Here is a 115,343-nt window from a genome sequence, read left to right as displayed (position 1 = left end):
CTCGCGACCGCGGGACCCTCATCGGTGACGCATGACCCTGACGGGCAGGAAGTACCGGTGGCAGTTCGACGAAGCGCCGGCGGCACTGACGGATGACATCCGGAGGGCCGCCGGTGTCTCGTCGCTCATGGCGCAGGTGCTGGCGTCGAGGCAGGTGGCGTCGGGCGACGACGCCGCGCGGTTCCTGAACCCTGCGGAGGCCCCGCTGCCCGACGCGCGGCTCCTGCCGGCGGCGGACCAGGTCGTCGAGCGCGTCGCGGCCGCCGCGTCGTCGGGAGAGCGCGTGGTCGTCCACGGGCACGACGACGCCGACGGCGTGACGGCCACGGTCATTCTCGTCGAGGCCCTCGAGCAGATCGGCATCCGGGCAGGCTCCTACATCCCCGACCGGCGGACGGAGGGGCACGGTCTCTCCGCTCGCGAGTTCGACTACCACGCGGGCGCCGGCGTGCGGCTCGTGGTCACGGTCGACAGCTGCGTGAGCGACCGCGAGGCGATCGCGCACGGCAACGGCCTCGGCATCGACACGATCGTCACCGACCATCACGAGATCCCCCCCGAGCTTCCCGCAGCGCATGCCATCGTCAACCCGAAGCTGGCGTCGTCATCCTACCCGTACCGCTATCTCGCGGGGACGGGGGTCTCGCTGCGGGTCGCAGACCTTCTGCTCGACGCCCTGCGGGGGAGGTTCGCGCCCGCTCCCGGCGGGCGGATCTGGTACGGGCCGCGCTGGAGGGAGGAGGCGCTCGCGCTCGCGGCGGTCGGCTCCATCGCGGACAAGGTGCCGATGACCGGCGACAACCGGTCCATCGTGGCGGCAGGGCTCAGGGCGATGCCCGCCACCGAGAGGCCGGGCCTCCGAGCGCTGCTCGAGGAGGCGAGGCTGTGGGGGCGCGAGCCGGACCCCGACGACGTGCGGGAGTCCCTCGGGCCGATCTTCGGACGCGTGTCCGACGGGCGCGGCGGCAACGAGGCGCTCGGCGTGCTGCTCTCGACCGACCCCGAGGCCGCCCGCGAAGGCGCCCGGGCGCTGGTCGGCGAGCGGGCGCGCTGGAAGGACTCGGCCGCCGCGGCGATGGCGAGCGTGCGGCCCCTGCTGGACGCGGCCCCGGACCCCGACGCACCGGTCATCGTCGTCGCGCTCCCCGTGGCGCTCGACGTCATGGGGTACGTGGCGTCGCGCATCGCCGACGAGAGCGACCGCCCCGCGGTCGTCATGGCGCCGCGCAACGGCCTCCTGGCCGCCGAGGCGCGCGGACCGCAGGGCTTCAACCTCGTCGCCGCGTTCCACGCGATGAACGAGCTCTTCACGGGGTACGGCGGCCATCCGAGGGCGGCCGGCTTCACGATCGAGGCGTCGAAGGCGGACGCGTTCCGCGAGCGGATGCTCGAGTATGCGCGCGCGAACCCGCCGATGCCGGAGCCCCGGAGGCTCGACGCGGTCCTGCCCCTCGGCGAGGCCGCGCCGGCCATCGCGTCCGAGGTCGATCGCCTGAGGCCCTTCGGGCTTGGGAACCCGCCGGCGACGTTCCTCTCGCCGAGCGTGGCGCGCGATGATCTGAGGGACGCCGCCGCCCGAGGCGTCCACCTCTCGACGCCCTTCCGCCCGTCGTCCGAACCCGCGGGCGTCGTCTACCGGCTGCGCGCGTCGGACGGCGTGGCGCTGGCGAGCATCGTGGACACGGTGCCCGGCGGCCGCCGGTGACGGGGCGCCGCCAGGAGGACCTCGTGACGGCGAACGCGCGGCGAGGCCGTCTCCACGTCGTCGCCACACCCATCGGCAACCTCGGCGACATGACGCTCCGCGGCATCGAGGTCCTCAAGGCCGTCGCCGCGGTCGCCACCGAGGACACCCGCCACACCAGGAAGCTGCTCTCCCACTACGGCATCAGGACGCCGGTTCTCTCGTACCACGAGCACAACGAGGAACGCGCGGCCGCGGCCGTGCTCGCGCGCCTGGAGCGCGGGGACGACGTGGCACTCGTCACCGACGCGGGGACCCCGCTTTTCGCCGATCCGGGCTACCGCGTCGTGAGCCTCTGCGCCCGCGAGGGGTTCGACGTCGTGCCCGTGCCCGGCGCGACCGCGCTGGCGGCCGCGCTCTCGGTGGCCGGGCTCCCGCCCATGCCCTTCTACTTCGGCGGGTTCCTCCCGAGGAAGCCCGGCGCGCGGGCGAGGAAGCTCGCGGAGGTCGCCGCGCTTCCGTGCACGCTCGTCTTCTACGAGGCGCCTCACAGGATCGCGGCGACGCTCGCCGCCATGCGCGATGTCCTCGGCGACCGCCCGGCCGCCGTCGCGCGCGAGCTCACGAAGGTCCACGAAGAGGTCGTCCGCGGCTCGCTGGGCGAGCTCGCCGGGGTCGCGGCCGACGCCGCCTGGCGGGGCGAGATCGTGGTCGTCGTCGGCGGCGGCGAGGGCGCGCGGGGCGGCGCCCAGGCCGACGCTCCAGACCTCGGAGGTTGACACCTCTCTTCCGCGATGCTAGACTGCGCGGTCCGACGGTCGGATACCGGGGAGAGGTGAGGGCGATCGCGTGCGGGGCGCGTGCGCATGGGCGCTGGCGGGCTGAAGAGCCGGATCCGGAAGGTCCTTGACCCCGTCGCGTCGCTCGCGGTCAGGCTCAAGATACCCCCGGACGCCATCACCGTTGCCGGGCTCGCGCTGTCGGCGGGGGCCGGGTGGGCCTTCTGGGCCGGCCGGTTCGGGACCGCGGGCGGGTTCCTCGTCCTCGCGGGCGTCTGCGACATGGTGGACGGGGCGACGGCGCGGGCAGGCGGACGGGCCTCGGCGTCGGGGGCGTTCCTGGACTCGACGCTCGACCGGTACTCGGAGGTCGTCGCGCTGGCCGGGGCCTTCCTCTACTACCTCCTGCGGCCCGCGGGTCCGGACGCGTCCGCCGCCGTGGCTCTCTTCCTCGCGGTCTCCGGCTCCATTCTGGTGAGCTACGCGAAGGCGAGGGCGGAGGCCGTGGGCGCGACGTGCGACGTCGGGATCGCCGAACGCCCCGAGCGCATGGTCTTGTTGATCGTCGGCGCGTTCCTCGGCCCCGCGCGCTTCCGCTGGGCCGCGTGGCTGCTCGCGGTGCTGTCGCACGCGACGGCCATCCATCGGCTCGGTCACGTCCTTCGTAAGCTCGGGTCCTAGCGCTCACCGGAGCGCCTCTGGGGGTGTTCGTCATGGGCAAGAAGGTCAGGGTGTGCATCATCGGGGTCGGCAACTGCGCCTCGTCGCTCGTCCAGGGTGTCGAGTACTACCGGAACGCTCAGCCCGACCAGTTCATCCCGGGGCTCATGCACACGGTCCTCGGCGGCTACCACGTGGGCGACATCGAGTTCTCGGCGGCGATCGACATCGACAGGAACAAGGTGGGCAAGGACCTGTCGCAGGCGGTCTTCACGAAGCCGAACAACACGCTCAAGTTCAGCGACGTGCCGCACCAGGGGGTCCGCGTGGCGAGGGGCATGACGCACGACGGCCTCGGGAAGTACCTCTCCGAGATCATCGAGAAGGCCCCCGGGCCGACCGAGGACATCGTCGGGCTCCTCAAGGACACGAAGACCGACGTCGTCGTCAACTTCCTCCCCGTGGGGAGCGAGGAGGCGACGAAGTGGTACGTCGAGCAGATCCTCGAGGCGGGCTGCGGGTTCGTCAACGGGATCCCGGTGTTCATCGCGCGCGAGCGCTACTGGCAGCAGCGCTTCGAGCGGAAGGGCCTGCCGGTCATGGGCGATGACGTCAAGTCGCAGGTCGGCGCGACCATCGTGCACCGCGTACTCACGCGGCTCTTCCGCGACCGCGGCGTCCGGCTCGAGCGCACGAGCCAGCTCAACGTCGGCGGCAACACCGACTTCCTGAACATGCTCGAGCGCTCGCGCCTCGAGTCCAAGAAGATCTCGAAGACGAACGCCGTCACGTCGCAGCTCGACTACGACATCGGCCACGACAACGTGCACATCGGGCCGTCGGACTACGTCGCCTGGCTCACCGACAGGAAGTGGGCGTACGTGAGGATGGAGGGGCGGACCTTCGGGGACGTTCCTCTGAACGTCGAGCTCAAGCTCGAGGTGTGGGACTCGCCGAACTCGGCCGGCGTCATGATCGACGCCGTCCGTTGCATGAAGCTCGCGCTGGACAACGGCCTCTCCGGCGCCGTCGAGGCGCCGTCGTCCTACTTCTTCAAGTCCCCGCCGGTCCAGTACACCGACGACGAGGCGCGCCGCGCCACCGAGGAGTTCATCGTGCGGCACGCGAAGGACGCCGCCCCGGCCGGGTCCGCGAAGGCGGGGCAGGGCACGAAGCCTGCCGGCGCCGCGGCGGCGAAGCCCTAGGGACACGGACGGGGGCAACGGTCCCGCGTCGGCGGGTGGCGTCCCGCTCCCTCACCGATGCGGCGAGCACCCCCCACGGAGTCCGCATGCCGAAGCTCGGTCGCGCCGGGCTCTTCGTGACGTTCGAGGGCGTCGAGGGTTCCGGCAAGTCAACCCAGGCGCGAGCGCTCGAGGCGCATCTCAGGCGTCGCGGGACGCCCGTCGTCGTGAGCCGCGAGCCGGGCGGCTCGCCGCTCGGAGAAGAGCTCCGCCGCATCCTCCTCGACCACGCCCAGGCCGGGATGCTCCCGCTCACCGAGCTCCTCCTCTATCTTGCGTCCAGGGCGGAGCACGTGAGCCAGGTCGTGCGGCCGGGCCTTGAGCGGGGCGCCGTCGTCATCTCGGACCGGTATGCGGACGCGAGCGTGGCCTACCAGGGAGGCGGCAGAGGCCTCGGCTGGGAGACCGTCGACCCGCTCAACAGAATGGCGACCGGGGGCGTCCAACCGGACGTCACGTTTCTGCTCGACCTCGACCCTGCGTCGGGACTGGCCAGGTTCTCGACGGGGGGCGGACGGCAGGGTCGGGACAGGATCGAGAGCGAGGCGCTGGACTTCCATCGGAGGGTGAGGGCGGCCTATCTCGAGGCCGCGAAGCGCGAACCCGCGCGCTTCGTGGTCATCGACGCGGGGCAAGACCCGGATGCGATCGCCCGTCTGGTGGCGCAGCGCATCGACGAGCTTCTGGAACGCCGCGGGCTTTGACGAGGGCAGCGACATGACAGCGCGTCTCAGGCGATGGGGCCCCATCATCACGGCGCTTGTGGTCGGGATGGTGTTGGGGGGATGGGCGGTCGAGCGTGTCGGGGCCGCCAACGACATCTACACGTACCTCGATCTCTTCAACGACGCCCTCGCGAAGGTCGAGGGCGCCTACGTTGAGGAGGTCGATGCCAAGGAGCTCATGTACGGCGCGATCCGCGGCATGCTCGCGTCGCTCGATCCGTACTCCATGTTCCTCGACGAGGAGGCCTTCGGGGACTTCCAGGTCACGACCGAAGGGGAGTTCGGAGGGCTCGGCATCCAGATCACCGTGAGGGACGGCGTCCTGACCGTCGTGAGCCCGATCGAGGGCACGCCCGCGTACGATCTCGGGATCCAGTCGGGGGACAGGATCGTCGCGATCGAGGGCCGCCCCACGCGGGGGATCACGGTGGACGACGCCATCAAGGAGCTGCGCGGAGCGCCCGGGACGAAGGTCGGCATCACGATCCAGCGCCAGGGCATCGACGATCTGCTCGAGTACACCGTGACGCGCGACATCATCAAGGTCGACAGCGTTCCCTACGCGTTCGTCCTCGACGGCGGCGTGGGCTACGTGAGGATCTCGCGGTTCGCGAGGACGACGACGGAAGAGCTCACGAAGCGGCTCGCCGAGCTGGAGTCCAGGGGCATGAAGGGACTCATCGTCGATGTCCGCAGCAACCCCGGGGGGCTCCTGACCCAGGCCGTCGATCTCTCGGACGTCTTCCTCGACACCGGGGAGCTCGTCGTGAGCACGAAGGGGAGGCTCGAGGACCAGAACCAGCGGTTCAAGGCCCGCACGCCGTCGCGCTATCCGGACGACTTCCCGATCGTCGTGCTGACGAACGGCGGCAGCGCGAGCGGGTCGGAGATCCTCGCGGGCGCGGTGCAGGACTGGGACCGCGGGATCGTCGTCGGCACCGAGACCTTCGGCAAGGGATCGGTCCAGACCCTCATGCGCCTGCGGCCGCTCACGAAGGACTGCGCGATGAAGATCACCACGGCCAAGTGGTACACCGCGAGCGGCCGGCTCATCGAGAAGCCCGAGCGCTGGAACGGCGACCCTGCGGGCGATCGGGCGGACGCCGGCGCGGGCGCGGACGAGCGTCCGAAGCCGATCTACAGGACGAACGCCGGTCGGACGGTCTACGGCGGCGGAGGCATCACGCCGGACGTGGTGGTCGAGGTGGACGACGTTCCCGAGATCGTCGTCGATCTTGAGCGCCGCGGCGAGTTCTTCGAGTTCGCGGTCGAGTACGCTCCGGCGCATCGCCGCGCGACCGGGGCCGTCGACGGCGCGGTGTGGGCCGACTTCGTCGCGTTCCTCGGGCGCGACGGCTTCGCCTTCGATGTCGGGGAGCTCGAGCGGCACCGCGGGCGCATCGAGTACGGGATCAGGCGGGAGCTCCTGCGGAGGCTCGAGGGACCGAACAGCGCGTACCTCGCCGCCGTTCAGGAGGACAACCAGATCGCGGCCGCGGCGGAGATGATCCGCGAGGCGGGCGACCTCCCCGGGCTCCTGCGTGTGGCCGAAGCGCGGGCGGCGGCGGCGACGCAGAGCCGGTAGAGGCTGCCCGTCGATCAGGCGTGGATGGGGGGGCGGCGCGGCGCGCCGCCCCCTCTGCGCGGAGGCGCCGCGCGCTGCGTGGGTTGGGCGGAGCGCCGGCCTTGGGGGACCGATGACGATCGCGGGACTTGCCGTCACTCCGCCGCTGGCGCTGGCGCCGCTGGCCGGCATCACCGACAGCCCCATGCGCAGGGTCTGCAGGCGCCTGGGGGCGTCGCTCGTCTGGACGGAGATGGTGAGCGCCGAGGGCCTCGTCCGCGGCGGCGCGAAGACGCTGCGGCTCCTCGCGTTTCACCCCGACGAGAGGCCGATCGTCTTCCAGCTGTTCGGGGCACGGCCCGAGGCCATGGGCGCCGCCGCCGCGGCCGCCTGCCGCCTGAAGCCGGACCTCCTCGACATCAACGTCGGCTGCCCCGCGCGGAAGGTCGTGCGCTCGGGCGCCGGGTCCGCGCTCATGCGAGACCTCGGGCGTCTGGCCGAGGTCGCGCGCGCCGTCGTCGAGGCGTCCGACCGGCCCGTCGTCGCGAAGATCCGGAGCGGCTGGGACGAGGGTCACGTGAACGCGCCGGAGGCCGCCGCGGCGCTCGTCGAGGCCGGCGTCGCCGCGCTCGTCGTGCATCCGCGGACCGGCAGGCAGGGGTTCACCGGGTCGGCGGACTGGCGCGTGATCCGCGCGGTGCGGGCCGCCGTGCCGGTTCCCGTCATCGGGAACGGCGACGTCCGGACGCCCGACGACGCCGCGCGGATGCGCGACGAGACCGGATGCGACGGCGTCATGATCGGGCGCGCGGCCGTCGGCAACCCCTGGGTCTTCGCCGGCGCGGCCGCGCGCTGGTCCGGGCTGCCGGCGCCGGAGCCTCCGACGCTCACCGACCGCATTCGCCTGGCGGCCGAGCATCTGGATCTCATGGTCGCCGCGAAGGGCGAGAGGACGGGCGTGCTCGAGATGAGGAAGCACATCACTGCATATCTGAGGGGCTTCCCCGGCGCCTCGGGACTGCGGGCCGAGCTTGTCCGCATCGACGGAAGCGACGCGGTGCGGGCCAGGCTGCTGCGCGCCGCGAGCGAGCTGGGTGACGGGAAACCGGCATGATCGTCCTTGACGGCGTCGACTGCGAGTATCCGGGGGCGACGCGCCCTGCGCTCCGCGGCGTGCGGCTCGAGATCGCGCCGGGCGAGTCGGTCGCGATCGCGGGGCCCAGCGGCTCCGGCAAGAGCACGCTCGTGAAGCTCATGAACGCGCTCCTGCTCCCGACGGCCGGGCGCGTCACCGTGGACGGCCTCGACACCGCCGACGAGTCCCTCGTGTGGGAGATCCGGCGCCGCGTCGGGCTCATCTTCCAGAACCCCGACAACCAGTTCGTGAGCACGACGGTCGAGCGCGAGATCGCCTTCGGCATGGAGAACCTGGGTCTGCCGCGGTCCGAGATCGCAGCGCGGATGGCCGACGTCGCTTCGCGGCTGCGCCTTGGTCCTCTCATGGACAGGCCTCCTCACAAGCTCTCGGGCGGCGAGAAGCAGCGGGTGGCGATCGCCGCCGTCCTCGCCATGCGGCCGGCGCACCTGGCGCTGGACGAGCCCACGTCTCTCCTGGACTCCGAGGGGCGACGGGAGGTGTGGGAGATCCTGGGGGAGATCGCCCGAGGCGGCTTCCACACGGTCGTGCACGTCACGCAGTTCCCGGACGAGATCGCGCTCGCGGCGAGAGCGGTGGTCCTGTCCGAGGGGAGCGTTGTGTTCGACGGGCCGCCGGCCGAGCTGTTCCGGCGCGGGGGCGACCTCGGGGCGTGGGGACTCGAGCGCCCCAGGGCGATCGAGCTCGCGGAGCGCGTGCGCCGGGCGGGGTTCGGCGTTCCCGAGGAGGCCGCGTCGATCGAGGCCATCGCCGAGGCCGTGATCGCCGGGGGGGGCGAGGCGTGAGGATCGTTCTCGAGGGCGTGGTCGTGGAGTACGACCGCGGCCTGCCCGGCGCGTCGGTCGCGCTGCGCGGCGTCGATCTCTCGGTGAGCGAGGGCGAGAGCGTCGCGCTCGTCGGCGCCACGGGCTCCGGGAAGACGACGCTCCTCGAGGTGATGGCCGGGCTCTCCGGTCCGTTCCGCGGCGCCGCGCGGCTGGAGCCCGCGCCGTCCGGCCTGACGCTCAGGAGGGCCGTCGGGCTCGTGTACCAGTTCCCGGAGTGTCAGTTCTTCGAGGAGACCGTCTTCGCGGACGTGGCGTTCGGGCCAAGGCGGCAGGGTCTTCCGGAGAGCGAGGTGTCGCAGCGCGTCCTGCTCGCGCTCGAGCGCGCCTCGCTTCCCCCCGCGGCGTTCGCCGACAGGCACCCTCTGACGTTGAGCGCAGGGGAGAAGCGCCGGGCGGCGGTGGCCTGCATCCTCGCACTCGAGCGGCCCTTCCTGCTGCTGGACGAGCCGACCGCGGGGCTCGACCCGGCCGGCCGAGCCCGCATGCTCGACGTCATTCTGAGCGAGCGCGGCCGCGGGCGCGGAGTCGTTCTCGTGACGCACGACCTCGATCTCGTGGATGCTGCGGCGGACCGCGTCGTCGTCATGGCCCGCGGGGCCGTCCTGGCCGACGGCGACGCGGCGTCGATCCTCGGCTGCGCCGCGACACTCGGCGAGGCCGGCCTCGAGATGCCTCCGGCGCACGCGCTCGTGTCGCGCGTCGCGGAGCGGAACGCTCGCCTCGCCGACGACGTGGCGGGCGCCCTGTGGGGCTCCGGCCGCTTGCGGGCGGGCGCGGTCGGTGGTACATTCGCAGCGTCCGAGAAGCGCTGCGGTCCGCCCCGGGAGGCACGATGAACATGCGAACGAAGGCGCGCGTGATGGACGCCGACGACCTGAGAAGGGCGATCACGAGGATCGCTCACGAGATCCTGGAACGGAACGGCGGGACGGACGATCTCGCGATCGTCGGGATCCAGACACGGGGCGTCCACATCGCCCGCCGGATCGCGGAGGTCATCCGCGGCATCGAGGGAGCGGCCGTTCCCGTCGGCGTTCTCGACATCACGCTCTACCGTGATGACCTCCAGACGATCGCCGAGCAGCCCGTCGTGAACGAGAGCGACATCCCCTTCGACGTCCAGGGCAAGACCATCGTGCTGGCGGACGACGTGCTGTACACGGGGCGCACCGTCCGGGCGGCGCTCGACGAGATCATCGACTTCGGCAGACCGAAGGCGGTGCACCTTGCCGTGATCATCGACCGTGGCCACAGGGAGCTCCCCATCCGGGCCGACTACGTAGGGAAGAACGTCCCGACGTCCGCGAACGAGATCGTCACCGTGCGCGTCACGGAGAAGGACGGCGCCGACGAGGTCACCATCCAGTCGGTCGACAACTAGCAACGGGTCGCCGGCAGGGAGCGGACCGCCGACGGGCGTCCGGAGGCGGGCCGACAGGAGCCGCACGGTGTTCACGCGAGCCTTCGTCTGTCTTGTCCTGCTCGTCCTGCCCGCGCTGTCCGGCTGCGTGTACTACAACACGTTCTACAACGCGAGGAGCGCCGCGTCGGAGGCGGCCCTCCTGAGGGAGTCGAGGCCGCCCGACGGCGCGCCGACGAGCAGAGAGAAGGAGCTTCTCGATCGGGTCATCGAGAAGTGCGCGAAGATCCTCAGGGATCACCCGGACTCGTCGTGGGCCGACGACGCCCTCGTGCTCATGGCCGAGGCCCTCCACCAGCAGGGGAAGCACGAGAGCGCCCTCTCGCGCCTGGCGGAGCTCCGGCAGAACCACCCCGAAAGCGGGCTCAGAGACAGGGCGGACTATCTCCGCGGAGCGGTGCTCCTCGGCAAGGGCGATCCGGTCGGGGCCGAGGAGGCGCTGCGTCCGCTGGCCGATGCCTCCCCGCCGAACGACCTGTCGGACGACGCGATGGTCCTCGTCGGCAAGGCGAGGAACGCGAGAAGGCACCACGACGAGGCAGCCGAGACGTACCTCGCGGCGCTCGAGCGCTTCCCGAGAAGCGACCGCCGCGCCGAAGTGAGGATCCTCGCGGCCGAGAACTACGCCGACGTCGGCATGCTGGCCGAGGCCGCGCACCAGTACGACCAGGTCCGTCGCGAGGCGGCGGCGCCGAAGGTCGCCTTCGAGGCGAGGGTGCGCCTTGCCGACACGCTCGTCAGGCTCGGGGACGCGGGCGGCGCGCTGGCCGTTCTCGAGGAGCTCGAGCGCAGGACCGCCGACCGGGACGCCCTCGATCGCGTGCTGCTTCTCAAGGGACAGGCGCACGAGCTCGCCGGCGATCTCGGTGCAGCCGTCTCCGCGTACGAGAGCGTCACCGCGGCGCGCGCCCGCACCGAAGGCTCGGCGCTCGCCCTCTACCGCATCGGGCTCATCCGCCGGGACCGAGAGGACGACGTCGATGCGGCGCTCGAGGTCTTCACGCGGGCGCGCGACGAGTCGCCCCGCGGCGAGGCGAGCAGGCTCGCGTCCCGCGCCCTGGAAGACCTCAACGCGCTCACGAAGCACCTCGAGGCCATCGGACGGTCCGAGGGACGCGAGGAGGCCGCGGCGGACACGACGACCGCGCCGCCGTCGCCTGAGGAGACGCACGCTGACGCGCTCCACACGAGCCTTCTGCCGTCCGCCGAGGAGCCCGACGCGGGTCCCGCCTCGCCGGACGACGAGCTGGCTGAGGCCCGCTTCCTCGCCGCCGAGCTCCTGCTCTTCAGCATGGACCGGCCGGAGAAGGCGCTCGGATACTACCGCGACGTGGCGGCGCTCCATCCCTCGAGCGCGTTCGCGCCGAAGGCCGGGCTCGCGGCGGCGTGGATCCTCGAGCGTCGCATGGGCGACCCCGTCGGCGCGGCGCAGGCGTACGCCGAGGTCGCGGCCGCGTACCCGGCGACGGACTACGCGAGCTTCGCGGAAGACGCGCTCGAACGGCTGGGCGCGGACGGCGACGGCGGCGCACAGGCGCCCGGGCCCTAGGCCGGCGGCGGGAAGCCCGGTGGCACGCGATGTGCATGGAGACGCCGGATGGGCCTCATCAGGGGCGTTTCGGGAGTCCGCGGCATCGTCGGACGGGACATCACGGAGGAGACGGCGGCGCTGTACGGCCGGGCCTTCGGGGCGACCGTCCGCGGGGCCGTGGCCGTGGGCCGCGACTCCAGACGGGGAGGCGACCGCCTCGCCGCCGCGGTCCGCCGCGGCGTTCGGGAGAGCGGGTCCGGAGCGATCGATCTCGGCGTCGTGCCGACGCCGACCGTGGGCGTCGCGACGCGGCTGCGCGGGTTCGCCGGCGGCATCGCCGTCACGGCGAGCCACAACCCCGAGGAGTGGAACGGGTTCAAGTTCTTCTCGCCGCGCGGCGTGTTCCTCACGCGCGAGGAGGTCGAGCGCGTCTTTGACCTCGCCGACGGCGGTGGCGGGGCCGTCCGCAGCGACGGGCCGGCCGAGTCGGCGTGGAGCGGGGCAGCCGACGAGCACGTCAGGCTCGTGGCGTCGTGCCCGTTCGTGGACCGCGACGCGATCGCGCGGATGCGTCCCCGCGTCGCGCTCGACTGCGTCAACGCCGCGGGGTCCGTCGTCCTGCCGGGGCTCCTCAGGGACCTGGGCTGCGACGTCGTGGAGCTCTCATGCGCGGCCGGGGAACCGTTCTCACGGGGTGCGGAGCCGGTCCCCGAGCACCTCGCGGCGCTCTCGGAGGCCGTCGTCCGCGAGCGCGCCGCCGCGGGGCTCGCGTGCGATCCCGACGCGGACCGCCTCGCCATCGTGGACGAGCGCGGGCGACCCGTGGGCGAGGAGTACACGCTCGCGCTCGCCGCGGACGTGGTGCTGACCGCCCGCCCGGGCCCCGTCGTCGCGAACGTCTCGACGAGCCTCATGATCGAGGACGTCGCGCGGGCGCACGGCGCGCCGTTGTGGCGGACCGCGGTCGGTGAGATCAACGTGGTCGCGCGCATGCTCGAGGTGAACGCCGTCGTGGGCGGGGAGGGCAACGGCGGCGTCATCGTGCCGTCGGTCCACCCGGGGCGCGACGCGGCGACGGCGGCGGCCCTCGTGATGACCGCGCTCGCTCGGCCAGGCGCCGGGCCGGCGTCGGCCGTCGTCGCGCGTTTCCCGACGTACTCGATGGTCAAACGGAAGGTCGCGGCGGCCGTGCCGTCGCAGCAGGCGCTCACGGAGTCCATGGCGGCGGCCTTCTCGGGCGCCACGCCGGACCTCACCGACGGCGTGAAGATGTGCTGGCCCGGCAGGTGGGTTCACGTCAGGATGTCCGGTACTGAGCCGGTCGTGCGGGTCATCGCCGAGGCGGGGAGTCCCGCGGACGCACGGTCCCTCGCCGACGCGGCCGAAGGCGTCGTCTCCCGGATGTCGGAAGGAACACGCCCATGTGCGGCATCATCGCGGTCGTGACGGACGCGAGGGACACGGTCCCCGTGCTCGTCGATGGCCTGAGAAGGATGGAGTACCGCGGCTACGACTCGGCGGGCGTCGCCGTCATCGCCGACGGGCGGCTGCTCGTCAGGAAGACGCGGGGGAAGATCGACGACCTTCAGCGCATCCTCGACGAGGACCCCGTGCAGGGCATGACGGGGATCGCGCACACGCGGTGGGCGACCCACGGCGAGCCGAGCGACAAGAACGCGCACCCGCAGGTGGACTGCACCGGCAGGGTCGCGGTCGTGCACAACGGCATCGTGGAGAACTGCGTCGCCCTGCGCAGGTCTCTCGAGGCGAAGGGCCACGCGTTCCGGTCGGACACCGACACGGAGGTCCTCGCGCACCTCATCGAGGAGCACTACGCCGGCAACCTCGAGGAGGCGGTGCGGGCCGCGCTCGCGTGGGTCCAGGGCGCCTACGGGATCGCCGTCGTCCACGCCGACGAGCCGCGGAAGATCGTGGGCGCACGCAACGGAAGCCCCCTCGTGATCGGCGTGGCGAAGGACGGCTACTACGTCGCGTCCGACGTCGCCGCGCTCGTGCGCTACACGCGGGACGTCGTGTATCTCGACGATCTCGAAATGGTGGTCGCGACGCCGGACGGATTCTCGACCACGACGCTCCAGAACGAGCTCATCACGAAGGACGTGGAGCGCATCACCTGGAACGTCGAGATGATCGAGCGGAACGGCTACCCGCACTTCATGCTCAAGGAGATCTTCGAGCAGGAACAGACCGTGATGGACGCCGTGCGCGGGCGCCTCATCGAGACCGCGGGCGACGCGCTCCTCGGAGGCCTCCGCGAGCACCGGCGGGCGCTCAACGACGCGAAGCGGATCATCATCATCGCCTGCGGCACCTCGTGGCACGCCGGCCTCATTGGCGAGTACATGATCGAGGACCTCGCGCGCGTGTCCGTGGAGGTCGAGTACGCGTCGGAGTTCCGTTACCGCAACCCGGTGATCAACCCCGGCGACATCGTGCTCGTCATCAGCCAGTCGGGCGAGACCGCGGACACGGCGGCAGCCATGGTCGAGGCGCAGCGGAGAGGGGCCGTCGTGCTCGGCATCGTGAACGTGGTCGGGTCGACGATCGCGCGCAGGAGCGACGGCGGCGTGTACATCCACGCCGGCCCCGAGATCGGCGTCGCGTCCACGAAGGCGTTCACCTCGCAGCTCATGGTGCTCGCGGCGCTCGCGCTGATGCTTGGTCGCGCGCGGAACGTCTCGGTGACCGAGGGGCGGAGGATCGTGCGGGCGATGCTGAACATCCCCGGCCAGATCGCCGAGGTCCTCGCGAAGAACGACGAGATCAGCGAGATCGCGAAGCGCTTCGCGAAGCACTCGAACTTTCTCTACCTCGGGCGGGGCTACAACTTCCCGGTGGCGCTCGAGGGCGCGCTCAAGCTCAAGGAGATCTCGTACATCCACGCCGAGGGCTATCCGGCCGCCGAGATGAAGCACGGGCCGATCGCCCTCATCGACGAGAACATGCCGGTCGTCGTCATCGCGCCGCACGACGTGTTCCTCAAGAAGGTCTTGTCGAACATGGAGGAGCTCAGGTCGCGCGGAGGACGGATCATCGCGGTCACGTCGCACGGCGACGACCAGGTCAAGAGGATGGCGGACGCTGTCATCGAGGTGCCGAGGACGCTTCCGCACCTGACGCCGATCCTGAGCGTCGTGCCGCTGCAGCTCCTCGCGTATCACATCGCGGTGGAGCGCGGCTGCCACGTGGACCAGCCGCGGAACCTGGCGAAGAGCGTGACCGTCGAGTAGGCGGCGGCCGGGTCCGGGGCGCGGGCGCCGGTTCCCGCGAGGGCGGGCGCCCGGAACGAGGGACGGATGGACTGGAAGCTCACACAGAAGGTGCGCTGCTCGGGCTGAGCGTCGAAGCTGGGTCCGGAGGACCTGCTTCCCGTGCTCGCCAAGCTGCCGCCCATCGCGGATCCACGCGTGCTCGTCTCCGAGGGCACCGTGGACGACGCCGGGGTCTACCTTCTGAACGACGAGGTCGCGCTCGTCTTCACAGTGGACTTCTTCACGCCGGTCGTGGACGACGCGCGCGATTTCGGGAGGATCTCAGCGGCCAACGCGTTCTCCGACGTGTACGCGATGGGCGGAAGGCCCGTGATGGCGCTCAACGTGCTGTGCTTCCCCGACGGGGAGCTTCCGCCGGACGCGATGGCGGAGATCCTCCTTGGAGGAGAGGACACGGCCGCCGAGGCCGGCGTGTCGATCGTCGGCGGCCACTCGGTGAGCGACCGCGAGCTCAAGTACGGGCTCGCCGTGGTGGGGACGGTCCACCCGAAGCGCGTCGTGACGAACGCCGGCGCGCGCCCCGGGCAGGCGCTCGCGCTCACGAAGCCGCTCGGAACGGGCATTCTCATGACGGCGCTCAAGGAGGGGAAGCTCTCCGCCGAGAGCCTCGCTGAGGCGACGGCCGTGATGAGGAGACTGAACCGCGCGGCCTCGGAGGCCATGGTCGAGGCGGGAGCGACGGCCGCGACCGACGTCACGGGCTTCGGCCTCGCGGGGCACGCGTCCGCCATGGCGCGGGCGAGCCGCGTGACCCTCGAGATCGATCTCGCGAGCGTGCCGCTCCTGCGCGGCGTCCGCGAGTTCCTCGACGCCGGCGTGTTCCCCGGCGGGCTGGCGACGAACCGCGAGTACTACGGAAGATCGGTGAGCGCGGCTGCGGGCGCGAGCGCGGACCCGATCTACGATCCGCAGACGTCGGGCGGGCTTCTCGTCGCGCTGCCGGAGGAGAGCCTCGCGCGGCTGAGCGGCGGGCTCACGGGCCGGGGCGAGCGCGAGCCCTGGGTGATAGGAAGGGTGCTGCCCGAGGGGCCGCATCCCATTGTGGCGCGGTAGCCGCCGAGCGGCGGCATGGAGCTGACCGGGGGCCTACGGGCTCCCTCGTTCGATCGGGAATGGATGGGTCCTGGTGGGCCTCGAGGGCTTCAAACCCTTTGTCGGGCGGCTAATCCCGTCCGAGGTGGGTTCGATTCCCACACATTCCCGCCACCCGTTGCGTGGCGGCGGAGGTCGGTGGCGTTGAAGGCGCTCGCGCTCCTTTCCGGCGGATTGGACAGCTCTCTTGCGGCGAAGCTCATCGCGGACCAGGGCATCGAGGTCATCGGCGTGAGCTTCGAGTCGCCGTTCTTCGACGCCACCGGGGCGCGGGAGGCCGCCGAGGAGCTCGGCATCGAGCTCGTCGTGATCGACCTCAGCGAGGACATCATGCGGCTCCTCGCGGCGCCGCGGTACGGCTTCGGCAAGCATATGAACCCGTGCATCGACTGCCACGCGCTCATGGTGCGCCGCGCGGCGGAGCGGATGAACGACCTGGGCGCGTCGTTCATCGTCACGGGCGAGGTCGTCGGACAGCGCCCGAAGTCCCAGATGCGGTTCGGGCTCGAGGCCGTTGTCAGGGAGTCGGGCGCGGCGGGGCTCCTCTTGAGGCCCCTGTCGGCGCAGCTCCTGCCGCCGACCGTTCCCGAGGAGTCGGGCTGGGTGGACCGCTCGAAGCTCCTCGGGTTGCACGGGCGGACGAGGAAGCCTCAGCTCGCCCTCGCGGCGGCGTACGGGTTCTCGCGCTTCAAGTCGCCGGCCGGAGGCTGTCTCCTCGCGGACGAGAACTACTCGCGCGCTCTGAGGGACCTGCGCGACCACGGCGACCTCACGCTTGCGTCCGTGCGGCTCATCTCCGTGGGGCGGCAGTTCCGCATCTCGGAGCGGGCGAAGCTCGTCGTCGGGCGCAATCAGTCCGAAAACGCCGTGCTCGCGGAGGCCTGCCCGCCGGGTGACCTTCTGCTGAGGGCGGCCGACCGCAAGGGGCCGACGGCGGTGCTCTCCGGATCGGCGACCGGCGAGGACCGGGCGCTCGCCGCGGGCATCGTGGCGAGCTACGCAGACGACGCGCCTCCCGGGACGCCCAGGATCCAGTTCCAGGGGCCTGACGGGAGCATCGAGATCGCGGCGGCGCCGCTTCCCAGGGAGCGGGGGCGGGCGCTGGCGATCTGATCGGCGGCGGGCCTGCGCGCCCGCCGCGCGGGCGAGGGAGTTGCAGATGGCTCGGACGGGGTTCGCGCTCGCGGGAGCCGTGGCCGCGCTCTGTGCGGTCGTCCAGGCCTCGGCGGCGCCCGGCGGCGCCGCGCGCGTCTCGCCGACGACCGCGATCGTCGCGGGCGTCGCGTATCCGGGCCTGGGCCAGCTGGTGGTCGGTTCGGAGCTGAAGGCGGCCGCGGTCGGCGCGGCGCAGGCCTTCCTGGTCGGGAGCGTCGTTCTCGAGGACAGGTGGGCCCGGGAGGCGCTCCGCGCGCACAACGAGACCGGCAGCGCCGCCGACTACGAGGACTACTCGAGGCACTACGACAGGCGGACGGCCTTCGCCTGGTGGGCGCTGGCCGTGGGGCTCCTCAGCGTGGCCGACGCGTACGTGGACGCGCATCTCCTGGGCTTCGACGAGCCCCTCATCCCCGGCCGGCGGGACGCGGATCAGGAGGCGCTCTCGGGCAGCGGCGCGCTCCGCGTCGGCCTCGCCGTGAGATTCTGATGCCGGGCTCGGCCGAGCCGGGCGGACAACAAGGAGACGGAGATGTCGAGAAGCGGACCGGTCCAGGGGAAGCCACCGGGCAGGAGGAAGGGCTACTTCCGCGACTTCGTCGAGACCGTGCTCACCGCGGTGGCCCTGGCGCTCGTCCTGAGGGCCTTCGTCGTTCAGACCTTCAGGATCCCCTCGGGATCCATGGAGGACACGCTCCTCGTGGGCGACTTCCTCATCGTCAACAAGTTCCTCTACGGGATCAAGGTCCCCTTCACGGACACGCGACTCCCCGGCATCCGCGACCCGCGCTACGGCGACGTCGTCGTTTTCGAGTACCCCAACCCGGACGCCCGCGCGCGCAAGGAGAACTACGTCAAGCGCGTCATCGGAACGCCCGGCGACGTCGTGGCGCTTCGGAACAACGCGCTCTTCCTGAACGGCGAGCGGAAGGAGGAGACGTTTGTCAAGCTCAAGCCCCCGACGCCGCGCTGGGCGGACTTCGGTCCGATCAAGGTCCCCGAGGGATCGCTCTTCATGATGGGCGACAACAGGAACTGGAGCGCCGACAGCCGCGACTGGGGGTTCCTCGACATCGGGCGCGTCAAGGGCAAGGCCGTCATGATCTACTGGTCGTGGGACGGCAGGAACGTGCGCCCCCGCCTCGACAGGGTCTTCGACGTCATCAGGTGACGCGCGGCCGCGCCGAGCGTCCTCGTGAGCAGGCACCGTGCGCCGCGCCCCGGCGCGCGGTCCTGTTTCGGCTTGACACCGCCGAGACGCGGCGCTATGTTCCACGGTTAGCAGTCTCCAGGATCGAGTGCTAAGACGCGGGTTGGAGGGAGGCCGGTTCGTGGGATGGAGCGGCTCAGCGACAGGAACGGCGCGATCCTGAGAGCGGTCGTCGAAGGCTATGTGACCACCGCGCGGCCGGTGAGCTCGGGCATCGTCGCCGGAGAGGGCATCGTCGGCCTGAGTTCGGCCACGGTGCGCAACGTCATGCGGGCGCTCGAGGAACGCGGTCTCATCCTCCAGCCGCACACGTCGGCCGGACGCGTGCCCACGGACAGGGGCTACCGCTACTACGTGGATCACCTCATGAGCCCGCAGCCGCTCTCGACGGACGAGCGCTGCCGCATCGCGGAGCGGATCGCCGGGCTCGCCGGTCACGAGCCCGGAGCGATGGCATCCAGGGTCTCGAAGATGGTGAGCGAGCTCACGAAGGAGCTGGCCGTCACGGTGGCTCCCTCGGCCGGCGGCACCATCGAGCATCTCACGCTGCTCCCGCTCGAGGACGGAGGCGTGCTCGGCGTCCTGACCGCCAGCGGCGGACTGAGCCGCAGCGCCGTGCTCGCCGCGGGTCTGCGGGTGAGCGCGGGCGACGTCGTCCGCGCCCAGGTCGCGCTGAGGGACTGGCTGAGGGGAACGGCCCTGGCGGACGCGGAGCGCATCGTCTCGGCCAGGCTGGCGGCTCGGGCGTCAGCTCTCGGCGTGGCGGCGGCGGCGCTGGCGGCCGAGGCGCGCAGGCTGTTCACCCTCGACGACGCGGTCCAGGTGAGGTACGAGGGCGCGAGGTACATGTTCCGCCATCCAGAGTTCCACGACCACGTGTCGGCTCTGGGAAGGGTCATCGACAGCGAGGGCGCGCTCGCCGAGGTCGTGCGCGTTCCGGCGGAGCCGGGGGACGTCGTCGTGACGATCGGGCACGAGAACCGAGGCAGGGGCCTGCAGCGCATGTCGGTCGTCGTGGGGTCGTACAGGCTGGGCGGCGCCGTGGGCCGCGTCGGGGTCATCGGGCCCACGCGGATGAGATACCCGAGGCTTGTCGGCCTGATCAGGCACTTCTCGGAGGCCCTCGACAGGGCGTTCGCGCCCCGGAGCTCCTGACCGGGGCGGAAAGGCGAGGATGGTCGAGGACGGCACCGTACCGCAGAACGGCGGCATCGCCCGGGACGACGGCAGCGAGGAGGTCGCGGCCCTTCGCGAGGAGCTGGCCGCCCTCAACGACAAGTGGCTTCGGGCGCTCGCGGACCTCGACAACTACAAGAGGAGGACGGAGCGGGAGCGGTGCCGGTGGGCGGACCAGGCGCGCGAGGACGTCCTCGCCTCGCTTCTGTCCGTCGTGGACGACCTCGACCGCGCGCTCGCCTGCGGCGCTCCCGAGGGCGCGGACGGCGGCGCCGCGCTCCGGGCCGGCGTCGAGCTCATCAGACGGCAGCTCCTCCAGCTCCTCGAGAAGCATGGCGTCGTGCCCATCGAGACGGGCGGCGCGGAGTTCGACCCGGCGTTCCACGAGGCCGTCTGTCAGCTGGAGTCGCCGGACCACGACAGCAATCAGATCGTCTCCGAGACGCAGAAGGGATACAGGCTGGGCGACCGGGTCCTCAGGTGCTCGAAGGTCGTCGTCGCGAAGTAGGGACGGCGGCGCGGGCCGGGGCCGGTCCCGGCGGGAAAGGACGTGAGTTCATGAGCAAGGTCATCGGCATCGATCTCGGGACGACGAACTCGTGCGTGGCCGTCATGGAAGGCGGCCAGCCGACCGTCATCCCGAACCCGGAGGGCATGAGGACGACGCCCTCCGTCGTCGGCTTCACGAAGTCGGGTGAGCGGCTGGTGGGACAGATCGCGAAGCGCCAGGCGATCACGAACCCGGAGAACACCGTGTTCTCGATCAAGCGGTTCATGGGGCGGCGCTTCGAGGAGGTCGGCGAGGAGATCAAGCTCGTCCCGTACAAGGTCGTGCGCGACGAGAAGGGCGAGGTGCGGGTGGAGGTGCGCGGTGAGCGGCTGGCGCCGCCCGAGATCTCGGCGATGATCCTCCAGTCCATGCGGAACACGGCCGAGCAGTACCTCGGCGAGAAGGTCGAGAAGGCCGTGATCACCGTGCCCGCGTATTTCAACGACGCGCAGCGGCAGGCGACGAAGGACGCGGGGCGCATCGCCGGGCTCGACGTGCTCCGGATCATCAACGAGCCGACGGCCGCGTCGCTCGCGTACGGGCTCGACAAGAAGACGCAGGAGAAGATCGCGGTCTACGACTTCGGAGGCGGCACGTTCGACATCTCCATCCTCGAGATCGACGAGGGGCTCGTGCGCGTCCTCTCGACGAACGGTGACACGCACCTCGGCGGCGACAACCTCGACCAGCGCGTCATCGACTGGATCGCCGACGAGTTCAAGCGCGAGAACGGCATCGACCTCAGGAAGGACCCGATGGCGCTCCAGCGGCTCAAGGAGGCCGCCGAGAAGGCCAAGTGCGAGCTCTCGACGACGGTCTCGGCCGAGATCAACCTCCCGTTCATCACGGCCGACCAGTCGGGTCCCAAGCACCTCGTTCTCACGCTGTCGCGCGCGAAGCTCGAGACGCTTGTCGCCGACCTCATCGAGCGCACCGCGGGGCCGTGCAGGCAGGCGCTGGCCGACGCGAAGCTCGAGGCCAAGGACATCGACGAGGTCGTGCTGGTCGGGGGGACCACGAGGATGCCCGCGGTCCAGGAGAAAGTGCGCACCCTCTTCGGGAAGGACCCGCACAAGGGCGTGAACCCCGACGAGGTCGTGGCGGTCGGCGCGGCGGTGCAGGGGGCGATCCTGGCCGGCGAGGCGGGCGTCAAGGACGTCCTCCTGCTCGACGTCACACCGCTCTCCCTGGGCATCGAGACCCTCGGCGGTGTCATGACGAAGCTCATCGAGCGGAACACGACCATCCCCACGAAGAGGAGCCAGATCTTCTCGACGGCGGCGGACAGCCAGCCCGCGGTGTCCATCCACGTCCTGCAGGGCGAGCGGCCCATGGCGGCGCAGAACAGAACGCTCGGTCGATTCGACCTCGTGGGCATTCCGCCGGCGCCGCGGGGCATGCCGCAGATCGACGTGACCTTCGACATCGACGCGAACGGCATCGTGCACGTCTCCGCGAAGGACCTCGGGACCGGGAAGGAGCAGAAGATCAGGATCGAGACGTCCTCCGGGCTCTCCGAGAACGAGATCAAGAGCATGGTCCGCGACGCCGAGGAGCACGCGTCGGAGGACGCCGCGAAGCGCGAGGAGATCGGGGCGCGCAACGAGGCGGACGCTCTGGTGTACACCACGGAGAAGGCGCTCAAGGAGCACGGGAGCGTCCTTGACGCCTCGGAGCGACGAGGCATCGACGACGCCATCGCGAAGCTCAGGGAGACGCTGAAGGACGGAAGCGCCGCGGACATCCGGCGCGACGCGGAAGCGCTCAAGACGGCCTCGTACAAGCTGGCCGAGAAGATGTACGCGTCGTCGCAGGCCGCGAGCGGCTCGGCCGCGGGCGCCGCGCCGGGCGGGGACGGCGGGGCCGGGGAAGCGGGCGGCGCGGGGGCCGACAAGGTCGTGGACGCCGATTACGAGGTCGTTGACGACGGGGACGGCAAGTAGGGCGGACCTTGGGCCCGGACCGGGACCTGGACCAGAGGAGCGCGATGGCCGCGCCGCATGACTACTACGAGGTGCTGGGGGTCGGGCGCGACGCGTCCCCGGACCAGATCAAGAAGGCCTACCGCGACCTCGCCTTCAGGCACCATCCGGACAAGAACCCCGGGAACAGGGATGCCGAAGAGCGGTTCAAGGAGGTCACCGCGGCCTACGAGGTGCTCTCCGACCCCGATAGACGGTCGAAGTACGACCAGTTCGGCGCCCAGGGGATGGAGCCCGGAGCAGGAGGCCCCTGGCAGGGCGGCGAGGCCTTCGACCTCAACGACGCCCTGCGCGCGTTCATGCACACCTTCGGCGGCGAGAGCCCCTTCGAGGACCTGTTCGGCCTCGGCGGGCGCGGGCGCGCGCGGTCGGGCGCGAGCCGCGGGAACGACATCCGCGTGCGGCTCCGGCTGACACTGGAGGAGGTCGCCGCGGGCGTCAGGAAGAAGATCAAGGTGCAGCGGCTCGTCCGCTGCGAAGCCTGCGGGGGCTCGGGGGCGAAGCCGGGGACGAAGCCGACCGAGTGCTCCGATTGCCGCGGGCGCGGGCAGGTGCGCACCCAGCGCAGCATGGGGATGCTCGGGACGTTCCAGAGCATCTCGACATGCCCGAAGTGCTCGGGCACCGGGCAGCTCATCAAGGAGCGATGCGGCGCGTGCGACGCCCTGGGCGTCACGCGCGGCGCCGAGGTCATCGAAGTGGATGTTCCCGCCGGCGTGGCCACCGGGAACTACATCCCCGTGCGCGCGGGGGGCAACGCCGGGCCGCGCGGAGGGCCGGCGGGCGACCTCGTGGTCCTCATCGAGGAGCTTCCGCACGGCGTGTTCGAACGGCACGGCGACGACATCATCACGGAACTGCCGGTGTCGGTGGAGATGGCCGCGCTGGGAGGCGCGGTCGAGATCCCGGCGCTGGGCGGCAAGGCCAGGCTCTCAATCCCCGCGGGGACGCAGTCCGGCACGGTGCTCCGTATGCGCGGGAAGGGCATCCCCCGTCTGCACGGCCGCGGGTCGGGCGACGAGCTCGTCCGCATCGTTGTCTGGGTGCCGTCTCGCCCCTCCTCCGAGGAGAAGAAGCTCCTCAAGAGACTGGGCGAGCTGGCGAAGGGCAAGCTGCCGCCGGCGCGGCGGCCGGACGGGCACAGCGGATGACGTCGGCGAGCGGCCGCGCCGAGGCCGCCCAGGAGCGCGGAACCGGATGCCGGAGCTTCTGACGGACCCCTCGATGTGGAGGCTCGACACGTTCCTCGTGCCGCCCGGCTCGCTGGCGACGGGCGAAGTCGTCCTTGAAGGCGACGAGGGGCATCACGCCGCCCGTGTGGTTCGCATCCGCCCGGGCGCGCTCGCGCGGGTGACCGACGGGGAAGGCGTCGAGGCGATCGGGCGCGTGACGCGCGTCGCGCAACGGGCGCCCTGCGAGGCGGTCCTCGAGGTCGTCGAGCTCCGCGCGCACAAGCGCGAGGACGGCACGTCGCTCACGATCGCGCAGGGGCTTCTCAAGGAACGCTCGTTCGACGAGGTCGTGCGCCGGTGCGGCGAGCTCGGCGTGTCAGAGGTCGTGCCGGTCGCGACCGCACGCGCGCAGGTCCGTGCTCCGTCGCGCGCGAGGCTCGCCCGTTGGCGGGCCGTCGCGGCCGCGGCGCTCAAGCAGTCGAGAGGCGTGTTCCTGACGCGGGTGAGCGACCCGCTCACCTTCGATGCGTTGCTCGACCGCGTCGGCTCGTCGCCGTGGGCCTGCGTGGCGTGGGAAGAGGAGCGGGCGGCGCACCTCCGGGAGGCCCTTCGGACCGCCGCAGCGCCGAATGGCCGCCGGACGGCCATGCTGGCCGTCGTCGGCCCCGAGGGGGGCCTGACGTCCGAGGAGGTGGCCGCGCTGGGCCGTGCCGGGGCGACCGCGGTGACCCTCGGCCCCCGCGTCCTCAAGGCCGACTGGGCGGCGGCGGCGCTGGCCGCCGCCGTGGCATGCGAGTCGGGGCGGCTTCTTCCATAGCGCCCACGAAGTGGTTGACAAGCGAATCCTCAGCAGATATCATAACCGCTTTGCGTCATTGCGGATACGCGCGGTCGGGTTCACCGGTCGCGCGGGACTCTGCTGCATCTGGCCGCGCCCACGGCCGTTCCAACTCGAAGGGGTGATCTGAATGCCGGGCGTTCGAGTGAAGGATGGCGAGTCGTTCGACCGTGCCCTCCGCCGATTCAAGAAGCGCTGCGAGAAGGCGGGGGTTCTTGCCGATCTCAGGAAGCACCAGCACTTCGAGAAGCCGAGCGAGCGCAAGAAGCGGAAGCTCAGCGCCGCCAAGCGCAAGGTGAGGAAGCTCAGGCTGAAGCAGCAGAAGGGCGACTAGCCCCGGTCTTGCTCGAGCGAGGTCGTGGGAACCCGGTCTCCTCCCATGCCGGGCATCTGCCGCACGACGCTGCGCCACGCGGGGGGGCTATGAAGCTGCAGAAGCTGTACGAGGCTGCCGTTCAGCACGGCATCTCCGTGGACCCGAGAGGGAAGAAGCGCGTCCTCCAGGAACTCGCCGCGGCGAAGAAGGCCTACGGTGAGCTCAGGAAGGAGGAGAAGGCGCGGTTCGACACGGAGCGCCTGACGAACCCGTACTCCGACAGCCGGATCCTCTGGGGCGACGGGGGCGCGGAGGTCAAGGCGGTCCTCGTCGGCATCGACATCGAGGTCGGGGAGGCCCTGCTCGCCGACAGGCTCATCGCGAAGGGGCGCCGGATCGACGCTCTGTGGGCGCACCACCCGGAGGGGGCGGCGCTCGCGAACCTGGGCGGCGTGATGGCGATGCAGGCCGACATCCTCTCCTCGTTCGGAGTGCCGATCACGGCCGCCGAGGGCCTGATGGAGCCGCGCATCAGAGAGGTCGAGCGGCTCGTCATGCCGACGAACCACATGCGGGCGGTGGACGCCGCGCGGCTGCTCGACATCCCGCTCTTCTGCACCCACACTCCTGCCGACAACTGCGTCGCGGACCACCTGCAGAAGCTCTTCGACCGCAGGAAGCCGGACACCGTGGGAGACGTGGTCGGTCTTCTCCGGGAGATCCCGGAGTATCGGGACGCCGAGCCCGCGGGCATGGGGCTCAAGGTGTTCTCGGGCAGCGCGAAGCGACGCGCGGGCCGCGTCTTCGTCGATATGACGGGAGGAACGAGCGGCTCCGAGAAGACCCTCGAGAGGATCGCCAACACGTCGGACATCGGGACGATCGTGGCGATGCACATTCCGGAGAAGCACCGCGAGGAGGCCGAGAAGCACCACATCAACGTGGTGATCGCCGGCCACGCGGCGAGCGACACCCTGGGGATGAACCTGCTCATCGACGGGGTCGAGAAGGCGACCGGATCGACCTTGACCGTCATCGAGTGCTCCGGTTTCAAGAGGTACCGTCACGGCAGGCGGTAGAGGATCCCACGACCGGCAGACGCTGCGGGAGCGACCATGAACGCTCATGCGCTCGCCGTCCTGGAGTTCGACAAGGTCGTGCGGATGCTCGTCGAGCGGACGTCCTTCGAGCCCGCCTCCGAAGCGGCCGCGCGCCTGGCTCCCATCCACGATCCGGAGACGATCCGCGAGCGCCTCGCGCTTGCCGCGGAGGCGCGTTCTCTTCTCGATCAGGGAGGCGCGATCCCGCTCGGCCGCGCCACGGACATCCGCGACGCCGTGGTCAGAAGCTCCCGCGAGGGCGCGATGCTCTCGCCCGGCGATCTCGCGGCCGTCGCCGGGACCCTCGGGGCCGTCGGCGACGTCCGGCGCGCGCTGGAGGCGCGCCGCGAGGCGTGTCCCCGCGTCTGGCGCATCGCGGACGCCCTCTGCCCCGACGACCGGCTCGTCGATGCCATCCATCGTGCCGTCGATCCCGAGACGCTCGAGGTCCGCGACTCCGCCAGCAGGGAGCTCGCGAGGATCCGTCGGGCGATCGGGTCCACGAGGAGCAAGCTGGACGAGAAGCTCGCGACGATCCTCGACAGCGCGTCGAGCGCGGACGCCGTGCAGGAGGCGGCGGTCCACATCCGGAACGGGCGGCGCGTGCTCCCCGTCAAGAGGACCGCTCGGGCGAAGATCAGGGGGATCGTGCACGACCAGTCCGCGAGCGGCTCGACCGTGTTCGTCGAGCCGCTCGCGACGGTGCCGCTCAACAATGAGCTCGCGCAGCTCGCGGCCGCCGAGCGTGACGAGATCGAGCGCGTCCTGAGGGCTCTCACGGCGGACGTGGGGGCGCGCGCGGCGGACCTCTCCCGGTCGGTCGTCGCTCTGGGGGAGCTGGACTACGCGAGGGCGAGCGCCGTCCTCTCGCGCGATCTCGACTGCGTGGCGGCGGCCGTGAGCGACACGCCCGTGATCAGGCTGAGGTCCGCGCGGCATCCGGTCCTGGCGGCGGTGGCCGCGCGGAGCGGCGGGAGGGTCGTGCCGCTCGATCTCGACCTGGGTCCGGGGGCCACGACCGTGGTCATCTCCGGCCCCAATGCCGGCGGCAAGACCGTGGCCCTCAAGACCGCGGGGCTCCTGGCGCTGATGACGCAGTGCGGGCTGCACGTGCCCGCGGCGCCAGGGACGGAGCTCGGCGTGTTCCGCGACGTGTTCGCGGACATCGGGGACGAGCAGTCCATCGAGAGGAGCCTCTCGAGCTTCTCGTCGCACCTCACGGTCGTCCGGGAGATCCTCGACGAGGCGGACGCCGGCGTGCTGGTGCTTCTGGACGAGCTGGGGGCGGGGACCGACCCGGACGAGGGTTCCGCTCTGGCGATCGCGATCCTCGAGGACCTCACGGCCCGCGCGGCGCCGACGGTGGCGACGACGCACCTGGGGTCCGTCAAGATCCACGTTCACGACCGCGAGGGCATGACGAACGCGTCGATGTCCTTCGACCCCAACACGCTCGAGCCGACGTTCCGGCTCGTGACCGGCGTGCCCGGCGCAAGCCACGGGCTTGCGATCGCCGAGGCCCGCGGGCTGCCCGGGCGCGTCACGGCCAGGGCCCGCGCGCTGAGGGACCAGGGGGCCGCCATGATCGACGGGCTGCTGGTCGACCTCGCGGAGCGGCAGCGAGCCCTGGCCGCGGCCCTGGAGCGCGCCCGCGTGGACGAGGAGCGCGCCCGGCTCCTCGCCGCGGACCACGAGGAGCGGCTCGCGGCCGTGAAGGAGGAGCGCAGGCGCATCCGCCAAGAGGCGCTCGACGAGGCGCGCGGCATTCTCGACGGCGCGACGTCGCTTGTGGAGGAGATCGTGCGCGAGCTCAGGGCGAAGGACGCCGCGCGCGAGGCCATCAAGGCGGCGCGTCAGAAGCTGGAGAGGCGGCGGGCGGAGGCGGCGCGCGCGGCCGACGAGAGCCGCAGGGTCGAGAAGCCCGACGCGGGGGCGAAGCCGGCATCGCTCGTCCCGGGCATGCGCGTGCGCGTCGCGAGCCTCGGGCGGGAGGGCGAGCTCCTCTCGCCGCCCGACGGGAAGGGGAAGGTCCGCGTCCGCATCAGGAGCGCGGAGGTCGCCGTCGACGCCTCGGATCTCCGCGAGCCGGATCGGGCGACGCAGGCGAGCGCGCCGCGCGCCGAGGTCGTGTACGTTCCGCCCGAGGACGAGGCTCCCGCGACGGAGCTCATGCTGCTCGGGATGAGGACCGACGAGATCGGCGACGCGATCGACAGGTTCGTGAGCTCGGCGCTCGTTCAGGGGCTCGAGGTCGTGCGCATCGTGCACGGCAAGGGCACCGGCGCGCTGCGGACGAAGACGCACGAGTTGCTGAGAGGGCACCCGTCGGTCAAGTCGTTCCGCCTCGGCCGCTGGGGCGAGGGCGACACCGGCGTGACGATCGTGGAACTCGCGTAGGCGGGGGCGATGGCGAGGATCTCCCAGGATCTCATCGACCAGGTCAGGGCCGCGAGCGACATCGTGGACGTGATCTCGGACAGGATCCAGCTCAGGAAGGCCGGCCGCAACTACCGCGGGCTGTGTCCCTTCCATCAGGAGAAGACGCCCTCGTTCAACGTGAGTCCGGAACGGCAGATCTACCACTGCTTCGGGTGCGGGGCGGGCGGCAACGTCATCTCGTTCCTCATGGAATTCGACAAGCTGAGCTTCCCCGAGGCCCTGAGGGAGCTCGCCGACCGCGCCGGCATCGTGCTCCCGAGCAGGAGCGGGAGAGACGCCGACGAGGACCCCATCTACGAGGCGAACCGCGTCGCGACGGCCTACTTCCGGAAGTGCTTCGCCGGGGGCGCCGGCGAGGCGGCGCGCGCGTACGCGGCGTCGAGGGGACTTCGCGACGAGTCGGTGAACGCGCTCGAGATCGGGTACGCGCCCCCCGGCTGGGACGGGCTCATCAAGGCGGCCGGGAGGGAAGGGGTCGAACCCGCGCTCCTCGAGGAGGCGGGTCTCGTCATCAGGCGCGACGGTGGCGGCTGGTACGACCGCTTCAGGGACCGGCTCGTGTTCCCGCTGGCCCTTCCGGGCGGCCGCGTCGTCGGCTTCGGTGGGCGCGCGCTCGGCGACCAGGAGCCCAAGTACCTGAACTCGCCGGAGACGCGCGTGTACCACAAGGGGCGCTACCTGTACGGCCTCGCGCAGGCGAAGACGGCCATCCGGGCCGCGCGCGAGGCCGTGCTCGTCGAAGGCTACATGGACGTCGCGTCGCTTCGCGAGGCGGGCTTCGTGACCGCGGTGGCGTCGGCCGGCACGGCGCTGACGCCGGATCAGGCGGGCGTCATCGGCAAGCTCGCCGAGAAGGTGTTCGTCGCCTACGACGGCGACGCCGCGGGGACGGCGGCGGCCGTGAAGGCGTCCGAGCTCCTCGTGGCGCTCGGGCTCAAGGTGCGTCTCGTCCGCCTCCCCGAGGGCGCCGACCCTGACTCGTACGTGCGCTCCGGCGGGGCCGCGGCGTTCCGCGCCGCGCTCGAGTCGGCGACGGACTTCATCGACTTCGTCGTGGCGCTGCGGGCCCCCCGCACGCCCGAGGCGCGGGAGGCCGCCGCGCGCACCCTGCTCGAGACGGTGTCCCGCATCGAGGACCCGCTCAAGGCGGACCTCATGCTCGAGAAGGTGGCGTCCGTGCTGTCCATCGGCCGGGCGGCTCTCTCGCGGGCGTGCGACGCGCGGCGGGCCGAGCTCACGGGCGGGCGTAGACCGCGGCCGGCCGGCGAGGTCCGCGACGCGGACCGAGCGCCTGCGTCGGTCGCGGCCCAGAAAGGGCTTCTGGGTCTCGTGGTCGCCGGGGGCGACGCGGCGAGGCGCGTGCGCGGCGAGGTGGACCTCTCGGAGTTCACGGACCCCCTCGTCAGAGCCGTGGCCGAGCGCGTGTACGCCGCGGGCGACACCGTGGACGTCGCCGGCCTCTCCCAGGGTCTGGGGCGCGAGGAGCTCTCGATCCTCACCGAGGTGTCTCTGCTTCCCGGCGGCGACGACGATGGCGCGCGGCTGTGCGAGGACTATATTCGAACGCTCAGGCGGCTTCAGGTGGAGGCCGAGATCCGGGCCGTGGAAGACGACATCCGGGCCGCCGAGCTGACGGACGACGAGTCGCGGCTCCTGGCGGGCGTGGCCAGGCGGCAGGAGCTTGCCCGGCGGCTGACGGAGCTCTCCGTCGGCGGTTGATGCATCGCGGAGGACCGCGGAGGCGAGGCGAACGGCATGGCGAAACGGTCGGCGGACAAGATCATCGCTGCTGTGCGCGAGCACGTCGGAGGCTCGGGCGCCCTGACGTACGAGGAGCTCGGGAGCTACTTCGGCAGCGACCTCGACATCGAGCTCGTGGACGACGTCTACTGCGGCCTCACCGCGGCCGGCATCGAGGTCGTTGATCAGAAGACCCGCGAGGCGAAGCGGAAGCACGAGGCGAAGAAGCGCGCGAAGGCGCAGCCGAAGCTCCGCTTCGACGATCCCGTCCGCATGTACCTCCGCGAGATGGGCCAGGTCAAGCTCCTCGACCGCGAGGGCGAGGTCGAGATCTGCAAGCGCATCGAGCAGGCCGAGCGCATGGCGTACGAGGCGGTCTTCGAGTCGCTGACGACGATGAAGCGGCTCTCGGCCGTCGCCGAGCGGCTCAAGGGCGACAAGCTGCGCGTCGATCGCGTCATCCGCGTGGACCGCAAGCGCAAGAGCCCCGGAGGGCGCGACGAGCGGCGACGGTTGGTCGCGAGACTCGAGCGCATCGCGCGCCTCGACGCCGAGCGCCGGCGGCTGGAGGAGAAGGTCAGGCGGATGCCGACGTCGCGCGCCGCCCAGACGCGCAAGGCGATCGACGCGAGACAGCGCGCGCTCCAGACCGAGATCCGGCGGCTCGCGCTGCACCCGCGACAGGTCACGCGGAACGCCGCCCGCATCAACGAGCTCGTCGAGAAGCTCGATCAGCACGAGCAGGAGGTCCGCGGCCTCACGGAGCAGCACGCCGCGGCGCAGAAGAAGCTCGAACGGCTCGCCGCCAAGCGCAAGCCGGGCAAGAAGGGCACGCAGGCCGCGAAGAAGACCCCCGGCCCGAGCCCGGCGGCGCTCAGGAAGGAGGTCGCCTCCTTCGCCAACGAGGTGAGGAACAAGCGACGGGCCGTGCGGAGGATCGAGCGCGAGTGCGGCCTCCCGGCAGCGCAGATGAAGGACATCGCGGACAGGATCCGCCGGGGCGACGCCGAGGCGCGGCGCGCGAAGACGGAGATGGTCGAGGCGAACGTCCGCCTCGTCATCTCGATCGCGAAGCGGTACACGCACCGGGGTCTCGACTTCCTCGACCTGATCCAGGAGGGCAACACCGGGCTCATGCGCGCGGTCGAGAAGTTCGACTACACCAGAGGCTACAAGTTCTCGACCTACGCGACGTGGTGGATCCGTCAGGCCATCACGAGGGCGATCGCCGACCAGGCGCGGACGATCCGCGTCCCGGTCCACATGATCGAGGCGATCAACAAGGTCGTGCGGACGACCAGGCAGATGGTGCAGGAGGAGGGGCGAGACCCGCTCGTGGACGAGATCGCGGACCGGCTCGACCTTTCCGAGGACAAGGTCAAGGGAATCCTCAAGGCCGCGCAGCAGCCGATCTCGCTCGACCGCCCCATCGGCGAGGACGAGGACTCGAGCCTCGGCGACTTCGTCGAGGACACGAAGGTCGTCTCGCCGTCGGAGTACGCGTCGTTCAGGCTCCTGCAGCAGGAGATCAACCAGGTCCTCGGGGAGCTCGACGCGCGGGAGGAGAGGATCATCCGGCTGCGGTTCGGGCTGGACAAGGACAAGGCGCCCATGACGCTCGAGGAGGTCGGCGCCATCTTCGGCGTCACGAGAGAGCGCGTGCGGCAGATCGAGAAGAAGGCCATCCAGAAGCTCCGTCACTACAAGAGGAGGAACCGCCTGAAGGGGTACATCGATCTGCCGTGACGTCGTCGGGTTGACACCGACGACGGGGCCGTGCTAGACTGCGTCGGGCCCGGGCCCATAGCTCAGCGGTAGAGCAGCGGACTCATAATCCGTAGGTCCTTGGTTCGAATCCGAGTGGGCCCACCAGCGGCTGCATTGCGGTCGGGCGATTAGCTCAGCTGGTTAGAGCGCCGGTCTCACATACCGGAGGTCACTGGTTCAAGTCCAGTATCGCCCACCACCAACGCTTCGATAGGCGCGGAGGCAGGCCCGTGCGCGAGGTGCTCGAAGCGCTCCTTGATCTTCAACGGATCGACGTGGAGCTCGCCGGACTCGAGGCGGCGAAGGCCCGGCTGCCGAGGAGGCTCTCCGAGCTTGCCCTGCAGAAGGAGCGCCTCCGCGCGGCGGTCGCCGACGTCGAGGAGAAGCTGGCGGCGGCGCGCAGCGACCTCGTGCGGCGGCAGCGCGACCTGGACGGTCTCGCGGCGAAGCGCAACGACCTCATCGGGCGTCAGCTCATCATCAAGACGAACGCGGAGTACGCCGCGCTCACGCACGAGATCGAGTTCGTGAAGCGGGACATCGCGGAGGGAGAGGACGCCGTCCTGCGGCTCATGGAGGACGCCGAGAGGCTTGCGGCGGACGTCGAGGCCGTCAGGGCGAACGCGGAGCGGGAGACCCAGGCGATCGACGGGCGCATCGAGGAGCTGACGAAGCAGCTCGAGGCCGCCGGCGATGACGTCGCCGTGAAGCGCGACGAGCGCCTCAGGACCTCGAAGCGCGTGGACCCCACGACGCTCGCGAGATACGAGAGGATCCTCGCAAGCAAGGGAGACACGGCCGTTGCCGCGATCGAGAACGGCACCTGTTCGGGGTGTCACATGCGGCTTCCGCAGCAGACCATCATCGAGGTGCGGCGCGGGCAGCAGTTCAGGCTCTGTGAGGGGTGCGGGCGGATCCTGTCGTGGAGGGGGGAGGGGGGCGGTGGGTAGGTCGGAGGAGCGGGTGATCCTGTCCATCCTCGACGGGACTGGCTGGAAGGCGGCGGCAGCCGGCGCCGGCATCGACGAGCGCCGTGCGGAGAGCTTCCTGGCGGGCGTGGCGAAGATCGCGGCGAGGCTCGGCGAACGCCCCGAGCGCGAGGCGCCGCCGGTCGCCGAGGCCACCGGCGGGCGACGCGCGCGGCGGGCGGGGACGCACGAGGAGCTGGTCCTGCACACGGACGGCGCCTCGTCGGGCAACCCGGGTCCGTCAGGCGCCGGGGTCGTCATCGCCGACGCCTCGGGCGGCATCGTTGAGGAGATCCACCGGCACATCGGGCACGCGACCAGCAACGCCGCCGAGTACGAGGCGGTCCGGCTCGGGCTGTCGAGGGCCGTCGCGCTGGGAGCCAGACGCGTGCGCGTCCGACTCGACAGCGAGCTCATCGCCCGCCAGCTCAGCGGCCGATACAAGGTGCGGCACCCCGGCCTCCTCGACGCCTTCCTCAAGGTCGAGGCGCTCATCTCGCGGCTCGACGACGTCAGGTTCGAGGCGATCCCACGAGAGAAGAACGCCCGCGCGGACCGGCTCGCCCGATTGGGGGCGCGCCGCCGCGGGTGAAACGCAGGCGTGCCGGCGCGCCGGCCGCCACAGTCAAGGCCAGGGGGCGGGGAGGAGACCAGGCGGTCGCGGGTTCGGCTTCGGCCGTCCCGAGGAAAGTCCGAGCTCCGCAGGGCAGGGTGCTGGGCAACTCCCAGTGGGAGCGATCCCAAGGAAAGTGCCACAGAAAGGGAAACCGCCTAAGGGGCCCCTCCGGGGCTCCCGGCAAGGGTGAAAAGGTGAGGTAAGAGCTCACCAGTGCTCCCGGCGACGGGGGCAGCTTGGAAAACCCCACCCGGAGCGAGACCAAGTAGGAGAGGAGAAGCGGCCCGCTTCGCTATGACTCTCGGGTAGGTCGCTCGAGGCGCCGGGCAACCGGCGTCCCAGATGAATGACCGCCACGGAAGGTCATCCCTTCCGACAGAACTCGGCTTACGGCCTGCTCTCTGCCCCAGGACACACCAGGACGACGGTCATGACACGGTCACCGGAGCGTGCGGCGGCTTCGCCGCCCCGGCTCAGCGAGGTCGCGCAATCGAGGACGAAGTGGAGGCTCCCGGACGGCGGCGTCTCGGAGTCGGCGCGCGCCCTCGCGGCGGAGATGGGCGTGCCGACGGCGTTCGCCTCGGTGCTCGTCACCCACGGCATCGCGACGGAGGCGGAGGCCCGCGCCTTCCTCTCCCCGGACCGCGCGACGCTGTGCGACCCGGAGGATCTGCCCGACCTCGAGCCCGCCCTCGCGCGCCTTCGCGAGGCCATCGACCGGCGGGGGCGCGTGTTCGTCTGCGGCGACTACGACGTCGACGGCATCACGTCGGTCGTGCTCGTCAAGCGCTGCCTCGAGTCGGCCGGCGCTTCCGTCGGCTACTACATCCCCAACCGTCTGATCGAGGGGTACGGGCTCTCGGAGGGCGGCGTCCTCGCGGCGAGGGACTTCGGGGCGGACCTCATCGTGACCGTGGACAGCGGCGTCACCGGGCACGACGAGATCGGCATGGCCCGGTCGCTCGGGATCGACTCGATCGTCATCGACCACCACGAGCCGCAGGACGACCTGCCCCCCGCGCTGGCCGTCGTGGATCCCAAGCGGAAGGACTCGCGCTATCCGTTCAAGGACCTTGCCGGCGTCGGAGTCGCGTTCAAGGTCATGGAGGCGCTCGCGCGGGACTACCGGGACGTCGCCTACACCGTCGAGGAGAGCCTCGACCTCGTCGCCATCGGCACCGTCGCCGACATCGTGCCGCTCGTGTCCGAGAACCGCGTGCTCACGACGCTCGGCCTCGAGCGGCTGCGCGTGACCTCCAACGCCGGGCTGCGCGCGCTCATGGACGTGGCGGGCGTCGAGTCGCTCGGGGCCCGGGCCTCCCACATCGGCTTCGCCCTCGGCCCGCGGCTCAACGCCGCCGGTCGCCTCGGTGACGCCCGGATCGGCGTGGAGCTGCTCACGACCGACGACAGCGCGAAGGCCGCGGCGATGGCGAAGCAGCTGGACCTCGAGAACCGGAGGCGCAGGGAGCTCGAGTGCCGCGTGCTCGATCAGGCGACGCGCATGATCGACGAGTCCTCGCTCCTGGACAGCCGGCTCTCCATCGTTCTCTGGTCCTCCGAGTGGCACCCCGGCGTCATCGGGATCGTGGCCTCGCGCATCGCGAAGCTCCACAACCGGCCGACGATCCTGCTGTCCGTGGCCGACGGCGCCTGCAAGGGATCGGGCCGGAGCATCCCGGGCTTCGACCTCCACGCCGCGCTCGCCGAGTGCCGGCACTGCCTCGACAGCTTCGGGGGACACCGCCACGCCGCCGGCGTCTCGCTGGCCGAGGGCCGCCTCGACGAGTTCTCCTCCTGCATCGAAGCCGCCGTGTCGCGCTCGCTCACGCCGGCCGACCTCGTTCCCGTCGTGGACGTGGATGCCATCGTCTCGCTCGACGAGTGCGACTTCGAGCTCGTGAGGCTCATGGCCGGCATGCGCCCCTTCGGCGTCGGCAACCCCGAGCCCGTGCTGGGTGCGACGGGCGTGAAGCTCGTCTCGGCGCGCTCGGTCGGGAACGGGCACCTCAAGATGACGGTGGCGCAGGGAGACCGAGTCATGGACGCCATCGGCTTCGGCATGGCGGACGCCCTCGCCGACCTCCGCGCCGGAGGCGGCACCGTGTCCCTCGCCTTCGTGCTCGAGGAGAACACCTGGCGCGGCGTGACGGGCCTGCAGCTTCGCCTCAGGGACGTGCAGACCGGGCCGGGCTAGGGCCTCCACCCAACGCGCGACCGCGCGGGCGGTGCTTTCCGATGACGGGAACCGAGTTCGCAGCCAGAGCTCTCGAGCTCGACCCGAGGCTCTCGACCGACCTCGTGGCGCGCGCGCACGACCTCGCCGCCGCCGCGCACGCGGGGCAGGCGCGGAGGTCCGGGGACGACTACATCGTTCACTGCGAGGAGGTCGGTCTCATCCTCGCCGAGCTCAGGCTCGACTCCGCGACCGTGGCGGCCGGGCTCCTCCACGACGCCGTCGAGCAGGGCAACGTCGCGCTCGACGATCTGCGACGCGGGTTCGGGGACGAACTCGCCGAGCTCGTCGACGGCGTCACGAAGATCACCGGCCTTCGGTTCGAGAGCCGGGAGCGGGAGCAGGCGGAGAACTTCCGCAAGATGCTCCTCTCCGTGGTCAGGGACATCCGCATCATCCTCGTCAAGCTCGCCGACCGCCTCCACAACATGCGGACGATCTCCCACCTGGAGCCCGAGCAGATCGCGCGCATCTCCCGCGAGACGCAGGAGATCTACGCGCCGCTGGCGGGGCGCTTCGGCATGGGGCGCATCCAGCGCGAGCTCGAGGACCTTGCCTTCATGCGGCTCGAGCCCGCGGCGTACCGCGAGCTCAGCGAGGCCGTCGACGCGACGCGCGCCGACCACGAAGCGATCGTCACGGAGGTCACCGGTCCCATCCGCGACCTCCTCGCGAGCGAGGGCGTGGAAGCGCAGATCTCGGGGCGGGTGAAGCACCTGTCGAGCCTCCGCCGGAAGATGCTCGCGCGGAGCAAGCGACTCGACGAGATCCACGACTTCTTCGCGGTCAGGATCATCACGGGCGGCATCGGCGACTGCTACCGAATCCTCGGTCTCGTGCACACGCTCTTCGCTCCCGTCCACGAGCTCATCAAGGACTACGTCGCCTCGCCGAAGGCCAACGGGTACCGGTCACTCCACACGACCGTGCTGGGGCCGCGGCGCCGGCTGGTGGAGATCCAGATCCGCACGCCCGAGATGCACGAGCAGGCGGAGGTCGGCATCGCAGCGCACTGGGCGTACAAGGAGGGGCGGGCGGGGGACGAGCTCCTGAGAAGGCGTCTCGCGTGGGTGAGGCAGCTCCTCGAGGGCAACGTGGACGTCACCGAAGCGTCCGAGTTCCTCGAAGCGCTCAAGGTGGACCTGTACCGCGACGAGATCTTCGTGTTCACGCCCAAGGGCGACGTGAAGGAGCTGCCGAAGGGGGCCACGCCGCTCGACCTCGCCTACGCCGTGCACACCGACGTCGGCAACTCGTGCGCGGGCGCGCGGGTGAACGGGCGGCTCGTGCCGATCAGGCACGCGCTCGAGAGCGGTGACACCGTGGAGATCATCAGGTCCGACTCGGCCCGGCCCAGCCGCGACTGGCTGAACCAGGTCGCGACGTCGCGGGCGAAGAGCAGGATCAGGCACTTCCTGAGGATCCAGGCCGACGGCGAGAGCGTCGTGCTCGGCCGGCGGATCATCGACCGGGAGATCCGGAAGGCCGGGCCGGCCGCCAGGGACGTCGCGCTCGACGACGTGGCGCAGAGCTTCGGACTCGACGGCGCGCAGGAGCTCGCGGCCGCCGTGGGACGCGGCGAGGTCGGCGTGACCGACCTGGCGCGACGCCTCCGACCCGAGGCGGAGCGCCCGGCCGGCATCGTGGGCCGCATCGCGCGGCGCGTCGTCCGTCGCGACGCGGGCATCAGACTCGACGGGATCAGCGACGTCATGATCCACTTCGCCAGGTGCTGCCAGCCGCTGCCCGGGGACCAGATCGTGGGGATCATCACGCGCGGCCGGGGCGTCTCGGTCCATCGCGTGGACTGCCCCAACACCTTCGCCCCCAGCGTGGACGAGGACCACAGGATCAAGGTCGAGTGGGACGTCAGGCAGGGGCAGACGTTCCCAGCCGGCTTCGTCGTCACGGGTTCTCCCCGCCGCGACTTCCTCGCCGACGTCTCCAAGGCCATCTCGGACCAGGGCGTCGAGGTCTCGTCGGCCACGCTCGCGTCGGAGGACGGGCTGGCGGTGGCGCGCTTCGACGTCGAGGTGGGCAACCTCCACAGGCTGAGGAAGCTCCTTCGAGCGGTGTCGGCGGTCCGGGGCGTGCGGGGCGTCGAGCGGAGGCGCGGTACCGGGGAGTCGGCGACCTCGCGCCCGAGGGAGGAGCCGTGAGGGCGGTGGTCCAGCGGGTGCGCTCTGGCGCCGTAACGGTCGGGGGCGAGGCGGTCGCCGCCATAGGCCACGGACTCGTCGTCCTGCTCGGCGTCGCGCTCGGCGACACCGCCGACGACGCGGCGCGGCTCGCGTCCAGGGTCGCGGGCCTGAGGATCTTCGACGACGGCGCGGGGAAGATGAACCTCTCGGCGCTCGAGACGGGAGGGGCCGCGCTTGTCGTCTCGCAGTTCACGCTCCTTGCCGACTGCCGCCGTGGGAGGCGCCCGAGCTTCGCCGCCGCGGCGGGCGCCGAGGAGGGGCGGGCGCTGTACGAGCGCTTCGTCGAGCTCCTCAGGGGCGAGGGGCTTCCGGTGGAGACCGGCAGGTTCGGCGCCCACATGCTGCTCGCGCTCGAGAACGACGGGCCGGTCACGCTCGTCGTGGACAGCAGAGAGGGGCGCGACCCCTCATGACGGAGGCCGCGTGTCCTGCGGGTTCGTGAGCGATCTCGTGGATGAGCCGCCGCTCGTGCTCGCCTCGGCGTCACCCAGGCGACGGAGGATCCTCGAAGGCCTCGAGCTCGACTTCGTCGTGGACCCGACCGGCATTCCCGAGGACGCGGCCGCGGGGGAGACGCCGGCCGAGCACGTCGTCAGACTCGCCCGCGCCAAGGCCGACGCCTCCGCGCGCGGGCGCGACCGCGGCACCGTGCTCGGCGCCGACACGATCGTCGTGCTCGACGGAGCCCTGCTCGGCAAGCCGGAAGGCCCGGCGGACGCGGCCCGGATGCTGCGGACCATCAGCGGCCGGTGGCACGAGGTGTACACCGGGATCGCGCTCGTGCGGTGCTCGGACGGCGCCGTCGTGTCCGGGTTCGAGCGCACGCGGGTGCTCGTTCGCGACCTGACCGGTCGCGAGATCGACGCCTACGTCGCCGGCGGCGAGCCGCTGGACAAGGCGGGCGCGTACGCGATCCAGGAGTGCGGGGCGGCTCTCGTGGAGCGCGTGGACGGCTGCTTCTACAACGTCGTGGGGCTTCCCGTGGTGCGGCTCCTGTCGCTTCTTCGGGAGCTCGGAGCGGCGCCGGGCTGACGGAGGATCGATGCCGGGACCACTTCCCGTGAGGACCATCGAGTGGCTTGGGGACCGCGTGAGGTTCGTGGACCAGACGCGGCTTCCGGACGAACTCGCGTTCGTCGAGACGCGCGACCACCGCGTCGTGGCGGACGCGATCTCGCGGCTCGCGATCCGGGGAGCGCCGGCCATCGGCGTCGCGGCCGCGCTCGGCGTGGCGCTGGCGGCCCTGGAGAGCCGCGCGCCGGACGCCGTGGGCCTTGCGCGGGACGTCGAGGAGGCCGCGCGCGCTCTCGAGTCCACGCGGCCGACCGCGGTGAACCTGCGCTGGGCCGTGGAGAGGATGCGCGCGGCGCTCAGGCGCTCCGCCGCGGGCGGCCCGGACGCGGCGCGCGCGGCGCTCGTCGAGGAGGCCGTCGCCGTGATGGAGGAGGACCGCGAGCTCTGCGGGAGGATCGGCGCGCACGGCGCGTGTCTCATCGCTGACGGGGACACGGTCCTCACGCACTGCAACGCCGGCGCGCTCGCAACGGCCGGCGACGGCACCGCGCTCGCCGTCGTCTACGCCGCGGCGGCCGAGGGGAAGCGCGTTCGCGTGCTCGCCGACGAGACCCGGCCGCTCCTGCAGGGGGCGCGGCTCACCGCGTGGGAGCTTCAGGCGAGGGGCATCGACGTCACGGTGCAGTGCGACGGCGCGGCGGCCTCGGCGATCGCCGGCGGCGCGGTGTCGCTCGTGATCGTCGGCGCCGACCGGATCGCCCACAACGGCGACGTCGCGAACAAGGTCGGCACGCTGCCGCTGGCCATCGCCGCGATGCGGTACGGCGTGCCCTTCTACGTGGCGGCCCCGTACTCGACGATCGATCCGACGGCGGCCACGGGCGCCGACATCCCGATCGAGGAGCGCTGCGCCGATGAGGTCGTCCTCTGCGGAGGGCGTCGCGTGGCGCCCGAGGGCGTCCGGGTGCGGAACCCGGCGTTCGACGTCACCCCGGCCGACCTCGTGACGGCGATCGTGACCGACCGCGGCGTGCTGAGGCCGCCGTACGGGGCGTCCCTCGTCGGCGCCCTGGGCAGGACGGAGCCTTGACAGCCCAGGAGTCGCCTGCTACACTCGCTCGTTCTGAAGAAGCGGCAGGAGGGGATCTGCCGCACTGAGCCGAGCGCGTTCGGGCCCCGGGGTCGCCCCGCGTCGTCGGGGAGCTCCGGGCGCCGGCGGTTCGGCGTGCCCTTGTGATGCCGGAGGTGTGGTTCGATGCCAACGCATGTCACGAAGCCGGGAGAGGTGGTCCGGCAGCACTTCGTGGTCGACGCCGAGGGGCAGGTCCTCGGACGGCTGGCCTCGAAGGTCGCTTCGGTCCTGAGAGGGAAGCACAAGGTCGTGTTCTCGCCCTCCGTGGACGCCGGGGACTTCGTCATCGTCGTCAACGCCGCCAAGATCGAGATCACCGGCAAGAAGCTGGATCAGCACAGCTACTTCAGCCACAGCGGCTACCCGGGGGCGGCGCGGTACCTCAAGATGCGCAAGCTCATGGAGGCGGCCCCCGACAGGGTCGTCCGTCATGCCGTGAAGGGGATGCTCCCGAAGAACAAGCTCGGGCGGAGGATGCTCAAGAAGCTCCGCGTGTACGCGGGGCCCGAGCATCCCCACGAGGCGCAGAGGCCTGAGCCGCTCAGCATCTGAACGAGGGTGGCCGGCGCGGACCGGCCGAAAGGAGACGCTGGATGACAGGCGCGTTGCGGGCAGTGGGACGGCGCAAGGAGGCGATCGCACGCGTGCGGCTCGTTCCGGGCACGGGACAGCGCACGGTGAACGGGCGCGCGCTCGACGCGTACTTCCCCCGCTCCACCGTCGTGAAGACGGTCCTCGAGCCCCTCGAGTTGACCTCGACGCTCGACCGCTACGATCTTCACGCGAACGTGACGGGCGGCGGCATCACGGGGCAGGCGGGAGCGGTGAGGCTGGGGATCGCGCGGGCGCTGATCCGGCTGGACGAGAACCACCGCAAGCCGCTCAAGCAGGCCGGGATGCTGACGCGCGACCCGAGGGTGAAGGAGCGCAAGAAGTACGGCCAGAAGGGCGCTCGCAAGAGGTTCCAGTTCTCGAAGAGGTAGTGGTGGGAGGACCCCGCTTCGGCCGCCGCGCGCGGAGGGAGACGGGGATCACGCACGCGGCCCGACCGACACGGGGGTCCGCTTCCGGCGACGCCGGGCGCGGCCCGAGCGGGGAGACGGTCGCGGAGGCACGAACCTGAGGGAAGGAGTCCGGACGATGACCGCACCCGACATGCGCGCCCTGCTCGAAGCGGGCGTCCATTTCGGCCACCAGACCCATCGGTGGAACCCCAAGATGAAGCCGTTCATCTTCATGAAGAGGAACGGGATCCACATCATCGACCTCGCGAAGACCGTCGCCTGCATGCAGACGGCCCAGGCCGCCGTGAACGACGTCGTCACGCGCGGCGAGCGCATCCTCTTCGTGTGCACGAAGAAGCAGGGCCAGCAGATCGTGCGCGAAGAGGCCCTGCGGTGCGGGATGCCCGCCGTGACGGAGCGGTGGCTCGGGGGGACGCTCACGAACCTGCGCACGATCCGGAAGAGCGTTCGGCGTCTCGAGGACATCGAGAAGATGTCCCAGGACGGGACCTACGAGTTCATCCCGAAGAAGGAAGCGCTTCACTACGAGCGCGAGAAGGCGAAGCTCGACAAGGTCCTCGCCGGCTTCCGCGAGATGGACAGGCTCCCCGGGCTGCTGTTCGTGGTGGACACCCGGAAGGAGCGCATCGCGGTGAACGAGGCGAACAAGCTCGGCATCCCGATCATCGGCATCCTCGACACCAACGCCGATCCGGAGAAGATAGCCTACCCGATCCCCGGCAACGACGACGCCATCCGGTCCATCAAGCTCATCACCGCGTTCATCGCCGACGCCGTCCTCGACGCGCGGGCGTCCCAGCTCGAGGGACGGGATGTCGCCCCCGTCGAGGTCGCGCAGGAGTCGGCCAGCGCGGAGAGCGTCGTCCAGTAGACGGGGCGCGCCGCCGCGGCGGCGCGTATCGGTGCTCCAGTTCGTGACCCACCCATCCGGAAGGAGCGTCATGGAGATCACAGCTGCCCTGGTCATGCAACTCCGGGAGAAGACCGGCGCCGGCGTGATGGACTGCAAGGTGGCCCTGGCCGCGACGGGCTGCGACGTCGAGAAGGCCGTCGAGCACCTCCGCAAGAGCGGCGTGCTCAAGGCCGCGAAGAGGGCCGACCGGGCCACGGGGGACGGCCTCATCGTCTCGTACGTGCACCCGGGGTCGAAGCTCGCCGTGCTCGTCGAGATCAACTGCGAGACCGACTTCGTCGCGCGCACGGAGCAGTTCCAGACCTTCGCGAAGGACATCGCGATGCACGTCGCGGCGCAGAATCCCGTCTGCGTCGGCCGCGAGGACGTCCCCGAGGCGCTCCTCGCCAAGGAGCGAGAGATCTACCTGGAGCAGGCGAGGGCGACCGGCAAGCCGGAGAACGTCCTGGCGCGCATCGTGGACGGCCGCGTTGAGAAGTTCTTCTCCGAGGCCTGCCTCATGGAGCAGCCGTTCGTGAAGAACCCGGACGTCACCGTGAGCGACCTCGTCAAGCAGATGATCGCGAGCTTCGGCGAGAACATCCGCATCCGGCGGTTCGTGAGGATGAAGCTCGGGGAGGACCTCCCGGGCGCAGAGAAGCCGGCGTCCGATGGCTGCGGCGTATAGGCGCGTCATCCTCAAGGTGAGCGGCGAGGCGCTGTCCGGCGACGGGAGACCGATCTCGCCGGAAGCCGTCTTGCGCCTTGCCTCCGAGGTCAAGGCCGCGGTCGACCTCGGCGTTGAGGTCGGGCTCGTGGTCGGCGGGGGCAACATCGTCCGCGGCGTCACGGTCGCGGGCGGGGCCGACGCCCGCGTCGCGGCCGACCACATGGGGATGGTCGCGACGATCCTGAACGCCCTCGCGCTCAGGGCGGCCTTCGCGTCGCTCGGCGTGAGGGCCTCGGTCATGTCTGCCGTCCCGTGCGGCCCCCTGGCCGACCCCTACGACCACCGCAGGGCCGGCGCTCTCCTCTCCGAGGGCGCGGTCGTCGTCTTCGCGGCCGGCACCGGCAACCCGTTCTTCTCGACCGACTCGGCTGCCGCTCTCCGCGCCGCGGAGCTGGGCGCCGACGCGCTCCTCAAGGCCACCAAGGTCGACGGCGTGTACGACTCCGACCCCGTGAAGAATCCCTCGGCGAGGCGCTTCGAGACGCTCACCCACCTCGACGTGATCAAGGGCGGTCTGGCGGTCATGGACCTGACCGCCGTCTCGCTGTGCAGGCAGCAGAAGCTGCCGATCGTTGTCTTCGCCCTCTCCACGCCGGGCAACGTGGCCCGCGCCGTGAGGGGCGAGACGATCGGCACGCGCGTCATGGAGGAGTAGCCGATGGAGCGGTTCGTGGCCGACACCAGACAGAGGATGGAGAAGACCATCGAGACCGTGAAGAAGGAGTTCACCAAGATCCGCACGGGGAAGGCGACCGTCTCGCTGCTCGACGGCGTCCGCGTCGACGCCTACGGCAACACGATGCCGCTTCGGCAACTCGCCAACATCAGCGTCCCCGAGGCGCGCCTGCTCGTCGTCCAGCCGTGGGACAAGAAGATGCTCGGCCCCATCGAGAAGGCGATCCAGGCCGCCGACCTGGGGCTGAACCCGTCCAACGACGGGCACCTGATCCGGGTCCCGATCCCGCCCCTGACGGAGGAGCGGCGCAAGGAGCTCGTGCGCCTCGTCCACAAGCTGGCGGAGGAGGGCAGGGTGGCCGTGCGGAACGTGCGCAGGGATGTCAACGAGGTGCTGAAGCAGCGTCTCAAGGAGGGCACGATCTCCGAGGACGACTTCCACCGCGCGCACGACAAGACCATTCAGGAGATCACGGCGGAGTTCGTCCGCGAAGTGGACCAGGTCCTCGCGGCCAAAGAGAAGGAACTCATGGAGGTCTGACGGCCGCGCGACGTCGCGGCGGGAGGAGCGAACGTGGCATACACGATCACCGACGCCTGCACGGCCTGCGGGGCCTGCGCGAGCGTGTGTCCTGTGGAGGCCATCAGCGAGGGAGACGAGAGGTACGTGATCGACGCCGACGCCTGCACGGACTGCGGGCTGTGCGCCGACGAGTGCCCGTTCGATGCGATCACGCAGGGCTAGGCGGCCCTCTGACGCAGGCGGGGCGCTGAACCCGGCCGGGCTCCCCGGCCACGTCGCCGTCATCATGGACGGCAACGGACGCTGGGCGAGGAGGCGCGGGCTTCCCCGCGTCGCGGGACACGCCGCCGCGCGCGAGGCCGTGAGGAGCGTCGTGACGGCCGGCGCCGAGCTGGGTCTTCGGTACCTCACGCTCTACACGTTCTCGATGGAGAACTGGGAGCGCCCCCGGGCCGAGGTCGCCGCCCTCATGCGCCTGCTCGACCAGACGCTGGCCGAGCAGGCCGACGAGATGGACCGGAACAACATCCGCCTCGCGGCCATCGGACGCCTCGACGCGCTTCCCAAGTACGTCCAGTCCAGGCTTCAGCGCACGATCGAGCGGCTCGCGAGGAACGACGGCCTCACGCTCACGCTCGCCCTCAGCTACGGCGGCCGCACCGAGATCCTCGACGCGGTCAGGGCGATCGCCGAGGCCGCCCGGCGCGGAGAGCTGGAGCCGGCGTCCCTCGACGAGCGCGCCTTCCGCGACTTCCTCTGCGCTCCGGGACTGCCCGATCCCGACCTGCTCATCCGCACGAGCGGCGAGCTCCGCGTCAGCAACTTCCTGCTGTGGCAGATCGCCTACACCGAGATCTACGTCACCGACACGCTCTGGCCCGACTTCCGCAAGGCCGATCTCCTCGCGGCGATCGCGGACTACCAGAGGCGGGAGCGGCGTTTCGGACGCGTGGCCGGTCGCTCCGGGGGGCGCTGACGCATGGCTCTCGATCGAGAGAAGCTCGCGCAGCGACTGCTCACGGCGGCCATCGGCGTGCCGATCGCCATTGTCAGCGCGCTCGTCGGGGGCATCCCGTTCCTGCTCGCCATCAACCTCGTCATCCTCCTCTGCCTCATCGAGTTCTACCGGATGATGGAGGCGAAGGGCATCCGGCCGTACAAGACCGTCGGCGTGGCGGCCGGCCTCGGCGTCTCGTGGTACGTGTACTTCCAGGGCGGCGTGTTCTCGAGCCTCTTCATCACGCTCGTGCTTCTCGTCATCATGGTCCTCGAGCTCTTCCGCCGCGACGGTGAGCTCGCGGTCTTCCACATCTCGTCGACGATCCTCGGCGTGTTCTACGTGGCGTGGCTCGGGAGCCACATCATTCTCCTGAGACAGCTCGGGGAGGGCGCGCCCGCGGGCGATCTCGGCGGGTCCTTCGTGATCCTCACGCTCGCGCTGGCGTGGGGGACGGACACGGGAGCGTTCTTTGCCGGGAACCTCCTCGGGCGGCGGAAGCTCCTGCCGAGGGTGAGTCCGGACAAGTCCGTGGAGGGCGTGTGGGGCGGCGTCGTGACCGCCCTCGCCGTCGCGTTCCTCGCGAAGGCGACGTTCGCGACGTACCTCACTGCGCTCGACGCTCTCACGCTCGGACTCGTGGCGCCCGCGGCCGCCGTGCTCGGCGACCTCGTGGAGTCACTCATGAAGCGCGACGTGAGGATCAAGGACACGTCGCGGGCGCTGCCGGGCCACGGGGGCATGCTCGACCGGTTCGACAGCGTGCTCTTCGTGGCGCCGCTCGTGTACTACTACTTGCGCTTCGTCGTGGTGTAGGCGGGCGTCCCGCGCGGCCCGCGCGGCGTCGCCCGGCGTCCGGGAACGGAGGCGTGCCGATGGCGCGCAGACGGATCGCGGTGCTCGGTTCGACCGGCTCCATCGGACGGGGCGTGCTCGACGTGGTCGCGCGGCTCCCGGAGGCGTTCGAGGTCGTGAGCCTGGCGGCGTCCACGAGCGCCGCCCTTCTCGCCGAGCAGGCCGCGCGGTTCGGCGCCCGGCGCGTGGCCGTGGGCGCGGACACCCGGGGGGACTTCGGCCCCGGCGTGCGCGTGCTCCGCGGGCCTGCGGGGCTCGAGGAGCTCGCGGGCGACCCCGACGCCGACCTCGTGGTCAACGCCGTCGTCGGCGCGTCGGGGCTCCGCCCGACCATGGCCGCGCTGCGCGCCGGGAAGCTCCTCGCGCTGGCCAACAAGGAGTCGCTCGTCATGGCCGGGGAGATCGTGACGCGGACGGCGCGCGAGGCCGGCGGCGAGATCGTCCCGATCGACAGCGAGCACAGCGCGATCTTCCGGAGCCTCGCCGCGGCCAGACGGGGCGAGGTGACGAGCCTCGTGCTCACGGCCTCGGGAGGCGCGCTCCGGGACGTCCCGGTCGAGCGCGTCGGCGACGTCACGGTCGCCGAGGTGCTCAGGCACCCGACGTGGAGCATGGGCGCGAAGGTGACGGTGGACTCGGCGACGCTCGTGAACAAGGCCCTCGAGGTGATCGAGGCGCGCTGGCTCTTCGACGTGCCGCTCGACAGGATCGGGATCGTCATGCACAGGGAGTCGGTCGTGCACTCGCTCGTGCGGCTGTCGGACGGCTCGTTCCTCGCTCACCTCGGCGAGCCGGACATGCGGATCCCCATTCAGTACGCGCTGTGCTACCCGGAACCCGGCGCGCTCGACCTCGGTTCCTGGAGCCCCGGGGAGTCTCGGCAGCTCTCCTTCGAGGACGTGGACCCGCGCCGCTACCCGGCCCTGGGCATCGTCCTCCGCGCGGCCGAGGCGGGGGGGACGGCGCCCGCGGCGGCCGCCGCGGCCGACGAGGTCGCCGTCGAGGCGTTCATCGCCGGGCGGGTCCGGTTCGCGGACATCGCGCGGATCATCGAGGAGACGGTGTCGAGGACGCCCGACGGGCCGTGCGGCTCGGTCGAGGACGTACTCGAGGCGGACGCGAGGGCGCGCGAGATCGCGCGGACCTGCGCCGGGGGAGCCCACGCGTCCCGCGCGGGCGGAGGCGGGAGCGCGGCAACTCCGACGGGGGCGAGATGACGATCTTCTATCTCTACGCGGCGGTGCTCGTCGGCATCCTCATTGTCGTGCACGAGCTTGGGCACTTCGCGGCGGCGCGCGCGGCGGGTGTGACCGTCGAGCGCTTCTCCGTGGGGTTCGGGCCGCGCATCCTGAGGTTCCGACGCGGCGAGACCGAGTACGCGGTGTCGCTCATTCCCCTGGGCGGCTACGTGAAGATGGCCGGCCACGAGCTTGCGGACGGGTCCGACGCGGGGGCGGCGCCTGGGTCGTTCCTGTCGAAGCCCGTCGGCGCCCGCGCGCTCATCGTGGCGGCCGGCCCGACGATGAACTTCGTGTGGGCCGTGCTCGTGTCGTTCGCCGTGATCTGGGGGTTCGGGCTCCCGACGCTGGGAGGCCCGGTCGTGGGCTCCGTGACGCCCGGCTCGCCGGCCGACGCCGCCGGCCTGTCGTGGGGCGACCGCATCATCTCGGTCGACGGCGCTCCCGTCTCGCACGTCGCCGAGGTCTACGCGCGCGCCGCGGAGGCCGGCGGGCGGGCGATGGTCCTCGTGATCGAGCGGGGCGACGAGGCGCGCGAGCGCCTGTCGCTTGAGCTCGCGGCGCCGGCCGACAGCGCGGGCGTCGTGGATCTCGGAATGACGTCCTACGTCGCGCCGGTCATCGGCGACGTCATGAAGAAGAGCCCCGCCGACGCGGCGGGCCTCAGGCGAGGCGACCGCGTCCTCTCCGTCGCGGGCGCGGCGGTGCGCGACTGGGGCGGCCTCGGCGAGGCCGTGAGGGCGAGGGCCGGCGAGGAGACCGAGGTCGTCTGGGAGCGCGACGGGCGCGTCATGCGCTCGACGGTGGTTCCGAAGGCCGGCGTCGAGGACCGGGCCGGCGAGATCGGCGTGATGTCGGCGCTGACGCTGAACCGGCTTGGGCCGTGGGAGTCGTTCACGACCGCGGTGAGGTACTGCGCCCTGAACGTGCGGCTCCTCGCGCAGTTCTTCTGGGACCTCGTCAGGCTGCGGGCCTCGACCGAGACGCTCGGCGGGCCCATCCGCGTCGTTCAGATGGCGAGCGAAAGCGCGCGTTGGGGGCCGATGTACTTCCTGGGGTTCATGTCGTACCTGAGTCTCTCGCTCTTCTTCATCAACCTGTTGCCGCTCCCGGTGCTCGACGGCGGGCATCTCCTCCTGCTCGGGCTCGAGAAGGCGCGGAGGCGGAGGCTCACGGAGCGTCAGGTGCTCGTGTGGCAGCAGGTCGGCCTCGTCTTCTTCGGCTGTCTCATGGTGCTCCTGGTGGTGAAGGACGTGATGCAGCTTCGGTAGCGGGCGCCGCGCGCCCCGAGCGGAGCTCGCCCGTCCGCGCGTCGATGAGAAGCGCGAGCCGGACCCAGCGCTCGGGGTCCTCGCGCAGCCACGCCGCGAACGCCTCGACCTCCTCGCGCGCGTAGTCGGGCGACCCGAGTTCCTCCGCCCGGCGCCGCGCGTCCTCACCGCGACGCCCTTCCTCGACGGCGACCGTGAGGGCGGCCACGAACGACACGAACCCGTCCTCGGTGACGCGCGCCGCGCTCGCCGGCGGTCCCGCGCCGCGGCGGGAGGACTCGTCGCGCGCCCCCCGTCCGTCCTCCGCGGCGCGGGGACCGCAGCCGCCGCAGGCGGCCGCCGCGACCGCGGCGGCGAGCGCGGCGCAGGCGAGGACGCGCGCGGCGCTTCCGCGCGTCCGTGGTCCCGCGTGTCGTCTGCTGCGGATCGTCATGGTCGTTCCCCGCGCGTTCCGGCGCCCCTGGGTCGAGCCATCATCGCGGAAGCGGCGGCGCGCGTCAACCGGTGGAGTTGACAGGCTCGCGGCCGACGCCTAAGATGGCGGAAGAGGAGCACCGGGCCGCGGCGTCGGAACAGGGTGGAAGAGCACATGGGGTGGACACGAATGGCGCGGGCGGCCTTTGCGATGGCGCTTGCGCTCCTCGCGGCGGCGCTCGGCGCCCTGCCCTCCGCGGCCGCGCAGTTCGGGCGCAACAAGGTCCAGTACCGCACGTTCTCCTGGCAGATCCTCCGCACCGAGCACTTCGACGTGTACTTCTACGAGGGCTCCGAGGGCATCGCCGAGGCGGTGGCCGAGATCGCCGAGGAGGCGAACGCGCAGTACGGCCGCGTGCTCGACCACAGGCTCTCCACGGTCATCCCCATCATCACGTACGCGTCCCACAACGAGTTCCAGCAGACGAACGTCATCGGCTCGAGCATCGGCGAGGGCGTCGGGGGATTCACCGAGCTCTTCAAGAACCGCGTCGTCATCCCCTTCACCGGCTCGTACCACGATCTCAGGCACGTGCTCTACCATGAGCTCGCGCACGTGTTCATGTTCGACATCGTGTACGGCGGGCTCGTGGAGTCGGTCGTGCGGCAGGCCTACATGAACCCGGTCCCCCTGTGGTTCACGGAGGGGCTGGCGGAGCACGTGTCGCAGGGCTGGGACCCCGAGGCGGAGATGATCCTGCGGGACCTCGCCGTTTCCAACATCGTCGTGCCGCTCGACCAGCTCTACGGCGGCTATCTCGTCTATAAGGAAGGCCAGTCGGCGCTGCAGTTCGTGGCGGAGCGGTACGGCGTCGAGAAGGTCGCCGAGATCGTCCGGCACCTCGCGCGCACCCGGAGCATGGACCGCGCCCTCAAGGAGTCCGTCGGCCTCGACACTCGGGGGCTCTCGGAGGCGTGGGAGCGCTGGCTCAGGGAGCGCTACTGGCCCGAGGTCGGGACGCGCCGGCGCGGCGTGGACGTCGCGAAGCCCCTGACCGACCACGCGAGGGACGGGTCGTATCTCAACCTCGGCGCGGCGGTGTCCCCCGACGGGATGCAGGTCGCGTACGTCTCGGACCGGAGCGGGTACTCCGACATCTACGTGGCGTCGACCCTCGACGGCAAGGTCCAAAGGAGGCTCGTGCGGGGGCAGACCACCGACCAGTTCGAGGCGCTCCACGTGCTCAGAACCGGCTTCTCGTGGTCGCCCGACGGGCGGTTCCTGTGTCTGGCCGCGAAGGCCGGGCCGACCGACGCCATCCAGATCATCAACGCCGAGACCGGCAGGCTCGTCCGGAGCCTGCGCTTCCCGCTGGACGGCCTCTACACGCCCGCGTGGTCGCCGGACGGCTCGCGCATCGCGTTCATCGGCATCCGGCGCGGCGCCTCGGACCTCTACGTGACCGACGCGGAGGGCGCCGAGCTCGCCCAGCTCACCGACGACTTCCACGACGAGCGGGACCCGGTGTGGTCGCACGACGGCCTGCGGATCGCGTTCGTGTCGGACCGCGACTCGCCCGGCAGGCACGGGTCGCGCCGCGACTACGACCTGTATGCGATCGATCCCGAGACGCGGAAGGTGACGCTCCTCGTCTCGACGCCGGGCAACGAGGCGGCGCCCGCCTGGTCGCCGGACGGCGCCCGCCTGATCTTCGAGTCGGACCGCGACGGCTCGCCCGACCTCTTCGTCGCCGACCTCGCGGAGTCGCTGTGCGCCCGCCTGACGAACCTCATCGGTGGCGCCTCGGCGCCGAGCTGGGGGCTTCGGGCCGACTGGCTCGCCTTCTCCCTCTACGGCGAGGGCGGCTGGGACATCGCGGTCGTCAAGGACCCGATCGAGCGCCTCGCCGACGACATCGCGCGGCACGGCTGGGGGCCGGCCGTCGGGAGGCCCGACACCGCCGCGGCGCGGCTTGCGGAAGGACCGCCCGCGCCGCCTTCGGAGGCCGCGGAGGAGGAGCCCGCCGCGCCGGACTCGCTCGCGGACGCGACCGGGGCGGAGCCGCCCGAGGACACGCCCGCAGCCGAGAGCGAGACGTTGCGGCGCGTGCGCGAGGAGTTCGGCGCCGCCACGGCGCCGCGCGACGGCGGCAAGCCTGAGACGACGCGCACGCCCGGCGCGGTCGAGCCGTACAGGACGCGCTTCTCCCCGGACTGGGTGAGCGGCGCCTTCGCGTACACCTCCGGATACGGCTTCGCCGGCGCGGCCGAGATCGTCGTGAGCGACGTCCTGGGCAACCACAGGTTCTACGTCGCGACGGACTTCTTCTCGAGCATCGAGTCGAGCAACTTCTACGTGCTCTACGAGGCCCTCGGCCGGCGCGCGACCTACTCCGTCGGCGTCTACAACTATAAGGAGTACTACTACTCCGACCGGACGCGGCTCGGCGAGGACCTTGGCGAGAAGCGCTTCTTCAGCGAGCGGAGCTACGGCGTGTCGCTCGGCCTGTCGTATCCGTTCACGAAGTTCACGCGCGTCGAGCTCGGCGTGTCCGCGCTCACGCTCGACCGGGAGTTCGCGGAGGAGAACGAGAGCGGCGACGTGGAGTTCACGGACGAGGAGATCACCCGATCGCTCTTCCTGCCGGGCGTGAGGCTCGTGAACGACACGACGCTCTGGGGGAGCGTGGGGCCGCTGGCGGGAGGCCGCTCGTCGCTGTCGCTGTCGAAGGCGTGGGAGACGGGCGGGGACTTCACGTATCTCACCGTGATCGCCGACGTGCGCAGATACGTCCGCCTCGGCACCCGTCACGCGCTCGCCCTTCGGGTCCTCGGCGCGCGGAGCTCGCAGCGCGACGCGCAGAACTTCTACGTCGGCGGCGTGAACTCGATCCGCGGCTACGACGACTTCGAGTTCCACGGCCATCACATCGCGCTCGCGAGCGTCGAGTGGCGGGCGCCGTTCATCGACCGTCTCGAGGTCGCCTCGCCGATCCCGTTCGCGCTCTGGGGCCTGCGCGGCGTCGCGTTCTTCGACGCGGGCGCGGCGTGGAACGGCGACGACTTCCGAGGCGCCGTCCGGAACGGCGGCGCGCGGCTCCACGACATCAAGGCGTCCTACGGCGTGGGCGCCCGCATGCGGCTGTCCTTCCTCGTGCTCCGACTGGACCGCGCGTGGCGGACCGACCTCCGCACGACCGGCGGGGCGCGCACGCACTTCGCGCTCGGCGCGGAGTTCTAGGGCCCCGCGGACGGGAGGTCGGCGTCTGACGAGTCTCCGGGAGAGTTGTCTCAACCCCGCACAGGAGCGCGCGGTCCGCCATCCGGGCGGGCCGCTTCTCCTGCTGGCGGGCGCCGGCAGCGGGAAGACGCGCGTGCTCACGCACCGCATCGCGTGGCTCATCGCCGAACGGGGCGTAAGCCCGCTTCGCATCCTCGCGGTCACGTTCACCAACAAGGCAGCGGGGGAGATGAAGCGGCGCGTCGTGGAGCTCGTCGGCCGCGACGCGGGCGCGACGTGGATCGGCACGTTTCACTCCATCTGCGCTCGGATGCTCCGGCGCGAGGCCCGGTGGGGATGGTGGACGCCCTCGTTCACCATCTACGACGAGCGCGACCAGACGGACCTCGTGAAGGAGTGCATGGAGCGCGCGGGGGTCCCGGCGTCGAGCTTCGCCCCCAGGGCGATCCTGAGCGGGATCTCGCGGGCCAAGGACAGGCTGGTCACGGCGGCGGGCTACCTCGACGGGGCCGAGGGCTACTTCGGCGAGTGCGTCGCGAAGGTGTACGCCGAGTACGAGCGGCGCCTGAGGCAGAACAACGCGCTCGACTTCGATGACCTCATCATGCGCGCCGTCGAGCTTCTGCGCGGGAGCCCGCCCGTGCTCGATGCCTACGCGGACCGGTTCGAACACGTGCTCGTGGACGAGTACCAGGACACGAGCCACGCGCAGTACGCGTTCGTGAACCTCGTCTCCTCGCGCCACCGCAACATCTGCGTCGTGGGAGACGACGACCAGTCCATCTACGGCTGGCGAGGGGCCGACATCACGAACATCCTCGACTTCGAGAAGGACCACCCTGACGCGGTCGTGCTCAGGCTCGAGCAGAACTACCGGTCCACGAAGAGCATCATCGAGGCCGCTCATGACGTCGTGAGCCGGAACGAGCGGCGGAAGGACAAGAAGCTCTGGACGGAGCGCCCGGAGGGGCGGCCCGTAGCCCTCCACCGCGTCGCGAGCGAGTACGAGGAGGCCGACGCCGTCAGGGACGCCGTCCTCGACGCCGTCGGCTCGCGCGGGCTCTCGTATCACGACGTTGCCGTGCTCTACCGGACGCACGCTCAGTCGCGCGTCATCGAGGACAGCCTCCGGCGCGCGGGGATCGTCTACGACATCGTCGGCGGCGTGAGGTTCTACGAGCGGGCGGAGGTGAAGGACCTGCTCGCGTACCTCAAGGTGATCGTGAACCCCGCGGACTCGGTGAGCCTAAGGCGCATCGTGAACACGCCGCCGAGGCGCATCGGCGAGCGCACCGTCGAGAAGCTCGACGCGCTCGCCGCCGCGAGGGGCGTGTCGCTCCTTGCGGCGCTTTCGGACCCCGAGGGAGCGGACGACGTCGTCGCCGCGTCGCGCAAGGCGCTGGGCGACCTGTCGGGCCTCCTCTCGCGTCTCGCGGCGAAGGCCGCCGAGGGGGGGCGCACGGACGAGCTCCTCCGCGAGGTCCTCGACGGCGCCGGGTACCGCGCGTGGCTCGAGCGGCAGGCGACGGACGAGGCGAGGGAGCGGCTTGCGAACGTCGAGGAGCTCGTCTCGGCGGCGGGCGAGTTCGTGGAGACCTCGGGGGAGACGGGCGCGGCGGCGTTTCTGGAGCAGGTGTCCCTCGTGAGCGACATCGACCTCTGGGAGGATCGCGCGAACGCGGTGTCGCTCATGACGCTCCACAACGCCAAGGGGCTCGAGTTCACCGTCGTGCTCATCCCGGGTCTCGAGGAGGGGCTCCTCCCGCACGCGTCGGCGCTCGAGGACGACGAGGAGCTCGAGGAGGAGCGGCGCCTCTTCTACGTGGGCATGACGCGGGCGAAGGACGAGCTCCACCTTCTCGCCGCAGACACCAGGCGGCGCGCCGGCGTGCTCAACTGCGCGTGCCCGTCGAGGTTCGTCGGCGAGATCGGGAGAGGCCGCCTCGAGGTCTCATCGTCGGTCGGAGCGGTCCGGTTCCCCGAGAGGGCGCGGCGCGCGCCGGGGCTGGTCCGGGAGCGCCGCCGCGCGGCGCCGGCGTACGAGGACTACTCGCAGGACGTCCCCGAGATCGGGCGCGGCACGCGCGTGCGGCATCCGAGCTTCGGCGAGGGCGTGATCGTGGACGTCTCGGGCGGGGGGCTTGACTCGGTCGTGCGGGTCCGCTTCGACGACGGCGTCGAGAAGCGGATCATGGTCCGCTTCGGACGGCTCGAGGTGTTGCCTGAGTGACCCACTGCTCCGGGCCGGCCCGCACGAGGCGCGCCGCCCCGGTCTTAGCGGAGCAGGACGGCCTTCCGGACGGCGGCGGCCTTCCCCGACTCGACCCTGACGATGTAGACGCCCGCTGCGACGCTCTGGCCGGCGTCGTTCCTGCCGTCCCACGCGATCTCGGTCGTGCCGGCCGCGCACTCACGCTCAGCCACGACGCGGACGAGTCGGCCCGCGACGTCGTACACCGCGATGCGCGCCGGCGCCGGCGCGGTCAGGTCGAAGGCGATCCTGAGCCCGGCCGGCGAGGGATTCGGGAACGGCAGGTGAAGCCCGAGCGAGGCGGCGGCAGGCCCTGCGTTTGGGACACCGGTCGCGGCCCCGTTGGCCAGGACGATGAGTCCCATCGCGGGCACGCCGATGCTCACGGACCGGCCGAAGCCGTCGTACGGGACGGACTCCGCCCACAGGAGCCCGGGATTGGTCATGCCGCTTCCGCCGTACTGCGCGTCCTGGCTGTTGGCGAGTTCCGTCCAGGCGCCGCCGTCCGGCAGGCCCACGCGGTACGACGGGTAGTCGTTGTTCGAGAAGTTCGCGACGACCACGACGAGCCCGCCGACGCCGTCGTACCGCTGGAAGGCGAGCACGTTCCCGCCTTCATTGAGATGGAACACCTGCACGCCCGCGTCGGCGCGCAGCGCGCGGATCGTCCTTCTGAGCGCGATGACGTCGCGGAAGTAGTCGAAGATGCCCGCGTACGTCGTCTTCTTCGACCAGTCGATGCGGTTGCCGATGTCCGTGCCGAAACTCGTGTCCTCGAGCCACTCCGAGCCCATGAAGATCGCCGGGATGCCCGGCGCCGTGAGCACGAGGCCCTGCGCGAGCTTCGCGCGGCCGCGCGCGTAGACGTCGTCGTGCGGGAAGGTCGTGTCGATCGTCCTCACGATCCGCTGGCCGCCGCTCGACGGCCAGACCTCGTCGTGCAGCTCGACGTAGTTCACCACGTAGCGGCCCGAGAGGTACTCGCCGCCGCCGTAGACGATGTTCCGGATCTTCCACATTTCGGGGTCGCCGTAGGCCGCGTCGAAGATCTCCTCGCGGAGCCGGTCGGTGAACTCGTCGTAGTACTGCGAGTCGAACCCGGCCCCGCCGAGCGACGTCGGGCGCGTGACCCACGCGTTGTCGGGGAGCTGCTCGGCGATGCAGATCTTGTCGATGGCGCGCCGGTCCATCTCGTCGTTCAGGCGCTGCATGAGGCTCCAGCCGGAGGCCTCCTGCGGCGGGATGTTCATGTACGACGTGGCGTCCATGCGGAAGCCGTCCATGCGGTACTCGTCGAGCCACGAGAACGCGCTCTCGGCGAAGTAGTCGCGGACGGCGCCGCGGTCGAAGTCCGCCTGGTCGCCCCACGGCGTGCTCACCGCCGGCGTGTCGAAGTAGATCTGCGTGCCGTCGTAGTACCAGAGGAAGTTGTCGGTCATCGAGAAGTGGTTCCAGACGATGTCATGGATGACGGCGATGCCGTGCTGATGCAGCGCGTCCACCATCGCCTTGAGGTTGTCCGGCGTCCCGTACTTCCACTCGGGCGACCACGCGGTGATCGGGTTGTAGCCGGCGGAGAGGTCGCCGGGGAACTCCGTGACGGGCATGAGCATGACGACGTTCACGCCCAGCTCGGCCAGGTGCCCGGCGCGGGCCGCGACGTCCAGGTAGCCCGAGGGGAACGGGGCCGAACCGTACGGGTCGTTCCTGCCCGCGAACGTCCCGACGTGCAGCTGGTAGACGACCATTTCCTCGAAGTAGGGGACCTCGAAGTCGTCCACCTGCCACGCGTAGGCCTCGGGGTCGATGACGTAGGCGTTGTAGTTGTCGGACGGGTTGAGGCGCCGCGCGCGCGGGTCGGTGTTCCAGTGGCTGTTCTGGAAGTGGTACTTGTACATCTGGCCGGGCGTGGCGGACGACACGCGGGCGGCGAAGTACTCGCCGGTCTTCACCATCGGGTTGCTCGTGCCCCAGCCGTTGAACTGACCCCGCACGTGCGCGATCGTGCGGTCGGGCGACCACACGCGGAAGACGGCGCCGCCGCCGGGAATCGGCGTCGCGCCCACCGGCGCGTGGGAGTAGGTCGTGAAGTCGATGACGAACCCGCTCGGCGGGGGTCCGTCGGACATGCCCGCCGGGCCGAGGTAGTCGACGTCGGTTCCGTCGGTGAGCTCGAAGTAGTAGGAGAGCTGCGTCTGGGCCGTGGCGGGGACCTGGGCGGTCCAGACGTCGTACGGCCGGCGTCCCGCTGTCCCTGTGGCGCTCACCCACGTGACGCCACCGGCGTCGACGCGGACGCGGGCGGACGTGAGGTCGTCGGCGAAGGCCTGGAAGCTCACGGAGAACGACTGGCCGTCCACGGGGCAGCGAGGGGAGCGGTCGAGCCACGGCATGTGCGACACGCCGTTCCACTCGACGTTGTTGTCCGGCCCCGCGGCCGAAGCCGCGACGGCGGTCGCGAGGAGGGTCGCGAGAAGGACCCACGGAACGCTGTGATGGCTCACCGCTGGTCTCCTGCGCATACTTGACTCCGGTCCGAGTGTGTACCGCGCTCTTCCGCCCCCTCGGCCGCGGCCGGCGACCGGCGCGCCCGCGTCGCGGGGCGGCTCAACCCTCTCTGTTGACCAGTATAGACGACTGCGGGGCACTTCCGCAACCGCTCATCTCGCCGGACGCGCGCCGCGCGCCGCCGGCCGGCCATCGAGCCGTTGAGCGCGGCCTCTGCGTATGGTAGCCTGCCCGCGTCGCACGTCGCTCGAGGGGGGGGCAGTGGCCCGTCACACGGCACCGGATCATCCGCGCCGCGTCCCGAGGGGAGTGGCGGCGCTGGCCGCGGTCCTCGCGGCCTCGGCGCCCGTCGCGGCCTCCGCCTCGGCGTGGTTCGGCGCGTCGGCCGAGGGCGGCGTCGGGCTCCTGCAGGCCCACTCCGCCGAGACCATGCCTCGAGGCCTGGTCTCCGTCTCGCTCACCGCGACCACCTGCGACCTGTACGCGCTCTCGGGCGTCCCCGGCGGCGCGCATGGACGCGTCCGCTCCGTACGCCTGGCCGGGAGCGTCGGTGTCACGCGCTGGCTCGAGGTCGCGGCGGATGCCTCGATCCTGTCCGCGGCGCTCGGCGACCACAGCGCCTCGGGGCTTGCGAATCCCGCGGCGAGCGTCAAGGTCGGACTTCCCGTCGGACCGCCGTGGCTCCTCGTGGCGGTCGCTGGGCGCGTCGAGCTGCCGCTCGCGGACGAGCTCGTCCTTGACGCCGGGGGCGGAGAGCGCGTGCCGCTCGGCGGCGGCAGCGTCGACGCGTCGGCGATGGCGCTCGCGACGGTCGATCTCACCTCGCCGTTCCCCGCGCGGGTCCACGTCAACGTCGGGTGGGCGTTCCACGGAAGCGACGACAGGGGGAGGCGCGTCTTCCCGGGCGCGTATCCGGCGGTTCCGGAGGGCGGAGCGGCGGGCGACAACGACGCTGTTCTCCTGCGCGCGGCCGTCGAGTTCCCGGGGCGGCGCGTCTCGCTCTTCACGGAGTTCCGCGGCGACGTGCTGGTCGACCGCGGGCTCGTCGCGCTCACGGAGAACCCGCTGGCGTTGACACAGGGCGTGCGCGTCCGGCACGGGGCGTGGTCGGCGACGGGCGCGCTGACGGTCGGCCTGTCGGGTGACGACCCGAGCACGCCCGGGTTCGACCCCCTCGAGGCGTACCCCGACTGGCAGTTCGAGGCCGGGCTGTCGTGGGGGTGGAGGGCCTTCCGCGAGGGCGTCCGCCGCCTGTAGGGCAGCGGGCGCTACGCGCCGCCGTGCCCGGCCTCATCCCGCTCCCTTCGCTTCGCTTCCTCCCAGACGCGGTCCATCTCTCTGAGGCCGACCTTCCCGAGGTCGTCCCCACCGAACCGCTCCTCGATGAGCGCGAAGCGGCGGCGGAAGCGGAGGTTCGTCTTCCGAAGCGCGGCCTCCGGATCGATGGCGAGGAACCGCGCGACGTTGACGGCCGAGAACAGGAGGTCGCCCAGCTCCTGCTCGCAGCGCTCCCGGTCGCCGGCGCGGATCTCGGCGGCCAGTTCCTCGACCTCCTCCCGGAGCTTCGCGAGGACGTCGGCGATCCTCTCCCAGTCGAACCCGACCGCGCCCGCCTTCTCCTGGAGTCGGCGCGCCGTGAGCAGCGCCGAGAAGTCCCTGGGCAACCCGTCGAGGATCGAGGCTCTTCTCGCGTGCGAGTCCTCGCTGAGCTTGCCCGACTCCCAGCGGGTGCGCACCTCGTCCGCCGTCGACGCGGCCTCGCCGCCGAACACGTGCGGGTGCCGGCGGCGGAGCTTGTCATCGATGCCCTCGATCACCTGATCGAGATTGAAGCGACCGTCGTCCTCCGCCATCGCGCCGATGAAGACGATGAGGAAGAGCAGGTCGCCGAGCTCGTCGCGGAGCCTGGCATCGTCGTTCTCGTCGAGCGCCTCCATCATCTCGTGGAACTCCTCGACGAGGTGCGGGCGCACCGTGGCGATGGTCTGCGCCCTGTCCCACGCGCATCCTTCCGGGGAGCGAAGAACGGAGGTGAGCTCGAGAAGGCGGCGGAACGCGCTGGCGGCGGCTGCCGGGTCCAATGTCCCTCCTCGGTTGGGGACGGTCTGATGGGCTGGCGACGCTACACGACGGGGCGTGTTGTTTCAACGGCGCGGCGGGGGCGCCCGCGCGCTCCGCGGGCGGAGCGCCGGCCCGCGGCCCCGGGAGAGGCAGTCCAACCGGCCTTGGGATAGTGACTTATGCGCTTGAGGACCGATGGCACGCAGCTTGCAGCGCAGTGCCGCGTCGCGGCGGGGCGACGCCGGCTCGGGTCCCCGTCGCGCCGGCGCATGGACCACGGGAGCGAGGCCCCGCGCCGCATGCTCTTTGACAGACGCGCGGCAGCGTGAAGGGGAAAGACCTTGCGGGCCTCGTGGTCGTGTGCTACTAGGGTGAGCCCCGTCACACGGCGCGGCTCTCGGAGGCAGGGACGGTGACGTTCGCCACCTGGGTCGAGATCGATCTCGACGCGCTCGTTCACAACCTCGGGACGATCCGTTCCCGCATCGGGGCCGGCAGGAGGATCCTGCTCGTCGTCAAGGCCGACGCGTACGGGCACGGCGCCGTCGAGGTCGCGCGCGTGGCCGTCCGCAGCGGCGTCGACGTGCTCGGGGTCGCGACGCTTCAGGAGGGCATCGAGCTCAGGCAGGCGTCGATCGACGCGCCGGTCCTCATCCTCAGCCCTCCGATGGAGGACGAGACCGAGGACATCGCCGAGTACGACCTCTCGTGCACGGTGCCGAGCCTCTCGATCGCCCGCGCGCTCGCCCGGGCGTGCGCGGCCCAGGGGAAGACCGCGGCGGTGCACGTCGAGGTGGACACGGGGATGGGCCGGAGCGGCGTGGGACTCGACGAGGCCGTGCCGTTCATCACGGCGCTCGCCAAGCACGACGAGCTCACGCTCGAGGGGCTGTTCACGCACTTCCCGTCGTCCGACGAGGACCGCGGCTTCACGGAGCGGCAGGTCGGCCTCTTCCTCGGCCTCCTGGCGCGGCTCGAGGCGAAGGGCATACGGGTCCCGCTCAGGCACGCGGCGAACAGCGGAGCCGTTCTCGGCGTGCCTCGCTCGTTCGAGGAACCGCTCAATCTCGTGAGGCCGGGCATCGCGGCCTACGGTCTCCGAGCCGGGGGGACGGTGAACGACGGGCTCGATCTCAGGCCGGTCATGAGCTTCAAGTCGAGGATCGCGCAGGTGCGCGACCTGCCGGCGGGCCAGACCGTGAGCTACGGTCGCACCTACGCGACCGAGCGCCCGATGCGCGCGGCGGTCATCCCGGTCGGGTACGGACACGGGTACAGCTGGCGGCTGTCCAACTGCGGAGAGGTGCTCATCGGGGGGCGGCGCTGCCCCGTCGTCGGCAGGGTGACGATGGACGTGACGATGGCGGACGTCGACGCGGCGCCGGACGCGCGCGTGGGGGACGAGGTGGTTCTCTTCGGACGGCAGGGCGGCGAGGAGATCACCGTGGACGAGGTCGCGCGACGCGTCGGGACGATCAACTACGAGATCATCTGCGGCATCGGGAAGCGCGTGACGCGCGTGTATCTGAGAAGCGGAGAAGCGATCGGAGTGAGGACGCTCACCGAGCGCAGGGTCGTCGGGCGGCGGAGATGGAACAGCTGACACGCGCTCGGGGCGGGTGAGCGATTCGTCAAGCTCTTGACAACGAAGTTCGAACGGGGTGTTCGGCGCGAGCGAAACCGCCGGACAAGAAGAGAGTTGACAGGTTTTGCGGGCGTATGCTAGATTGCCGCCACGCCCGCTGGGGCGATGAGAAGTCGCACATGGATCAGCAAGAAGCGTGGGGGTTCCAGCGTTTGGGTGCCGCCGCTCTGGTGGCACATCCGGCGTCGACAGGAGGTGACAGGGACCGTTTCGAGACTTGTGCCAGGAGCGGTGCGCCGAACAGGCGCGCCGAATGAGCCCTGACGGAGCTTGAAGGAGCGTCCGGCAGGGCGCCCGGGTCGCACGGACCTGCGAGATGCGCCCCGGTCTGAACACGCACTCTGAGGAGGTTGTCGGATGGCAAGAGAGAACCGCAGCGACAGAGGCGCGATGCTCGCGCTCGCTTCCCTCATGGCCGTGGTCTCGCTGGCGGTGATGGGGGTCGCCCCCGCGGCGGCCTACTACTACGACACCGACGGCGACGGGCTTCCTGACTTCCAGGAGATCAGGCACGGCACGTTCGGCTCGTTCTCGGACGAGGTCGCTGACTGGGACGGTGACGGCCTCCCCGACGCGGTCGAGGACGCCAACCAGAACGGCATCGTGGACATCGGTGAGACCGATCCGTGGAATCCCGACACCGACGGTGACGGCATTCCGGACGGCGTCGAGAACCCGCTCGAGGACCTGACGCGCGACACCGACGGCGACGGTCTCATCAACGCTCTCGACCTCGACTCCGACGGGGACTTCCTCCCCGACGCGGTCGAGTACTTCGGAGGGGTGACGGACTGGCTCAACCCCGACACCGACGGCGACGGCATCATCGACGGCAGGGAGGCGACCTGGGGAACCGACCCGGCGAGTCCCAACACCGACGGCGACGGGTGGAGCGACGGTGAGGAGCTCACGTACGGCACCAGACCGACGTTGAACGACAGCGACGGCGACGGACGGCTCGACGGCATCGGCAACGAGAACGACAACGACGCCGACGGCGACGGCCTCATCAACGCGCTCGACGTCGACAGCGACAACGACGGGCTGGCCGACGGCGACGAGGACGCCAACCTCAACGGCATCGTCGACGAGGGCGAGACCGACCCCGAGCTCTACGACACCGACGGCGACGGCTTCAGCGACGGCTACGAGGTGAATTACCTCGGGAGCGACCCGCTCGTTGCCCAGGATACCGATGGCGACGACTGGTACGATGGTCTTGAGGTCACGCTCTTCAAGACCGACCCCTCCAACGCCGACACGGACGGCGACGGCATCCCGGACGGTGAGGAGAACCCGTTGGGCATGCCGTATCCCGGCCGTGATACCGACGGCGACGGGCTCATCGATGCGCTCGACCGCGACAGCGACAACGACGGCATCGATGACGCCGAGGAGATCGTGGAGGGCGCCGACGGCTTCGTCACGGATCCCTACCTGAGGGACACCGACGACGACGGGCTCGAGGACGCGTGGGAGACGCGGATCTACGGGACGAACCCGGTGGATCCGGACGACCCCGACCTCCGCGACAGCGACGGCGTCCCGGCGCTCTACGAGCTTACCGTCTCGAAGACCAACTTCGATCTCGATGACACCGACGGAGATGGGGTGGACGAGGGGTGGTACGGCACCCGCGGCAGCGACTACGTCGACCACAACACCGACGCGACGCGGCCTGTGCCGTTCTATGACGGCATGGTGGACGCCCTTGACTGGGACAGCGACGGTGACGGCCTGTGGGACGGTGAGGGCGAGGACGAGTACGGCACCGACTCCAAGCTGTTCGACACCGACGGCGACGGCGGCGGCCACCCGTACCGGCTCATGGACGGCGCCGAGGTGCGCATCTGGGGGACCGACCCGACGAACACCGACAGCGACGGTGACGGCCTGTCCGACTACGACGAGATCTACGTCCACGGCACCGACCCGCTGAACCCCAATACCGACGGCGACTTCGTTGATGACTATACCGAGGTCATGATCTGGGGCTCGAACCCGCTGGATCCGGACACCGACGGTGACGGCATCCTCGACGGCGAGACCGTCACCGGCACGTACATCGACGCCGAGGGCGTCCTCCAGACCTGGACCTTCGTCGAGGACAACCGGGACGTGGAGCTGGGCGGGGACAACCTCCCGAACGTGCTCGACGTGGACTCCGACTGGCGCGACTGGGAGGATCCGCCCACCTACGTGTATCTGGACTTCCATGATCGCACGGAGATCGCGTACCAGTACTATGTTTCCGGGGCCGCGCTGACGAAGCGCGACGGCACGCGCTTCCATGTCGGGCCACTCAACCCCGGCGACCCCGACACGGACGGCGACGGATATCCGGACGCGACGGAGGTCGCGGCCGGTTTCGATCCGCTTGACGCGAGGGACTTCGGCAGCGGTCCGTACACGCCCGACGACACGGACGGCGACGGCCTGTACGACATCGAGGAGGCCGTGCTCCAGGGCGTGATCCCGCCGACCATGCACCTGATCGCCGACTTCGACGGCGACGGGCTGTGGGACGGCGACGAGATGCACCCGACGTGGTGGGACCTCGACGGCATCGCGCAGCACGTCGCGACCAACCCGCTCGACGCAGACACCGACGACGACGGGCTCGACGACCTCGAGGAGGTCACGCCGGGTGTTGACGGCGTCATCACGAACCCCCACTACGGGGACACCGACGGTGACGGCCTGAGCGACGGTGACGAGCTCGCGTACGGCACCGATCCGAGCAACCCTGACACGGACGGTGACGACCTCTACGACGGGGCCGAGGTTCACGGGTTCGGCACCGACCCGCTCGACAACGACACCGACGGCGACACCCTCATCGACGGCAACGAGGTCGCGTACGGCACCGACCCGCTGGACACCGACAGCGACGGCGACGGCCTGGAGGACGGCGAAGAGGTCGTTCTGTACGGCACCGACCCGCGGCTCGTCGACAGCGACTTCGACGGCTACGAGGACGGTGACGAGGTCGACGTGTACGGCACCAATCCCGCCGACCGCGACAGCGACGGCGACGGACTTCCCGACTACTACGAGATCGCCGGGAACGTCCCGTCCGAGCCGTATTGCGTGGGCTGGATTGACAACGGCGCGCACCCGACCGATCCCGCCGACATCGACACGGACGGTGACGGGCTGTGGGACGGCGACGAGTTCGCCCAGGCGTGCGATCCGAACGACACCGACAGCGACGGCGACGGGCTTCTCGACGGCGACGAGTACCACGTCTACGTGACCGACCCGTCGAACCCGGACACCGACGGTGACGGCTGCTGGGACGGCAGCGGTCCCGGCGACATCGAGTCGCCCACGGTGGACACCGACGGCGACGGCATCGTGAACGCGATGGACGTCGACAGCGACAACGACTGGGTCTGGGACTGCCACGACGGCGAGACCGAGGACGACGACGACGGAGACGGCATTCCGAACGTCCTGGACGGCGACTCGGACAACGACAATCTGCTCGATGTCCTGGAGAAGGGTCTGGGGATGTGGGGTGTGCTCGACCGCGACTTCGACGACGACGGCATCATGGACGGCGACGAGTACTACCACGTCATCTACCAGCCGCACACCGGCGAGGTGGGCTTCAGGGCCACCGATCCGAAGCTGCTCGACACGGACTTCGACGGCCTGCACGACGGCTTCGAGATCGGCATGACGGGGCCCATCCCGGTCGATCCGGTGATCGGCGGCACGGACGTCGACCCGGGCTTCTGGGATGCCGACGGCACCTCGAACTCCGACCCGCGTCGCTGGGACACCGACATGGACGGCCTCACCGACTACGATGAGGACGCCGACCTCGACGGCGACGACACGGACCTGTACGTCACCGAGACCAGTCCGACGGACGACGACTCGGATGAGGACGGTCTCCTTGACGGCTACGAGGTCACGGTCCTCGGCACCGATCCGCTCGACTGCGACACCGACGCGGACGGTCTGGCCGACGGCCTGGAGATCGGGCTGCTGTACCCGATGGGCGACGACACGACGCTCGCGAACCCGTGCGGGAGCACGCGCTACGACGTCGTGGACCTCGGCGCCTGGACGACGGACCCGCTCGACGACGACTCCGACGACGACGGGCTCACGGACGGCGACGAGGACGCGGATCTCGACGGCAGCTGGCTCGTCGGGACCGAGACCGACCCGAACCAGTGGGACACCGACCGCGGCGGCGTGGCCGACGGCGTCGACAGCGACCCGCTCGACCGCATGGTCGGCGACTGGGACATCGACATTGACAACGACGGCGGCGACGCCGTGGGCAACGTGCTCACGATCGGCGCGCCGGACGGCATCGCGCCTGGCAACGGCGGATCCGGCGAGATCCTGATCTGGCACACGGACGCGCTGAACAACCCCGATCCGGAGGACGGACCGTCCGAGGCAGCCGTGCTGGACAGCGTGGTCATCCGCGCGACGTCGTTCCACTGGTACGGTGAGCTGCCCGGTTCGGCGTACTCGTACCCGGACGCGGACACCACCGACTGGTTCCACTACTCGCAGGTGGGCTTCAGCACCGACGTGATCATGGGCTTCGTGGCGGGCACCTCGGAGCTCGTCACCGTCACGGTGGACGTGCCGTACGGCGCGATGCCGGGCTGGTACGTCGGGTACGTGATGGCGACCACGCAGCGGCAGCCGATGCCGAACGAGTTCCCCGATGACTACATCGAGGTCCGCGTGTACGTGGCCGAGGCGTGCGACATCGACATCTGCGACGACGACGGGGACTTCGTGGGCGTCGGCCTTTCGTCCGACCCCGACTACTTCCCGGAGCCGGCAGCGGAAGGCGAGATGCACCTCGTGAGCGTCCCGGGCTATCCGATCCCGATGGTCGGCATGTTCAGGGTCGCCGTTCCGAACACCGAGCCGGACGGCACGTGGCCGTGGCCGGGCGGTGATCCGGACGGCTGGAACGACCTGAACGGCCTGCCCGCCGGGCCGAGCGCCTCGCGGACGTGGGACACCGACACGTTCGATCCGCAGGGCAACCTGACGCTCTTCAACGTCAGGGCGCAGTACGAGTGGTTCGACGGGCCGGCGGACCCGACGAGCGTGATCAGCTTCAACGATCCGCTCCTGGCGGTCTTCGGGCTCGGCGTGGTCGACTCGTTCACCGTCACGATCGACACCTCGTCGCTCCTCCTGCCCGGCTACTACGAGGGCACGGTCAGGGTGTACGAGGACGCGAACGAGAACTCGGTCTGGGACGTTGACGAGTGCTACGACACCTTCACGCTCAAGTTCTACCTGCTCATCCCGGACCTCGACATCGACGACGACTACGCCAACATGTCGGGGAACGAAATCACGATCAACGTGGATCCCGGCGCGATCGGCGTCATGATCGGCGAGATCCTCCTCTACAACGCGGGCGCCACGACGAACGTGGATCCGTGGGACGGCCCTTCGTCCGAGCCGTCGCTCGGGTTCTGGTACTACGACCCGACGACGAACGAGCACACGCGGATCCCGACGAGGCCGGCGAACCCGGCCGAGCCGGAGTGGATCCCGTTCACGACGTACCTGCCTGACCTGTCCGACTCGCTCGACGTGTGGATCGGCGGTCTGCTCGGGGACTCGCTGGCGATCGGCCAGTCCTCGAAGCTGAGGCTGTGGATCCCGTCGGTGCCGACGACGATCCAGGCGGGCACCTACAGGACCGACCACCCCGAGGACTGGGTGCCCGGCGACGGCACGGTGCCGATCACGCTGCGCGGTCTGGTCACGGGGCAGGAAGGCAGCGAGGACGACTGGCTGCCCATCGTGTACGACGAGGACATCACGGCCACGGACGTCCTGATGGACTACTTCCATCTCACGATCAACGTGGCCCCGATCGTCAGCGCCGAGTTCGCCTCGGAGCTCCTCGTCGTCGCGGGCGACCCGGGAACGCAGCCCTGCGGCACCGTGGCCGTCCTGAACACCGGCAACGCGCTCATCTCCGACGTCCGGTTCCTCGTGACGAACCTCGTCGGCGTCGGAAACGGGCTCGTGATCCCGGCGTCGGCGGTGGACTTCACGCCGATGACCCAGTCGATCCCGTTCGGCACGAACGGCTCGGTCCAGATCTGCGCGGCCCTCCCCGCCGGCATGCAGGCTGACACGTACGTCGGAACGGTGACGCTCATCGCGGGCGCCGGCACGCCGTACGACGAGCTCACGCTCAACGTGGTCGTCAACTGCAACCGGGCGATGGACGTGCTGAGCGAGGCCTACGGCGTCCAGGGCAACGTCATGACCCTCGCCCCGGCGGCCGGCGGCACCGCTTCGAACCAGTTCCGTCTGTGCAACATCGGCAACTGCGGGGTCTCCGGCGTGTCCGGCTCGGTGAGCGGGCTCCCGGCGGGTCTGTCGGCGAGCGTCACGGTGGCCTCGTCGCTCCCGTGGAACGAGTGCATCCTCGGGACGGCGCAGGTGACCTGGACCAACCCGGCGCTGGCCGCGGGCACCTACCGCGGCACGGTGACGGTGACCGCCGACGGCGGCCTCGTGGACACCTTCTGGCTGGACGTGGTCGTGGCGCCGCTCTTCTCGGCGCAGTTCTCCGCGGCGACGCTCGACATCACCGTCAACCCCGGCGAGACGTCGTGCGAGAACGTCCTGGTCCAGAACACCGGGAACCAGGTGCTGCCGGACGTGCACTTCTCGGTCAGCAACCTGATCGGCTCCTACGGTGACATCATCCCGAGCGCGTACATCGACTTCAGCCCGGTCACGATGAGCATCAACGCTGCGTCGCAGCGGACCCTCCAGGTCTGCGCGACCGCGACGGCGGGGAAGCGGTCCGACACGTACGTCGGCACGGCGGCCCTGCTGGCGACCGGCGAGGAGCTCTACGATGACATCGAGGTCAGGGTCCACGTCGTCTGCGTGCCCGACCTGAACATCCTCGACAACGCCTACAACGTGATCGGGAACGTGATGACGCTGGCCCCGGCTCCTGGCGGCAAGGCGATCGGCCAGTTCCAGCTCCGCAACCTCGGGAACTGCGACCTGACCGACATCCGGGGTCTGCCGGTCGCGGGTCTGCCGGCCGGGCTGTCGGCATCCGTCGACATCGACAGCCACTGCGCGTGGAACTCGAGCATCATGGGCGAGGTCCACGTGACGTGGACGGACCCGCAGGTGCCCGCGGGGACGTACTACTCGATGGTGACGGTCGTGCTCGACGACGATCGCGACATCACGGACAGCTTCGTGCTCGTGGTCAACGTCGCGCCGCTGCCCAGCGTGGCGTTCGTGCAGCAGTCGGTGACGGTGACGGGCGTGGCGGGCCAGATCGCCGACGCTCACGTGACGGTGCACAACACCGGGAACGTGGACATCGCGACCGGCATCTCGTTCGTCATCCAGGACCTCACCGGAGCGACGGGCTCGCTCATTCCGAAGAACAACGTCGTGTTCGAGCCGCCGACGGCGGCGATCGCGGACGGTGACACCTCCGGCTTCACCCTCCACATCACCGTTCCGGCCGGGCTGCTCGGCCAGGACTACAGCGGGATGCTGAAGCTGTACCTGAACGGCGGCCTCGAGGATGAGATCCTCATGACCGTCAGGCTCGAGCGCGGCGAGGACATCGCGATCTACCCGAACCCGTACAAGGCCGGCGAGCACGAAGGCGGCATCACCATCGCGCTCGGCGACGTGTCGGAGTCGGATCTCGCGATCAAGATCTACGACCTCTACGGCGTGCTGGTCAGGGACCTCGTGAGCGGTGAGGAGCCCACCCGCAACGTCGACGTGGTCTGGGATCTCCAGAACGACGACGGGAAGGACGTGACGAGCGGCGTGTACATCGTCACGATCGACGTCGGCGACAAGGTTGTCACTCGGAAGATCATGGTCATCAGGTAAGCACCGTCCTGCTCAGGGGCGGGGGCCTGCGCGGCCCCCGCCCGGAGCGGGAAGCAAGGAGGTTAGCGCATGACTAGAAGGTGTGGTCTTCCGGCCCTTGCACTCGTCGCCGCGATGCTCGTCGTCACGAGCACGGCCTGGGCCGGCGACGGCAAGGCCGGGAGCACCTATCTCGACGTGTTCGGGATCGGTGTGGGCGCTGGCCCCAGCGCCCTGGGCGCCCACACGGGCGTTCCGGGGGACCTCTGGAGTCTGACCTACAACCCTGCCGGTCTGGCCGGGATCCCGCGCGTCAAGCTCGGAGTGAGCCAGATCGAGTGGTTCGAGGACACCGCGTTCAGCTACCTGGGCGTAGGTCTTCCCCGGGGTCAGGGCGGGCTCGCCCTGGGAGTGGCCTACTTCGACCTCGGCTCGATCGAAGTGCTGGACGATCAGGGGACGAACCTGAACGAGCTGGCCGAAGCCTACAACTTCGGGTTCATCGGCGGCTACGGCTTCAGGGTGCCCAACATGTGCAACCTGTCCGCCGGCGTGTCGGGTCACGTCATCCAGGCGAACTTCGACAGCGAGAGCTCGACGGCCCTCGGTGTCAACATGGGCCTTCTCTACGCGCTCATGGACGGCCAGGTGCACCTCGGCGCGGCCGTGCGGAACCTCGGGACGCGGTTCAAGTTCGTGCACGACGAGGACGATCAGACCGTGACCTACGCGGGAGGCGTCTCGTACGCCACGGCCAAGGGCCAGCTCCCGAACGTGGACGTCCTCGTTGCCGCGGACGTGCTCATGCCGAGGAACCAGGACGCGCAGATGGGCTTCGGCGGCGAGGTGTGGGTGTACGACATGCTGGCGCTCCGGGCCGGCTACAAGACGGGTCCCGACTCCGGGAACCTGGGCTACGGCGCCGGCTTCAGGTACAGCGACTTCCAGCTCGACTACGCCTACGCGGACTACGAGGCCCTCGGCGGGACACACAGGATCTCCCTGACGATGTCCTTCGGGGACTAGCCGCCTCGGGACGGCCTGCGATGGGATTCCGGGACGAGGGGGTGGGGTCGCGCGCGCGGCCGCCGCTCCCTCGTCTTCTTGTCTCGCCCGCAGCGCGCCCGACCGCCCGTCGGGGCGCTGTCGGGCCGGACCGGGGAGCTTGAACGCCACGGGCGCGCTGTGGTAGGATGCTCGGCGTCAGAGCCCACCAGGGCGCGTGTGGGGGGAATCCGACCGTGACGGATGGCGAACTCGTTGGCATCGCAGCGGAGGTCCGGAAGAAGGCCTACGCGCCGTACTCCGGGTTCGCCGTCGGGGCGGCGCTCCTCGCTCGCGACGGTCGCGTCTTCACGGGGGTGAACGTGGAGAACGCGTCAATCGGGCTCTCCGTGTGCGCCGAGCGGAACGCCATCGCGAAAGCCCTCTCCGAGGGGGCGCGCGACTTCGATGCCCTTGCCATCTCCACGGGCGCCGACGAGCCCACCATGCCGTGCGGCGTCTGCCGCCAGGTCATGTGGGAGTTCTCCCGCGATCTCAGGGTCATCGTCCAGTCGGCCTCCGGGGCGCGTGTGACCACGACCATCGCTGAGCTCTTTCCGAGACCGTTCACCTCGTACCTGCCGGAGCGTTCCTGAGGAGGGCATCCTGACGGTGGAGCGCGAGCGGATCGAGGAGATCGCGCGGCAGGTCGTCGCGGAGGCGGAAGCGGCGGCGCGTCCGGCCGAGCAGGGGGCCGCGCCGGCGGCGGGTCGAGCATCCACGGTCGGGATCGCGTCGGACCACGGCGGCTTCGCGCTCAAGGAGGTTCTCAGGAGGTACCTCACGGAGGAGCTGGGAGTCTCCGTGCGGGACTTCGGCCCCGAGACCGACGCGCCGTGCGACTACCCGGACTTCGCGGCGAAGGTGGCCCGGGCCGTCGCGAGCGGGGAGTGCGATCGCGGGATCGTCGTCGACGGCGCCGGGATCGGCTCCGCCATGGCGGCCAACAAGATCGCCGGCGTCCGGGCCGCCTGCTGCCACGACGTCGCGACCGCCATCAACAGCAGGTCCCACAACGGTGCCAACGTCCTCACCCTGGGCTCCGGCGTCGTCGGCCGGGGCCTCGCCCGCCAGATGGTGCGCGTGTGGCTCGCCACGGCCTTCGAGGGCGGGCGGCACGAGCGGCGCGTCGCCAAGGTCATGGAGCTTGAGCGGGAATGGAACGCGAAGAGCTGATCCGGCGCGTGACCGAGGAGGTGATCCGGCGCCTCGCCGGGGGAGCTCCCCCCGCGCCCGCCGGAACGCAGCCGCCGGCGGCCTCCGAGGGGCCCGCGGCGGCCGCCTGTTCGCCGTGCGTGGCGTGCGGCCTGTGCGTCGATCGCCGGCCCGGGGCAGTGGCCTCGATCATCGCCTCGGGCGCCTCCCGCGTGAGCGCGGCGTCGGGCGTTGCGGACTTCCGTCGCGACCTGGGGAGTCTGGCCTCCGTCATCGACCACACGCTCCTCAAGCCCGCGGCCACGCGGGCCGAGGTCGAGGAGCTGTGCGCGGAGGCGGCGCGCTACGGCTTCGCGTCGGTGTGCGTCAACCCGTGCCACGTCCCGCTCTGCGCGGAGCTCCTGCGGCCAACCAACGTGAAGGTCTGCACCGTCGTGGGGTTCCCGCTGGGCGCGAACAAGCCTGAGGTCAAGGCCTTCGAGGCGGAGCGGGCCATCGCCGACGGCGCGCACGAGCTGGACATGGTCGCGAACATCGGCGCCATCAAGGCCGGAGACCACGAGCTGGTCGAGCGCGACATCCGCGGTGTGGTGCGGGCCTGCGGTGCGAGGGTGGTGCTCAAGGTCATCATCGAGGCGGCGCTCCTCACGGACGAGGAGAAGGTGGCCGCCTGCAACATCGCGAAGAAGGCGGGGGCCGACTTCGTGAAGACGTCGACCGGGTTCGCGCCGGGCGGGGCGACGGCGCACGACGTGCGGCTGATGCGGGCCGCGGTCGGACGCGAGATGGGCGTCAAGGCGGCGGGCGGGATCAGGGACCTGGACACGGCGCGGGAGATGGTGGAGGCCGGCGCGAGCAGGATCGGAGCGAGCGCGAGCGTCAAGATCGTGGGCGGGTAGCCGGACGCGCCTGCCGCGTCGTCCGAGTGGAGCCGGCGGCGACGCCGGTTCGCGCGTTCAGGGGGCCGGGCATGACGGCGTACGAGGTCATCCGAAGGAAGCGCAACGGCGGCGAGCTGGACGACGCCGACATCCGGTGGCTCGTCCGGAGCTTCCTGGCCGGCGAGATCGCCGACTACCAGATGGCCGCGTTCCTCATGGCGGTGTACTTCGTCGGCATGACGGAGCGGGAGACCGAGAGCCTGACGCGCGCCATGCTGGAGTCGGGGGAGACGCTTGATCTCGCCGCCATCCCCGGGCCGAAGATCGACAAGCACTCGACGGGAGGCGTCGGGGACAAGCTCTCCCTCGTCGTTGCGCCCGTGGCCGCGTGCCTCGGCGTGCGCGTCCCCATGGTGTCGGGCCGCGCGCTCGGGCACACGGGCGGCACGCTGGACAAGCTCGAGTCGATCCCGGGCCTCCGGACCGACCTCGCGCCTGAGGCGATGCTGCGGGTCGTAGGCGACGTCGGGATGTCCGTCGTGGGCCAGTCGCCGCGGATGGCCCCCGCCGACTTGCGCATGTACGCGCTGCGCGATGTCACGGCGACCGTCGAGTGCGTTCCCCTGATCGTCGCCAGCATTCTCTCGAAGAAGCTGGCGGCCGGGCTCGACGGTCTCGTGCTGGACGTGAAGGTGGGGCGCGGCGCGTTCATGGGCGACCTGGAGCGGGCACGCGGCCTTGCGGGCGCGCTGTGCTCGACGGCAGGGAGGCTGGGGCTCCGTGCGGTCGCGGTCCTCACGGACATGGAGAGCCCGCTGGGGCTGGCCGTGGGCAACTCCCTCGAGGTCGAGGAAGCCGTTCTGGTGCTCCGCGGCGGGGGGCCTGCGGACGTGCGCGAGACGAGCCTCGAGCTCGCCGCGCGGATGGCCCTGCTGGGCGGGCGCGCGCGCGACCTGGGTGAGGCGCGCGCGCTCGCGAAGGACGCCCTGGAGAGCGGCCGCGCGTTCGAGGTCTTCCTGAGGTTCGTCGAGGCCCAGGGTGGCGACGTCCGCTTCGTGGACGGGCGCGAGCGGCTCCGCCGCGCGCCGCTGGTCAGGGCGGTGCCGAGCGCGGCAGGCGGCGTGGTGCGCGCCATCGACGCTCTCGAGGTCGGGCTTGCGTGCGTGAAGCTCGGGGCGGGCCGGCGGTCGGTCGGTGAGGCGGTCGACCACGCCGTCGGCGTCGTGATCGCCGCTCCCGTAGGCGCGGGTGTGAGCGTGGGGGACCCTCTGGCATTCGTTCATGCCGACGGCGAGGCGGCGGCGGCAGCAGCCGAAGAGAGGGTTCGGGCGGCCTTCAGGCTGGCATCCGAACGCCAGCCCGAGCGGCGCACCCGTGTGCTCGAGGTCATTCCTCAGGACCTGCGGTAGCCGGTGGGGACGGTCAGATCTCAGCGCAGCCCGCCGCGGTCGTGCGCAGGGCACATCTCGGTCGGTTCCGTGCCCGCGACGAACACCTCGTCCAGCGTTTCCCCGCAGTCGGGGGTCGCCAGCGCTCCGGTCTCGGCGCAGATCCGTCGGACCACGACGCCGCTCGGGCGTCGGAACGGCTCGTGCGGAAGCCCGGCGTGCGCCGCCTTCATGAACTCCGTCCAGATGGGGAGGGCCGCCACGGCGCCGGTCATGCTCCTGCCGAGCGAGCGCCTGTCGTCGTACCCCACCCAGACGCCGCACACGACCCTGGGGGTGTAGCCCACGAACCACGCGTCCGTGCAGTCGTTGGTGGTCCCGGTCTTCCCGGCCGCGGGGTGATCGAAGCCCCACGCTCTGGCAGCCCAGCCTGTGCCGTTCACCATCACGCTCTCGAGCATGCTCGTCACGACGTAGGCGGTCTCCGGGGAGAGGGCCTCACGGCTCCGGCTCTCGTGTCTCTCCAGTATCCGGCCGTTCTGATCCTCGATCCTCTCGATCGCGTACGGCGACATCCTGATGCCGTGGTTGTCGAGTGTGGCGTACGCCTCGACCATGTCGATCACCTTGACCTCACTGCTTCCGAGGGCGATCGAGTACACGGGCTTGATCGGCGTCGATATGCCCATCTGCCTGGCGCACTGGACAACTGCCTGGGGCCCCAGGTCCATGCAGAGCCTCACGGTCGGCAGGTTGATCGAGTGCTTGAGCGCGTACCGGAGCGTGACCTCACCTCGGAATCCGGGTTCGTAGTTCTCGGGGATCCAGTCCGTCGGCTCCTCGACCACGCCGTCCCGCGTCCTGACAAGGCGAGGGGCTCCTGCTCCCGGAACGATGACGGGCGCGTCGAGGATCCTGTCCGCAGGCGTGTACCCACCGTCGATCGCCGCCGTGTAGACGAACGGCTTGAATCCCGAGCCTGGCTGCCGCGGCGCCTGGGTCGCCCGGTTGAACTCGCTGTCCCTGAAGTCCCGCCCGCCGACCATGGCGATGATGCCGCCCGAGGCGGCGTCGACGGCGAGGAGGGCTCCCTGCACATACGGTGTGAACTCGCTGCCTCCGGCCTGGGCGGTCGCGTCTCCGCGCCTGATCCTGTACCCCGCCTCGCGCTCCAGCCTCGCCAGACGGTTCTCGAGCGCTCTCTCAGCCGCCGCCTGAAGGTCGAGGTCCAGGGTCGTGTAGATCCGCAGGCCGCCGGCGTAGAGCGCGTCCGGTCCGTAGCGACCGACGAGCTCTCTGCGTATGTGCTCAACGAAGTACGCGCCGAGCCCGGCGCCGTCGCTCCGCGGCAGGATGTGGAGGGCGGCCGTGTCGGCGCGCGCCGCTTCCTCGCGCGTGATCGTCCCCTGGCCGGCCATCAGCGATAGGACGAGCCGCCGACGCGCCAGGGCGCGGTTCGGGTGCTGCCGCGGCGAGTAGCCGCTCGGGTTCTTCGGCAGACCCGCGAGCAGCGCGCACTCGGCAAGATCGAGCTCCGACACGTGCTTGCCGAAGAACTGCCAGGACGCCGCCTGCACTCCGTAGGCGCCGTGTCCGAAGTAGATCTGGTTGAGGTACAGCTCGAGGATCCTGTCCTTCGAGTACGTCTGCTCGATCCGGAGGGCGAGCAGCGCCTCGCGCAGCTTCCGCGTCAGGCTGATCTCCGGGGTCAGGAAGAGGCTCCTCGCCAGCTGCTGCGTGATCGTGCTGGCCCCCTCGACCACCCGGCCCGCCCGGACGTTCCGCATGGCTGCGCGCATGATCGCGCTGGCGTCGACGCCCCAGTGGCTTCGGAAGTCCTTGTCCTCCGTCGCCACGACGGCGTCCACGAGGGCAGCGGGAACATCGTCGAGCGCTACGATGACCCGGTTCTCCCGGGCGAACGCGTGGAGGATCCTGCCGTCCCTCGCGTAGACCGTGGCTCCGACGAGGGGCTGCACCGACTCGAGGAGAGACGGCGAGGGCAGACCGCGCTGTAGCCACAGCACGGCGCCCACCGCGCCGGCTACGAGCGCGGCGAGGACGATCACGAAGAGCCTGATCCAGGATCTGAGCACCAGCCCTCCCGCAGACGGCGGCCATCCGCTGGCCCGGGGCCGCCGCACGCCGCTACGCTATCCGACAGGCGCTGTGGAGTCAAGCCGCGGCCGTCCCGCCTGTTTGCCCTTGCGCCGGCGGGTGCCGGGTTGGTATGTACTATGCAGCCGTTCGCTGACTCGCCCGGCCCCGCGCGGGAGAAGGCGGGGGGGCAGGCCACCTGATGGGCGGACGAACCGGAGGTCTCCGACGTGCTTGACCCGAGGGAGCAGCTGGAGCGACTTCGCGAAGGGGTCGTGGAGATCATCAAGGAGGACGAGCTCCTAGGGAAGCTCGAACGCTCCCTGCGCGACGGGAAGCCGCTCAGGGTCAAGCAGGGGTTCGACCCCAGCGCGCCCGACTTGCACCTGGGTCACGCGGTCGGCCTTCGCAAGCTGCGCCAGTTCCAGGACCTCGGCCACACGGCGGTGGTCATCATCGGCGACTACACGGGCATGGTGGGCGATCCCAGCGAGCGAGCCGAGACGCGCCCCAGGCTGACGTACGAGGAGGTTCTCAGGAACGCGCAGACCTACCAGGCGCAGCTCCACAAGATCGTCGACCCGGCGCGGACCGAGGTCGTCATGAACGGTGACTGGTTCCGGACCATGAGCTTCGCCGACGTCATGGACCTTGCCGGGAAGTACACCGTCGCGAGGATCCTCGAGCGCGACGACTTCACGCAGCGCTTCGGCGCGCAGCAGCCCATCAGCATCCACGAGCTCTTCTACCCGCTCATGCAGGGATATGACTCGGTGGCCATCAGGGCCGACGTGGAGCTCGGCGCCACGGAGCAGAAGTTCAACTGCCTGGTTGCTCGGGAGATCCAGAAGGCGTACGGGGTCGAGCCCGAGGTCGTGATGCTCATGCCGGTCCTGGAGGGCACGGACGGCGTGCGGCGGATGAGCAAGAGCACCGGCAACTACATCGGGCTCTCGGAGTCCCCGCGCGAGATGTACGGAAAGACGATGTCGATTCCCGACGCTGTGATCGGGCGGTACTACGAGCTCGCGGCTGTTCTCTCCCCTGAGACGCTCGCGGGCGTGAAGGAGAGCCTGCAGGATCCCGATGTGAACCCGCGCGATCTCAAGAGACAGCTCGCGAGGCGCCTCGTCACGCTGTACCACGGCGTGGCGGCGGCGGACAGCGCCGAGGCGGAGTTCGACAGGGTCTTCGCGAAGGGCGGGCTGCCCGACGAGGTCCCCGAGCCGGTCGTGGTCCTCAAGGGGCAGTCGGACCTTTCTCGCGCGTGGATCGTGGCGGTCGTGGTAGGAGCGGGGCTTGCCGGGTCGGGTGGAGAAGCCAGACGCCTGATCGCCCAGGGGGGGATCAGAGTGGACGGCGAGGCGGTGAGGGATCCGGATGCGGTGGTGGACCTGAGTGCACCGCGCCTCCTGCAGGCCGGGAAGAGGAGGTTCGTCAGGCTCGTGCCGGGGAGGGTCCTTCCTGGGGAGTAGATCGGCGCGGCGCGGGGGATCGGAAAAAAAGTCGCCGCCGTGTAGAAAATCGCTTGACAGGAATCGCCCCGGAGCCTATACTCCCAAGGCTGCCGAAAGACAGCCGGGGCTCCCTGCGGGAGCGGGGACTCCGAAGCTCTTTGAAACCTGAATAGCGTGCTAGCCAAGTACCCTGAACGGGTTCTCTCGTGACGGGCGCGCGCGAGCGCGGCCGGCGCGGGGAACACATGCACACGCGTAAGACGCTGTCCCTCACGGTGTGGGGGGCAGTCGAGGATTAGACTACAACGGAGAGTTTGATCCTGGCTCAGAATGAACGCTGGCGGCGTGGATTAGGCATGCAAGTCGAACGCGAAAGGGTCCCTTCGGGGACCTGAGTAGAGTGGCGAACTGGTGAGTAACGCTTGGGGAACCTGCCCTTGAGTGGGGAACACGTCCGAAAGACGTAAATTCCGCATGACGTCTCCTGCCCGCATGAGTGGGAGACCAAAGGTGCCCTCTGACACAAGGTGCCGCTTAAGGATGGCCCCGAGTCCTATTAGCTAGTTGGTAGGGTAACGGCCTACCAAGGCTATGATGGGTAGCTGGCCTGAGAGGGTGGTCAGCCACACTGGGACTGAGATACGGCCCAGACTCCTAAGGGAGGCAGCAGTCGAGAGGCTTCGGCAATGGGCGCAAGCCCGACCGAGCGACGCCGCGTGGGCGATGAAGGCCTTCGGGTCGTAAAGCCCTGTCACAGGGGGGAGAACCGCACCCAGCTGAATAGGCTGGGTGCCTGACGTTGCCCCTGGAGAAAGACCCGGCTAACTCCGTGCCAGCAGCCGCGGTAATACGGAGGGGTCAAGCGTTATTCGGATTTACTGGGCGTAAAGGGCGCGTAGGCGGGATCGCGGGTCGGCCGTGAAATCCACCGGCTCAACCGGTGAACTGCGGTCGAAACTGCGATTCTTGAGCTTGGTAGAGGAAGGCGGAATTCCTGGTGTAGCGGTGGAATGCGTAGATATCAGGAAGAACACCGGTAGCGAAGGCGGCCTTCTGGGCCATGGCTGACGCTGAGGCGCGAAAGCTGGGGGAGCAAACAGGCTTAGATACCCTGGTAGTCCCAGCCTTAAACGATGGGCACTAGGTGTAGGAGGTACTGACCCCTCCTGTGCCGCAGCAAACGCATTAAGTGCCCCGCCTGGGGAGTACGGTCGCAAGGCTGAAACTCAAAGGAATTGACGGGACCCCGCACAAGCGGTGGAGCATGTGGTTCAATTCGACGCAACGCGAAGAACCTTACCGGGGCTTGACATGTACCGGACAGGCATGGAAACATGCCCTCCCTTCGGGGTCGGTACACAGGTGCTGCATGGCTGTCGTCAGCTCGTGTCGTGAGATGTTGGGTTAAGTCCCGCAACGAGCGCAACCCTCGTCGCCTGTTGCCATCGGGTTATGCCGGGCACTCTGGCGAGACTGCCGGCGATATGCCGGAGGAAGGCGGGGATGACGTCAAGTCCTCATGGTCCTTACGTCCCGGGCTACACACGTGCTACAATGGCCGGTACAAAGGGTTGCAATGCCGCGAGGCGGAGCCAATCCCAAAAAGCCGGTCTCAGTTCGGATTGGAGTCTGCAACTCGACTCCATGAAGCCGGAATCGCTAGTAATCGCGGATCAGCACGCCGCGGTGAATACGTTCCCGGGGTTTGTACACACCGCCCGTCAAGCCACGAAAGCTGGGAGTGCCCTAAGTCGCTGAGCCAACCCGCAAGGGGGGCAGGCGCCCAAGGTAAGACCAGCGATTGGGGCTAAGTCGTAACAAGGTAGCCGTACCGGAAGGTGTGGCTGGATCACCTCCTTTCTAAGGAGACATCTCGACCGGCGCCACGCGCGGCGGATCGAGAAGGTCAGACGGTCAGAGGAACGGCTGGCACGCTATTCATCGTGATTCGGCCTTCCCGCAGTCGGGGAGCCTCTCGGGCCTATAGCTCAGCCGTGGTTAGAGCGCACGCCTGATAAGCGTGAGGTCAGAGGTTCAACTCCTCTTAGGCCCACCAATCCCATCGAGGCTCGTGCCGGGGATATAGCTCAGCTGGGAGAGCGCCTGCTTTGCAAGCAGGAGGTCACCGGTTCGATCCCGGTTATCTCCACCAGTTCGACCTCAGCGAGGTTGGTAGGCTTACGAGGGGTTCGGGCAGTAGCCGACGGCGGGCACGGGTCTTTGACAACTCAAGAGATTGGACGGGCAAAGCATCTTTGCCGTGATCAAGATGGCCAAGTTACTAAGGGCACATGGTGGATGCCTTGGCGCCAGCAAGCGATGAAGGACGTGGTAAGCTGCGATAAGCCCCGGTGAGGAGCAAACATCCTTTGACCCGGGGATTTCCGAATGGGGCAACCCCACGCGGGTCATGCCGCGTGATCGCCGGCTGAATCAGATAGGCCGGACGAGGCGAACGGGGGGAACTGAAACATCTCAGTACCCCCAGGAGAAGAAAGCAACAGCGACTTCCCTAGTAGTGGCGAGCGAACGGGAACAAGCCTAAACCGATCTGCATGTTCAAGCCCGCGCGCGTTGTGCAGACGGTGTCGTGGGGCCCGATTGGACCGGTGTGCGGACCGGTCGGGGAGTGAGCAACCCGAGCTTCAGTCGAACGGCATGGGAAGGCCGACCATAGAGGGTGATAGTCCCTTAGACGAAGGAGCGGAGGCTCCCTGGGTTGGGTACCCAAGTACTGCGGGGCACGTGAAACCCCGTGGGAATCCGGGAGGACCACCTCCTAAGGCTAAGTATTCGCTGGCGACCGATAGCGAACCAGTACCGTGAGGGAAAGGTGAAAAGAACTCCTGGCGGAGAGTGAAATAGAACCTGAAACCGTGTGCCTACAAGCTGTGGGAGGGTCTGCGCGGGCTTCGGCCCACGCAGATCTGACCGCGTGCCTTTTGCATAATGATCCGGCGACTTGTTAGAGCGTGGCGAGGTTAAGCGTCTGTGACGCGGAGCCGGAGCGAAAGCGAGTCCGAAATGGGCGACAATGAGTCGCGCTCTACAGACCCGAAGCCAGGTGATCTACGCATGGCCAGGGCGAAGCGCGTGTAGCAATGCGTGGAGGCCCGAACTAGTGGTCGTTGAAAAGACTTTGGATGAGCTGTGCGTAGGGGTGAAAGGCTAATCAAACCTGGAGATAGCTGGCTCTCCCCGAAATAGGTTTTGGCCTAGCCTCGGTTCATAGAGTGGCGGAGGTAGAGCACTGATTGGGTTAGGGGGTTCACCGACCTGCCGACCCCATTCAAACTCCGAATGCCGTCATCTCGTTTACCGGGAGTCAGCCTGCGGGTGATAAGATCCGCGGACGAGAGGGGAAGAACCCAGACCAGCAGCTAAGGTCCCCAAGTACTGGCTAAGTGAAGTAAGGATGTGGGATTGCTCAGACAGCTGGGATGTTGGCTTAGAAGCAGCCACCATTTAAAGAGTGCGTAACTGCTCACCAGTCAAGCGGCCCCGCGCCGAAAATTCACGGGACTCAAGCCAGCCACCGAAGCTCTGGATGCGCCCGCAAGGGCGTCTGGTAGGGGAGCGTTCCGTTGTAGGGTGAAGCTCGATCGTGAGATCGGGTCGACGAAACGGAAGTGATTATGCCGGAACGAGTAGCGATAATGCAGGCGAGAAACCTGCACACCGAAAGCCCAAGGGTTCCTGAGGAAGGTTAATCCGCTCAGGGTTAGTCGGGACCTAAGCCGAGGCCGACAGGCGTAGGCGATGGAGAACGGGCTAATATTCCCGTACCACTGACGAGACGACAAAGACGCTAAGGGGTGACGCAGGAGTGAAAGGTCAGCCGGGTGTTGGATGTCCCGGTCTAAGCGAGTAGGGGGGCTGCGTGTAAATGCGCGCGGCCACTACCCCGAGACGTGATGGGGAGTCCCTTTGGGACACAAACTGACCCTAATCAAGCTGCCGAGAAAAGCCTCTATGCGAGTCTCGTCGGTGCCCGTACCGGAAACCGACACAGGTGGGCGAGGAGAGTATCCAAAGGTGCTCGGGAGAACGGCGGTTAAGGAACTCGGCAATCTGACCCCGTAACTTCGGGATAAGGGGTGCCCTTTGCGGTGATCCTCCTTGCGAGGGGAGCTGTGAGGGGCCGCAGAGAATCGGCCTGGGCGACTGTTTACTAAAAACACAGGTCTCTGCCAAGCCGCAAGGCAACGTATAGGGACTGACACCTGCCCGGTGCTGGAAGGTTAAGGGAAGACGTTAGCCCCCTTCGGGGGGCGAAGCGTTGAACCGAAGCCCCAGTAAACGGCGGCCGTAACTATAACGGTCCTAAGGTAGCGAAATTCCTTGTCGGGTAAGTTCCGACCTGCACGAATGGTGACACGACTTGGGCGCTGTCTCAACCGCCGACCCGGCGAAACTGTAGCAGCGGTGAAGATGCCGCTTACCCGCAACTGGACAGAAAGACCCCGTGGACCTTTACTGCACCCTGATATTGGTCTTCGGCCAGGTTCGTGTAGGATAGGTGGGAGGCTATGAAGCGGGGGCGCTAGCCTTCGTGGAGCCAACCTTGAAATACCACCCTTGCCTTGTTGGAGACCTAACCCGGCGCCGTTACCCGGTGCGGGGACAGTGTCAGGCGGGTAGTTTGACTGGGGCGGTCGCCTCCTAAAACGTAACGGAGGCGCCCAAAGGTTCCCTCAGCGCGGACGGCAACCGCGTGTCGAGTGTAAGGGCAGAAGGGAGCTTGACTGCGAGGCAAACAAGCCGAGCAGATGCGAAAGCAGGGCCTAGTGATCTGCCGGTGCTGCGTGGAAAGGCCGGCACTTAACGGATAAAAGGTACCCCGGGGATAACAGGCTTATCTCCCCCGAGAGTCCACATCGACGGGGAGGTTTGGCACCTCGATGTCGGCTCAACACATCCTGGGGCTGGACAAGGTCCCAAGGGTTTGGCTGTTCGCCAATTAAAGTCGTTACGTGAGCTGGGTTTAGAACGACGTGAGTCAGTTCGGTCCTTATCCGTTGCGGGCGTAGGATGCTTGAGGAGAGCTGCCCTTAGTACGAGAGGACCAGGGTGGACGAACCTCTAGTGTACCAGTTGTCACGCCAGTGGCATCGCTGGGTAGCTATGTTCGGAAAGGATAAACGCTGAAAGCATCTAAGCGTGAAGCCTCCTCCAAGAATAGGCATCCCGTGGGGCAACCCACCTAAAGGCTCGTTGGAGATGACGACGTTGATAGGCCGGAGGTGTAAGGGGAGCAATCCTCTCAGCCGACCGGTACTAATCGGCCGTGCGACTTGGCCGTCATGAGATCTACAGCAATGGTGCTGCTGCTCGTCCAATACTCTGAGTTGTCGCCGATCTGTGCACCTGGCGACGCAGTCGACGATCTAGATCGCTTGCGACTGATTTGGGGCTGGACCTCGTCCTGACCCCAGGCCGGGTGCCTCAGTGAAGCCGGCGCGCGCCGGCCGGGAGCGTTGTTTCGGTGGCTATGGCGGAGGGGTCACACCTGTACCCATTTCGAACACAGTAGTTAAGCCCTCCAGCGCCGATGGTACTGCTTGGGAGACCTTGCGGGAGAGTAGGACGCTGCCGGAACATGCGGACCCCCTTCGCCGAGAGGTGAAGGGGGTCCTTCTTCTTCCTGGCCGTATGCGCGCCGCCTTGACGCTTCGCACATCCGCTTGCTAGCCTCGCCGCCTGAGCTCTGCCATCAACGGAGGATGCCATGGAGAGGCGTAGATCGGTCTTACCCGGGGGCGCGGCGTGGATGCTCCTCGCGCTTGCAGCGGGATGCTCTTCGACGGCTTCGGTTGACGGTGAGCGTCCCGCGTCGCAGGAGCTCCCCAACTGGGTTCTCGTTGTGCCCGTGACAGACTCCGTGCGCGCGTACTACGTGGGGGGGTGCTCGGCAGCCCCGGACGCCGCCGCAGGCGTGGCGGAGGCCGAGGCCGACGCGAGGTCCCAGGCGGAGCGCGCCGTCCGCGAGCATATGCTCGGCCTCGTCGATCGCGCGTTCCGACACGCCGGCGTCGAGTTGACGAGCACAGATCGTGGGGTCTTCCGGACCCGCCTGGTCGAGCCCGTCGTCGAACGGCTGGCCGCCGAGCTGAGGCGCGAGGACGCATTCCACAGGGAGTGCCCGGCTTCGTCGGCACGGGACGGCACCCGCGGAGTGTGCGACGTGTTCGTTCTCATGAGCGCCGACGTTCCTGCTTGGGATCGGCTTCAGGCCGAGGTGCTGGCGGGCATGCGGAAGAGGCAGCAGGCGGAGGGCGGTGCCTCGGCGGCCGTCGAACTCCTCGATTGGATGCTGAGGCATGCCAACGAGGACGATCCGGGAGCGATCCGGGGCGAGCGCGGAGAGCCATGATCCGTTCGGACTTCGTCCACCTCCACAACCACTCCGAGTACAGCCTTCTGGACGGAGCGTCGCGCATCGACCGCATGGTCGAGCGTGCGCTCGAGCTCAGGATGCCCGCCCTCGCGCTGACCGACCACGGCAACATGTTCGGTGTGATCGAGTTCTACGCGGCCGCCATGGAGAAGGGCCTCAAGCCGATCATCGGGCTTGAGGCGTACGTCGACCCGCGATCGCACACGGAACGGCCGCAGGGGAGGGCGTGGGACCTCAACCACCTCCTGCTGCTCGCGAGGAACGAGCAAGGCTACCGCAACCTGATGCGGCTGTCCACGATCTCCTTTCTCGAAGGCCTCTACTACCGCCCGCGGATCGACAGGGAGCTTCTGCGCCGGCACCACGAGGGTATCATCGCGACGACGGCATGCCTGCGGGGGGCGCCGGCCCAGCGCATCCTCGCGGGGGATCTCGCGGGCGCGCGCGAAGCGGCCATCGAGCTCGCCGAGATCTTCGGCGACGGCAACTTCTACCTCGAGATACAGAACCACGGCCTTCCCGAGGAGGCGGCCGTCCGGGCTGGCTATGCGCAGCTCTCCCGCGAGCTCGGCATCCCCCTCGTCGCCGCGAACGACTGCCACTACCTTGCGCGCGAGGCGGCCCCGGCGCACGACGTTCTCCTGTGCATCCAGACCTCAAAGGAGATCGACGACCCGGACCGCATGCGAATGCCGAACGACGAGTTCTACCTCAAGTCCCCGAACGAGATGCGCGCCGTGATGGCCGAGTTCCCCGATGCCTACGAGAACACGGTGGCCATCGCCGAGCGGTGCAACCTGTCGCTCGAGTTCGGGCGCGTGCACATGCCGCGGTTCCCCCTGCCGCAGGGCTACGCGGACGCCGCGGAGTACCTGGCCGCGCTCGCCCGCGAGGGCATCGAGCGGCGGTGCGGCTCCACCGTTCCTCCCGAGGTCACGGATCGGATGGAACGGGAGCTCGCGCTCATCAAGGACATGGGCTTCTCGGGGTACTTCCTGATCGTCCAGGACTTCATCGAGGAGGCCAAACGACGCGGCATTCCCGTGGGGCCGGGGCGCGGGTCGGCAGCCGCCAGCATCGTGAGCTACGCCCTCGGCATCACCGAGCTGGATCCCCTGCGGTTCGGCCTGGTCTTCGAGCGCTTTCTGAACCCGGCGCGGAAGGCGATGCCGGACTTCGACATCGACTTCTGCTACGAACGCCGCAATGAGATCATCGACTACGTCACGCAGAAGTACGGCCGCGAGTCGGTCGCTCAGGTGATCACGTTCGGCACGATGCAGGCGCGGGCCGTCGTGCGCGACGTCGGGCGGGTGCTCAAGCTGCCGTACGCCGAGGTCGACCGGATCGCGAAGATGATCCCCCGCGAGCTCAGCATCACGCTGGACGACGCGCTCGCCCGCGTTCCCGAGCTCAGGGAGCTCCGGGACTCCGACGAGAAGTACGCCAAGCTCATCGAGTACGCCAGGATGCTCGAGGGGCTCGTGCGCCACGCGTCGGTCCACGCGGCCGGGGTCATCATCGCCCCGGGACGCATCGACGCCTGGGCGCCTCTCTACAAGTCGGCCGGCGACGAGATCACGACCCAGTACCACATGAAGTCGCTGGCGAAGATCGGCCTCCTCAAGTTCGACTTCCTCGGCCTGAGGACGCTGACGGTCATCCGGGACACCCTTGCGATGATTGAGGAGAACCACGGCGTCCAGAGGACGCCGGAGAGCATCCCGCTGGACGACCCCGCGACGTACGAACTGCTGAGCAGCGGAAACACGGTCGGCGTGTTCCAGCTGGAGTCGTCCGGCATGCGCGACCTTCTGCGGAAGATGAAGCCGGAGAGGATCGAGGACATCATCGCCGTCAACGCGCTCTTCCGCCCCGGTCCGCTGGGCTCGGGGATGGTGGAGGACTACGTCAAGCGGAAGCACGGCCGGCAGAAGGTCGCGTACCTCCACCCGAAGCTCGCGTCGGTGCTGAGCGAGACCTACGGCGTCATCGCGTACCAGGAGCAGGTGATGAAGGTGGCGAGCGAGCTCGCCGGCTTCACGATGAGTCAGGCCGACATCCTGCTGAACGCGATGCGGAAGAAGGTCCCGGAGCAGATGGCGCTTCAGCGCGAGGACTTCGTCCGGGGGGCCGTCGGCGCGGGCATCCCGAAGAGCACGGCGGGGGCCGTGTTCGATCAGATGGCGCACTTCGCGGGATACGGCTTCAACAAGGCGCACAGCGCCTCCTACGCGATCCTCGCGGTGAGGACGGCCTACCTCAAGGCGCACCACGCGGCGGAGTTCATGGCGGCCACGCTCACGAGCGAGATGGACGACTCCGATCGTGTCGTCGCGCTCATCAACGAGTGCCGGCGGATGGGGATCCGGGTGCTTCCCCCCAACGTCAACGAGGGACAGGCCGAGTTCAGGGCGACGCCCCGGGGCGACATCCAGTTCGGCCTCGCCGCGATCAAGAACGTCGGCCGTGCGGCCGTCCACTCGATCGTCGACGCGAGACGGCAGCGCGGGTCCTTCGGCGACATCTTCGACCTCACGAGCCGCGTGGACCTGCGGATCGTGAACCGTCGCGTCCTCGAGAGTCTTGTCGCCGCCGGCGCCCTGGATGCGCTTCACGGTCACCGGGCCGGCCAGATGGCGGCCGTCCCGGCGGCGCTCGAGCTCGGCCAGCGCGCACAGCGTGAGCACGAGTCCGGACAGACGTCGCTCCTGACCGTCCTCGATGGGGCCGCAGGCGCGCCAGCAAGGCCGAGGAAGCTGCCCGATGCGGAGCCCTGGAGCGACAGCGAGATGCTCAACCGGGAGAAGGAGGTGCTCGGGTTCTACATGACCGGGCACCCGCTCGCGCGCTACGAGCGCGAGCTTCGCGAGTTCGCGACGATCTCCGTGGGCGAGCTGCAGGAGGCCGAGGACGGCGAGGCCGTGCGGATCGGCGGCATCGTCACGAACGCCAAGCAGATGACGGACAGGAAGGGCGAGCGGATGGCCTTCGTGACCCTCGAGGACTTCACGGGGCGCGTCGAGCTCGTCGTGTTCTCGAAGTGCTTCGCCAGGAGACACGAGTCCGTCCAGAAGGACGCGGCGCTGCTCGTCGAGGGGAAGGTCTCCACGCGCGAGGAGGAGGTTCCGAAGATCGTCGTGAGCGACATCGTGCCCCTCGCCATGGCCCATCAGCGGTTCGTCGAGAGGCTCGTCATCACGCTCACGTCCGACGTGCTCGTCGAGACGCTGCTCGAGGAGATCAAGGGGGCTCTCGGCGCCCACTCCGGGCGCTGTCCGGTCGACCTCGTCCTGCGCACCGGAGGCCGGCTCGTGACCGTCAGCGCCGGGGCGGTTCGCGTGGATCCGTCGCGTGAGCTTGTGAGTCGTCTTGAGGCGATGGTCGGAGAGGGGAACGTGAGGCTTGTCGGAGCCGCGGCGGCCGCGCCGCCCCCGCCGGGTTTCTAATTGACAGCGCCATAAGGGGTTGCTATATTTCGCCACGCGGCCTGGAAGGGGTCCACGAGGCTCGGGGAGTGACGCATATGCTCAGAAGAGCGGCACTTGCGGTCCTCGCGCTCCTCTCGCTGGTCGCGGTGGCGCCGGCCGTCGAGCTCGACGGCCGGTTTCCCGAGCTCGCAGATCTTCCGACGGCCCACACCGTTCCCAGAGCCACGTACTCGATCGGAGCGCGCCTCGCGCCCGGCGGGACGCTCGTGGGGGGCATCCGAGTGGGCGTGACGGACTACCTCTACCTTGGGGTGTCCTACGGGGCCCGGAACGTCGTGGGGCTGGGCCGACCGGACTGGGAGAGCCGCGTCGAGTTCGACGCGAAGGTCCGGATCGCGAGGCAGGGGAACGCGCCGGTCGGGCTGGCGCTCGGGTTCGACTCGCGCGGCTACGGCCGGCAGTTCGACAGCGGCGCGTTCGAGAAGGCCTCGCCGGGCCTGTTCCTCGTCGCCTCCCGGGAGTTCCCGTTCTCCGAGCACTGGGAGTGGAGCGCGGGCATCACGAGGACGATGGAGGAGCGGAGGGCAAGACCGGGCTTCTTCGGCGGCGTGTCGGCTCGGTTCTCGCAGGAATTCTCGGTCATCACCGAGCTCCAGGCGAACGCGAGGACGATGACCGAGGAGGGCGAGTCGACGACCGCCTACCTGAACGCGGGACTGCGCTGGTTCTTCGCCAAGAAGGTCCAGCTCGATTTCCTGCTCAGGAATCTCACGGGCTCGAGGAACTCGCCCGAGCCGTCGAGCAGGTCGATCGCGTTCATCTTCCACGACAGCTTCTGAGCTGACGGCCCTGGGGTGCCCGGCGGCGCCCGAGGAGGCTCGAGCATGGTGGGATGGCTGGAGTTCGAGAAGCCGCTCCTCGAGCTGGAACAGAGGATCGACGAGCTCCGGAGCTTCGCCGACAGCCAGAGCATCGACGTCGCTCGGGAGCTTGCGCGCCTCGAGGCGAAGGCCGGCGAGCTCCGCAAGCAGATCTACGGCAGGCTCAGCCGCTGGCAGATCACGCAGATCGCCCGACATCCGAAGCGACCCTACACGCTCGACTACATCAGAATGCTCGGCGTGGAGTTTCTGGAGCTCCACGGAGACCGGCGGTTCGGCGACGACGAGGCCATCGTGGGCGGTCTCGGGTTCTTCGGCGGTCGGAGGGTCGTCATCATAGGGCAGCAGAAGGGACGGGACACGAAGGAGAACATCCGGCGGAACTTCGGCATGGCGCATCCCGAGGGATACCGAAAGGCGCTCCGGCTCATGCACCTGGCGGGGAAGTTCGGTCGACCGATCGTGTCGTTCGTCGACACACCGGGGGCGTACCCGGGCATCGGCGCCGAGGAGCGCGGCCAGGCGGAGGCCATCGCGCTGAACCTGCGAGAGATGGCGCGCCTGCCCGTTCCGATCGTCGTCGTGGTCATCGGCGAGGGGGGGAGCGGCGGCGCCCTGGGGATCGGGGTCGGCGACAGGGTCCTTATGCTCGAGTACTCCGTCTACTCCGTGATCTCGCCGGAGGGGTGCGCTTCGATCCTGTACCGTGACGCCGCGAAGGCGCCCCAGGCGGCCGAAGCGATGAAGATCACGGCGAAGGACCTCCTCGGCTTCAAGGTCGTCGACGAGGTCGTCCCCGAGCCGAGCGGCGGGGCCCACCGCGATCCGGCGGCCGCGGCGCGGAGCGTCGGAGCGGCCATCGACCGTCATCTGACCGAGCTCGAGGGGCTCGGTCCGGCGGAGCTCGTCAGGCAGAGGCTGGCGAAGTACATGGCGATGGGCGAGTTCACGGAGACCTAGAGCCTCTGCGACCCGCGCCGGGCTTCTCCCTTGAACAAGCTCCCGCGCAAGGCGTCTCGATACCCGTCGCGGGTGCCGCGGGCAGTGGCGGCGTCCCGCGAGTCTTTCACGCATCTGCCCTCATGGAGAACCGACGATGCGGCCCGTGGTGGCCTCTCTCCTCGTGGTGATCTGCGCCGCTCAGGCGGCGCTGGGCGGCCGCGGCGCCGTCGAGCTCGTGTCGTCCTCGCCGGAGCGCGTCGTGGTGCGTTGCGAGGTCGGAGAGCCGGTCGTCCGCACTCTGTCCATCCCGCAGGGAGACTACGTGACGGTGTCCATTCCGGGCGCGGAGCCGCTGGGCATCCCGGGCGCTCCCGACCTGCCGATGTTCCGTGCCACCGTCGGCATCCCGGACTGCGACGCGGTGGACATGACGATCTCCACGACGCCTGGCGCGCCGCTGAGAGACGTGTGGGTCGCCCCGTCGCCGACGGTCCTGCCGGGCGAGGACGGCGCTCTGAGCGACTACCGGTATGTCGAGGGTGAGCAGTACAGGGCGGCAGGCGTGTGGCCGCCGGGCGCGGCGGCGATGGGCACGCCCGGGACCCTCGGCACGCAGCGCGTCGTGGAGATCCTGCTGCACCCGTGCCAGGTGGACCCGCAGGCGCGCGCGCTCCTCGTCCACTCGTCGATCGAGGTGACCCTCACGTTTCGAGGCGTGCGGGGTCCGTCCGCGCCGCGGCCGGACGCTCCGCGGCGGGAGCGGATGCTCGAGACCGTGCTTCTCAACTACGAGAGCGCCCGCCAGTGGCGCGTCGGCCGACAGCCCGCGGCGCCGCCGGAACGCCCCGGCGACTCGTTCGAGACCTCCGCGAACTGGCTGAAGATGCGCGTGACGCGGCAGGCCGCCCACGCCGTCAGCCCCGCCGATCTCAGGAACGTCGGCGTTTCGCCTGCCTCGGTCGATCCGAGGACGATCCGCGTGTTCTCCGGGACCGGGCTTCCGCTTCCCGAGAACGTGACCGCGCCCAGGCCCGACTGGATGGTCGAGTGCGACATCCTCGTTGAGGGAGAGAGCGACGGCGTCTTCGACGAAGGCGACCGCGTCGTCTTCTGCGCCTTCGGCCCCGACGGCTGGGCGTGCGACATGGGCCTCGCCCCGGCGGAAGAGCCCTACTACGAGAATCCCTTCTCGAGCTCGAACGTGTACTGGCTCACCTGGGAGAGCCCCGGCACGCCCTCCGGCTTCTCCGGCGAGCCGCGGAGAATGCAGGAGGACGATCTGCAGTCGTCGCCCTCTGCGACACCGGCGGACGCGTACTGGGCCCGGGACCATCTGGAGCGGAACATCTACGAGTGGCTCGGCGCGTCGGACAACTGGTTCTGGCAGCAGATGCAGCAGAGCCCGCTGCCCGAGCGGAGGCAGTTCACCCACCAGCTCAACCGGGTTCGAACCGACTCCACGGCGGTCCTCCGCGTGCGCGTCGAGGGGATCTCCGCGGCGGCCGCGAACCCGGACCACCACACCCGCTTCTCCCTGAACGGGGAGCTCGTGCACGTCGCGGAGTGGGAGGGCGAGACGCGACTCATCGTCGAGATCGCCGACGTGCCGGTCGTCGAGGGCGACAACACGCTCGAGATCTTCCTGCCGAGGCAGGGCGACTCGTTCCGTGACGACAGGATCCTCGTCGACTGGTACGACCTCGAGTACTGGCGCGAGCTGTGGGCCGCAGACGGCCAGCTGGTCTTCGGCAGCTCGGGCCGCACGGGGGAGATCCGCTACACCGTGGGCGGGCTCGCGGGCCAGGACGTCTCCGTCTTCAAGGTGCTTGACCGGTACACGACCCGCACGGTGCCGGGCGTGACGACCGAGAGCGGCTCGAACGGCTTCCGGGCCGTGTTCAACGACGATGTCGCCGACACGGCCTCGTACATCGTCGTCTCCCCGGAGGCCCTCGTGACACCCCGGATCTCGCGCGACGCGCCCGCCGGTCTCAGGACGGTGACGGCGGCCGACTACGTCATGATCGCGCACGACGACTTCTACGACGCCGCGCTGCGGCTCAGGAGCTACAGAGAGAGCGCCGCAGGCGGGGGGTTCCGCGTGAGGCTCGTCAGGGTCTCGGACGTGTACGACGACTTCTCGTGGGGGCTTCAGGATCCCACCGCCATCCGCGACTTCCTCAAGCACGTCTGGGACCACGAGGACGTCCCGCCGACGCACGCGCTGCTCGTGGGCGACACGTCGGCCGACTACAGGGGATACCTCGCCTCGACCACACCGTGCTACATCCCCGCGCACTACGACCCGGCCACCTACTCGCGCCTGGCTCCGATCGACGCGTGGTACGTGGGCTTCTCGGGCGTGACGAGCTACTTCATGGCCATGGCGCTCGGTCGGCTGCCGGCGCGGTCGGTGAGCGAGATCAACGCGATGATCGACAAGATCATCCGCTACGAGAGCGCTCCGGTGTTCGGCCCGTGGAGGAACACGGCCATCCTCGTGGCCGACGACCAGTTCAAGCAGCCGGACCTGCCGGGCTACTGCTGCGAGTTCTTCCACACGGAGCAGACGGAGCAACTCTCGACGGATGTGCTCCCGTGGCCTCTGGACCGACGGAAGATCTACCTCATGGAGTACCCCGCCGACGCGGTGGGCAAGAAGCCGGCGGCCCGCGCCGACATCATCGAGGCGTGGAACCGGGGCGCCATCCTCATGAACTTCACCGGCCACGGCAACGAGATCGTGCTCGCGCACGAGAGCGTGTTCCTGTACGACGACGTGTCGCTCCTTCGCAACATCGATGCCCTGCCGCTCTTCTTCGCCGCCTCGTGCAGGCTGAACCGATTCGACCAGCAGACCGTGGACTCGATGGGCGAACTCCTCATGAAGTCGCCGGCCGGCGGGTCGATCTGCTCCATCGGCAGCACCCGCGACTCCGGCGCCTTCCAGAACGCGTCCCTGAACAGCAGGTTCATCGCCGCCATCTTCGCGTCCCAGCAGCAGTCGACCACGCCGGCGCTGGACACCGGCTCGGCCTTCCAGGCGGCGTTCACGACCACGCCCTTCGACGCGTGGAGGAACAACCGGCTCTTCGCCTTCCTGGGGGACCCCGCGGTGACGCTGGCGGCCCCGTGGGGCGGAGGCGTGATCGACACGACGGGCGTCGAGCCGATGCGGCGGCGCGACACCGTCACGGTGTCGGGCGCCAATCAGGGAAGCACGGAGGGAAGCGACGGGCTCGTCCTCCTGACCGCGCGCGACTGCGCGGACACGAGCGGCTACTTCCACGTGCCCCCGCCGGGGAACGCGTACCACGTGCGGTACACCCTGCCGGGCAGCACGGTGTACCGCGGGCTGGCTCCCGTCGCCGACGGCGAGTTCGCGGGGCAGTTCGTCGTGTCCTCGGCGTCCGCCGAGGGGCGGTACGCCAGGATCGGCGCGTACTTCTACAGCGGCGACGCCGACGGGTCGTTCTCGATGGAGAACGTGACGCTGCGCGACAGCGTCGAGGTCTCGGACACGCGGGGGCCGAGCATCGCCGTCGAGTTCGCGGGCGGGGGCACGTCCGTGCTCCCCGAGACGGCGTTCTCGGTCTCGCTCTACGACGAGAACGGGATCGATCTCGTCGGCCGCGGATCGCCCGCGATCACGATCTCCTTCGACGGGGGCGCGCCGATCGACGTGACGGGAGACTTCCTCTACGACGTCGGCGAGCACCGGCGGGGCGTCATCGAACGCCGTCTTCCGACGCTGGGGCTCGGAGGTCACACCCTCACGGTGTCGGCCGCGGACAACATCGGGAACGGGACCGAGGCGAACCAGTGGTTCGAGGTGGTCTCGGCCGCCGACTTTGTGATCAGGAACGTGGCGAGCTCGCCGAACCCGTTCCCGCGCGGCGAGACCGAAGGGACCTACATCCTCTTCCAGCTTCCGGTGGACGCGGAGGTCGGCGTCGACGTGTTCACGGTGGGCGGGAGGCTCGTTCGGCGGATCGGCGAGTTCCACGCGACGGCCGGCGCGAACCAGGTGTACTGGGACGGCCGGGACCAGCAGGGAGACGAGCTCGCCAACGGCGTGTATCTGTATCGCATCCACGCGACCTCGGCGCTCTACCGTGGAGACCGGGCCGAGGTCATCGGGCGGGCCGTGGTCATGAGGTAGCGGGGGACGGCCCTCGAAAGGAGTCAGGGAACGCATGCTGAGAGTGGGGACGTTTCTTGTGGCGGCCGCGCTCGCGCTCGCGGCCGGAACGGCAGGCGCGCAGGTCTCGGTCGGAGGGGCGCAGTCCCTCTACATCCAGCCTGGGGCGCGCCCGGCCGGCATGGGCGACTGCTACGTGGCGCTCGCGGCGGACGCGAGCGCGTGCTCGTGGAACCCGGCGGGCCTCGCGTTCCTTGACCACCGGTTCAACTTCACGCTGATGCACACGCAGCTCGTGCCGGACTGGGACGACGTGTACTACGAGTACGCGGCGTACGCGCAGCGCATCGAGGGGCTCGGGACGATCGGCGCGTCGGTGATCTACCTCACGTACGGCAAGCAGATCGCGACGGACCCCGACAGCCCCGACCCCATCGGCGAGTTCAACTCGTACGAGGTCATCCCGTCGCTGTCGTACGGAGCGGCGGTCGGAGAGAACCTCGCCGTGGGCCTGAGCCTCAAGTTCGTGTACGTGGACCTCGCTCCCGCGCAGTACACGCAGGACCAGCAGAAGGGCGCCGGGTCCACCTTCGCAGCCGACCTCGGCGTGCTGTACCGCATGCGCGACGGCCGCCTGCGGCTGGGCGGCGCGCTGCAGCACATCGGTCCGCGCATCGCGTACATCGACGAGGAGCAGTCGGACCCGCTGCCGCGGAACCTCAAGGTGGGCGCGAGCTACGCGCTCCTCGCCGACGAGATGAACGACTTCACGGTGTGCGCCGAGTTCAACAAGTCGCTCGTCATCGTCGAGGACGTTGCTGACCTCTCGACCGGCGTCATCCTCGGCGCCGGCGCGGAGTACAGGTACTACGACCTGCTGGCGCTCCGCGGCGGCTACGTGCACGACGAGGACGGGAAGGTCAAGGGACTCGCCTTCGGCATGGGGCTCTCGTACAAGAGCTGGGCCTTCGACGTCGCCAACGTCCCGCAGGCCGAGGGGCTCAAGCGCCCGTTCAGGTTCTCGCTTACGGCGGCGTTCTAGCATGGCGGCAGGGCGCCGGGACCAGCGCATGACCAACGCGGCGATCGTCCATCACCGGGGCCTCCGTGCGCTCACCGCTGCGGCGCTCGTCTGGGCGCTCTGCGGCGGCGGGGCGTCGGCGCGATCCGTGCTCCTCTGCACGAAGGACCCCGGACGCGAGGCGACGCCAGCCGAGGCGGCGCAGATGGCGGCCCGGAACTTCCCCGATCAGCCGGCGGCCGTGACTGCGATCGAACGGGCGACGGCGAGGGGGGCGCACCGGGGCGGCCGCACGACCATACGCCTTCTGGCCATCCGCGTGGAATTCCAGCCGGACGACGATCCCCGGAGCACCGGCGACGGCACGTTCGACTACTCGCCGTGGGACGGGCGGACCTTCGACGGGCCGCCGCACGACCGCGAGTACTTCGAGCTCCACATGACGGCGCTTGCGAACTACTTCGCGTCCGTGTCGCACGGGCGGCTGATCATCGAGTTCGACGTGGCGCCGGAGGGCGACCAGGAGGCCTTCGTCCTCCCGCACGACATGGGCTACTACCACGACTACTCGGAGAGCTTCGCGTGGTACGTGGACCAGGTCGAGCGCTTCACGCGCGACGCCTTCGCGGCTGCCGACAGCGCCGGCACGGTGGACTTCTCGCAGTACGACGGGTACATCCTGTTCCACGCCGGCGCCGACTGGCAGAGCGACGTCTACGGCGACTCGCCGTTCGATCTTCCGTCGGCCCACATCTCGCTCGGCGAGCCGATCCTCGTGAACGGGGGCACCTGGGAGGTCTGGGGCTCGGCGATCATGCCCGAGAGCTCGAACCAGGACGGGCTCACGATCGCCTTGAACGGCACGCTGGCGCACGAGGTGGGGCACATCCTGGGGCTTCCCGACCTCTACAACACGCGGAACGGGTTCCCGGCCGTGGGGTACTGGGACATCATGGACTCGGGCGGACGCATCGGCATGAGCACGCCGTGGGGCTGGGCGTACGGCCTCATCCCGGCGGCGCCCTCGGCGTGGTCGAAGCTGTTCATGGGGTGGCTCGACGGCGCGGAGGTCCTGGAGGACGCATCGGACCTCGAGGTCAGGGCCTCGGCGCTTCGCGGCGGCGGGAACCGGGTCTACAGCATCCCCATCTCGAGCACGGAGCGCTTCCTGATCGAGAACCGGCTCGACGATCTGGGCAAGGACGGCGTGGTAGCGATCGAGCAGGAGCGCGGCGTCGTTCTCGGCCCCGTGGACCCCGACTGCACGCTCCCGGTCTGCCCGGTGAACCACGAGTACGACTTCCTGCTTCCCGGCCCCGGACTCATGATCTGGCACATCGACGACACGCGCGTCATCCCGGGACTCATGCCGTGGGACACGGTGAACACCGACTCGCGCCGCCGGGGCGTCGCCGTCGAGGAGGCCGACGGCATCATGGACCTCGGCAACATCCAGAGCTTCTACTGGGCCGGGAACCGCTACGATCCGTTCTTCGCGGCGAACAACGACTCGTTCGCCTGGGACACGTTCCCGTCCACGGACGACAACATGGGCGGGAAGACGTACCTCGCCGTCACGCGCATCTCCGACGCCGACACGGTCATGACCATGAACGTCCGCTTCGATCGCCGGAAGCCCGGCTGGCCGATCGACATCGGCGAGCCGATCGGCGCGGCGTCGCCGCGCGTGGCCGACCTCGACGGCGACTGCGTCGCCGAGGTCGTCGTCGCGGCCCTGGGCGGGAACGTGTTCGCGTGGCGCGTCACCGGCGAGCCCGTGATCGCTCCGGTTCGCGGCGGCGCACCAGGTCTCTTCGCCGTTGCGCCGGGCGGCGTGTCGAGGACCCCGGCGGCCGCGGACCTCGACGGCGACGGCAGCCTCGAGGTGATCGTCGCCTCCGACGCCGGCCGACTTCACGTCTGGCGCTGCGCGGACGACAACGGCGACGGCTTCGCCGATGCCTTCTCACCGCTGTACCCGGTATCGCTCGGCGGGCCCGCGTCCTCGGCCCCCGTCGCGGCGAACCTCGACGCGGCCGCGGGGCTCGAGATCGCCGTGGCGGCCATGAGCGGGGACCTCACGGTCGTGAGCGCCGACGGCGCGCACCTCCACGGTTCCCCGTATCGGTTCGGTCATCTCGCGCTCGACGACGTCACGATCGCGGCGGTCGACATGGACGGCGACCCGTTCGACGAGATCGTCCTCTCGACGACGAACCGCGGGTGGGTCGTCGCGATGAACGGTGACGGGAGTGCGCTCCCCGGGTGGCCCGTTCGCGTCGGCGCGTGGGAGACGGCCGCCGTGGGCGTCGTAGCCGCGGACCTCGACCGCGCGCCCGACGGCGTGTCCGAGATCGTGGCGGTGGGCTCCGACGGGCTCGCGTACGCGTGGGACCGCTTCGGGCGCCTGTGCGACGGCTGGCCGGTGGACCTTCGCGCGCCCGTCCTCGCTCGCCCCTCGCTCGCCGATCTGGACGGCGACGGGCTCGTCGAGGTTGCGGTGGCCACGGGTCCCGCTTCGGTGGCGGGCATCCGCTGGAACGGCGCGCGCGTGGAGAACTGGCCGCTTGCGCTCTCGCCGGGCGACAGCGTGCGCGCGAGCCGGTCGTCCCCGCTCATCGCGGACATCGACGGCGACGGCGTCCAGGACGTCGTCTCGTGCGGGTCCTGCGGCGGGCTCTTCGCTCACAGCGCCGTGAGCGGGCGGCGGCTTCCCGGCTGGCCGCTCTCGGCCGACCCGACCCTCGGAAGCGCCTGGATCGGCGACGCGGAGGGCGACGGCGTGCTCGACGCGCTCGTGGCCGGCGCGTCCGGCCGCGTCGCGTTCTACGCCATGCCGGCCGTGGCGGCGCCCGGCGCGGTCTTCTGGCAGACCGAGGCGTTCTCGTCCGCCGGCACGGGCGCGCTCCCGAGCGAGCTCCTGCCGGACCCTGAGCCCGACGAGCCGGGGCTGCTCGCGGCCGGGCGCACGTACTGCTACCCGAACCCGGCGGTGGGGAGCGACCTCACGATCCGCGTGCACCTCGAGGAGCCCGCGGAGATCGAGGTCGAGGTGCTCGACGTCTCCGGGCAGCGCGTGGCGCGCTTCACGAAGGACGGGCAGCCGACGGCCAACGAGGTCGTGTGGCCGACGGCCGGCGTGGCGAGCGGGCTGTATCTTGTGCGGGTCGAGGCGCGCGCTTCCGGCGGAGCCGCAGCGTACGGGTGGCCCGGCGGGCGGCGCGAGACGCGGGTCATGAAGGTGGCGGTGATCAGGTGACGCGGAGGCTGCGGTGCGCCGCTTTCTCCTTCCGGTCGTGGTGATCGCAGCGGCGGTCGGTTCGGCGCCGGCGAGCGCCGCGCAGGACGCGCTCCGGGAGCCGGCGGCGGACCTCCGACTGGTCTCGTCGCAGGACGCCCGCGAGGAACTCACGGCCGCGGGCCGCGGCGCGTCGGACACGGCCGGCGGCGGCCCGGCCAGGGCTTTCCTCTTGTCGGTGACGCTTCCCGGAGCGGGGCAGCTCACGCGCGGGGAGAAGCGCGGGTACGCGTACATCGCCGCGGAGCTCGCGCTCTGGGTGGGGTTCTTCACGCTCAACTCGAAGGGGCTCGACGAGCGGAGCGCGTACGAGGGATACGCCGACGAGCACTGGGACTTCGAAGGGTACTCCGCCTGGTATGCGGCCAACTGCGCGGACTGCCAGAACTGCGGATACGAGTGCCGGCCGCTGGCGCCGTACGGCTCGCAGGAGTACTACGAGGACATCGGGAAGTACGATACCTACTGGAGCTGGTGGAGCGATTCGGGGTCCGGGTCCGGCGCCCCGGAGTACCTCGACGTGAGAAACGAGTACTGGGACATGCGCGTCGAGAGCAACCGGCATCTCAGACAGGCGCGCTACTCGCTGACCGCGGCCTTCCTCAACCACATCGTCTCCGGCGTCGACGCGTTCCTGTCGGCCCGGCGAAGCGACGCCGCGGCTCAGGCGCCGCGCGCCGGGGGAGCGGGGTCCCGGCTCGCCGTTGCGGTGCCCGCGCTCTGGTTCGACGCGGGCGCGGACGGCGACGGCCTCCGCTGCGCGCTGACCCTGACCTACTGACCGAGGCCCCCATGGCGAATCGTGTGCGGATCGGCGACTTCCTGGTGTGCGCCCTGTGCGCGGGCGCTCTGCTCATCGCGGGCAGGGCGCTCGCCGCGCCCGCGGGCGCCGACCTTCTTGACGGCGGTTCGCCATGCGTGCAGGCGCGGCTCGAGGTGCAGGGGCTTTCTCTTGTCCACGGAACCGTGCTGGACGGGGCCGGCGGAGCCGGCGGCGCCTCGCCGAGCGCGCGCCGCGATGAGCGGAGTCCCATCCTCGCCCTGCTCATGTCGTGCGTTCTGCCCGGGTGGGGAGAGATGTACACGGGCCACGCGGCGAGGGGTCGGGCGTTCATGGCCGCCGAGGCGTCCATCTGGGCGGCGTACGCCGGGTTCCGGATCCAGACGGGCATGCGCGAGGACGACTACCGGGAGCACGCGGAGATCTTCGCCGGCGTTCCGGATGGAGCGTCGAACGCGTACTATCAGGCCGTCGCCGACTACATCAGAAGCGAGGGGTACGACAGCTACAACGAGTCCGTCCGCAGCGACGCGCGGAGCCTCTTCCCCAACGACCCGGCCGCGCAGCAGGCGTATCTCGCGGAGCACGGGTACTTCGGCGACGACGCGTGGGAGTGGGAGAGCGACGAGCGCTTCCGCCAGTATCGCCGGCTGAGGCAGCTCGCGGGCGAGGCCAGGCGCAGGGCGTTCTACATGACGGGCCTGGCCGTGCTGAACAGGGCGGTGAGCGCCATCGACAGCGCGTGGATGGCCAGGCGCGCCAACGAAGGGCGCGCCGAGGCTCGCGCGTCCCTCTCCGTCGTGCCCGAACTTGCGGACGGTGACGTCGGAGCCCGCACGACGCTCGAGATCCGGTTCTAGGTCACGCACCGACGTCTTCCATCGCGGCCTGCCCCTTCCCGGCGCTCCACCCTTTCGGGGGCGTGCGATCATGACGGACCTTCCCACACGACGCGACCGCCGGGCGGCGCGTCTCTCCTTCCTCGTCGCGGGCGCCCTGCTCTCGACATGGGCCCCGCCGGGGCCCGCCGCGTGCGTGACGCAGCTCTGGTGCGTGCGCTCCGTCACGCCCGCCGGGCCTGCGCAGCTCTCCGGCGCGCTCGGCATCGCGGTCGATCACCGCGGCAGCATCGTCATCGCCGACACGGGCAACCACAGGGTCCTCGTGCTCACGACCGAGGGCGAGAGCGAGCGCGAGTTCGGGGGGTACGGCTGGGAACCGTCGCGGTTCGACGGCCCCGCGGACCTCGCAGTGTACCCGGGGTTCTACGTGTACGTGCTCGACCGCGGGAACCGTCGCGTGCAGCGGTTCGACAAGGACGGCAACTACGTGGACACCGTCGTCGGCGACGGCGCGCTCGAGTCGCCGGTCGCCGTCGCGGTGGGCCGCTCCGGCGAGGTCCTGCTGCTCGACGCCGACGCGCGGTCCGTGCTGGTCTTCTCGCGGTTCGGGCAGGCCATGCCGCCGATCGGGCGGTTCGGAGCGGGCGCGGGTGGGCTCGTGGCGCCGGCGGGCATCGCCGTCGGTCCCCGCGGGGAGATCGCCGTGGCGGACCCGGGGCGCCGCTCGGTCGAGGTGTTCGACGAGTTCGGGGCCCACGTGCGCTCCGTGACGGCGCCGGACAGCCTCACCCCGGTCGCCGTCGCGTTCGACCGGCAGGCGAACCTGTTCGTGGCCGACGAAGCGCGGGGGAGGGTGCTGGCGTTCTCGGCGCAGGGTGTTCTCACCGCGGAGCTCGTCCGAGACGACGCCGGTCTCGCGTTCCGCCCGACCGACCTCGCCCCGGCCTCCGACGGCAGCCTCGTCGTGCTCGACGGCGCGGGGGGGCGCTTCCTCAGCGTCACCGTGGACTATGGCGACTGTCGCCAGTAGGGAGCGGGCGACGGGCCGGCGTGCCCGCGCGCGCGCCCGGGCCGCGTTCGGCGCCGCAGCCCTGTCGGCGCTCCTCTGGCACCAGGCGGCGCCCTGCGTCGCCGGCCTCTTCGAGCGAACGGGCGGTCGGCGCGAGGTGACCGCGCGCGCGGTCGACCTCCGCGCGGGCTATGCGGTCCCCGACGCCCTCGTGCTCGCGGGCAGCGACACGCTGACCGTCGACGGGGTCGGCCTCGCCCGTGGCGTGGACTACTCGTTCGACACCGAGACCGGCACGGTCGTCCTGCTCGCGGACCTCTCCGACACCGCCCGGCTCGTCCTCACGTACACCTGCCTTCCGCTGGCGCTTCCGCCCGTGTACCGCCTCGCACACGCCGACTCGTCCTCGTCGCTTCCCGAGGGGTTTCCGAGCGGGGCCACGCTCGTCGTGGACGCCGCGGCCCCGCGGCGCGCCGAGCCGCTGGGGGCCGGGCTGCGCGTCGGCGGCGCCAAGACCTTCGGGATCACGGTGGGATCGGGGCGAGACCTCTCTCTCGAGCAGTCGCTCAGGCTGAGCGTGTCGGGGAACATCACGAGCGACGTCGTCGTCAACGCGTACCTCTCGGACCAGAACACGCCCCTCGTGCCGGAGGGCGACACCGAGGAGCTGAGAGCCCTCGACAAGGTGCTCATCGAGCTCCGCGGCGAGCGCGTCTCGGCGACCCTGGGCGACTACCGGCTTGCCATCGACGGCGGGACGCTCGCGACCGTCCGCCGCGAGCTCTCAGGCGCGATGGCGACCGCGGGGATCGGAGAGGCGACGGTGCTTGCCGCCGGCGCGCGCCTCAGGGGCGAGTTCGCGAGCGCGACGCTCGAGGGGGTCGACGGCCGGCAGGGGCCCTACATCCTCACCGGTCGCTCCGGGACTCCGGGCGTGACGGTCGTGGCCGGCAGCGAGCGCGTCTGGCTCGACGGCGAGCCGATGGTCCGCGGCCGGGACAGGGACTACGTCATCGACTACGCCGCCGGCGAGATCGAGTTCACCGAGCGCAGGCCGGTGTCTTCGGACAACCGCATCACGGTGGACTACGAGTACGCGCTCGGGGACTTCGCGAGGGACATCTACGGCGGGCGGGGCCGGGCGCCGGTCCTGGGCGGCGCGGCCGACGTGGGCGTGAGCTTCCTGCGGGAGGCGGACGACCGGGGCGCCGCGGAGGGGGCGGGACTGAGCGACGACGACGTGTCGCTCCTTCGGGCGGCCGGCGACGACGCCGCCCTCGCGTGGGACGACGGCGTCTCCTTCGTCGGCGCCGGCGAGGGGGACTACGTCCTCGTCGAGGAGGGCGTGTTCGAGTACGCGGGCGCGGACTCCGGCGACTACGATCTCAGGTTCGAGCGCTGGGTCGGCGGCGGCTACGACTTCGACTTCGCGCGGGGGCGCTACGTGTACGCGGGCGAGGGCGAGGGGCGCTATCGGCTCGGGCGCTCCCTTCCCATGCCGACCGACCGCGCGCTGCTCGCTGCGGACGCGACGGTCCCGCTGCCGGGAGGCGGGTCCGTGGCCGTCGAGGGGGCGGTGTCGAGCTTCGACAGGAACACCTTCTCGGAGTTCGACGACGACGACAACCTCGGCAACGCTCAGGCCGCGCGCGCCGTTCTGCCCCCCGTGCGGCTCGGCGGGTCCCGGCTCGAGCTGGCCGCGTCGGGACGCAGGGTCGGAGGGAACTTCGAGGGCATCGGGCGCTTCCGGGAGCTCAGGTACGAGGAGGAGTGGGAGCTTGCCGGCCTCGCGCTCCCGGCGCTCGAGTCCCTCGTCGAGGGCGGGGCCGCGGTCGCGCTCGAGGGCGGAGGCCGGCTGAGCGTCTCCCACGGACGGCTCGAGCGGGGGAGCGCGCTCTCGTCGTCCAAGACCGAGTTCGACCTGTCCGCGCGGCCTGGGGAACGCTCGAGGGTGTGGGCGAGCGGGCGGTTCGTGGACCTGGACTACGCCGGCGCGGACACCGCGCTGACGAGACATCGCGCGCTGTACCGCGGCGGGGTGGAGCGGACCGTCGGGTTCGTCGTGCCGTCCGTTTCGTACGCGCACGACGAGCGCTCCGCCGGCGGGAGCGGTGAGCGCTACGACGAGTACGGGGCGGCCGTCGCGTCGTCCGGCGGCCGCGGAAGCGCGGTGTCCTTGCGGGCGGCGTACTCCCATAGGCTCACCGACCGGTCGGCGGGGGGCGGGTGGGCGAGCGCCTCGGTCACGCGGACCCAGGAGTACGCGCTGGGGCTGTCGGGATGGGAGCGGCTCACGTTCGACGCGAGCGTCCTGCGGCGGGCGACCGAGTTCGAGCCGGGCTTCGCCGACGCCGGGTCCCGCTACGACCTCGCGAGCGTGCGGCTCGGTCACAGGTCGTTCGCCGGCGCGGTGTCCGGAGAGGCGAGGTACTCCGTCACCGCGACCGAGGTGGAGGAGAAGGAACGCTACGTGACCGTCCAGGACGGCGTCGAGGTCACGCGCATCGTGTCGACGGGCCGGTACCTCCCCGTGACCGACCTCTCGGCCGCGACGAGGTGGACGGTCGCGTTCCGGTCGTCGGGCCGCGGCGCGCTGCCGGACGCGAGCGCCGTGAGGCGGCTCCTCGCGGGGCTCTCGCTCGAGACGGACGTGAAGCTCAGAGAGGTGAGCAGGACCGACGACCGCGCCGGGCTCTACCTCCTGTCGCCGGACGTGATCCTGGGTCCCGAGACGGTGACCGGCGAGCTGTCCGCCCGGCACGTCGCGCGCTTCGTGGCGCCGGGCGGGCGCGCGTCCGTGCGTCTGTCGCTCGAGTCCCGCGACGGGCTCGACAGGGTCTACGTCAACGCGACCGACACGAGGAAGGAGCGGACGGGGGCGGCCGAGGTGAAGGTCGCGAGCGGCCGCTCGGTCGTCTACCGGGTGCGCGGAGATCTGTCCTCGCGGGACGTGAGCACGTCGGGGGCCGGGTCGAGCTACGAGATCCGGGAGGGGTCCGCGCTGGCCGAGGTGACGGTCTCGCCCTCAAGCGAGCTTGAGCTCAGGCTCGCCGGGTCGCTCGCCCGCCAGGACGAGCGGCTCCTCGACGTCGCCGTCACGAGCGTGGGCGTCACGCCGAGCGCGACGTACCGCCTCGCCGGGCGCGGGGCGATCTCGCTGTCCGTGACGAGGACGGAGGTCTCGACAGGGCTCGACGCGCTCCCGACCTATCTGGCGCAGGGGCGGTCCCCGGGCGTGACGTCGGAGTGGAGACTGTCCGGCGACTACCGGCTGAACGACTACCTCACCGGCTCCATCGCGTACACCGGCGAGGCGCGGCCGCGGGCCGACGCCCGCCACACGCTCGACATGAGGGTCAATGCGTACTTCTGACACACGCACGGCCGTGGGGCGCCTGCTCGCCGCGCTGTGCGCCGCCGCGCTCCTCGCTCTGAGCGCAGCAGAAGCGGCGGCCGTCGAGGTGCTCGGCGCGCGGACCGTCGCGGCGGACGAGGTCGCGACGATCCTCGCGCCCGCCCTGGCGGCGTTGCCGGACACGACGGAGCTCGCCGAGCGCGTGGACTCCCTGCTGGCACTTCTGGCCGCCGCCGGCCGCCCGCTCGCGGCCGTCGCGGTCTCGTGGGACGAGCCCGCGGGCGCGGTCCGCGTCGCGCTGGACGAAGGCCCGGCGGCGCGCCTCGACACGCTCACGCTCAGGGGCGCGGCTTCGCCCGGCGCCGCCGCCGCGCTCGAGCGCGGCGGGCTCAGGCCGGGCGCACTTCTCACGAACGGCGCGGTCGCGCGGGGGGTGGACGAGCTTCTCGAGATGTACGCCGCTTCCGGACGACCGCTCGCGTCCGTGCGCCCGGCGGGAGCGGCCCGACGACGGGACGGGTTCGCGCTCACGCTCGCCGTGGACGAGGGTCCGCTGGTCAGGTTCGGCGAGGTCGTCGTGAGCGGCAACACGGTCACCGGGGCCGCCGTCGTGGCGCGCGCGGCGGGCATCCAGCCCGGCGCGACCTACGACGCCGGACGCGTTGCCCGCGTTCGGCGCAGGCTCGAGAAGCTCGGGCTCTTCCGGAGCGTGGGCGACCCGGTCGTCGCGTTCGACCGCTCGACCGGTCGAGCGGTGGTCGGCGTGCGTCTCTCGGAAGCGCCGTCGAGCAGGGTCACCGGCGTCCTCGGGTACGACGCATCCGGCGCCGCGGGAGACGAGGGCGAGGTGACGGGGTTCGTGGACGTCGTCCTCCGCAACATCGCCGGCACCGGAAGGTCGGCGGCGGCCGCGTGGGCGCGGACCGCGCCGGGGCGCACGAGGGCGTCGTTCTCGTACACAGAACCGTGGGTCCTCGGCTCGCCGGTCGATCTGACCGTGAGCGGCGCCCAGACCGTCCGCGACACGCTCTACACCACGACGGAGGGCGACCTGCGCGTGGCGGCGCGCATGGGGGAGAGGACCACCGTCGCGTGGACCGTCGGCGGCGCGCGATACGCTCCGGCGCCGTCGTACGGCCGGGGTGCGTCCAGCGCGCGGACGGCGCTCGGCGCGGAGTTCGACGCCACGGACGTGCCGGTCAACCCGACCCGCGGCGCGCGCCTGGCCGGCGGCGTCGCGTACGCCGCGAAGAAGGAGGGGGACACCGGGCGACGAGAGCGCGCCGCCACGTTCACCCTTTCGGGCGACGCGTTCGTTCCGGCAAGGCCGCGACACGTCGTCGCGCTCCTGGCGCAGCTCGCCGCGGTCTCGAGCACCGAGGACGCCGTCCCCTTCCACGAGCAGCTGGTTCTCGGCGGCGCGAGGAGTCTCCGCGGCTACCGCGAGGAGCAGTTCCGCGGCACGAGGACGGCGCTCGGGACCGTCGAGTACCGCCTGATCCTCACACGGCGCTCCCGCGCCCTGGCGTTCCTGGACGCGGGCTACTACTACCGCGGGGGCGCGAACGCCGCGAAGGGCGTGAAGCTGGGGTACGGAATCGGATTGCGGGCCGACACACGGCTGGGTATAATGTCGCTCGACTACGGGCTCGGCGAGGGCGACCGCCCCCTCGAGGGCAAGCTGCACGTCGGGCTCTCCCGCGAGTTCTAGCGGCACTCCTCAGGCGCTCGCGCGCGTCTTCCCCTGAAGGAGCAGGCACCACGATGGGAGCGAGGAAGGGCGCCGCGGAGCGGGTCGAGAAGCTCCGCGAGCTCATCCGGCATCACGACCGCAAGTACTACGGCGAGGCCGCTCCCGAGATCTCCGACACCGAGTACGACTGCCTCCTCGCGGAGCTCGCCGGGCTCGAGCGCGACCATCCCGCGCTCGTCACGCCGGACTCCCCGACGCAGCGCGTCGGCGGCGCGCTCACCGGCGGGTTCGCGACGGTCGCCCACAGCGTCCCCATGCTGTCGCTCGACAACACCTACTCGGCCGACGAGCTCCGCGCGTTCGACGAGCGCGTGAAGAAGCTCCTTCCCGGCGAGGCCCCCGGCTACGTCGTCGAGCTCAAGGTGGACGGCGTGAGCGTCGCCCTCCGGTACGAGGGGGGAGCCCTCGCGACGGCGGCCACGCGCGGAGACGGCGCGCGGGGGGACGACGTCACCGCGAACGTGAGGACGATCCGCTCGGTGCCGCTCCGGCTGGCCGGGGCGCGCGGACGGGCGACGGTCGAGGTGAGGGGCGAGGTGTTCATGCCGCGCTCGGGGTTCGAGTCGGCCAACCGCGAGCGCGAACGGGCGGGAGAGGCCCTCTTCGCGAACCCGCGCAACGCGGCGGCCGGGTCGCTCAAGCTCCTCGACCCCGCGGAGGTGGCGAAGCGGCCGCTCGACGCGCTCTTCTACCAGATCGTGAACGCGACCGAGCTCGGCGTCGCCACGCAGCGCGAGGCGCTCGATGCGATCGCCGCGATGGGGCTGCGTGCAAGCCCCCACGCGCAGTGGTGCGGCGACATCGAGGCCGTCGTCGAGCGGTGCCGCGAGTGGGAAGAGCGGCGGCGCGAGCTCGACTACGACACCGACGGCATGGTCGTCAAGGTGGACGACCTCGCGCTCTGCGGGCTGCTCGGCGCGACGGCGAAGAGCGCGCGGTGGGGCATCGCCTTCAAGTTCGCCGCGCAGGCCGCGCGGACCGTCGTGCGGGAGATCGTCGTCCAGGTGGGGCGGACGGGCAGGCTCACCCCGGTGGCCGTGCTCGACCCGGTGCCGGTCGCGGGCTCGACCGTCTCGCGGGCGACGCTGCACAACCGCCACGAGATCGAGCGGCTCGACGTGCGCGTCGGCGACACGGTCGAGATCGAGAAGGGCGGGGACGTCATCCCGAAGGTCGTCCGCGTGCTGGTCGGGGAGCGGAAGGGGCGGCCCCGCAGGTTCAGGATGCCCGGCCGGTGCCCGGTCTGCGGGCAGCCCGTCGCGGAGATCGAGGGCGAGGCCGACCTCCGCTGCGAGAACGTGGCGTGCCCGGCGCAGGTCAAGCGCGCCATCGAGCACTTCGCGTCCCGCGGCGCGATGGACATTGCGGGCCTCGGCCCGGCGCTCGTCGAGCAGCTCGTGGACGGCGGGCTCGCCGCGGACTACGGCGACCTCTACTCGCTCGACGCGGCCGCGCTCGCGGCGCTCCCGCGCATGGGCGAGCGCTCGGCGGCGAACCTCGTCGCGGCCGTGGAGAAGAGCCGGTCGAGACCGTTCTCCCGCGTGCTCTTCGCGCTCGGGGTCCGGCACGTGGGGTCCCGCGTCGCCGAGGCGATCGCGGAGCGGTTCCCGAGCATGAAGGCGCTGAGAGGGGCCGGCGCCGAGGAGCTCGCGGAGGCCGAGGAGGTCGGTCCGGTGATCGCCGCGAGCGTGCGCGCCTTCCTCTCGTCGAAGCGCAACCTCGAGGCGATCGCGAAGCTCGAGCGCGCGGGCGTGACGATGTCGGCGGCGAGGGCGCGCTCGGGGCCGCGGCCGCTCGCGGGCATGACGATCGTGCTCACCGGATCGCTCGAGACCATGACGCGCGAGGAGGCCGCGGCGGCGATCACGGCCGCGGGCGGCCGCGTGTCCGGGAGCGTGAGCGCGCGCACGAGCCTGGTCGTGGTCGGAAGCGACGCGGGCTCGAAGCTGGCGAAGGCGCGCGCGCTGGGCGTGAGGACGGCGGACGAGCGGGAGCTTCGGAAGCTCCTGGGACGATAGAAGAAGGAAGGCGGACCATGCTCCAGATGGAAGAGGCGAAGGCGGGGAAGGTGACGGACGAGGTCGCGGCCGTCGCGAGGGACGAGGGCGTTGACCCGACGGCGCTCGCGGCGGCGGTCGCGCGGGGCACGGCCGTCGTCCTCAGGAACAGGCGAAGCGGCCGACGTCCGATCGGCCTGGGCCCCGGTCTTCGCACGAAGGTGAACGCGAACCTCGGCACGTCGGCGGACGCCTCGAGCCTCGACGAGGAGCTCGAGAAGCTCGACGCCGCGGTCGCGGCCGGCGCCGACGCGGTCATGGACCTCTCGACCGGCGGGGACCTCGACGCGATCCGGCGCGCGGTCCTCGCGCGCTCCACGGTCGCCGTCGGCACCGTGCCCATCTACCAGGCGGCCGTGGGGGCGCGGCGCGCGGGCAAGGGCATGGTGCGCATGACGGCCGAGGACATCCTCGGCGCCGTGCGGACGCACGCCGAGGACGGCGTGGACTTCGTGACCGTGCACTGCGGCGTGACGCGCGAGGTGGCCGGGCACGCGCGGCGCTCGCCGAGGCTCGCCGACGTCGTGAGCCGGGGCGGTGCGTTCCTCATGGAGTGGATGGCGTTCAACGGGCGGGAGAATCCGCTCTACGAGCGGTACGACGATCTCCTGGACATCGCGGCGGAGCACGACGTGGCGCTGAGCCTGGGAGACGGGCTCCGCCCCGGCGCGCTCGCCGACGCGAACGACGCCGCGCAGATCGCCGAGCTCACGGTCATCGCCGAGCTCGTCCGCCGCGCGCGGGCGCGGGGGGTGCAGGCGATCGTCGAGGGTCCCGGCCACGTTCCGCTCCACCTCGTCCGCGGGTCCGTCGAGCTCGAGAAGGCGCTCTGCGGCGGGGCGCCGTTCTACGTCCTCGGGCCGCTCGTCACCGACGTCGCGCCCGGATACGACCACATCGCGGCCGCCATCGGCGGTGCGGTCGCCGCGGCCGCGGGCGCCGACTTTCTCTGCTACGTCACGCCGGCGGAGCACCTCCGGCTCCCGACGGTGGACGACGTGCGCGAGGGCGTCTTCGCCCTGCGCGTCGCGGCCCACGCCGCGGACGTCGCCAAGGGCGTGCGCGGCGCGCGCGAGTGGGACGACCGCCTGTCCCGCGCGCGGAAGGGACTGCGCTGGGACGAGGCCATCGCGCTCTCGCTCGACCCGTCGAAGGCGCGCGCGTACCGGGAGGCGTCGCATCCGTCCGACGCCGACCTCTGCACGATGTGCGGCGAGTTCTGCGCGATGAAGAAGATGTCGGACGTGCGAAAGGGGGAGCAGTGACGGCGGAGCGGCGCGCCGGCGAGGGCCGTCTGCGGAGCTTCGTGGCCGTGGACCTCGAGACGACGGGCCTGGAGCCGTCCGCGGACCGGATCATCGAGGTCGGGGCGGTGCGCGTGGAGGGCGGCGTCGTGCGCGACCGCTTCTCCTCGCTCGTCAACCCCGGCTGCCAGATCCCTCCGGACGTCACCTTTCTCACGGGCATCGCCGACGCGGACGTCGCGGACGCGCCGACCATCGAGGACGTGCTTCCGAAGGTCATCGAGTTCATCGGCGGCGACCCGGTCGTCGCGCACAGCGCGCCGTTCGACCTCGGCTTTCTGAACGCCGCGGCCGCCGGCCGCCCCGGGCTCCTCGCGGGACGCGGCGGCGTCATCGACACGCTCGCGCTCTCCCGCGCCGTGCTCCCGAGGCTTCCGAACCACAGGCTCCCGACGCTCGCGGTCTTCTTCGACCACGCGGTCGAGCGCTCGCACCGGGCGGCCGACGACGCGGAGGCCGCGGCGGCCGTGCTCCTCGGTCTGCTCGGCCTTCTCGACCGCACGGGCTCCGCCGTCCTCGCGACGATGGCCGCGCTCGCCGACGCGGGGCTCCGCCCGCTCATCGAGGCGGCACGCGAGCGCACGGAGGGCAGGCTCGACCCGTTCGCGCTTCCCGACCACGGGGAGAAGGCGTCGTGGCTCGTGCGCTACGACAACGCGCGGGGGCTCGACGCGGGCCAGCGGACGCCGTCCGAGGAGCGCGTCCCGATCGACTTCGACGCGCTGGACGGCCTGTTCGCGCACGGGGGCTCCGTCGCGTCGCGGCTCTCCGGGTACGAGGAGCGCCGCGAGCAGCTCGAGATGATGCGGGCCGCGGGGGAGGCCCTGAACTCGTCCACGCACCTCGTGGTCGAGGCGGGGACGGGCGTCGGGAAGTCGCTGGCGTACCTCATCCCGGCCATCCACTTCGCCGTGGCGAACGGCCGGCGCGTGGTCGTCTCGACGAACACGAAGAACCTGCAGGAGCAGCTCTTCTTCAAGGACCTCCCGTTCCTCGAGCAGTGCCTGCCGGTCCGGTTCGGGGCCGCCCTCCTCAAGGGGCGGGGCAACTACCTCTGTCTGGAGCGGTGGCGGCAGGTCCTCGCGCGCGGGCTCTCGCCCTCCGAACGGGCCGAGCTTCTTCCCGTCGTCGTGTGGCAGCGGGAGACCGCGTCCGGCGACATCAGCGAGAACGTCGCCTTCAGGGGCCAGGGGTACCTGTGGAGCCGCATCTCCGCGGACGGGCCGTGCCTGGGCTCGCGCTGTCCGTCCTCCGACGCGTGCTACCTTCTCAAGGCGCGGCGCGCGTCGCAGGCCGCGCACGTCGCCGTGGTCAACCACTCGCTCCTGTTCAGCGACACCGAGGCCGAGAACCGCGTGCTGGGCGAGTACGCGTTCCTCGTCTGCGACGAGGCGCACAATCTCGAGCGCGTGGCGACGGAGCACCTCGGGCGGCGGGCGAGCGTCTGGCGCGCGCGGTCGGTCCTCGACAACCTGTACAGGAAGGACGGGGCGGACAACGGTGACCTCGCGAGGCTCCTCGACGCGCTCGACGCGGCGGGCGAGGCCGGGATCCTCTCGCCCGTGCGCGAGGCGGCCGACCGACTCGCGGCCGACGTGACCCAGGCCGCCGGGCGGGCCGACGCCGTCTTCCGCGCGCTCTCGAGCCGGTACGCGTCGCTCGCGGACCGGCGCGGCATCGAGTTCGGCTCGCTCCGCGTCAAGCGCGACCGGTCCGTCGCCGCGCTCCTCGGCGACGTCCTGCCCGGCTGCCTGGCGGCGCTTCGGGGCGTCGCGGGGTCGGCGGCGGACCTGTCGGACCTCCTCGCGGACGCGGAACTCCCCGCCGCCGAGTCGCACGCGCAGGCGCTCGGCTTCCACGCCGGGCGCGCGGGCGAGCTGGCGGACGACCTCGCGTTCCTCGCGGAGGCGGCGGACGACGCGAGCGTCTTCTGGCTCGAGGCGCGGAGCGCGCGCGACGCCGTCGAGTGCGAGCTGCGCTCGGCCCCGGTGAGCGTCTCGCAGGCGATGGGCGACTTCCTTTACTCGAAGATGGAGTCCATCGTGCTCACCTCGGCGACGCTCACCGTGGACGGCTCGTTCGGCTTCTTCATGGAGCGGCTGGGGCTCGACCGGATCCCGGAGTCGCGCATCCGGACGCTCAACGTCGGGAGCCCCTACGACTACGACAGCCAGTCGCTCGTCGTCGTCGCGTCGTACCTGCCGCCGCCGTCGTCGCCCGGCTTCAATCACAAGGTCTCGGAGCTCGTGGTGAAGCTCGGCTCGGCGCCGCGCGGAGGGACGCTCGTGCTCTTCACGTCGCGGTCGTCCCTCGACGCCGTGTTCAAGGCCGTCCGCGACCCGCTCACCGCGCGGGGGAGGCTCGCGCTCGGTCAGGGGCACGGGCCCGGCCCGACGGCGCTCCTCGAGCAGTTCACGAAGGACGAGGGGTCGGTCCTTCTCGCGACGGCGAGCTTCTGGGAGGGCGTCGACGTGCCGGGGCGTTCGCTCGAGCAGCTCGTGATCGTGAAGCTGCCGTTCCCGGTTCCGAGCGACCCGATCGTCGAGGCGCACTGCGAGCGATACGACGCGGAGGGAGAGGACTCGTTCCATCGTTACATGGTCCCGCGCACGGCCATCAGGCTGCGTCAGGGCTTCGGCAGACTGATCCGCTCGAGCACCGACGCGGGCGTGGTGGTCTTCCTGGACAGCAGGCTGGCGACGAAGTCGTACGGGGCGCGGCTCCTCGACGAGCTTCCGACGCGCGTCGTGTTCGCGGAGAGCGAGCAGGAGCTCCTCTCCGCGGTCGCGCGAATGCACGGTGAGAGCGATGACGGCGGCCCGGGCGCGCGGGAGGGCCGGGCGAAGGCGAGGGCCGGCGCCGCGGGCAGGAGGTAGAACGACATGGGCGGTGCACAGAGAGCGAAGCGCGCGGTGAAGGCGCCGACGGGCACGGCGATCTCGTGCCGCGGCTGGCTGCAGGAGGCCGCGCTCCGCATGATCATGAACAACCTCGATCCGGGTGTCGCCGAGCGGCCGGACGACCTCGTCGTCTACGGCGGGAACGGAAAGGCGGCGCGGAACTGGGAGTGCTTCGACGCGATCACGGCGACGCTCCGGACGCTGGGCGACGACGAGACGCTCCTCGTCCAGTCGGGGAAGCCCGTGGCCGTCTTCAGGACGCACCGCGACGCGCCCCGCGTGCTGATCGCCAACTCGAACCTCGTCGGCGACTGGGCGACCTGGGAGGTCTTCCGCGACCTCGAGCGGAAGGGCCTCATGATGTACGGCCAGATGACCGCCGGGAGCTGGATCTACATCGGGACCCAGGGCATCCTGCAGGGCACCTACGAGACCTTCGCGGAGCTCGCGCGGCAGCACTTCGACGGGAGCCTCGAGGGGAGGTTCGTGCTGACCGGCGGGATGGGAGGCATGGGCGGCGCGCAGCCGCTCGCGGTCACCATGAACGGCGGCGCGTGCCTGGTGGTCGAGGTGGACCCGGACCGCATCCGGAAGCGTCTCGCGACGGCCTACTGCGACACGATGGTGGAGGACCTGGACGAGGCGCTCGGGCTCGTCGACGGCGCGGTCCGCTCGCGGCGCGCCCTCTCCGTCGGGCTCGTCGGCAACTGCGCCGACGTGCTGCCCGAGCTCGCGCGGCGCGGCGTCCGCCCCGACGTGGTGACGGACCAGACGAGCGCGCACGACGCCCTGAACGGCTACGTGCCGGGCGGGATGCCGCTGGCGGAGGCCGTCGCGCTCCGCTCGAAGGACCCCGAGCGGTACATCGAGCGCTCGATGGCGTCCATGGCGGACCACGTCCGGGCCATGCTCGCGTTCCGCGAGCGCGGGGCGGTCGTGTTCGACTACGGCAACAACCTCCGCGGCCAGGCCCAGGCCGCGGGCGTCGCGGACGCGTTCGCGTACCCCGGGTTCGTGCCCGCGTTCATCCGTCCTCTCTTCTGCCGGGGGAAGGGCCCGTTCCGCTGGGTCGCGCTCTCGGGCGATCCCGAGGACATCCGGAGGACCGACGAGCTTGCGCTCCGGCTCTTCCCGGAGGACGCGGCGCTCGCGCGGTGGATCAGGCTTGCGGGCGAGAAGGTCCGCTTCCAGGGGCTGCCCGCTCGCATCTGCTGGCTGGGCTACGGCGAGCGCGCTCGCTTCGGGCTCGCGATGAACGAGCTCGTCGCGAAGGGCGAGGTCAGCGCGCCCATCGTCATCGGGCGCGACCACCTCGACAGCGGCTCCGTCGCGTCGCCGTACCGGGAGACCGAGGGCATGGCCGACGGCACCGACGCGGTGGCCGACTGGCCCATCCTGAACGCCCTCGTGAACACGGCGGCCGGCGCCTCGTGGGTCTCGTTCCACCACGGCGGCGGCGTGGGCATCGGGAAGTCGCTCCACGCGGGCATGGTCGTCGTGGCCGACGGCACGCCCGAGGCCGCCGCGCGGCTCGAGCGCGTCCTCACGACGGACCCCGGCATGGGGGTTGTCCGGCACGCGGACGCCGGGTACGATGACGCGCGCGCGTGCGCGCGGGAGCAGGGCATCCGGATGCCGATGGAGAAGTAGAGGAGCGCGATGCGGAACGCGGACATGCTCGTCGTGAACATCGGGGAGCTCGCGACGCCGCGGGGCGGACCGAAGCCGCTTCGCGGGGCCGCGATGCGGGACCTCACGCTCGTTCGCGGCGCGGCGGTCGCGGTCGTCGGCGAGCGGGTGGCCGCGGCCGGGCCCGAGCGCGAGGTGCTCGCGGCGTTCCGCGAGGGGCGAAGGACGGTCGTGCTCGACGCCCGGGGCGCGCTTGTCACCCCCGGCCTCGTGGACCCGCACACGCACGCGGTGTTCGCCGGGACGCGCGAGGCCGAGTTCGCGATGCGGACCGAGGGGCGGACGTACGAGGAGATCGCCGCGGCCGGCGGGGGCATCCGCTCGAGCGTCCGCGCGCTCCGGGCGGCCGGCGAGGAGGAGCTCGTCCGCGCCGGACGAGCGAACCTCGATCGCGCGCTCGACCACGGCACGACGACCATCGAGATCAAGAGCGGCTACGGCCTCTCGCTGGAGGCCGAGCTCAAGACGCTGCGGGTGGTCCGCCGCCTCGCGGGGGAGCACGCCGTCGGCGTCGTGCCCACGTTCCTCGGCGCCCACGAGTTCCCCGACGAGTGGCGGGACGACCGCGACGGATACGTCGGGACCGTCTGCGAGGAGATGATACCCGCCGTGGCCCGCGAGCGACTCGCGCGCTGCTGCGATGTCTTCTGCGAGGAGGGCGTGTTCAGCGTGGAGCAGTCGCGCCGCGTGCTCGAGGCGGGGAAGCGGCACGGGCTGGCCCCGAAGGTGCACGCCGACGAGCTGCACGCCTCGGGGGGCGCCGAGCTCGCGGCCGAGGTGCGGGCGCTCTCCGCCGACCACCTCGTGCGCGTGACCGACCGCGGCGTCGCGGCGCTCGCCGCCGCGGACGTCGTGGCGGTGCTCCTTCCCGGCACGAGCCTCTCGCTCGGCGCGACGCGCTTCGCGCCGGCCCGCGCGCTCATCGAAGCGGGCGTGCCCGTCGCGCTCGCCACCGACATGAACCCGGGAAGCTCGATGACCGAGTCCATGCAGATCGTGATGGCGCTCGCCTCGATGGCGCTCCGCATGACGCCGGCCGAGGTGCTGACGGCGGCGACGGTCAACGCGGCCGCCGCGGTCGGGCTGGCCGGCGACGTCGGGACGCTCGAGCCGGGCCGGCTCGCGGACGCGGTCGTCTGGGAGGTTGACGACCATCGCGCCATCCCGTATCACTACGGCGTGAACCTCGCGCGCTCGGTGGTGCGAAAGGGCGTCGTCGTTCGGCCCCGCCGGGGCGACGCGGCCGACGGACCGGGCCGGCGCGGCGCCGGACCCCAGGGAGGATCCGAATGAAGCTCGTGGAGTGCGTGCCGAACTTCAGCGAGGGCAGGCGGCCGGAGGTCATCGACGCCGTCGTCGGCGCGATGCTCGAGGTTCCCGGCGTCCGGCTTCTGGACCGGGAGATGGACGCCAACCACAACCGCGCCGTCGTGACGATCGTCGGGGAGCCCGAGCCCGTGCTCGAGGGCGCGTTCCGCGGGATCGCGAAGGCGGCCGAGCTCATCGACCTCAGGACGCACGAGGGCGAGCATCCGAGGATGGGCGCGGCGGACGTCGTCCCGTTCGTCCCCGTGCGCGGCGTCACCATGGACGACTGCGTGGCGCTCGCGAAGCGGCTCGGCGAGCGGGTGGGCAAGGAGCTCGGCATCCCCGTGTTCCTGTACGAGTGCGCCGCGACCAGGCCGGAGCGGCAGAACCTCGCGGACGTGCGGAAGGGGCAGTTCGAGGGGCTGTGCGCCGAGATCGGGGCCAACCCGGAGCGCGAGCCGGACTTCGGTCCCTGCCGCATCCATCCCTCGGCCGGCGCCGTCGCGATCGGCGCGAGGGCGTTCCTCGTCGCCTACAACATCAACCTGGGGACGGGCGACGTCTCCGTCGCGAAGGCGGTCGCGAAGGCGATCCGGCACTCGACGGGCGGGCTCAGGTACGTCAAGGCGATGGGCTTCGAGCTCAAGGACCGCGGCATCGTCCAGGTCTCCATCAACATGGTCAACTTCGAGGGCACGCCGCTCTTCCGCGTGTTCGAGCTCGTGAAGGCCGAGGCGGAGCGGTACGGCGTTCCGGTCGTCGGGAGCGAGATCGTGGGCCTCGTCCCCGAGGACGCGCTCCTGGCGTGCGCCGAGTTCTACCTGAGGCTCGAGACGTTCAGCCGCGACCAGGTCCTTGAGGTGAGGCTCTCCGAAGCCGAGGAGTCCAGATGACGACGTTGGATGGCTTCCTGGCGGATCTCGCGTCCGACACCCCGACCCCCGGCGGAGGCAGCGTGGCGGCGCTCTCCGGCGCGCTGGCGGCGTGCCTCACCTCCATGGTGGCCAACCTCACCATCGGCAAGCCGAAGTACGCCGACGCCGAGGGCGCGATGCGGGATGTGCTTGCGCGAGGCGAGGCGCTCAGGCTCGAGCTCGCCAGGCTCATGGACGAGGACGAGCAGGCGTTCGATCGCGTCATGGCGGCGATGAAGCTGCCGAAGGAGACGCCCGGCGAGCAGGCGAGGCGGTCCGAGGCGCTCCAGTCGGCTCTCGTGGACGCCGCGTCGGTGCCGCTCGAGGTGATGGGGAAGTGCGTCGAGGTGATCGCGATCGCGCGCGTCGCCGCCGAGAAGGGCAACAGGAACGCGGTGTCGGACGCGGGCGTGGCGGCGCTCATGGCGCGCGCGGGCGCCCACGGCGCCCGGCTGAACGTCCTCATCAACCTGCCGGGGATCCGCTCCGCCGAGCACGCCGACTTCGTCGCGCGGACGAGGGAGCTCGTCGCCGACCTCGCCGCGCGGGCCGACCGGGGGGCGGACGACGTGCTCGGCGCGGTGCAGGCCAAGCTGGGCTGAGCCCGGCCCGAGTGGAAGGGGGTGCTCCCGTGACCCTGACGGCACGCCGCGTCCTGGTCGTAGGATTCGCGCTCGCGATGGGTCTTTCCGGGTGCGCGCCGCCGCCGGCGGCCGAGCCGGTCGGTGACCGGGAGGGATCGCGGGCGGGCGAGCGGCCGCTGGACTCGATCGCGCTCATCGACAACGCCGTCCGCGCCGGCGCGCTCGACTACTCGACGGGGATGCTCTACAAGGTGTACGTGATGTTCGAGCCGTCGAGCCTGCCGAAGGAGTACCAGAGCGACGTCCCCTCCAAGTGCGGGACGCCGCTCATCCAGGAGGTCCAGCGGAACTGGAGTGCGCTCTCGCCGTCGCACCGGCAGGAGATCTCCCAGTACATCCAGCCGCCGACCGAGATGGGCAGCACCGCAACGCAGCTCGACGACGTGACCCCCGACAGGCTGAGGAATGAGCGGGAGAAGCTCGACTAGAGCGACCGGGGGACCGCCGGCGGGCGCAGGCCTCGGGGCGCGGGACAGCGCGCTCATGGCCGTCTTCACCGGGCTCGCCGTCGCTCTGGGGTACCTGCTCTCCGGCGTTCCCAACGTCGAGCTTGTCTCCTTCACCGTCTTCGCGTCCGGCTTCGTTCTGGGCGCGTGGCGCGGCGCCGTCGTGGGGGCGCTGGCGATGGCCATCTACTCCGGCGGCAGTCCTCACGGCTCAGGGCTTGCCGTTCCGCCGCTCTACGCCGGTCAGATCCTGGGCGCGGCCTTCGCGGGGGCGCTCGGCGCGGCGGCGAGGGTCCTGTGGGGGCGCGGCAGGCTCCATCCCGTCCTCGGCGGACTCGCGGGCGCGGGGATCGGCCTGGCCGCGACGCTCGTCTACCAGGTCCTGGTCATCCTCGGCCTCGCTGCCGCGATGCCCGAGGCAAG

The 115,343-nt window shown here is 70.5% G+C and carries 81 protein-coding genes, 5 tRNA genes, 3 rRNA genes and 1 other RNA gene; 86 read left to right on the top strand and 4 right to left on the bottom strand.

Annotated features, from left to right (window positions below):
• Positions 1 to 31 precede the first annotated feature (31 nt).
• The 49 genes from FJY74_00450 (at position 32) to rseP (ending at position 47,793) form a co-directional block, all read left to right on the top strand.
• Positions 32 to 1,705 carry a DHH family phosphoesterase gene (locus FJY74_00450; GenBank protein MBM3306788.1) on the top strand — a complete coding sequence of 558 codons (1,674 nt, stop codon included), beginning with the start codon at positions 32 to 34 and terminating at the stop codon, positions 1,703 to 1,705.
• Between the two features lie 23 nt (positions 1,706 to 1,728).
• Positions 1,729 to 2,463 carry a 16S rRNA (cytidine(1402)-2'-O)-methyltransferase gene (gene rsmI / locus FJY74_00445; protein ID MBM3306787.1) on the top strand — a complete coding sequence of 245 codons (735 nt, stop codon included), beginning with the start codon at positions 1,729 to 1,731 and terminating at the stop codon, positions 2,461 to 2,463.
• 87 nt (positions 2,464 to 2,550) lie between these two features.
• Positions 2,551 to 3,144 carry a CDP-alcohol phosphatidyltransferase family protein gene (locus FJY74_00440; protein MBM3306786.1) on the top strand — a complete coding sequence of 198 codons (594 nt, stop codon included), beginning with the start codon at positions 2,551 to 2,553 and terminating at the stop codon, positions 3,142 to 3,144.
• A 32-nt stretch (positions 3,145 to 3,176) separates the two neighbouring features.
• Positions 3,177 to 4,328, top strand: a complete 1,152-nt coding sequence (locus FJY74_00435) for an inositol-3-phosphate synthase (GenBank protein ID MBM3306785.1) — start codon at positions 3,177 to 3,179, stop codon at positions 4,326 to 4,328.
• Positions 4,329 to 4,414: 86 nt separating this feature from the next.
• Positions 4,415 to 5,071, top strand: coding sequence for a dTMP kinase (locus tag FJY74_00430; protein ID MBM3306784.1), 657 nt, complete (start codon positions 4,415 to 4,417; stop codon positions 5,069 to 5,071).
• A gap of 13 nt (positions 5,072 to 5,084) precedes the next feature.
• Entirely contained in the window at positions 5,085 to 6,677 is a 1,593-nt protein-coding gene (locus FJY74_00425; GenBank protein ID MBM3306783.1) for a S41 family peptidase, read from the top strand.
• A gap of 112 nt (positions 6,678 to 6,789) precedes the next feature.
• Positions 6,790 to 7,770: a tRNA dihydrouridine synthase DusB gene (gene dusB / locus FJY74_00420; GenBank protein ID MBM3306782.1), complete on the top strand. Its 981-nt coding sequence runs from the start codon at positions 6,790 to 6,792 to the stop codon at positions 7,768 to 7,770.
• Entirely contained in the window at positions 7,767 to 8,597 is an 831-nt protein-coding gene (locus FJY74_00415) for an ATP-binding cassette domain-containing protein (GenBank protein MBM3306781.1), read from the top strand. Before dusB ends, FJY74_00415 begins: the two co-directional genes overlap by 4 nt.
• On the top strand, positions 8,594 to 9,475 hold the full coding sequence (locus FJY74_00410; protein MBM3306780.1) for an ATP-binding cassette domain-containing protein: 882 nt from the start codon (positions 8,594 to 8,596) through the stop codon (positions 9,473 to 9,475). Before FJY74_00415 ends, FJY74_00410 begins: the two co-directional genes overlap by 4 nt.
• A gap of 2 nt (positions 9,476 to 9,477) precedes the next feature.
• Entirely contained in the window at positions 9,478 to 10,020 is a 543-nt protein-coding gene (gene pyrR, locus FJY74_00405; GenBank protein ID MBM3306779.1) for a bifunctional pyr operon transcriptional regulator/uracil phosphoribosyltransferase PyrR, read from the top strand.
• Between the two features lie 67 nt (positions 10,021 to 10,087).
• Entirely contained in the window at positions 10,088 to 11,608 is a 1,521-nt protein-coding gene (locus FJY74_00400) for a tetratricopeptide repeat protein (GenBank protein ID MBM3306778.1), read from the top strand.
• 48 nt (positions 11,609 to 11,656) lie between these two features.
• On the top strand, positions 11,657 to 13,036 hold the full coding sequence (locus tag FJY74_00395; GenBank protein MBM3306777.1) for a phosphoglucosamine mutase: 1,380 nt from the start codon (positions 11,657 to 11,659) through the stop codon (positions 13,034 to 13,036).
• Complete coding sequence (gene glmS / locus FJY74_00390) at positions 13,012 to 14,841, top strand: glutamine--fructose-6-phosphate transaminase (isomerizing) (protein ID MBM3306776.1); 1,830 nt, start codon at positions 13,012 to 13,014, stop codon at positions 14,839 to 14,841. Before FJY74_00395 ends, glmS begins: the two co-directional genes overlap by 25 nt.
• Positions 14,842 to 14,982: 141 nt before the next feature.
• Positions 14,983 to 15,936, top strand: a complete 954-nt coding sequence (gene selD / locus FJY74_00385; protein ID MBM3306775.1) for a selenide, water dikinase SelD — start codon at positions 14,983 to 14,985, stop codon at positions 15,934 to 15,936.
• A gap of 55 nt (positions 15,937 to 15,991) precedes the next feature.
• Positions 15,992 to 16,089 (top strand) — tRNA-Sec (locus FJY74_00380).
• Between the two features lie 24 nt (positions 16,090 to 16,113).
• The gene (locus tag FJY74_00375; GenBank protein ID MBM3306774.1) at positions 16,114 to 17,088 is read left to right on the top strand and encodes a tRNA 4-thiouridine(8) synthase ThiI; all 975 of its coding nucleotides are present in this window, start codon (positions 16,114 to 16,116) and stop codon (positions 17,086 to 17,088) included.
• 46 nt (positions 17,089 to 17,134) lie between these two features.
• Complete coding sequence (locus FJY74_00370; GenBank protein ID MBM3306773.1) at positions 17,135 to 17,620, top strand: hypothetical protein; 486 nt, start codon at positions 17,135 to 17,137, stop codon at positions 17,618 to 17,620.
• 42 nt (positions 17,621 to 17,662) lie between these two features.
• Entirely contained in the window at positions 17,663 to 18,301 is a 639-nt protein-coding gene (lepB, locus tag FJY74_00365; protein MBM3306772.1) for a signal peptidase I, read from the top strand.
• Positions 18,302 to 18,466: 165 nt separating this feature from the next.
• The gene (hrcA, locus tag FJY74_00360) at positions 18,467 to 19,495 is read left to right on the top strand and encodes a heat-inducible transcription repressor HrcA (protein MBM3306771.1); all 1,029 of its coding nucleotides are present in this window, start codon (positions 18,467 to 18,469) and stop codon (positions 19,493 to 19,495) included.
• Positions 19,496 to 19,514: 19 nt separating this feature from the next.
• A complete protein-coding gene (gene grpE, locus FJY74_00355) occupies positions 19,515 to 20,024 on the top strand; it encodes a nucleotide exchange factor GrpE (protein MBM3306770.1) in 510 nt (169 codons plus the stop codon).
• A gap of 50 nt (positions 20,025 to 20,074) precedes the next feature.
• On the top strand, positions 20,075 to 22,009 hold the full coding sequence (gene dnaK / locus FJY74_00350; GenBank protein MBM3306769.1) for a molecular chaperone DnaK: 1,935 nt from the start codon (positions 20,075 to 20,077) through the stop codon (positions 22,007 to 22,009).
• A 44-nt stretch (positions 22,010 to 22,053) separates the two neighbouring features.
• The gene (gene dnaJ, locus FJY74_00345) at positions 22,054 to 23,199 is read left to right on the top strand and encodes a molecular chaperone DnaJ (GenBank protein ID MBM3306768.1); all 1,146 of its coding nucleotides are present in this window, start codon (positions 22,054 to 22,056) and stop codon (positions 23,197 to 23,199) included.
• Positions 23,200 to 23,245: 46 nt separating this feature from the next.
• Positions 23,246 to 24,037, top strand: a complete 792-nt coding sequence (locus tag FJY74_00340) for a 16S rRNA (uracil(1498)-N(3))-methyltransferase (protein MBM3306767.1) — start codon at positions 23,246 to 23,248, stop codon at positions 24,035 to 24,037.
• A 151-nt stretch (positions 24,038 to 24,188) separates the two neighbouring features.
• A complete protein-coding gene (gene rpsU, locus FJY74_00335; GenBank protein MBM3306766.1) occupies positions 24,189 to 24,392 on the top strand; it encodes a 30S ribosomal protein S21 in 204 nt (67 codons plus the stop codon).
• Between the two features lie 89 nt (positions 24,393 to 24,481).
• Entirely contained in the window at positions 24,482 to 25,453 is a 972-nt protein-coding gene (locus tag FJY74_00330) for an NGG1p interacting factor NIF3 (protein ID MBM3306765.1), read from the top strand.
• A gap of 36 nt (positions 25,454 to 25,489) precedes the next feature.
• Complete coding sequence (locus FJY74_00325) at positions 25,490 to 27,871, top strand: endonuclease MutS2 (protein ID MBM3306764.1); 2,382 nt, start codon at positions 25,490 to 25,492, stop codon at positions 27,869 to 27,871.
• Positions 27,872 to 27,880: 9 nt separating this feature from the next.
• On the top strand, positions 27,881 to 29,632 hold the full coding sequence (locus tag FJY74_00320; GenBank protein MBM3306763.1) for a DNA primase: 1,752 nt from the start codon (positions 27,881 to 27,883) through the stop codon (positions 29,630 to 29,632).
• A 36-nt stretch (positions 29,633 to 29,668) separates the two neighbouring features.
• A complete protein-coding gene (gene rpoD, locus FJY74_00315) occupies positions 29,669 to 31,399 on the top strand; it encodes an RNA polymerase sigma factor RpoD (protein MBM3306762.1) in 1,731 nt (576 codons plus the stop codon).
• Positions 31,400 to 31,450: 51 nt separating this feature from the next.
• Positions 31,451 to 31,525 (top strand) — tRNA-Ile (locus FJY74_00310).
• Positions 31,526 to 31,542: 17 nt separating this feature from the next.
• A tRNA-Val gene (locus FJY74_00305) sits at positions 31,543 to 31,619 on the top strand.
• 31 nt (positions 31,620 to 31,650) lie between these two features.
• Positions 31,651 to 32,370: a hypothetical protein gene (locus tag FJY74_00300; GenBank protein ID MBM3306761.1), complete on the top strand. Its 720-nt coding sequence runs from the start codon at positions 31,651 to 31,653 to the stop codon at positions 32,368 to 32,370.
• A gap of 214 nt (positions 32,371 to 32,584) precedes the next feature.
• Positions 32,585 to 32,980: a ribonuclease HI family protein gene (locus tag FJY74_00295; protein MBM3306760.1), complete on the top strand. Its 396-nt coding sequence runs from the start codon at positions 32,585 to 32,587 to the stop codon at positions 32,978 to 32,980.
• 50 nt (positions 32,981 to 33,030) lie between these two features.
• Positions 33,031 to 33,409: RNase P RNA component class A (rnpB, locus tag FJY74_00290), an RNA gene on the top strand.
• A 25-nt stretch (positions 33,410 to 33,434) separates the two neighbouring features.
• On the top strand, positions 33,435 to 35,201 hold the full coding sequence (gene recJ, locus FJY74_00285; protein MBM3306759.1) for a single-stranded-DNA-specific exonuclease RecJ: 1,767 nt from the start codon (positions 33,435 to 33,437) through the stop codon (positions 35,199 to 35,201).
• 41 nt (positions 35,202 to 35,242) lie between these two features.
• Positions 35,243 to 37,399, top strand: coding sequence for a bifunctional (p)ppGpp synthetase/guanosine-3',5'-bis(diphosphate) 3'-pyrophosphohydrolase (locus FJY74_00280; protein ID MBM3306758.1), 2,157 nt, complete (start codon positions 35,243 to 35,245; stop codon positions 37,397 to 37,399).
• Complete coding sequence (locus FJY74_00275) at positions 37,396 to 37,854, top strand: D-tyrosyl-tRNA(Tyr) deacylase (protein ID MBM3306757.1); 459 nt, start codon at positions 37,396 to 37,398, stop codon at positions 37,852 to 37,854. Before FJY74_00280 ends, FJY74_00275 begins: the two co-directional genes overlap by 4 nt.
• Positions 37,855 to 37,891: 37 nt before the next feature.
• A complete protein-coding gene (gene maf, locus FJY74_00270) occupies positions 37,892 to 38,473 on the top strand; it encodes a septum formation protein Maf (GenBank protein ID MBM3306756.1) in 582 nt (193 codons plus the stop codon).
• A 10-nt stretch (positions 38,474 to 38,483) separates the two neighbouring features.
• Entirely contained in the window at positions 38,484 to 39,545 is a 1,062-nt protein-coding gene (gene mtnA / locus FJY74_00265) for an S-methyl-5-thioribose-1-phosphate isomerase (protein MBM3306755.1), read from the top strand.
• Between the two features lie 165 nt (positions 39,546 to 39,710).
• Positions 39,711 to 40,139 (top strand): 50S ribosomal protein L13, encoded by a 429-nt coding sequence (rplM, locus tag FJY74_00260; protein MBM3306754.1) that lies wholly within the window; start codon positions 39,711 to 39,713, stop codon positions 40,137 to 40,139.
• A gap of 41 nt (positions 40,140 to 40,180) precedes the next feature.
• Positions 40,181 to 40,570 carry a 30S ribosomal protein S9 gene (rpsI, locus tag FJY74_00255; GenBank protein ID MBM3306753.1) on the top strand — a complete coding sequence of 130 codons (390 nt, stop codon included), beginning with the start codon at positions 40,181 to 40,183 and terminating at the stop codon, positions 40,568 to 40,570.
• A gap of 172 nt (positions 40,571 to 40,742) precedes the next feature.
• A complete protein-coding gene (gene rpsB / locus FJY74_00250; protein MBM3306752.1) occupies positions 40,743 to 41,483 on the top strand; it encodes a 30S ribosomal protein S2 in 741 nt (246 codons plus the stop codon).
• A 70-nt stretch (positions 41,484 to 41,553) separates the two neighbouring features.
• A complete protein-coding gene (gene tsf, locus FJY74_00245) occupies positions 41,554 to 42,192 on the top strand; it encodes a translation elongation factor Ts (protein MBM3306751.1) in 639 nt (212 codons plus the stop codon).
• A complete protein-coding gene (locus tag FJY74_00240; GenBank protein MBM3306750.1) occupies positions 42,176 to 42,889 on the top strand; it encodes a UMP kinase in 714 nt (237 codons plus the stop codon). Before tsf ends, FJY74_00240 begins: the two co-directional genes overlap by 17 nt.
• A 3-nt stretch (positions 42,890 to 42,892) precedes the next feature.
• Positions 42,893 to 43,450, top strand: coding sequence for a ribosome recycling factor (frr, locus tag FJY74_00235; GenBank protein MBM3306749.1), 558 nt, complete (start codon positions 42,893 to 42,895; stop codon positions 43,448 to 43,450).
• Positions 43,451 to 43,483: 33 nt separating this feature from the next.
• Complete coding sequence (locus tag FJY74_00230; protein MBM3306748.1) at positions 43,484 to 43,654, top strand: 4Fe-4S binding protein; 171 nt, start codon at positions 43,484 to 43,486, stop codon at positions 43,652 to 43,654.
• Positions 43,635 to 44,408 (top strand): isoprenyl transferase, encoded by a 774-nt coding sequence (locus tag FJY74_00225; protein MBM3306747.1) that lies wholly within the window; start codon positions 43,635 to 43,637, stop codon positions 44,406 to 44,408. Before FJY74_00230 ends, FJY74_00225 begins: the two co-directional genes overlap by 20 nt.
• A 3-nt stretch (positions 44,409 to 44,411) precedes the next feature.
• Complete coding sequence (locus FJY74_00220; GenBank protein ID MBM3306746.1) at positions 44,412 to 45,245, top strand: CDP-archaeol synthase; 834 nt, start codon at positions 44,412 to 44,414, stop codon at positions 45,243 to 45,245.
• Between the two features lie 59 nt (positions 45,246 to 45,304).
• On the top strand, positions 45,305 to 46,501 hold the full coding sequence (locus tag FJY74_00215; protein ID MBM3306745.1) for a 1-deoxy-D-xylulose-5-phosphate reductoisomerase: 1,197 nt from the start codon (positions 45,305 to 45,307) through the stop codon (positions 46,499 to 46,501).
• On the top strand, positions 46,498 to 47,793 hold the full coding sequence (gene rseP / locus FJY74_00210; GenBank protein ID MBM3306744.1) for an RIP metalloprotease RseP: 1,296 nt from the start codon (positions 46,498 to 46,500) through the stop codon (positions 47,791 to 47,793). The genes FJY74_00215 and rseP overlap by 4 nt, the downstream gene beginning before the upstream one ends.
• On the opposite strand, the gene FJY74_00205 is transcribed toward rseP, so the two are convergent.
• Positions 47,750 to 48,226 carry a hypothetical protein gene (locus tag FJY74_00205; GenBank protein MBM3306743.1) on the bottom strand — a complete coding sequence of 159 codons (477 nt, stop codon included), beginning with the start codon at positions 48,224 to 48,226 and terminating at the stop codon, positions 47,750 to 47,752. The genes rseP and FJY74_00205 overlap by 44 nt on opposite strands.
• Positions 48,227 to 48,382: 156 nt before the next feature.
• On the opposite strand from FJY74_00205, the gene FJY74_00200 reads away from it, so the two are divergent.
• Together FJY74_00200 and FJY74_00195 are read left to right on the top strand one after the other, a co-directional pair.
• Positions 48,383 to 51,448: a PD40 domain-containing protein gene (locus FJY74_00200; protein MBM3306742.1), complete on the top strand. Its 3,066-nt coding sequence runs from the start codon at positions 48,383 to 48,385 to the stop codon at positions 51,446 to 51,448.
• A gap of 25 nt (positions 51,449 to 51,473) precedes the next feature.
• The gene (locus tag FJY74_00195; protein MBM3306741.1) at positions 51,474 to 53,678 is read left to right on the top strand and encodes a UvrD-helicase domain-containing protein; all 2,205 of its coding nucleotides are present in this window, start codon (positions 51,474 to 51,476) and stop codon (positions 53,676 to 53,678) included.
• A 44-nt stretch (positions 53,679 to 53,722) separates the two neighbouring features.
• On the opposite strand, the gene FJY74_00190 is transcribed toward FJY74_00195, so the two are convergent.
• Positions 53,723 to 56,203, bottom strand: coding sequence for an alpha amylase C-terminal domain-containing protein (locus FJY74_00190; protein MBM3306740.1), 2,481 nt, complete (start codon positions 56,201 to 56,203; stop codon positions 53,723 to 53,725).
• 265 nt (positions 56,204 to 56,468) lie between these two features.
• Between FJY74_00190 and FJY74_00185 the strand changes: the two genes are divergently transcribed.
• Positions 56,469 to 57,464: a hypothetical protein gene (locus FJY74_00185; protein ID MBM3306739.1), complete on the top strand. Its 996-nt coding sequence runs from the start codon at positions 56,469 to 56,471 to the stop codon at positions 57,462 to 57,464.
• Positions 57,465 to 57,475: 11 nt separating this feature from the next.
• Here FJY74_00185 and mazG read toward each other — a convergent pair whose 3' ends face one another.
• A complete protein-coding gene (gene mazG, locus FJY74_00180; GenBank protein ID MBM3306738.1) occupies positions 57,476 to 58,288 on the bottom strand; it encodes a nucleoside triphosphate pyrophosphohydrolase in 813 nt (270 codons plus the stop codon).
• A gap of 392 nt (positions 58,289 to 58,680) precedes the next feature.
• On the opposite strand from mazG, the gene alr reads away from it, so the two are divergent.
• The 7 genes from alr to FJY74_00145 all read left to right on the top strand — a co-directional run bounded on the left by alr (position 58,681) and on the right by FJY74_00145 (position 72,274).
• Positions 58,681 to 59,871, top strand: a complete 1,191-nt coding sequence (gene alr, locus FJY74_00175; protein ID MBM3306737.1) for an alanine racemase — start codon at positions 58,681 to 58,683, stop codon at positions 59,869 to 59,871.
• A gap of 399 nt (positions 59,872 to 60,270) precedes the next feature.
• Positions 60,271 to 67,806, top strand: a complete 7,536-nt coding sequence (locus tag FJY74_00170; protein ID MBM3306736.1) for a T9SS type A sorting domain-containing protein — start codon at positions 60,271 to 60,273, stop codon at positions 67,804 to 67,806.
• Between the two features lie 69 nt (positions 67,807 to 67,875).
• Positions 67,876 to 68,811, top strand: coding sequence for a PorV/PorQ family protein (locus FJY74_00165; protein MBM3306735.1), 936 nt, complete (start codon positions 67,876 to 67,878; stop codon positions 68,809 to 68,811).
• Positions 68,812 to 68,978: 167 nt separating this feature from the next.
• The gene (gene cdd, locus FJY74_00160) at positions 68,979 to 69,425 is read left to right on the top strand and encodes a cytidine deaminase (protein MBM3306734.1); all 447 of its coding nucleotides are present in this window, start codon (positions 68,979 to 68,981) and stop codon (positions 69,423 to 69,425) included.
• 40 nt (positions 69,426 to 69,465) lie between these two features.
• On the top strand, positions 69,466 to 70,005 hold the full coding sequence (gene rpiB, locus FJY74_00155; protein ID MBM3306733.1) for a ribose 5-phosphate isomerase B: 540 nt from the start codon (positions 69,466 to 69,468) through the stop codon (positions 70,003 to 70,005).
• Positions 69,987 to 70,883, top strand: coding sequence for a deoxyribose-phosphate aldolase (gene deoC / locus FJY74_00150; GenBank protein MBM3306732.1), 897 nt, complete (start codon positions 69,987 to 69,989; stop codon positions 70,881 to 70,883). The genes rpiB and deoC overlap by 19 nt, the downstream gene beginning before the upstream one ends.
• A gap of 71 nt (positions 70,884 to 70,954) precedes the next feature.
• A complete protein-coding gene (locus tag FJY74_00145) occupies positions 70,955 to 72,274 on the top strand; it encodes a thymidine phosphorylase (protein ID MBM3306731.1) in 1,320 nt (439 codons plus the stop codon).
• Positions 72,275 to 72,294: 20 nt separating this feature from the next.
• Here the strand turns inward: FJY74_00145 and FJY74_00140 are convergent, their stop codons facing one another.
• The gene (locus tag FJY74_00140) at positions 72,295 to 74,349 is read right to left on the bottom strand and encodes a PBP1A family penicillin-binding protein (GenBank protein ID MBM3306730.1); all 2,055 of its coding nucleotides are present in this window, start codon (positions 74,347 to 74,349) and stop codon (positions 72,295 to 72,297) included.
• A gap of 231 nt (positions 74,350 to 74,580) precedes the next feature.
• Here FJY74_00140 and FJY74_00135 point away from each other — a divergent pair, with 231 nt between their 5' ends.
• The 27 genes from FJY74_00135 to FJY74_00005 all read left to right on the top strand — a co-directional run.
• A complete protein-coding gene (locus tag FJY74_00135) occupies positions 74,581 to 75,825 on the top strand; it encodes a tyrosine--tRNA ligase (GenBank protein ID MBM3306729.1) in 1,245 nt (414 codons plus the stop codon).
• 284 nt (positions 75,826 to 76,109) lie between these two features.
• Positions 76,110 to 77,667 (top strand): 16S ribosomal RNA (locus FJY74_00130).
• Positions 77,668 to 77,784: 117 nt separating this feature from the next.
• Positions 77,785 to 77,863 (top strand) — tRNA-Ile (locus FJY74_00125).
• Positions 77,864 to 77,883: 20 nt separating this feature from the next.
• Positions 77,884 to 77,959 (top strand) — tRNA-Ala (locus FJY74_00120).
• Between the two features lie 119 nt (positions 77,960 to 78,078).
• Positions 78,079 to 81,109, top strand: a 23S ribosomal RNA gene (locus tag FJY74_00115).
• 179 nt (positions 81,110 to 81,288) lie between these two features.
• Positions 81,289 to 81,405, top strand: a 5S ribosomal RNA gene (gene rrf, locus FJY74_00110).
• The 16S, 23S and 5S rRNA genes sit together here with 2 tRNA genes alongside, the layout of an rRNA operon.
• Before the next feature lie 130 nt (positions 81,406 to 81,535).
• On the top strand, positions 81,536 to 82,180 hold the full coding sequence (locus FJY74_00105) for a hypothetical protein (protein MBM3306728.1): 645 nt from the start codon (positions 81,536 to 81,538) through the stop codon (positions 82,178 to 82,180).
• Positions 82,177 to 85,653: a DNA polymerase III subunit alpha gene (locus FJY74_00100; protein MBM3306727.1), complete on the top strand. Its 3,477-nt coding sequence runs from the start codon at positions 82,177 to 82,179 to the stop codon at positions 85,651 to 85,653. Before FJY74_00105 ends, FJY74_00100 begins: the two co-directional genes overlap by 4 nt.
• A 77-nt stretch (positions 85,654 to 85,730) precedes the next feature.
• Positions 85,731 to 86,474: a hypothetical protein gene (locus tag FJY74_00095; GenBank protein ID MBM3306726.1), complete on the top strand. Its 744-nt coding sequence runs from the start codon at positions 85,731 to 85,733 to the stop codon at positions 86,472 to 86,474.
• A gap of 45 nt (positions 86,475 to 86,519) precedes the next feature.
• Positions 86,520 to 87,476, top strand: coding sequence for an acetyl-CoA carboxylase carboxyltransferase subunit alpha (locus FJY74_00090; GenBank protein ID MBM3306725.1), 957 nt, complete (start codon positions 86,520 to 86,522; stop codon positions 87,474 to 87,476).
• Positions 87,477 to 87,612: 136 nt separating this feature from the next.
• A complete protein-coding gene (porU, locus tag FJY74_00085) occupies positions 87,613 to 91,620 on the top strand; it encodes a type IX secretion system sortase PorU (protein MBM3306724.1) in 4,008 nt (1,335 codons plus the stop codon).
• 34 nt (positions 91,621 to 91,654) lie between these two features.
• Positions 91,655 to 92,641 carry a PorV/PorQ family protein gene (locus FJY74_00080; protein ID MBM3306723.1) on the top strand — a complete coding sequence of 329 codons (987 nt, stop codon included), beginning with the start codon at positions 91,655 to 91,657 and terminating at the stop codon, positions 92,639 to 92,641.
• A gap of 1 nt (position 92,642) precedes the next feature.
• Positions 92,643 to 95,879, top strand: coding sequence for a T9SS type A sorting domain-containing protein (locus FJY74_00075; GenBank protein ID MBM3306722.1), 3,237 nt, complete (start codon positions 92,643 to 92,645; stop codon positions 95,877 to 95,879).
• 13 nt (positions 95,880 to 95,892) lie between these two features.
• A complete protein-coding gene (locus FJY74_00070; GenBank protein MBM3306721.1) occupies positions 95,893 to 96,699 on the top strand; it encodes a hypothetical protein in 807 nt (268 codons plus the stop codon).
• Between the two features lie 11 nt (positions 96,700 to 96,710).
• Positions 96,711 to 97,559, top strand: coding sequence for a hypothetical protein (locus tag FJY74_00065; GenBank protein MBM3306720.1), 849 nt, complete (start codon positions 96,711 to 96,713; stop codon positions 97,557 to 97,559).
• Between the two features lie 70 nt (positions 97,560 to 97,629).
• Positions 97,630 to 98,571 (top strand): NHL repeat-containing protein, encoded by a 942-nt coding sequence (locus tag FJY74_00060; GenBank protein MBM3306719.1) that lies wholly within the window; start codon positions 97,630 to 97,632, stop codon positions 98,569 to 98,571.
• Positions 98,552 to 101,923 (top strand): hypothetical protein, encoded by a 3,372-nt coding sequence (locus FJY74_00055; GenBank protein ID MBM3306718.1) that lies wholly within the window; start codon positions 98,552 to 98,554, stop codon positions 101,921 to 101,923. Before FJY74_00060 ends, FJY74_00055 begins: the two co-directional genes overlap by 20 nt.
• Positions 101,910 to 103,616 carry a BamA/TamA family outer membrane protein gene (locus FJY74_00050; GenBank protein ID MBM3306717.1) on the top strand — a complete coding sequence of 569 codons (1,707 nt, stop codon included), beginning with the start codon at positions 101,910 to 101,912 and terminating at the stop codon, positions 103,614 to 103,616. The genes FJY74_00055 and FJY74_00050 overlap by 14 nt, the downstream gene beginning before the upstream one ends.
• A 53-nt stretch (positions 103,617 to 103,669) precedes the next feature.
• Entirely contained in the window at positions 103,670 to 105,676 is a 2,007-nt protein-coding gene (gene ligA, locus FJY74_00045) for an NAD-dependent DNA ligase LigA (protein MBM3306716.1), read from the top strand.
• A gap of 17 nt (positions 105,677 to 105,693) precedes the next feature.
• Positions 105,694 to 106,980, top strand: coding sequence for a phosphomethylpyrimidine synthase ThiC (gene thiC, locus FJY74_00040; protein ID MBM3306715.1), 1,287 nt, complete (start codon positions 105,694 to 105,696; stop codon positions 106,978 to 106,980).
• On the top strand, positions 106,977 to 109,895 hold the full coding sequence (locus FJY74_00035) for a hypothetical protein (protein ID MBM3306714.1): 2,919 nt from the start codon (positions 106,977 to 106,979) through the stop codon (positions 109,893 to 109,895). Before thiC ends, FJY74_00035 begins: the two co-directional genes overlap by 4 nt.
• Before the next feature lie 6 nt (positions 109,896 to 109,901).
• Positions 109,902 to 111,569, top strand: a complete 1,668-nt coding sequence (hutU, locus tag FJY74_00030) for a urocanate hydratase (GenBank protein ID MBM3306713.1) — start codon at positions 109,902 to 109,904, stop codon at positions 111,567 to 111,569.
• Between the two features lie 9 nt (positions 111,570 to 111,578).
• Positions 111,579 to 112,901, top strand: coding sequence for an imidazolonepropionase (locus FJY74_00025; GenBank protein MBM3306712.1), 1,323 nt, complete (start codon positions 111,579 to 111,581; stop codon positions 112,899 to 112,901).
• The gene (gene ftcD, locus FJY74_00020) at positions 112,898 to 113,809 is read left to right on the top strand and encodes a glutamate formimidoyltransferase (GenBank protein ID MBM3306711.1); all 912 of its coding nucleotides are present in this window, start codon (positions 112,898 to 112,900) and stop codon (positions 113,807 to 113,809) included. Before FJY74_00025 ends, ftcD begins: the two co-directional genes overlap by 4 nt.
• Complete coding sequence (locus FJY74_00015) at positions 113,806 to 114,432, top strand: cyclodeaminase/cyclohydrolase family protein (protein ID MBM3306710.1); 627 nt, start codon at positions 113,806 to 113,808, stop codon at positions 114,430 to 114,432. The genes ftcD and FJY74_00015 overlap by 4 nt, the downstream gene beginning before the upstream one ends.
• A 29-nt stretch (positions 114,433 to 114,461) precedes the next feature.
• Positions 114,462 to 114,902, top strand: coding sequence for a hypothetical protein (locus tag FJY74_00010; GenBank protein ID MBM3306709.1), 441 nt, complete (start codon positions 114,462 to 114,464; stop codon positions 114,900 to 114,902).
• 55 nt (positions 114,903 to 114,957) lie between these two features.
• A partial coding sequence (locus FJY74_00005; protein MBM3306708.1) for a hypothetical protein occupies positions 114,958 to 115,343 on the top strand: 386 nt, incomplete at its 3' end.

Origin of the sequence: Candidatus Effluviviaceae Genus I sp., from assembly GCA_016867725.1 — a bacterium.
Taxonomy (GTDB): domain Bacteria; phylum Joyebacterota; class Joyebacteria; order Joyebacterales; family Joyebacteraceae; genus VGIX01.
Note: the sequence above shows the minus strand (reverse complement) of the source record. Positions and strands in the feature narration are given on the sequence as shown.

Excerpts from the sequence above, each read along its gene's own strand:
- FJY74_00450 (MBM3306788.1), top strand. The coding sequence starts at position 32 with ATGACCCTGACGGGCAGGAAGTACCGGTGGCAGTTCGACGAAGCGCCG.
- FJY74_00440 (MBM3306786.1), top strand. The coding sequence starts at position 2,551 with ATGGGCGCTGGCGGGCTGAAGAGCCGGATCCGGAAGGTCCTTGACCCC.
- FJY74_00435 (MBM3306785.1), top strand. The coding sequence starts at position 3,177 with ATGGGCAAGAAGGTCAGGGTGTGCATCATCGGGGTCGGCAACTGCGCC.
- FJY74_00430 (MBM3306784.1), top strand. The coding sequence starts at position 4,415 with ATGCCGAAGCTCGGTCGCGCCGGGCTCTTCGTGACGTTCGAGGGCGTC.
- FJY74_00425 (MBM3306783.1), top strand. The coding sequence starts at position 5,085 with ATGACAGCGCGTCTCAGGCGATGGGGCCCCATCATCACGGCGCTTGTG.
- dusB (MBM3306782.1), top strand. The coding sequence starts at position 6,790 with ATGACGATCGCGGGACTTGCCGTCACTCCGCCGCTGGCGCTGGCGCCG.
- FJY74_00415 (MBM3306781.1), top strand. The coding sequence starts at position 7,767 with ATGATCGTCCTTGACGGCGTCGACTGCGAGTATCCGGGGGCGACGCGC.
- pyrR (MBM3306779.1), top strand. The coding sequence starts at position 9,478 with ATGCGAACGAAGGCGCGCGTGATGGACGCCGACGACCTGAGAAGGGCG.
- FJY74_00395 (MBM3306777.1), top strand. The coding sequence starts at position 11,657 with ATGGGCCTCATCAGGGGCGTTTCGGGAGTCCGCGGCATCGTCGGACGG.
- glmS (MBM3306776.1), top strand. The coding sequence starts at position 13,012 with ATGTGCGGCATCATCGCGGTCGTGACGGACGCGAGGGACACGGTCCCC.
- FJY74_00370 (MBM3306773.1), top strand. The coding sequence starts at position 17,135 with ATGGCTCGGACGGGGTTCGCGCTCGCGGGAGCCGTGGCCGCGCTCTGT.
- lepB (MBM3306772.1), top strand. The coding sequence starts at position 17,663 with ATGTCGAGAAGCGGACCGGTCCAGGGGAAGCCACCGGGCAGGAGGAAG.
- hrcA (MBM3306771.1), top strand. The coding sequence starts at position 18,467 with ATGGAGCGGCTCAGCGACAGGAACGGCGCGATCCTGAGAGCGGTCGTC.
- grpE (MBM3306770.1), top strand. The coding sequence starts at position 19,515 with ATGGTCGAGGACGGCACCGTACCGCAGAACGGCGGCATCGCCCGGGAC.
- dnaK (MBM3306769.1), top strand. The coding sequence starts at position 20,075 with ATGAGCAAGGTCATCGGCATCGATCTCGGGACGACGAACTCGTGCGTG.
- dnaJ (MBM3306768.1), top strand. The coding sequence starts at position 22,054 with ATGGCCGCGCCGCATGACTACTACGAGGTGCTGGGGGTCGGGCGCGAC.
- FJY74_00340 (MBM3306767.1), top strand. The coding sequence starts at position 23,246 with ATGCCGGAGCTTCTGACGGACCCCTCGATGTGGAGGCTCGACACGTTC.
- rpsU (MBM3306766.1), top strand. The coding sequence starts at position 24,189 with ATGCCGGGCGTTCGAGTGAAGGATGGCGAGTCGTTCGACCGTGCCCTC.
- FJY74_00330 (MBM3306765.1), top strand. The coding sequence starts at position 24,482 with ATGAAGCTGCAGAAGCTGTACGAGGCTGCCGTTCAGCACGGCATCTCC.
- FJY74_00325 (MBM3306764.1), top strand. The coding sequence starts at position 25,490 with ATGAACGCTCATGCGCTCGCCGTCCTGGAGTTCGACAAGGTCGTGCGG.
- FJY74_00320 (MBM3306763.1), top strand. The coding sequence starts at position 27,881 with ATGGCGAGGATCTCCCAGGATCTCATCGACCAGGTCAGGGCCGCGAGC.
- rpoD (MBM3306762.1), top strand. The coding sequence starts at position 29,669 with ATGGCGAAACGGTCGGCGGACAAGATCATCGCTGCTGTGCGCGAGCAC.
- recJ (MBM3306759.1), top strand. The coding sequence starts at position 33,435 with ATGACACGGTCACCGGAGCGTGCGGCGGCTTCGCCGCCCCGGCTCAGC.
- FJY74_00280 (MBM3306758.1), top strand. The coding sequence starts at position 35,243 with ATGACGGGAACCGAGTTCGCAGCCAGAGCTCTCGAGCTCGACCCGAGG.
- mtnA (MBM3306755.1), top strand. The coding sequence starts at position 38,484 with ATGCCGGGACCACTTCCCGTGAGGACCATCGAGTGGCTTGGGGACCGC.
- rplM (MBM3306754.1), top strand. The coding sequence starts at position 39,711 with ATGCCAACGCATGTCACGAAGCCGGGAGAGGTGGTCCGGCAGCACTTC.
- rpsI (MBM3306753.1), top strand. The coding sequence starts at position 40,181 with ATGACAGGCGCGTTGCGGGCAGTGGGACGGCGCAAGGAGGCGATCGCA.
- rpsB (MBM3306752.1), top strand. The coding sequence starts at position 40,743 with ATGCGCGCCCTGCTCGAAGCGGGCGTCCATTTCGGCCACCAGACCCAT.
- tsf (MBM3306751.1), top strand. The coding sequence starts at position 41,554 with ATGGAGATCACAGCTGCCCTGGTCATGCAACTCCGGGAGAAGACCGGC.
- FJY74_00240 (MBM3306750.1), top strand. The coding sequence starts at position 42,176 with ATGGCTGCGGCGTATAGGCGCGTCATCCTCAAGGTGAGCGGCGAGGCG.
- frr (MBM3306749.1), top strand. The coding sequence starts at position 42,893 with ATGGAGCGGTTCGTGGCCGACACCAGACAGAGGATGGAGAAGACCATC.
- FJY74_00225 (MBM3306747.1), top strand. The coding sequence starts at position 43,635 with ATGCGATCACGCAGGGCTAGGCGGCCCTCTGACGCAGGCGGGGCGCTG.
- FJY74_00220 (MBM3306746.1), top strand. The coding sequence starts at position 44,412 with ATGGCTCTCGATCGAGAGAAGCTCGCGCAGCGACTGCTCACGGCGGCC.
- FJY74_00215 (MBM3306745.1), top strand. The coding sequence starts at position 45,305 with ATGGCGCGCAGACGGATCGCGGTGCTCGGTTCGACCGGCTCCATCGGA.
- rseP (MBM3306744.1), top strand. The coding sequence starts at position 46,498 with ATGACGATCTTCTATCTCTACGCGGCGGTGCTCGTCGGCATCCTCATT.
- FJY74_00205 (MBM3306743.1), bottom strand. The coding sequence starts at position 48,226 with ATGACGATCCGCAGCAGACGACACGCGGGACCACGGACGCGCGGAAGC.
- FJY74_00200 (MBM3306742.1), top strand. The coding sequence starts at position 48,383 with ATGGGGTGGACACGAATGGCGCGGGCGGCCTTTGCGATGGCGCTTGCG.
- FJY74_00170 (MBM3306736.1), top strand. The coding sequence starts at position 60,271 with ATGGCAAGAGAGAACCGCAGCGACAGAGGCGCGATGCTCGCGCTCGCT.
- FJY74_00165 (MBM3306735.1), top strand. The coding sequence starts at position 67,876 with ATGACTAGAAGGTGTGGTCTTCCGGCCCTTGCACTCGTCGCCGCGATG.
- cdd (MBM3306734.1), top strand. The coding sequence starts at position 68,979 with ATGCTCGGCGTCAGAGCCCACCAGGGCGCGTGTGGGGGGAATCCGACC.
- deoC (MBM3306732.1), top strand. The coding sequence starts at position 69,987 with ATGGAACGCGAAGAGCTGATCCGGCGCGTGACCGAGGAGGTGATCCGG.
- FJY74_00145 (MBM3306731.1), top strand. The coding sequence starts at position 70,955 with ATGACGGCGTACGAGGTCATCCGAAGGAAGCGCAACGGCGGCGAGCTG.
- FJY74_00105 (MBM3306728.1), top strand. The coding sequence starts at position 81,536 with ATGGAGAGGCGTAGATCGGTCTTACCCGGGGGCGCGGCGTGGATGCTC.
- FJY74_00100 (MBM3306727.1), top strand. The coding sequence starts at position 82,177 with ATGATCCGTTCGGACTTCGTCCACCTCCACAACCACTCCGAGTACAGC.
- FJY74_00095 (MBM3306726.1), top strand. The coding sequence starts at position 85,731 with ATGCTCAGAAGAGCGGCACTTGCGGTCCTCGCGCTCCTCTCGCTGGTC.
- FJY74_00090 (MBM3306725.1), top strand. The coding sequence starts at position 86,520 with ATGGTGGGATGGCTGGAGTTCGAGAAGCCGCTCCTCGAGCTGGAACAG.
- porU (MBM3306724.1), top strand. The coding sequence starts at position 87,613 with ATGCGGCCCGTGGTGGCCTCTCTCCTCGTGGTGATCTGCGCCGCTCAG.
- FJY74_00080 (MBM3306723.1), top strand. The coding sequence starts at position 91,655 with ATGCTGAGAGTGGGGACGTTTCTTGTGGCGGCCGCGCTCGCGCTCGCG.
- FJY74_00075 (MBM3306722.1), top strand. The coding sequence starts at position 92,643 with ATGGCGGCAGGGCGCCGGGACCAGCGCATGACCAACGCGGCGATCGTC.
- FJY74_00065 (MBM3306720.1), top strand. The coding sequence starts at position 96,711 with ATGGCGAATCGTGTGCGGATCGGCGACTTCCTGGTGTGCGCCCTGTGC.
- FJY74_00060 (MBM3306719.1), top strand. The coding sequence starts at position 97,630 with ATGACGGACCTTCCCACACGACGCGACCGCCGGGCGGCGCGTCTCTCC.
- FJY74_00055 (MBM3306718.1), top strand. The coding sequence starts at position 98,552 with ATGGCGACTGTCGCCAGTAGGGAGCGGGCGACGGGCCGGCGTGCCCGC.
- FJY74_00050 (MBM3306717.1), top strand. The coding sequence starts at position 101,910 with ATGCGTACTTCTGACACACGCACGGCCGTGGGGCGCCTGCTCGCCGCG.
- ligA (MBM3306716.1), top strand. The coding sequence starts at position 103,670 with ATGGGAGCGAGGAAGGGCGCCGCGGAGCGGGTCGAGAAGCTCCGCGAG.
- thiC (MBM3306715.1), top strand. The coding sequence starts at position 105,694 with ATGCTCCAGATGGAAGAGGCGAAGGCGGGGAAGGTGACGGACGAGGTC.
- hutU (MBM3306713.1), top strand. The coding sequence starts at position 109,902 with ATGGGCGGTGCACAGAGAGCGAAGCGCGCGGTGAAGGCGCCGACGGGC.
- FJY74_00025 (MBM3306712.1), top strand. The coding sequence starts at position 111,579 with ATGCGGAACGCGGACATGCTCGTCGTGAACATCGGGGAGCTCGCGACG.
- ftcD (MBM3306711.1), top strand. The coding sequence starts at position 112,898 with ATGAAGCTCGTGGAGTGCGTGCCGAACTTCAGCGAGGGCAGGCGGCCG.
- FJY74_00015 (MBM3306710.1), top strand. The coding sequence starts at position 113,806 with ATGACGACGTTGGATGGCTTCCTGGCGGATCTCGCGTCCGACACCCCG.